Below are 111,830 nucleotides of genomic sequence, written 5' to 3' on the forward strand. Positions count from 1 at the left end.
CGGCTGCGGTACGGGGGCCGCGGGAGCCGCCGAGGCCCGCGGGGCGAGGCCGAGCAGCACGGCGGCGGCGAGCGCCGCGGCGGCGGCGGTCGCGGTGACGGTCGCGGTGGGGCGCGGTTCCATGGCGGTCACGCCCCTATCCGGTAGAGGGAGTGGGTCCAGGAGAAGGTGCTGTTGTTCACGTACCAGGCGTGCGAGGCCCAGTTGTAGCGGTCGCTGGACGGCCAGGGGTCGCCCCAGTAGACCCAGCTGTTGGCGGTGTCGTAGCCGTAGATGACGTGCATGTGTCCGCCTCCGCCGGACCACTGGATCCGGGTCTCGACCGGACGGTTGGCGTTGATCTCGGTCTGGACGGTGGAGTACTGGAGCCAGCCGTTCACGTACGAGCCGGCGTTGATGCCGGCCCAGCGCAGCCCCGTCTGGACGTTGCCGAGGGTGGCCTGGTTGTTGGGGCAGTCGGAGCCCTGCTGACGGTTGAAGGCGGCGTTGCAGAACTGGTTCTGGCTGTAGCTGCGGCCGAACCAGGTGGCGATGGTGTTGCCGCCCGCGGCCCAGCACCAGTTGGTCTTCTGCTGTGCCTGCATGGTGATGTTGAGGCGCTTGGAGGCGAGGGCCGCGCCGTGGGTGTCCGGGCCGGCCTCGACGGCGGTGGCGGTGCCGGCGGTGGACAGGGCCATGAGCAGGGCGGTGAGGACGGCGGCCGGGGAAAGCCGCCTGTTTCGGTTGCGCATCGCGTTCCTCCCGAGGTGGGGAGTGGGGGTGGAGGAGCGCGTCCGGACGCTGTGGAGGAGCATCAGGGTGTTGTCGCGATCAGGTCAACACGCTTCAATACGCGATGACATTGCGGTGTGAATGCTGGGGCTGCGGTGTGAACGGTGGCTGTGGTTTCACCTGGTCCTTGCGGCCGCCGGCGCGATCCGGCCGCCACGGCGCGTGTGAACGTTCACAGAGGAGTCGCCATGGGGCCGACCGGGCAGACGGCGGGCACGGCGGAATTCAGCCGACTGCTGCGCGAGGGCCCCTTCCACCTCGCCCTGCGGGCCGCCCTGGCCGCCCGCGGACTGCCCCTGCAACGGATACAGCAAAGGCTTGCGGCGCGCGGCATCAAGGTGGGGGTCACCAGCCTCAGCTACTGGCAGCAGGGCGCCCGGCGGCCCCGCCACGCGGAGTCGCTCCGGGCCGTCCGCGCCCTGGAGCAGATCCTCGACCTGCCCGACGGCGCCCTCCTGCGCCTCCTGAGCACCTCGGACCCGGGCCCCGGGCCCGCCCGCCCGGCCGCCCGTCCGTACCGGACGCTGGTGAGCGCGGGCGCGGCGGTGGAGCAGCTGCTGGAGGCGATGGACCTCCCGCCGGACGGGGGGCTGCACTCGGTCGGCCACCACGAGCGGGTCCGCATCGGGCCGGCGGGCGAGCTGTCCGGCCGGGATTCGCAGCAGATCGTGCGGGCCCACCGCGACGGGGTCGACCGCTACCTCGCCGTCCACCACGGGGACCCGGGCTGCGACCCGTCCCGGGTGGAGGTGAGGGCGTACGAGAACTGCCGCACGGGCCGCGTGCGCTGGCATCCGGAGACCGGGATGGTGGTCGCCGAACTGCTCTTCGACGCCCGGCTGCGGCGCGGCGACACCTACGTCTTCGGCTACGCCGTCGAGGACGGGACGGCGGCGCGCAGCACGGAGTACGTGCGCGGCTTCAGCTACGCGGGCGGGCAGTACATGCTGCAGGTGCGCTTCGACGAGGCGGCGCTGCCGGTGCGCTGCCTGCGCTTCGCCCGTACCGGGCCCGGCGCCCCGCGCACCGGCCTCGCGGACCTGACGCCGAGCGGACGGCACCGGGCGGTGCACCTGGTGGAGCGGGAGGTGCGGCGCGGGCTGCTCGGGATCGCCTGGGACTGGGACTGAACCCGCGGGCCGCTCCGCCCGCCGGTCAGCCGGCGACGAGCTTGCCGCCCGTGGCGGTGACCGGGACGGCGGGCAGCGGATCGGTGGCCGGGCCGCGCAGGACCGCGCCGGTGGTCACGTCGAAGCGGCTGCCGTGGCAGGGGCAGTTGCCCTCACCCTCGACGATCTTGTCCAGCACGCAGCCGGCGTGCGTGCACTGGGCACTGAACGCCTTGTACCGGCCCTCCGCCGGGCAGCTGACGACGAGCTTCTGCTCCCGGTACAGCTTCGCCCCGCCCACCGGCACGTCGGCGGCGGCCCCCAGCTCCACCGGCGCGGTGGGCGTCGCGGGGGTGTTCCCGCCGCTGTCGGTCGCGGTGGAGCAGGCCGTGAGAGCCGCTCCGGCGCCGGCTGCTCCCGCGAGCGCGGCTGCGCCCCGCAGGACGGTACGGCGGGCGGGGGACGGCGACGCGGACATGGAGTTCTCCTGGAGGAACGGCGGCGACGGGCGGGGCACGGTGCTCCCGACGATACCGCCGCCCGATGGGGTAACTTCCCCCGCGTGATCGTCGTCGGTGGAGAAGCCCTGATCGACCTCGTGCCCGTGGCGCGGCCGCCGGGCGCGCTGCTGCCGCGGCCGGGCGGCGGACCGTACAACACCGCGCTGGCCCTGGGGCGGCTGGGCGCGGAGGTGGCCTTCTGCTCCCGGGTCTCGGCGGACGGCTTCGGCGAAACCCTGCTGGCCGGTCTGCGGGCGGCCGGGGTGGACCTGTCGCTGGTCCAGCGCGGGCCGGAGCCGACCACCCTCGCCGTGCCCTCGCTGGACCCGGACGGCTCCGCCTCGTACGCCTTCTACGTCGAGGGCACCGCGGACCGGCTGTTCACCCTGCCCCCCGCCCTGCCGGAGGGCGTACGGGCCCTCGCGCTCGGCACCTGCTCGCTGGTCCTGGAGCCGGGCGCGGGAGCCTACGAGGCCCTGCTGCGCCGGGAGGCGCGGCGGGGGTTGCTGACCCTGCTGGACCCCAACATCCGGCCCGCCCTGATCGCGGACCCGGCGGGCTACCGGGCGCGCTTCCTGAGCCGGCTGCTGCCGTACGCGACCGTCCTCAAGCTGTCGGAGGAGGACGCGCGATGGCTGGGCGGCCGGCCTGCGGACTGGCTGGCGGCGGGCCCGTCGGCGGTGGTGCTGACGCGGGGTGCGGCGGGCCTGACGGTGTGGACCCGGGAGGGTGCGGAGCACACGGTGGCGGCCCGCCGGGTCGCCGTGGCCGACACGATCGGCGCGGGCGACACCGTCAACGCCGCGCTGCTGCACCGGCTTCCGGCGGCGCCCGGCGCGCCGGTGGACTGGCCGGACGTCCTGGCGTACGCCGCCCACGCGGCGGCCCTCACCTGCAGCCGGGCGGGTGCGGAGCCGCCGTACGCGGCCGAGCTCGCCCCCTGAGCCGCCTGCCGATCTTGCCGGATCCGTCCCGGACCCTGCCCGCTCCGGCGAGGATGGGGGCATGGAAATCACGGTATTCGGGGCCACGGGCGGCGTGGGCCGGGAAGTCGTCAGGCAGGCACTGGCCGCCGGCCACGAGGTGACGGCCGTCGTCCGCGACCCGGCCCGGCTGGACGTGGCGCCCCACGACCGGCTCCGGGTGGCGGTCGTGGCCGACCTGACGGACGCGGATGCGCTCGTGCCCGTGCTGGAGGGCCGGTCGGCGGTGGTCTCGGCCCTCGGTGCGGCCGGCAACAAGCAGGCCAAGGCGGCCCCGGTCACCGGCCCGGCGCTGCGGGGCATCCTCGCGGCGATGGAGCGGGCGGGCGTGTCCCGTCTGGCGGCCGTCAGCGCGGCCCCGGTCGGGCCGGACGTGCCGGGCGACGGGATCTTCACGCGGGCGGTGCTCCTGCCCGTCCTGCGGCGGGTCCTGCGGGACCTGTACGCGGACCTCGCGGTCATGGAGGCGGTCATCGCCGCCAGCCGCACGCAGTGGACGGTGATCCGCCCTCCCCGCCTGCTGAACAGGCCCGGGACGGGCACCTACCGCCGCGTCGTCGGCGGCAACGTCCCCGGGGGCCGGGTCATCCCCCGCGCGGACGTCGCCCACGCCCTCCTGACCGCCCTGACCGACCCGGCGAGCCCCGGCCACGCGGTGGGCGTCGCCACCTGACCCCCTCGGCCCCGAAGAACACAGAACCGCACCCCACCCTCCGGCCCCGCCAGGTGGCACCTCCCAGCGGAGCCCGAGGCGCGGGGCCCGGGGGCCGAGCCCTGACAGCGGCACCGCCGACAGGACGCGAAAGAGACCCGGCCGCTACGGGACCGGGCGGAGCCCCCGGCAGCGGCGCCCCCGCCAGGACGCGAAAGGGGCCGGGTCGATGCAGGCTCCGGACGCGCCCAGCAGCAGCACCGACAGGACGCGAAAGAGACCCGGCCGCTGCGAGACCCGGGCGGAGCCCCGGCGCGGGACCCGGCCTGCGGGATCCACGCGGAGCCCCGGCAGCCGGCCCGGCCGCTGCGGGGTCCGGGGGGCGGGGCCCCGGCAGCGGCGTCGCAGACGGGGACGGGGACGGGGCCCGGCCACAGGCCGGGCCCCTTCCCGCCGAGCACAGCGCAGCGACTACGCCTTGCGGGCGCGCGTCGCCTTCTTGGCCGGGGCGGCCTTCTTCGCCGCGGTGGCCGCCGCCTTCTTCGCCGGGGCGGCAGCCCGCTTGGCCGGAGCCTTCTTCGCCGCGGTCCGCGCCGCAGGCGTCCCCGCGTCGGAGACCCGGTCCGCGCCCAGGATGTCCCGGAGGAACTTGCCGGTGTGGCTGGCCCCCACCGAGGCGACCTGCTCCGGTGTGCCCTCGGCGACGACGATACCGCCGCCGTAACCACCCTCCGGGCCCATGTCGATGACCCAGTCCGCGGTCTTGATGACGTCCAGGTTGTGCTCGATGACGATCACCGAGTTGCCCTTGTCCACCAGCCCCGACAGCACCTTGATCAGCTTCGAGATGTCCTCGAAGTGCAGACCCGTCGTCGGCTCGTCCAGGACGTACACCGTCCGGCCCGTCGAGCGCTTCTGGAGCTCGGAGGCCAGCTTCACGCGCTGCGCCTCGCCGCCCGACAGGGTCGGCGCGGACTGGCCGAGGCGGACGTAGCCCAGCCCGACCTCGTTCAGCGTGCGCAGGTGGCGCGAGATGGTCGGCACCGCCTCGAAGAAGTCCAGCGCCTCCTCGATCGGCATGTTGAGGACCTCGGCGATGGACTTGCCCTTGTAGTGGACCTCCAGGGTCTCCCGGTTGTACCGGTCGCCGTGGCAGACCTCGCAGGGGACGTAGACGTCCGGGAGGAAGTTCATCTCGATCTTGATCGTGCCGTCGCCGGAGCAGTTCTCGCAGCGGCCGCCCTTCACGTTGAAGGAGAAGCGGCCCGGCAGGTAGCCGCGGACCTTCGCCTCCATCGTCTCCGCGAAGAGCTTGCGCACGTGGTCGAAGACGCCGGTGTACGTGGCCGGGTTGGACCGGGGGGTCCGGCCGATCGGCGACTGGTCGACGTGCACGACCTTGTCGACGAGGTCGTCCCCGTCGACCCGGGTGTGGCGGCCGGGCACCGAACGGGCGCCGTTCAGCTCGCGCGCCAGGTGCGTGTACAGGATGTCGTTGACCAGCGTGGACTTGCCGGATCCCGAGACACCGGTCACCGCGGTGAGCACGCCCAGCGGGAAGGACACGTCGATGTCCCGCAGATTGTTCTCCTTGGCACCGTGGACGGTGAGCTTCCGCTCGCCGTTCACGGGCCGGCGGACGTCCGGGATGGCAATGGACCGCTTGCCCGACAGGTACTGCCCGGTCATCGACTCGGTGTTCTTCAGCAGCTCCTTCAACGAGCCGCTGTGCACCACCTTGCCGCCGTGCTCGCCCGCGCCGGGGCCGATGTCGACGACCCAGTCGGCCACCTTGATGGTGTCCTCGTCGTGCTCGACGACGATGAGCGTGTTGCCCATGTCCCGCAGCCGCACCAGCGTCTCGATCAGCCGGTGGTTGTCCCGCTGGTGCAGGCCGATGGAGGGCTCGTCCAGCACGTAGAGCACGCCGACCAGGCCGGAGCCGATCTGCGTGGCCAGGCGGATGCGCTGGGCCTCGCCGCCCGACAGGGTGCCGGCCGCGCGGTTGAGCGAGAGGTAGTCCAGTCCGACGTCCACGAGGAAGCGCAGCCGCTCGTTGACCTCCTTGAGGACCCGCTCGGCGATCTTCTTGTCGCGGGCGTCGAGGCGCAGCCGCCCCAGGAAGTCCGCGCACTCGCTGATCGACATGGCGGCGACCTCGGCGATGGACTTCTCCATCACGGTCACCGCGAGGACGATCGGCTTGAGCCGGGTCCCGTCACAGGTCGGGCAGGGCACCTCGCGCATGTAGCCCTCGAAGCGCTCGCGGCTGGCGTCGCTCTCGGATTCCGCGTGCCGCCGCTTGACGAAGGGCACGGCGCCCTCGAAGGCCGTCGTGTAGGCCCGCTCCCGCCCGTACCGGTTGCGGTAGCGGACCTCGATCTGCGTCTTGTGCCCGTAGAGCAGGGCTTTCCTCGCCCGCAGCGGCAGTCCGGCCCAGGCGATGTCCGTGCGGAAGCCCAGCTCCCCGGCGAGCGCGCCGATCAGCCGCTGGAAGTAGTCCTTGGTGTGGCCGAGCGACCAGGGCGAGACCGCGCCCTCGTCCAGGGACTTGTCCTCGTCCGGGACGATCAGCTCCGGGTCGACCTCCATGCGGGTGCCGATGCCCGTGCACTCCGGGCAGGCGCCGAAGGGCGAGTTGAAGGAGAAGGAGCGCGGCTCCAGCTCCTCGAAGGACAGGTCGTCGTACGGGCAGTAGAGGTGCTCGGAGTACATCCGCTCGCGCTCGGGGTCGTCCTCGGCGAGGTCGACGAAGTCCAGGATGACCATGCCGCCGGACAGGCCGAGGGCGGTCTCCACCGAGTCGGTGAGCCGGCGCTTGGCGCTCTCCTTGACGGTGAGGCGGTCGATGACCACCTCGATGGTGTGCTTCTCCTGCTTCTTCAGCGCGGGCGGCTCGGAGAGCTGGATGGTCTGCCCGTCCACCCGCGCCCGGCTGTAACCCTTGGTCTGCAGGTCGGCGAAGAGGTCGACGAACTCGCCCTTGCGCTCGCGCACCAGCGGCGAGAGGACCTGGAAGCGGCTGCCCTCGGGAAGGGCGAGCACCTTGTCGACGATCGCCTGCGGGGACTGGCGCGAGATGGGGCGCCGGCACTCGGGGCAGTGCGGCTTGCCGATGCGGGCGAACAGCAGGCGGAGGTAGTCGTAGACCTCGGTGATGGTGCCCACGGTCGAGCGCGGGTTGCGCGAGGTCGACTTCTGGTCGATCGAGACGGCCGGGGAGAGGCCCTCGATGAAGTCGACGTCGGGCTTGTCCATCTGCCCGAGGAACTGGCGGGCGTACGACGAGAGCGACTCGACGTAGCGGCGCTGGCCCTCGGCGAAGATCGTGTCGAAGGCCAGGGAGGACTTGCCCGATCCGGAGAGTCCGGTGAAGACGATGAGTGAGTCGCGGGGCAGGTCGAGCGAGACGTTCTTCAGGTTGTGCTCGCGAGCGCCACGAACGATGAGACGGTCGGTCACGCCGGTCCGCACCTTTCTTGAGAGAGCGGGGGCACGGGCCCCCGTCCCAGGGTATGGGGGGCGCCTCTGCGTTTGGACTGGGTCCTTGGACTTCCGAGCGTATAGCACGCACATTCGATTTACGGCACTGCGCAGACCCCTTCACCCGATCGTGTGGCCACGGGCGGCGAGCCACTAGGCTCGGCTTCATGACTGATCATGTGCACGACCTGCGATCTGTACGTGAAGCCACGGACCGAGTGCTGACCGCTGTCGCGAAACTGGACAACGCCGCCCTGGCCGAGGAGTCACATCTCCCCGGCTGGAGCCGGGGCCACATCCTGGCCCACCTCGCACGCAACGCGGACGCCCTCGTCAACGTCCTGGAGGGGCGCCCGATGTACGAGAGCGCCGCCGCGCGCGACGAGGACATCGCCCGCGACGCCGGCCGCTCCCTGGAAGAACACCTGGCGGACCTCCGTGATTCCGCGGGGCGCTTCCTCGCCGCCTCCGAGCCCGCCCAGGACTGGTCCCGCACGGTCGAGCTGCGCAACGGCGTCACCGACCTCGCCGCCAACGTGCCCTTCCGCCGGCTCGTCGAGGTCGAGCTGCACCACGTGGACCTGGACGTCGGCTACGAGCTCTCCGACCTCCCGGCCGCCTTCACCGACCGCGAGATCGCCTTCCTCGCGGACCGCTGGTCCGGCCGCCCGGAGGTCCCACCGGTGACCCTGACCGCGTCCGCCCCCTCCGGCGACCGGGTCTGGCACACGGGCGGCTCCGAGGGCTCCCCGGTGACCGTCAGCGGCCCCCCGGACGAGCTGCTCGGCTGGCTGGCCGGGCGCGGCTCCAAGGGCGCGGGCCTCTCCGCCGAGGGCGGCGACGGCCTGCCCGGGCTGCCGCCCCTCTAGGAACGCGCACCTCCCGGAACGCACACCTCTAGGATCGACACATGACGTACAGCGGAGCGGTCAAGGTCGGCGGTCCGGCCGACGTGCACGAACTCGCGGACCTGATGATTTCCAAGGTCGCGGTGGGCTCGATGAACAACAACGCCTACCTGCTGCGCTGCCGGGCCACCGGCAAGCAGCTCCTGATCGACGCGGCGGCGGACGCGGACGCGCTGCTGAGCCTGATCGGGGACGACGGCATCGAGTCCGTCGTCACCACCCACCGGCACGGCGACCACTGGGGCGCGCTCCAGAGCGTCGTCGAGGCGACGGGCGCGACCACCTACGCGGGCGCCTACGACGCCGAGGGCATCCCGGTGGCGACCGACGTCCCGGTCGCGGACGGGGACACCGTACGCGTCGGGCGGGTCGAGCTGACCGCGCGGCACCTGGTCGGCCACACCCCCGGCTCCATCGCCCTGATCTACGACGACCCGCACGGGCACCCGCACGTGTTCACCGGGGACTGCCTCTTCCCGGGCGGCGTCGGCAACACCTGGGGCGACCCGGAGGCCTTCGTCCAGCTGATCGACGACGTGCAGCACAAGCTCTTCGAGCAGCTGCCGGACGAGACCTGGGTCTACCCCGGGCACGGCAACGACACCACCCTCGGTGCCGAGCGGCCGCACCTCGCCGAATGGCGCGAGCGCGGCTGGTAGACCGCGCCACGCGTCAACTTCGGTACGCGGTGCATTCCTTCCGGTCGATGATGACCGAACGCACGTCCTGAGGGCCGGGGAAGGGGTACTTGCTGCTCCATGCAACAAGACCCCTCCCCGGCCCCGTCCGCCGGTTCCACCGGTCCCGGCATGCTGCGGCTCGCCTCGGCCTCGCTCGCCGGGACCGCGATCGAGTTCTACGACTTCTTCGTCTACGGCACGGCCGCCGCCCTGGTGCTCGGCCCGCTCTTCTTCCCTTCCTTCTCCCCGCTCGCCGGGACCCTCGCCGCTTTCGGCACCTTCGGCGTCGGCTTCCTCGCCCGCCCCCTGGGCTCCGCCCTGTTCGGCCACATCGGCGACCGCTACGGGCGGCGGCCGGTCCTGCTGGGTTCCCTGCTGCTGACCGGCGTCGCCACGGTGGCCGTCGGCTGCGTGCCGACGTACGCGTCGATCGGCACGGCGGCGCCCGTACTGCTGCTCCTGCTGCGCTTCCTGCAAGGACTCGGCCTCGGCGGCGAGTGGGGCGGAGCGGTGCTGCTGACCGCCGAGCACGCCCCCGAGCGGCGGCGCGGGCTGTGGTCGAGCTTCCCGCAGATCGGCCCGGCGGTGGGCTTCCTGCTGGCCAACGGCATGGTCCTCGCCCTGTCGGCGACCCTGTCCGAAGCCCGGTTCACCTCGTGGGGCTGGAGGGTGCCGTTCTGGGCGGCCGGCCTGCTGGCGCTCGCCGGCCTGTGGCTGCGCCGCTCGGTGGAGGAGACCCCGCAGTTCCGCGCGCTCGCCGAGACCGGGCGGCGGGCCGAGGCCCCGCTGGCCGAGGTGGTGCGGGGTCACTGGCGGCTGCTGCTGCTGACCGGCGGTGCGCTCGCCGTGGGCTACGCCGTCTTCTACGCGGTCACCACCTGGTCCCTCGCGTACGCCACCGAGCGGCTCGGGATGGGCCGCACGGTGGTCCTCGCCTGCATCATGGGCGCGGTCGCCCTGAAGGGGCTGGTGACCCCGCTGGTGGCGGTGCTGGGCGACCGCTACGGGCGGCGGCCGCTGTGCCTGGCCGGGTGCGCGGCCTGCGCCCTGTGGATGTTCCCGCTGGTGGCCCTGCTGAGCACGGCCGACCCGCTGCTGATGACGCTGGGCTTCGTCGGGGCGCTGCTGGGCATGGTGACGATGTTCGCCGTGGTGGGGGCGTACCTGCCGGAGCTGTACGCCCCGCGGATCCGCTGCACGGGCGCGGCCGTCGGCTACAACCTGGGCGGCGTGCTGGGCGGGGCGCTGACCCCGATCGTGGCGACGGCGCTGGCGGACGGCTCCGGTCCGCCGTGGGGGGTGGCGGTGTACCTGACCGCGATCGCCCTGCTGAGCCTGGCCTGCTTCGCCCTGCTGCCGGAGACGAACCCGGTGGTGGTCCGGCAGCGGTCCGGCCGGGACGCGGACGGGGACGGGGGTGCGGGCGCGAAGACGGGGGCGGCCGCTTCGGCCGCCCCCGTCTAGGGCTTCGGGGCCGCGGGGCCCGGTCCGCTCAGGCGTCGATGCTCTCCGGGCGGGCGGCGGCCTCGGCCGCCGCCTGCTTCTTGGAGGCCACCAGACTGGTGATCGTGGTGATCACCAGGACGCCGCAGATCACGCCGAGGGAGACGGGGATCGAGATCACGGGGACGTGCACCCCGGACTCGTGCAGGGCGTGCAGCACCAGCTTGACGCCGATGAAGCCGAGGATGATCGACAGGCCGTAGCTGAGGTGGACCAGCTTCTTGAGCAGACCGCCGATGAGGAAGTACAGCTGGCGCAGGCCCATCAGCGCGAAGGCGTTGGCGGTGAAGACGATGTACGGGTCCTGGGTGAGGCCGAAGATCGCGGGGATCGAGTCCAGGGCGAAGAGCACGTCGGTGGTGCCGATGGCGAGCATGACGACCATCAGCGGGGTCAGGACGCGCTTGCCGTTGCTCTGGATGAAGAGCTTGGTGCCGTGGTACTTGTCGGCGACGCCGAACTTCTTCTCGACGGACTTGAGGAGGCGGTTCTCCTCGAACTCCTCGTCCTCCTCGTCCTTGCGGGCCTCCTGGATCAGCTTCCACGCCGTGTAGATCAGGAAGGCGCCGAAGATGTAGAAGACCCAGGAGAAGCTGGCGATGATCGCCGCGCCGGCCGCGATGAAGATCGCGCGCAGCACCAGGGCGATGAGCACGCCCACGAGCAGGACGCGCTGCTGGAGGTGGGAGGGCACCGCGAACTTCGCCATGATCAGGACGAAGACGAAGAGGTTGTCGACGCTCAGGGACTTCTCGGTGATGAAGCCCGCGAAGAACTCCTGGGAGGCCTGACCGTTCCCGAAGAACCACAGGCCGAGGCCGAAGAGCGCGGCGAGGACGATCCAGACGACCGTCCAGGTGCCCGCTTCCTTGATCGATACGTCGTGGGGCTTGCGGCCGATGAAGAAATCGGCGCCGATGAGGAGGGACAGACCAAGAATGGTCGCAGCCCAAAGGGCCCAGGAAACTTCCACGGTGAACACGCCTCCGGCGGGATGGCTCAGCACTTCGTCAGCGTCATCGCTGCCGGAGGTCTCTTCCACCCGGGCGACCTGGAGGCCGTGGGCCGACGCCCCGGGACCGACTGCGTCCAGCAACCGAGTGGTTGACCGAACCGGTCCGTATTGACGGGCACGCCGTAGCAGGAAAGCAGGAATACTCCCCTCCGCACGCCACAGCCTACCCGCCGGAGGCAGGAAAGGTAAAGGGAGTCCCAAGGACTGGTCAGCGGCAGGTCATCCGTGTGCCGCCGGCCGTCACGGTCGGGCGGTCCGCCGGGCCTGTGCGATCCGCTCCAGGGCCTGGTCCAGGACCCGGCTGCCCTGCGGAGGCAGGTCCGGCTCGAAGGTCCAGGCGTGCCCGACCCAGGGGTCGGCGAGATGGTTGTCCGGGACCGGCGACAGCCGCATCAGCGAACGCCACAGCGGGTCCAGCAGCGGTCCGTAGGCCGAGGCCTCGTCACGGTCCGCGACCATCAGCAGGTGCACGCCGACGGCCGAGCCCTCGTCGGCGAGGTAGCGGAGCTGGGTGACCGCGCGGTCGTCGAAGCCGTGCGGGAAGTCGTGCACGATCAGCAGCTGCTCGGCCGTGTCCACGTCCGGCGGCAGGTCCTCGGGGGCGCCGGCCCGCAGCGCCATCTGTACGAGGTCCACCCGGCGGGTCAGCCCCGCCAGGGTCTGGGTGACCCCCGCGGCCCCCGCCGCGGGCGGCGCGGCCAGCACCCCGGCCCGCACCAGCGGCGCGAGCGAGGCGGCTCCGGCGCCGGCCGCGTCGATGACGTGGACGGAGAACCGGTCGGCGGGGTGGGCCGCGAGCAGCCGCACGGCGTGCGCGACGGCCATGTCCATGGCGGCCCGGCGCAGCCGGTCGGTGTCCATGGTCATCGCGGCTTCGGAGCCGGTGCGGCCGTTGTCGATCCAGAGCCCGCGCTCCAGCGGGACCCGGACCAGCATGGGGATGCGCAGGGCGGGCCGTTCGGGCAGGTGCAGGTCGCCCAGGCGCAGGGCCAGCGGGCCCTCCTCGGGTGTCCGGTGGCCGTGCCAGACGGGGTTGTCCCAGCGGGCGTAGGGGGCCGGCAGTGCGGGCTCGACCACCTCGCACTCGGCGGTCAGCTGGGCGAGGTCCCGGTCGAGGACGGTCCTGGCCTGGGCGACGAGCTCGTCGCGCCGGGCCCGCGCGGTGTCGCGGGCGGCGTTCCCGGAGCCGCCGAGGCGGTGGCGGGGGTCGGACAGGACCTCGTCGAGCTCGCGGTCCATGCGGGAGTCGGCGAACTCGACGGCGCTGCGGTAGGCGGCGACGGTTCGGGCCATGTCCTCGAACATGCCCCACACCTGGTTGTAGAGCCGCTCCTCCATGGACCAGCCGCTGGCGTCCCCGGCCACGGGGAGCGGGGGCTGGCCGGGCTGTGGCGCGGCGGCGGCCCGCGGCGCCGGCTCGGGCGGCTCGGTGCTGCTGCGACGGCGGCGCGGGTGGGCGTAGCTGATGGTGGGCGGGGAGCCCGGGGCGTCGGCGGCGGGTGCCGGGCCGGGAGTCCCCGGGTACGGGACCCCGCTGACGGGCACCGGGTCCGGCGGGACGGGCGGGGGCACGGGGCCCGGCGCCGTGTCCTGCGGGGCGCGCAGCCCGCGCGGGACCGTCGGTGCGGCGCCGGTGGGCAGCGCGGCGAGGGTGATGTCCCCCGACGGCGCGAGGCCCGTGGCCGCGGCGGCGACCTCGGCGGCGGCCGGGGCGGGCAGGCCCGCGTCGGCGAGGAGGGCGGACAGTCCGCCGGCGTAGCCCTGCCCGACGGCGCGGACCTTCCAGGCGCCCTGGCGCCGGTAGAGCTCCAGGGCGATCACGGCGGTCTCGTCCTCCAGCCCGGTCACGGTGTACCCGGCGATCTCCGCGCCGTCCGGGCCGGCCACGGCCACGTAGGAGGCGGCGACCTCGCCGAAGCGCGCCGGGCCGCCGGGGGGCAGGACGAGCAGCACGCCGACGCGCTGCACGGTGTCCCCGACGGCGTCGAGGTCGACGGCGATCCGGTGCTGCCGGGCCACCGCCTCGGGCACCTGGAGACCCGGCAGGTGCCGGGCACCGGGGTGGGCCACCGCGCCGGGGCCGGGCAGCCGCCCGTCGTCGCCGACGGCCGAGGCCAGTGCGAGCACGGGTGTGCCCGCGGAGACCCTGACCTCCACCCGGCTGTGGGACACGGGGTGGTTCTGCCCCCGGACCAGTTCGGCCGTCATCGTGCAGCTCCTCCCCCGTGCCTTTTCCTTTTGTTCCGTACGTCCTACAGGTGCGGCAGGATCGCCGGCATCAGGTCCTGGAACGTCCGGCCGTTGGCCGGGTTGCCGAGGGCCGTCATCTGCCAGCCGGCGCCCACGCGGGACACCTTCGCCATGATCTGCGCGGTGTACTGGCCGCCGCCGTCCAGGGTGTAGCGGGCCATCTCCTGGCCGTTCGTCTCGTCGACGATGCGGCAGAACGCGTTCTGCACTTCCTGGAAGGTCTGGCCGGTGAAGGAGTTCACCGTGAAGACGATCTGGTCGATGTGCACCGGAACGCGCTGCAGGTCGACGAGGATCGCCTCGTCGTCCCCGCCCTGGCCGACGCCGCCGACGAGGTTGTCGCCGGTGTGCCGGACCGAGCCGTCGTCGCTCTGCAGGTGGCGGAAGAAGACGACGTCCACGGGCTGCTTGTCGGCGAAGAGTACCGCCGAGGCGTCCAGGTCGATCTCCCGGGTCCGCGACCCGAACAGCCCGCGGCGCTTCGCCGCCTGCCAGCCGAGGCCCATCCGGACCGCGGTCAGCGTACCCCCGTCCGCCTTCTGCAGACTGATGGCCTGACCCTTGGTCATGTTGACCGTCACGTGCTGTCCCCTCTCCATAGCCCGCCCCGTCCGACGGCGCGGCGCAGCATGTACCTGCGGCTGCGGCACAACCCTACTGACAGGCTCCCTGTCAGGCGAGGCCCGCTTCCTTCATCTGCCGCAGCTCCTTCTTCAGCTCGCTCACCTCGTCGCGGATCCGGGCCGCCACCTCGAACTGCAACTCGGCGGCCGCTCCGCGCATGCGCTCGGTCATCTGCTCGATGAGAGAGGCCAGTTCGGCGGCGGGCCGGTCGGTGAGCACCTCCCCGGCCTGGGCTCCCCGGGCTCCCTTGGCTGCCTTGCCCGCCTTCGCCGCGGCCGCCTTGCCGCCGAGCGCGGGGACGGGCGCCTTCGCGCCCTTGCCGTCCTGCCGGTAACCGGTGCCGAGGAGCTCCTCGGTGTCGAGCTCCTCGCGGGCGATGGTGGCGACGATGTCGTTGATCTTCTTGCGCAGCGGCTGGGGGTCGATCCCGTTGGCCGTGTTGTAGGCGATCTGCTTCTCGCGGCGCCGGTTGGTCTCGTCGATGGCCTTCTCCATCGCCGGGGTCATCTTGTCCGCGTACATGTGCACCTGTCCGGACACGTTGCGGGCGGCGCGGCCGATGGTCTGGATCAGGGAGGTCCCCGAGCGCAGGAAGCCCTCCTTGTCCGCGTCGAGGATCGCCACCAGGGACACCTCGGGCAGGTCGAGGCCCTCGCGGAGCAGGTTGATGCCGACCAGGACGTCGTACTCGCCGGCACGCAGCTCGCGCAGCAGCTCGATGCGGCGCAGGGTGTCCACGTCGCTGTGCAGGTAGCGGACCTGGATGCCGAGTTCCAGGAAGTAGTCCGTGAGGTCCTCGGACATCTTCTTGGTGAGGGTGGTGACCAGGACCCGCTCGTCCTTCTCCACCCGCTGCCGGATCTCGTGCACCAGGTCGTCGATCTGGCCCTCGGTGGGCTTGACGACGACCTCGGGGTCGATGAGGCCGGTGGGGCGGATGATCTGCTCGACGAAGCCGTCGCCGCGCGAGAGCTCGTACTTGCCGGGGGTCGCCGACAGGTAGACGGTCTGGCCGATCCGCTCCTGGAACTCCTCCCACTTCAACGGCCGGTTGTCGAGCGCGGACGGCAGCCGGAAGCCGTGGTCGACCAGGGTCCGCTTGCGCGAGGCGTCGCCCTCGTACATCGCGCCGATCTGCGGCACGGTGACGTGCGACTCGTCGATGACGAGGAGGAAGTCCTCGGGGAAGTAGTCGATGAGCGTGTTCGGCGCGGAGCCGCGCTCGCGGTCGTCCATGTGCAGCGAGTAGTTCTCGATGCCGGAGCAGGACCCGATCTGGCGCATCATCTCCAGGTCGTAGGTGGTGCGCATGCGCAGGCGCTGCGCCTCCAGCATCTTGCCCTGCTTCTCCAGCTCGGCGAGGCGCTCGGTCAGCTCCGCCTCGATGCCGCGGACCGCCTTCTCCATGCGCTCGGGGCCGGCGACGTAGTGGCTTGCGGGGAAGACGTACAGCTCGCGGTCCTCGCTGATGACCTCGCCGGTCAGCGGGTGCAGGGTGGAGAGGGCCTCGATCTCGTCGCCGAACATCTCGATGCGGACGGCCAGTTCCTCGTAGACCGGGAAGATCTCGATGGTGTCGCCGCGCACCCGGAAGGTGCCGCGGGTGAAGGCCACGTCGTTGCGCGTGTACTGGATGTCGACGAAACGGCGCAGCAGCTGGTCCCGGTCGGTCTCCTCGCCGACCTTGAGGGAGACCATGCGGTCCACGTACTCCTGGGGGGTGCCGAGGCCGTAGATGCAGGACACGGAGGCGACGACGATCACGTCGCGCCGGGTCAGCAGCGAGTTGGTCGCGGAGTGCCGCAGCCGCTCCACCTCCTCGTTGATCGAGGAGTCCTTCTCGATGTAGGTGTCCGACTGCGGTACGTACGCCTCGGGCTGGTAGTAGTCGTAGTACGAGACGAAGTACTCGACGGCGTTGTTCGGCAGGAGCTCGCGGAACTCGTTCGCCAGCTGCGCGGCGAGGGTCTTGTTCGGCGCCATGACCAGGGTCGGGCGCTGGAGCTTCTCGATCATCCAGGCGGTGGTCGCCGACTTGCCGGTGCCGGTCGCACCCAGCAGGACGACGTCCTTCTCACCTGCACGGATGCGCTTCTCCAGCTCGGCGATGGCCGCCGGCTGGTCGCCGCTGGGCTGGTAGGGGCTGACGACCTCGAAAGGCGCCACCGTGCGTTCGATCTTCGATACGGGCCGCATGACTCCACCGTACGACCCCCCACTGACACGCACGCGCCCCCACCGGGTTTCCCGCACCGCTCGGGCCGGTCCGGCGCGCCGCCGGCCCGGCGGGTCGCGGGCGCGGGGGCCGCCCGAGCGGATCTCATTCGTTCTGGTCCGTTTGTCGTAGTTCGGTGGCGGCCCGGTGATCTTCAACCCCATGATCGCCGTGCAGGCCCCGCCGTGAAGTGCATCGGTGCAACGTCTGTCGCTCCGCACATGTCTGACGCAGGACCAGGGCTCACGACCCGAGGAGAACGCACATGTACGTCGTCCGACCCGCCGCCGCGGCCGCCGCCGCCTTCGCCGCCCTGACGGGGCTCACCCTCACCGCGCTCGCCGGGACAGCCTCCTCCGCCACCTCCGCCGTCCCCGCCGCGCCCACCGCCCCCGCCGGGACCTTCCGCGCGCTCCCCCTCCCCGGCGGCCCCCTGGACGGGCTGTCGGGGCCCGTCGTCTACGCCCACCGGGGAGCCTCGGCCTACGCCCCGGAGAACACCCTCGACGCGATCGACCTCGCCATGCGGCTGGGCTTCGACTGGGTCGAGAACGACGTCCAGCGCACCAAGGACGGCGAGCTGGTGGTGATCCACGACGACACCCTGAACCGGACCACCGACGTCGAGCAGGTGTTCCCGGGCCGCTCCCCGTGGAAGGTGAAGGACTTCACGGCCGCCGAGATCGCCCGGCTGGACGCGGGCAGCTGGTTCGGCGAGGAGTTCACGGGTGCCCGGGTGCCGACGCTGCGGGAGTACATGAACCGGGTCCAGCGCAACCAGCAGCGGCTGCTCCTGGAGATCAAGAAGCCGGAGCTGTACCCGGGGATCGAGGAGCAGACCCTGAAGGTCCTGGACGAGACCGGCTGGCTCGACGAGCGCCACGTCGCGCGGCGCCTGGTCGTACAGAGCTTCAGCGCCGACTGCGTACGCAGCGTGCACCGGCTCCGCCCGGACCTCGTGACGGCCTTCCTGGGCACCCCTCCCGTGGCGGACCTCCCCCGGTACGCGGAGTTCACCGACCGGATCAACCCGTGGCACACCACGATCTCGGCCGACTGGGTCGCGGCGGTGCACGGCCTGCTGGGCGCCCACGGCAAGGCTCTGGAGGTGGACACCTGGATCGTGGACGACGCCGCGACCGCCCGGAAGGTCCGGGACATGGGTGTGGACGGGATCATCACCAACGCCCCGGACGTGGTCCAGGACGCCGTCGACGGGTTCTGAGCCGCCGGGCGGGCAGGCTTGTCGCGGGCGCGCCGTACCGTGGACGGGTGGACACCACCGAGCGGCCCCGCGGGCCGCACCTCGAATGGACCGTCGTCCCCGACGGCGGCACCGGCATCGGACCCGTGCTCGTGGCCGCGACCCCGGAGGGGCTGGTCCGGGTCGAGTTCCATGCCGGGCCGGACCGGATCGACGCCATGATCGGCCCGCTCGTCTCCCGGCTCGGCGCCGACGCCCGGCGGCCCGCACCGGGGGAGGAGGAGCTGCTGGCCGAGCCCGTGCGCCAGCTGGCCGCGTACTTCTCCGGGTCCCTGAAGCGCTTCGAGCTGCCACTGGACTGGCGGCTCAGCTCCGGCTTCAACCGGCAGGTCCTCCAGGAGCTGGACCGCTCGGTGCCGTACGGGGCGGTCGTGGGGTACGGGGAGCTGGCCGCCCGGGTGGGACAGCCCGGGGCCGCCCAGGCCGTGGGCAACGCCATGGGGTCGAACCCGCTGCCGCTGGTGGTGGCCTGCCACCGGGTCGTGGAGAACGACGGCGGGATCGGGGGCTTCGGCGGCGGCGTGGAGACCAAGCGGATCCTGCTCGCCCTGGAGGGCGTCCTCCCGCAGCCGCTGTTCTGAGGCCGGACCGCCGCCCGGCGGCGCGAGGTCCCGGCCGGCGGCCCGGCCGGCGCCGGGCCCGGTCGGCGCCGGTCACCCGGGCGGCTCCGGTACCCCGGTCGGCGCCGGTCACCCGGGTTCCCGGCCCCGGTCGGCGGGCCCTGGCGGACCGGCCTGGTGGGGCTCGGCGGACCGGGCCGGCGCACGGTCCCGTCGGGCGGCCGGCCAGGAGCTGGAATACCCGGTTTCGCGGCGGGGTGAGGGGTGGGAAACTGCCGCGGTGACCACTCCTGCCGTCGCCCCAGGCTCCGCAGTCCCCCGCCGCGCCCCGCTCCCCCGAAGGGGGTGTACCGCGTGAGCGCCGCACCGGACACCGGCCGCCCGGCTCCGGCGGTCTCGGCGGCGGACCTGCCCCGGCTGCAGCGGCGCACCTCCGGGGTGCTGATCGCCAGCCAGGTCCTGGGCGGTATCGGCGTGCCGATCAGCATCGCCCTGGCCCCGGTACTGGCGACCGAGGTCAGCGGCACCGAGGCCATGTCCGGCCTGGCCTCCACCGCCGCCGTGATCGGCACCGCCCTGGTCTCGCTCCCGCTCGCCGCCCTGATGACCGCGCGCGGGCGCCGGCCCGGGCTGGTCCTGGCCTACGCGATCGGCGCGGCGGGTGCGTGCCTCGTCGTACTCGCCGCCACGATCAAGAACTTCCCGCTGCTGCTGCTCGGCATGGCCGCGTTCGGCGCCGCCTCCTCAGCGAACCTCCAGTCCCGGTTCGCCGCCGCCGACCTCGCGGCCCCGGACCACCGGGCCCGGGCGATCTCCCTCGTCGTGTGGGCCTCCACCATCGGCGCGGTGCTCGGCCCCAACCTGTCCGCCCCGGCCAGCCGCAGCTTCGCCGGGACCTCCATACCCCAGACGGCCGGGCCCTTCGTGTGGGCCGCGGCCGTCTTCCTGCTCACCGGCGCCCTGATAGCCGTGCTCCTGCGCCCGGACCCCCTGCTGACGGCCCGGGCACTGGCCTCCCCCGGGGAGCAGGGCCGCGCAGGGCACTCGCTGCGCGCCGGGGTCGCCGCCGTCAAGGCCTCCCCGCGGGCGCGGCTCGCGCTGCTGACCGTCGCGGTGTCCCACACCACCATGGTCTCGATCATGGTGATGACCCCGATGGACCTCAGCCACCACGGAGCCGGGCTGGAGCTCATCGGCCTGGTGATCAGCGTGCACATCGCGGGCATGTTCGCGTTCTCGCCGGTGATGGGGTGGCTCGCCGACCGCCTGGGCCGGCTGTCGGTGATCGGCCTGGCGGCGGGGCTGCTGTCCGTCGCCGCACTGCTCGCGGGCACGGCCGGGCCGCACCACGGCCGGACCACGCTCGGCCTCTTCCTGCTGGGCCTCGGCTGGTCCGCCGGGATGGTGTCCGGCTCGGCCCTGCTCACCGACTCGGTGCCGCAGCCCGCGCGGGCCGCCGTACAGGGCTTGAGCGACCTGACGATGAACACCGCCGCGGGGGTGGGCGGAGCCGCCTCCGGCCTCGTCATGGCGCAGGCGGGCTACGGCTGGTTGAACGCCATCGGCGCCGCCCTGCTGCTGCCGATGGCGGCGCTCGCGCTCTTCACCGCGCGCCGGTACCCGGCGCCGGCGAAGGACCTGAAGGGCGCGGGGGACGAAGGTCGGGTCACGGACGTCCAGGACACCGACGTGAAGGGCACCGACGTGAAGGGCACCGACGCCTGAGGGGCGCGCCCGCGGAGGGTGTCGGGGACGGTGTCACGGAAGGCTGATGTGGTACGCCTTGCGGAGCGTCTCGTGCACGGTCCAGGTGGTCCGGTCGCCCTCGCGGAGCACGCAGGCGGACCCGGAGCCGACCTCCATCGTCGCGCCGCCCTCGACCTCGATGGTGGCGCGGCCGCTGACCACCACGAACAGCTCGTCGGCCTCGGTGTCGGTGACCACCCCGGGGGTGATCTGCCAGATCCCGCGCAGCTGCTTGCCGTCCGGGGACTCCCACAGCACCTTGCCGGTGACCACCGGTGCACCGGAGAGGACCTGTTCCGGATCCAGCTCCTCCATCTCCAGGTCGGCGTCCGGGACCTCCGGTACGGAGACGGCGAAGGAGGCGGGGGCGGCGCTGTGGTCACTGGTGCTCATGACGCGCACCCTAGTGCGCCCGCACCGCCGGCCGCGGTGACCGGAGCGTCCAGCGCCGGCGGGGCGGACGCGTCACTCTGTCCAGCGCCCGGCCGGGGTGTGCGGGCCGCAGGACGGCGCCGGTCGGAGCGTGCCGGTGCCACGGCTGCGAGCCGACGGTCCCTCCCCCGGCCCCTTCGCGTACGTGCGGGGCCTCGCTCCGCGCCCGGGTCCGGCGCGGCCCCTCGTCAGCGCAGGTGGACGGTGAGCAGGGCGCTGGGCACGGTACCCGCAGGTTCTCGGGCAGGGCCGCGGGCACGTCCCCGGCCGTGCGCGGGTGCGGCAGGGCGTCGCCCGCGCCGACACGCCGGAGAAGGCGCGGGGGCAGCGGAGGGGGCGGTCCTCGGACAGGTCGGGACGGGTGGGGCGGAAGTGCGTTTGGGGGCGCGCATCCGGAGCCATGGATGGGGACATGTCACAGCACAGAGCAGAGGGATCCCTGTCCGGCGGCCCGGTCCTCTCGGAGGAGGTGCGCGAGGCGCTCGCCCGGCGGCGGCCCGTCGTGGCCCTGGAGTCGACGATCATCGCGCACGGGCTGCCCCGCCCCCGCAACCTGGCGGTCGGCGAGGAGCTGGAGGCGCTGGTGCGGGCGGAGGGCGCCGTCCCGGCGACGGTCGCGGTGCTCGACGGGGTGGCGTACGCGGGGCTGGACAAGGCGCAGCTGGAGCGGATCGCGGGCGGTGAGGGCGTACGCAAGCTCGGCCACCGGGACCTGGCGCCCGCGCTGGCCACGGGGGCGACCGGGGCGACGACGGTGTCCGCCACGGCCTTCCTGGCCGCGCGGGCGGGCCTGCGGGTCTTCGCCACGGGCGGGCTGGGCGGCGTGCACCGGGAATGGGCGCAGACGCAGGACGAGTCGGCGGACCTGTCTCTCCTGGCGCGGACGCGGATCACGGTGGTGTGCGCGGGGGTGAAGTCGATCCTGGACGTTCCGGCCACCCTCCAGCGGCTGGAGACGCTGGGGGTCGGGGTGCTGGGGTACCGGACGCAGCGGTTCCCGGGGTTCTACCTGGCCGATTCCGGGGAGCCGGTGGACTGGCGCGTGGACCGGCCCGAGGAGGTCGCGGCGGTGATGGCCGCTCAGGACGCGCTCGGGGGCCCCGGGTCGGCGCTGCTGGTGGCCCATCCGGTGGCGGAGGCGGACCAGCTGGATCCGGACCTCCACGACCGCGTGCTGGCCGAGGCGCTCGCGGCCTGCCGCAAGGAGGGGATCACGGGGCAGGCGGTGACCCCCTTCCTGCTGGGGTTCCTGGTACGGGCGACCGGCGGTGCCTCGCTGGAGGCGAACCTGGCGGCGGTACGGGGCAACGTGCGGCTCGGGGCCCGGATCGCGGGGGCCTGGGCGGAGCGGGCGTGACCGGGGCGGGGGCGCTGGTCGTCGTCGGGGACGTGGTGACGGACGTGGTGGCGGTGTACGCGGAGCCCCTGTCGCCGGCCACGGACACGGCCGCCCGGATCCGGACCCTGCCGGGCGGTGCGGGGGCGAACGCGGCCTGCTGGGCGGTCCGTACGGGGGCGCAGGAGGTGCGGCTCCTCGCCCGGGTCGGCGCGGGTTCCGCGGGATGGCACGAGCGGGCGCTGCTCGCGGCGGGGGTACGGCCCCGGCTGGTGATCGACGAGGAGGAGCCGACCGGGACGGTGGTGGCCCTGGTGGGCAAGGACGCGGAGCGGACCTTCCTCACCGACAGCGGGGCCTCGCTGCGGCTCACCCCCGCCGACTGGGTGCCGTCGCTGCTGGACGGGGCGGCCCATCTGCACCTCTCCGGCTACCTGTTCTTCGCCGACAGCAGCCGGGACCTGGCCCTCGTCGCGCTGCGGGCCGCCCGGGCCCGGGGGGTGCCGGTGAGCGTGGACCCGGCCTCGGCCGGGTTCCTGCTCGCGCTGGGGCCGCGGCGCTTCCTCGATTCCGTGGCGGGGGCCTGCGTACTGCTGCCCAACGAGGACGAGGCCCGGCTGCTGGCCGGCCTGCCGCAGACGGCCGGGGCGGCGCGCGCGGCGGCGGAGCTGAGCCGGCGGGTGCCGCTGGTGGTGGTGACCCGGGGCGCGGGCGGGGCGCTGGTCGCCGAGGAGGGCCGGGTCACCGCCGAGGTCGCCGCGGAACCGGCCGAGGCGCTGGACTCGACGGGCGCCGGGGACGCCTTCACCGGCGGGTTCCTCGCGGCCCGGCTGGCGGGCGCCGCCCCGGCCGAAGCGGCCCGCGCGGGCTGCCGGGCGGCGGCCCTTGCGGTCACCCGGCTGGGCGGCAGGCCTTGAGGGGGCGTCCTGCCGGGCGGGGTCCGGTCCGGCTACCGGGGCCGCAGGCCCGTCCAGGCCGGGTGGCGCGGGTCGTCGGCCCGGACCACCGCGTCGGCGGTCGACGCCGGGTCGGTGTCGGCCTCGTAGCGGGCGAAGGCGGGCAGCGTCCAGCGCGCGGACTCCTCGGTGCGGCGGGCGAGGGCCGCCGGGGAGAGCCGGATGTGGATGCTGAGGTCGAAGGGGAACCAGTGGCCCAGCAGCAGCGGGCCGTGCACGATCACCACGGCGCCGGGCGGGAGTTCGGCGTACGGGCTGCGGGTCGCCCGGTCGGTCACCGGGTCCCACAGGTCGGGCAGCACCCGCCCGGTGCCGCCGGGGTCCGTCGGGCCGAACACCTCGCGCCACAGCGCGGCGGTGTCGTACCAGCCGGCCAGGTAGGTGTCCACGTCCTCCCGGCCGAACTCGAAGCGCAGGGAGGCCGGTCGCAGGAACCCCTCGGCCGGGACCACGAGCACCGCCCGGCCGCGCAGCCGCAGTTCCCCGGCGAGGTGACCGGCGAGGACGGCCGTGCCCGCGGCGGGCGCCCCGTCGATGCCCACCCGCTGCCAGACGCCCTGTCCGGGGTCGGGCGCACCGTCGCCGAGGTGGGCGGCGAGCCGCTCGGCCATCCGCTGCCATGTGATCGCTTCCAGCTGCACCAGCCCATTGTCAGTGGTGGCCCGTAGCTTTTTCCACGAGGGATCACCGGCGGAAAGGGCGTCGGCGGCCTGGCCATCGGGGAGGGGTCTGTCATGGCTCGGGAGACGACGTACCTGGAGCTTTCGCAGGAGGGCGGCGGTGCGCACAAGTTCTACGAGGTGACCGTGGACGGTACCGCGGTCTCCGTGCGGTACGGGCGCATCGGTGCGGACGGACAGCTGCAGAACTCCTCCTTCCCGACCGTCGAGAAGGCGAGGGCGGCGGCCGCGAAGAAGATCGGCGAGAAGGTCCGCAAGGGGTACGCCCCGGCCGTGCGGGGGCAGCGCGTGGCACGGTCGGTGACCCGCCGCCAGGTCACGTCCGCGCCGTCGACGGCGCGTGGGGTGGCCCCCGTGCTGTGGCGTTTCCGCACCGGCTCCTCGGCCTTCGGGATCCATGTGGACGAGGACCGCTGCTGGGTCGGCAACCAGGCGGGCGACGTCTACACGCTGAGCCACGGCGGTGAGGTGCTGGCCCGGTACTCCCTGCCGGACGGGGTGAAGTGCCTGGTGGCGGACGAATTCTGGATCTACGCGGGCTGTGACGACGGCACGGTCTACGACCTCTCGTCGAAGGTGCCGTTCGGGGCGTACGACATCGCGGCGGACGTGGACATCTTCTGGCTCGACATCCGCGAGGGCGTGCTGAACGTGTCGGACCGCAACGGCGGGCTGACGGTCATCGACCACGAGGACGAGTTCCAGTGGTCGCGGCGCTCTCCGGGTTCCAACGCGTGGATGGTCCGGGCGGACGCGGACGGGATCTACCACGGGCACAGCAAGGGGGTCACGGCGTACGCCCCGGACGGCGGCGGGGAGTTGTGGCACACGGACACCGCCGGCTCGGTGCTGTTCGGCTGGCAGGAGGAGCACGCGGTGTACGCGGGCACCGGCCGCAACGCCGTGCAGCGGCTGTCGAAGGCGACCGGCGCGGTGGAGGCCACCTACCGGTGCGACGCGGCGGTGTACTCGTGCGCGACCTCGCCGGACGGCCGGCACGTCTTCGCGGGCGACCTCTCCTCGTCGGTGTACTGCTTCGACGCGGACGGGCAGCGGCTGTGGAAGCTGGGCACGGGCAGCGGGGCGGCGCTGTCCATGCAGTACTTCGACGGGCGGCTCTACCTGGTCACCACCGACGGTTCGCTGGTGTGTGTGGACGCGAGCGAGCAGGCGATCGCCGCGGCGCAGCAGGGGTCGGTGCCGACAGCGAGGGATGTGAAGTCGGCGGCGGCCCTGCCGGTGTTCACCCCGGCCAGGTCCGCCTCGGCGGTGGCGACCGTGTCGGTGGCCGCGGCGGGGGCGGGCGGCGTGGTCGTGGAGTGCGTCCAGCAGGGCGGCCGGATGCGGGTCCAGGTGGTGTCGGACGGGTTCGAACCCTCCTGGAACGTGCAGTTCCCGCGCGGGATCCGCGAACCGGGGGCCCGATACGTGGTGGAGGGGCTGCACGCGGCCTCCGGGGGCTTCTACCGGGTGCGCGGGGAGATACGCCGCCTGGTGTGACCACCCGGGGGGTGCCGGTCCGCGGCGCACGGGGGCGGGCCCGCGCCCGTACGGGGCCAGGGGCGGGCTGCGGCGGGGGTTCCGGGGCGGGGCCGGGGTCAGGGGCGGAGGTTCAGGCGGCGTGTTCCCGGCACACCGCGGGTGTGGCTCCGCAGGGGGTGGGGGCGGGTATGGAGAAGGGGGTTCCGGCGGGGAGCGCCGGGGTGACGTGGAGCACGACCGGGTCGGAGCCGAGGTTGTGGCCCAGGTGGATGTGCCCGATGCCCGCGGGTTCCACGAAGGTGGTGCCGGTCGGATGCACCTCGACCGTGCGGTCGTGCAGGACGCGGGTCAGCGTCCCGGCGAGGACGACGGCGTTCAGCTGCACCCGGTGGTAGTGCCAGCCCGTGCAGCCCCCCGGTGCGATGACGATCTCCCGCCCGTTCGGCGCCGTGAAGGCGCGCGGCCCGGCCGGCCGTGTCGTCGTCTGCTGTCCCCGCATGTGCCCTCCTCAGTGGACGGGCCACCGCCCACCAGCCACACCGTAGAAGGCCGACACGGCTTCGAGGAAGAGTTGGCAAAACCTCAACCGCCCTTCGCCACCAGGTGATATGAGGTTCCTTCGGCGGTATCACACCTGTATGAGCCTGGTCGTCTTCGAGTCAGCGAAGCAGATCCACTGCGCGGAGTGCCGGCACGGGCCGCTGCGGCACGTCGTGCGCGAGGCGGGCGTGCCGCGCTGCCTGGACTGCGCGGACCTCGGGCACCTGGTGTACCTCCCGCGGGGGGACGCGGCACTCACCCGCCGGTCCCGTGAGGGCAGTTCCCTGTCCGCGGTCGTGGTCCGCTTCAACCGGCGTCGCCACCGCTACGAGCGTCAGGGGCTCCTCGTGGAGGACGCCGCGCTGGCCCGGGCCGAGCGGGCCTGTCTCGCGGACGCGGAGGCGCGGGCCCGGCGCCGGGAGCGCGACCGGCTGCGGCGCGCGGCCGAGGACAGCCGGTTCACTGCGGCTTTCGCTGCCGAGATAGTGCGGCTGTTCCCCGGTTGCCCGGCGGAGCGTGCCGTGGCGATCGCCACCCACGCCTCGGTGCGCGGAAGCGGCCGGGTGGGCCGCAGCGCGGCAGGCCGGGCCCTGGACGAACTCGCCGTGTCGTACGCGGTCCGGGCGGCCGTGCGGCACACCGACACCGAGTACGACGCCCTGCTGATGGCGGGTGTTCCCCGCTTCGCCGCCCGCGCCCGCCTCGCCGCACAGATCGAAGCGGTCCTCGACGGCTGGCGCCGCCCACCGCCCCGCCGCCCCCGCGGCGCCCGGGAGGACCAGGTGCGCTCGGCTTAGGGCCAGGCGCCACTGTGACGACAGGGCCTAGTTCACGGGGCGGAAACGACGGTAGAGGAGGGCGCCGCCGAGCAGCAGGGCTCCGCCGCCGGGCAGCAGGTAGCCGAGGCCGTCGGTGCCGGTCTGGGCGAGGGCCTCGGTGTGACGCGGCGGTACCGGGGCCGGCAGCGGGGTCGCCGGCCGTTCGGTGACGGGCGGCCGGGGCGGCTGGAGCGGCTGGAGCGGCTTGCCGGGGGTGGTGGGCACCTCGCCGTTCACGGAGGTGTTGCCGCTGGAGCTGTTGCCGATCCCGACGACGCTCACCGCGTTCCCGCTGAGGTTCAGCGGGACGTCGACGGGGAGTTGGAGCCCGTTGCCGGACAGCAGCCCCGGCGAAGCCTTTCCGTTCCCATGAGCGGTGGCCCCGCCCCCGTTTGCCGAGCCGCCGCCCGAGCCTGGTTTCGACGGGCGGGCGGAATGGGACGACGGCTTCGACCCCTGATGCCCGCCGCCCTCCGTCGCCTCGTTGGCACAGCGGTTCCCGGCGGCCGGGTTGAGCAGGCCGACGACGCTGACGGTGTTCCCGCACGCGTTCACCGGGGCGTGCACCGGCAGTTGCACCAGATTCCCCGACAGCAGACCCGGTGACCGCTCGGCCCCACCGCCCGCCTCCGCGTCCGCGTGAGCCAGCCCGCTCACGCCCGCGACCGCCAGACCACCTCCTGCAACCACCGCCGCGATCAAGCCATTTCGACGACTGTGACGCATCAGTTTTCCTGCCTTCCGGAGAGGTTCCCGGGTGTTGGACCCGTACCGGAACAACGCGCTGAACCCGTTCGGGTTATAGAGCCGATAGGCATTTCACTCCATCGTGTACTGGGTACTGCCTATTTCATGACTGATCGCCCGCTGCTCCTCCTCGATGTGGACGGCCCCCTGAACCCCTTCCGGTCCCTCTTCGCCGGTCTGCGCGGGTACACGACCCACCGCATGCGGCCGGACGTGTGGCTCTCCTACCGCGACCCGGAGTCCCGCAGCGCCCGGCGCGGCGCGCGGGTACGCCTCCACCCGTCCCACGGGGCCCGGCTCCAGGCGCTGCCCTACGAGCTCACCTGGGCGACCGCCTGGACGCACCAGGCCAACACGCTGATCGCCCCGCACATCGGACTCCCGGGCGATCTCCCCGTCGTCGAATGGCCGGAACTCTTCGCCCGCGACCCGGAAGGCCTCTCGTGGAAGACGCGTCCCCTCGTCGACTGGGCCGCAGGCCGCCCCTTCGCCTGGGTCGACGACATGATCACCCCCCAGGACCGCGCCTGGGTCGCGGCCCACCACCCGTCCCCCGCCCTCCTCCTGCGCATCCATCCCCGCCACGGACTGCGCGAGCGCGATTTCACCACGCTGACCCGGTGGGCGGGCGGACTCCCCCGCCAGGAAGCCGGGTGAGGAAAAGGGATGGCCCCCGGGGCGGGACTCACGTGGAACGGGCGGCATGACTGAACTGCACACCGACCGGCTCACCCTGCGCCGTTGGCGCGCCTGCGACCTCGCACCGTGGGCGGCGATGAATGCCGATCCCGAAGTCCGGGAGCACCTGGGCGACCTGCTGACCCGCGGCCAGAGCGACGACTCCGTGGCACGCTTCCAGGCCGCGTTCGACCGGCGGGGGTACGGCTGGTGGGCGGTCGAGGTGCGGGCCACGGGCCGGTTCATCGGCTTGGCGGGCCTGGACGAGGTGGATGACGGCATGCCGTTCACCGGGACGGAGATCGGCTGGAGGCCGGCCCGTCCGGCCTGGGGGCAGGGCTACGCCACCGAGGCCGCACGGGCAGTCCTGGCCCACGGCTTCGACACGCTCCGGCTCCCCGAGGTCCTCGCCGTGACCACCGCCGCCAACCTCCGCTCCCAGGCGGTGATGCGCCGGATCGGCATGACCCGGGACCCGGCCGGCGACTTCGACGACCCCGCCGCGCCCGCCGGGCCGCTGCGGTCCCAGGTGCTCTACCGCGTCGCCCGCACGACGAACGCCTGACCGCCTCTGGTCCCACCGCACCCGGGGGGAGAGCGCGCGGGCTCAGGACCCGAGTGCGGTGACCGGGTCCGGGCAGGGGCGGCCCGTGGGCCACCAGTCGTCTTCGCCGGGGCGGGACTCGTAGGCGTACCAGAGGGAGTCACGGCCGAGGCGGAGCTGGCGCGTGGCGGCCGTGAGCCGGTTGCGGTCGGGGCGGAAGGAGCCCCGGGCAGCGGCCAGGAGCAGCGGGCGGGCCCGGTCGAAGGGGCCCGCCGGAGGGTCCCAGGGCTCTTCGAGGACGGCGAGGGCCGGGCGGCCGCCCTGGCGCCAGGCCGCGGCGGCCCGGGCCAGGTCGGTGGTGCTGCGGCCGGTGGCGCGCGCCAGGTCCCGGTAGAGGGTGCGGGCGGCTCCTGTGAGCCCCGCGGTGGGATGTGCGGAGGCCAGCCGGACGGCGTCCTGCCACAGGCTGAGCCCGGCGAAAGGGTCCTCGGCGGTGGTCAGCAGGGCGAAGGCCCGGGCGGCGGCGTCCGAGGCGAGCTGGTCCAGCGCCAGCGGATCCGGTGCAGCGGGGTCGGCCGGGTACGCGGGAGGGAGCCCCGCGGCGGCCGGTGCGGCGAACGGCGCCGGCAGCGGGGGCAGAGCGGTACGGGCCAGCGCCGCGCGGGCCGGGACCCCGGGGAAGTCCGGTGCGCTGTCGGGCCGTTCCCGTGCGGCGTGGGCGGCGTTGCGGCGGGTCAGCTCCTCGAGCAGCTCCCGCTCCCCGCGGCCGCGCAGCAGCAGCAGGACGAACGGGTCCTCGTCCAGGAGGCGGGCCGCGCGGTAGCAGAGGGCCGCCGCGTGCTTGCACGGCGGACGTGCCACGTCCGGGCAGGAGCAGCGCGGGACGAGCTCGCCGGCGCCCGGCAGGATCGATTCCGCGAGGCTGCGCGGCACCTCGCGCTCCAGCAGGGCGGCGAGCGCCGCGGGATCGGCCGCGACCGCTTCCAGCAGTTCGCTCCACCGCGCGTCGGGGAAGGCGGACAGGACCAGCTCGGTGCGGTAGGGGCGCGGCCGGCCGCCCCGTACGTAGGCCACGATCCGGCCCGGGGTGACGGTGACGGCGTCGACGTGGCCCTCGGCCGCGTAGGTACGGCCCCGGGCCAGGCGGGCCGCGTCCCGGGAGACCTCCTCCAGAGCCGACACCCACGCCCGGCCCCACCAGCTGACGGCCTCCGCGCTGGCGGGCACGGTCTCGAAGGTGCGGCGGCGGTCGTCCTGCGCGGTGATCACTCGGGCCTCCTCAGTGAGACGAGGTCGGCCAGCTCCCGGTCGGTCAGCTCGGTCAGCGCCGACTCGCCGGAGCCGAGGACGGCATCGGCCAGCGCCCGCTTCGCCTCCAGCATCTCGGCGATCCGGTCCTCGACCGTGCCCTCGGTGATGATCCGGTGCACCTGCACCGGCTGGGTCTGCCCGATCCGGTAGGCGCGGTCGGTGGCCTGCTCCTCGACCGCCGGGTTCCACCAGCGGTCGAAGTGGATGACGTGTCCGGCCCGGGTCAGGTTCAGCCCGGTGCCGGCCGCTTTCAGCGACAGGAGGAAGACGGGGACCTCGCCCGCCTGGAAGCGGTCCACCAGCTCTTCGCGGCGCGGCACCGGCGTCCCGCCGTGCAGGAGCTGGTGGGAGATCCCCCTGGCCGACAGGTGCTGCTCGATGAGCCGGGCCATCGTCACGTACTGGGTGAAGACCAGCACCGAGCCGTCCTCGGCCAGGATCGTGTCCAGGAGTTCGTCGAGCAGGGCGAGCTTGCCCGAGCGGTGCGGGATCCGGGGCTGCTCCTCCTTCAGGTACTGCGCGGGGTGGTTGCAGATCTGCTTGAGCGAGGCCAGCAGCTTCATGATCATGCCGCGCCGCTCGATGCCCTCGCTCGCCCCGATCACGGCCATCGCCTCGTCCACCGCGGCCTGGTAGAGCGAGGCCTGCTCGCGCGTGAGGGAGACCGGATGGTCCGTCTCCGTCTTCGGCGGCAGCTCGGGCGCGATGCCCGGGTCGGACTTCTTGCGCCGCAGCAGGAACGGCCTCACGAGGGCGGCCAGCCGGGCGACCGCCGCCTCGTTGCCCCCGTCCTCCTCCTGCTGGTGCTCCACCGGGCGGGCATGGCGGGCCCGGAAGGCGGTGAGCGGCCCCAGCAGCCCGGGCGTGGTCCAGTCGAGGAGCGCCCACAGCTCGGAGAGGTTGTTCTCCACCGGGGTGCCGGTCAGGGCCACCCGGGCGGGCGCCGGGATCGTGCGCAGCGCCTTCGCGGTCGCCGAGTGCGGGTTCTTGACGTGCTGGGCCTCGTCGGCGACGACCATGCCCCAGTCCTGCCCGGCCAGCCGGGCGGCGCTCGCGCGCATCGTGCCGTACGTGGTGAGGACGAAGCCGCCGTCCAGCCCGTCCAGGCTGCGGGTGCCGCCGTGGAAGCGGCGCACCGGTACCCCGGGGGCGAACTTCTCGATCTCCCGCTGCCAGTTGCCGAGCAGGGACGCCGGGCAGACGACCAGGGTCGGCTGCGGCCGGTCCCGGTGCAGGTGCAGGGCGATCAGGGTGACGGTCTTGCCCAGGCCCATGTCGTCGGCGAGGCAGCCGCCGAGCCCGAGCGAGGTCATCAGGTCCAGCCAGGCCAGCCCGCGGGCCTGGTAGTCGCGCAGGGTGGCCTTCAGCGCCGCCGGCTGCGGCAGCGGGGCCAGCTCGGCCGTCAGCCGTGCGCGCAGGGCGGCCAGCGCCCCCACCGGGACCACCTCGACCGGCTGCCCGTCCACCTCGGCCGTGCCCGAGAGGGCGACGGCCAGCGCGTCCACCGGGTCCAGGAGGCCCAGCTCCCGCTTGCGCGCCTTGCGCACCAGCTCGGGATCGACCCGCACCCACTGGTCCCGCAGCCGCACGACGGGCCGGTGCGCCTGGGCCAGGGCGTCCATCTCGCCCGGGGTGAGCCGGTCGCCTCCGAGGGCCAGCTCCCAGGAGAAGGCGAAGAGGTGCTCGGCGTCGAAGAAGGCGGTGCCGTCGGTGGCGGATCCGGGCGCGGTGGACCGGACGACGGCGGTCGCCGAGAGCGTACGGGCCAGCTCGCGCGGCCAGTGGACCAGGACGCCGGCGGCGGCCAGCCGGCCGGCGGCGACGCCCAACAGGTCTTCGAGCTCCGGGTCCGACAGGGCGAGGACATCGGGGGCGGGCTGGTCCAGCAGCCGCAGCAGGGGCGGCCAGACCCGCGCGGCCCGGCGCAGTGCCAGCACGGCGTCGATCCGGGCGCGGGGGCCGAACCCGGCGGCGGCCGCGCCGGCCCACAGCTGCCCGGCGTCGGTGACCAGGGTGGGGTCGGCGAGGCTGTGCACCTGGACGACTGCGGCCCCGGCCCGCCGGACGTCCTCGGCCGGGCCGGCGTCCTCCGCGGCCTCCCCGTCGAAGAGGCGGAAGGAGGACAGGTCGAGCTTGAGCGAGATGCCCACGCCGGTGTCGGCGCCGGCCGCGACCTGCGCGGCCCAGTCCGCCATCCCGGGCACCCGCTGCGGTTCCCGGGCGGCGAAGGCCGGCCCGGCGGCCACCGGCGCGGCCGGGGTACGGGGCAGGACGTCGGCCACGGCGTCGAGGAACGCGCGGACCAGCGCCTCCGGTTCGGGCAGCTGGAGCGGGCGGCGGCCCGCCAGGGGGGTCGCGTACCCCTCGTACGGCAGGGCGGCTGCGACCGCGCGGAGGTGGTCGACATCGGCGGCGTCGAGGGGACCGGCGCGCCAGGCGTCGACCCCCTCGGGGGTGAGGCCGGGGAGCAGCCGGCCCCGGGCGGCCAGGGTCAGGGCCTGGGCGGCGACGGTGCCCCAGGCGCGGGTGGCGGGATGGGCGGCGGGGCTGTGGGGGGCCCGGGCGAGCAGCGGCAGGGCGTCGACGACGGAGAAGGTCACCGCGGGCACGGTCCGGCTGCGCACCCCGTCGCCGTGCGGGCGCACGACGGTGAGCGGTGTCGGGGTACCGGCTTCGGGCAGCGGGTCCCCGTCGGGCGCCCAGAACGCTATGCGGCCCTCGCGGGGGACGGCGGCGGGCAGGAAGAGGGCCGCGTGGCGCAGCAGCGCGCCTTCGGCCCCGGTGGGCGGCGGCTGCGTCCGAGCCGGTGACCGCGGCTGCGCGGGCGGCGGGCCTGCCTCCGGCTGCCGTGCCATGGTGTCCCCTCCCCCGGTCGGTCCCGCTCGGTGCGGTTTCCTCTGCACCGAGTCTAGGTCGGGGCACTGACAACACCTTTGACCTGGTCGTACGCCCCGTCTGCTCAGCGCGCCCAGCGGCCGCCCTGTTCCGTCGCGTACCCGTAGACGGGCCGGCCGGTGGTGGCGCTGGTCCGCAGCGGCCGGCCGTTGTCGTCGAGCCGCAGGGTGCCGGTGCCGGAGGGCCCGGTCCAGCGCAGGTCGAGCGACCAGTCGCAGTCGCAGCCCTTGGTGGCGGCCTCCACCCGCAGCACGACCGGCTCCGCGGCCGAGACCCGCAGCGGGAAGGAGGGGGCGGGGACCCTGTTGCCGCCGTCGTTCCCGGCGACGGGACGGGCCAGCGGCCTCGGCGCGTCCAGGTTCACCGCGAACCCGGCCGGGGTGAGCCCTCCGCCGCAGCCCTGGGACATCTCGTAGACGTTCCAGGCGAGCGGGGCGCGCCGGGCGGCCACCCGTACTTCGAGGTCCTCCAGGACCACGGCTCCCGGTCCCGTGCCGTGCAGGGTGACCTCCACGATCTGCGTCCCGGCGTGCACCGCGCGCTGCGAGGAGGCCCAGGCGGGCGCGTCCGCCTCGACGGGGGGCGGGGGCAGTGCCCCCGGGCCCTGCTCGGCCAGGTACGCGTGCTCGCAGCCCGCGGCCCATACGTGCGACCGCACCGCCGCCCTGAGCGGCGCCGCGGTGGCCGGACCCCGGCCGGGCTCCGTGCCGGGGGGCGGTACGGGCACCTGCGTCGGGGCGGAGGCCGGAGCCGAGGCCGGGGCCGAGCCCGGGGCGGACGGGGAGGCGGACGAGGGCGATGCGGTGCCCGGTGCCCCCGGCGCGGGCGTACCGGTCCCCGCGGGGGACGAGGCCGGGGGCGCCACCGAAGCCCCCGCCCCGGCCGAGGGGGTGCCGCCGCCCCCGGGCAGTGCGGCCGTCAGCACCGCCACGGCCACCGCGCCCGCCACCGCCCCGGCGACGACGGCCGTGGCTCCCCGGCGCCGGTACCAGGGCGGCCGGAGCGGCGCCGGTACGGCCACCCGCACGGCCCCGTCCACCGACGCCGGCTCCGCCCGCCCTCCCTGCACCCCGCCGACCCCGGCAGCCACCTCCGCCCCCGCAACCGCCCCGACACCGGACCCCGCACCCGGCCCGTCGCCCGGCTCCGCAGCCTGGACCCCACCGGGCCCGGCAGCCGCACCGGCACCCGGTTCCGCACCCGGCCCGGCAGCCGGCCCTACAGCCCGCCCAGCGCCTGACTCCGCAGCCCACCCAGCAGCCTGGACCCCACCGGGCCCGGCAGCCGCACCGGCACCCGGTTCCGCACCCGGTTCCGCACCCGGCCCGGCACCCGGCCCGGCACCCGGCTCCGCAGCCCGCCCGGCGCCCGGCTCCGCGGACTGGGCTCCGCCGGGCCCGGCAACCGGCCCCGCGGGCGCGGCCGCGCCCGGCGCCGTGCCCCGCCCGGTTCCGGGGGCCGCCGCGGAACGGGCCGCCGCCCGGCGGCGGGCGTCCGCCAGCAGCCAGGCCCGGTGCAGGCCCACCGCCTCGGCCGGCGAGGCGCCGCAGAGCCGCGCGAAGCGGTCCACCACCGCGAACTCCGCCGGCACGGCCTCGCCGTTGCAGTAGCGGTGCAGGGTCGAGGTGCTGGTGTGCAGCCGCCGCGCCAGCACCCCGTAACTCAGTCCCGCCCGCTCCTTCAGCGCCCGCATCAGCCGCGCGAACCGCTGCGACTCGCCCTCTTCCACGTCCTCGCCCCCGCGCCCACCCGCACCCACGGCGTCCCCCGTCCCACGACTGCGTTCCATGCAGGGGGTGTTCCCCCAGGTGACAGTACGTACGGCCGTTCCAGTGTCCCGAATCCGCCGCGATCCGTCGCCCGACACCCCGTCTCGGGGAAAGGCTGTCGGCGTAAGCATCCGCACCGATGACTCGCCTCGTCGAGACGCGTCCTGTTGAGACACCCGGGAGAACCGACCATGTTCCGACGCACCGGTACCGCCGCCACGTTCACCACCGCCCTCCTCGCGGCGGCCGCCGCCCTCGTCCTGACCGCCTCGACCACGGCCACGGCCGCCACCGCCCCGGGGTTCGTCAACGGCACCGACCTGCCGCCGCACCCCGGCTCGCCGTGGTTCGCCGGCAAGGTCACCAAGGGCCTGCCCGAGTCCGCGCCGTTCTGCCTGGAGGGCGTGCTTCCGGCGGCGGGCAGCTGGCACCGCCAGTTCGGCACCGAGTTCGACACCGGCGCCGTGCAGGTCTCCGTACGGTCCGCTTCGGCCTCCGCGGCCGCCAAGCTCGTCGGGACCCTGGAGCGCAAGGTCGCGGCCTGCGCCGCCGACTGGCTGCGGGCGACCCCGGGCGGCACGGCCTCCTGGCAGGACTACGGGACGCTGTCCGTCGAGGAAGGGGCGCACGTCTACGGGGTGCACGCCTCGATCCCGGAGTCCGAGCCCAGCGTGCACCTGTTCGGCATCGGCCGGGACGGTGCGACCGTGACCGTCGTGCAGTGGGGCCAGATGGGCGACCTGTCGCACGCCCCGGTCGCCGACTTCAAGAAGACGACCACGAAGGCCGTGAACAAGCTCAACCCCTGACCCGCGCCCCCGGTCCCACCCCGCGTCTGTGCGCCGGGTGGGACCATGGAACGAGGAACTCCGTGCGATATCCGAGGCGGAAGCCATGCGTTCCGGAAACGAGCCGGTGACCGCCCGCAGTCCGCTGCGGCTGCGGTTCTGGCTGAGCCTGTGGGGTCTGATCTGGGCCGCCGCCGGGACGACCGCGTTCTCGCTGGCCGGCCGTCCGGGGTGGGCGGCTGCCTGCGGGGTGGTCGCGCTGCTGGCCGCCGCGGACCTCGCCGTGGTGATCCGCCACATCCGCCAGGGGCCGCACTACCAGCCGGGCCGCGACATCCCCCCGTACGAGCCCCTGCACGATCCCCCGCCCACGAGCCGTGAGCCCCGCGGGACCCCGGGGGAGCCTCCCCACCACCCCTCGGAGGGCTGAGGGGCTACTGCTCGAAACGGGCCGCTTCCAGGTACTCCGGCTGCGGGTCGAGGGCGGCGGCCAGCCGGAAGTGCTTGCGTGCCTGCTCGGGCCGGCCGGAGCGCTGATGGGTGCGGGCCAGGGCGAAGTGGGCGAAGGCGTTGTCCGGCTCCCGCTCCAGGACCAGCTCGAACTCCAGCTCCGCCGGCCGCAGCTGGGCGGCGGCGAAGAAGGCCCGGGCGCGCAGCAGCCGGGCCGCGGTGTTCTCCGGATGGGCGGCTATGACCGAGTCGAGCAGCTTGACGGCGCCGCGCGGGTCGCGAGCCGCCAGCAGCTGCTCGGCGGCCCGGTAGTCGATGACGTGCGTCTCCGGGCTCGCCCCACCGGACGGCACGGGCGAGGACGGCGGCTGCGGTGTGGTGTCGGACACGGTCGGTTCCTTCCCTCTACGGGCGCGTTCAACGCCCCGCCCGTGCCCGTTGTTCCGTGCTCACGTCACGCCCGGGAACCCGCGTCCCCCGCTTCCGTCGCATCCGCCGCTTCCGTCCGGGCGCGCGCGGTGAGTTCGTCCCACACCTTGCGCACCTGCGGCTCCAGCGCCTCCAGCGGTCCGTCGTTGTCGATGACCAGGCTCGCCACGGCCAGCCGCTGCTCCCGGGTGGCCTGGGCGGCCATCCGGGCCCGCGCCTCCTCCTCGGTCATCCCGCGCAGCGCGGTCAGCCGCGCCAGCTGGGTCTGCGGGGCCGCGTCCACGACGACCACGAGGTCGTAGAGGGGCGCCAGCCCGTTCTCGGTGAGCAGCGGTACGTCGTGCACCACGATCGCGTCGGGGCCCGCGGCGGCCTCCAGCTCGGCGGACCGGGCCCCGACCAGCGGGTGCACGATCGCGTTGAGGGTCTGGAGCTTCGCGGGGTCGGCGAAGACGACGGACCCCAGCCGGGGCCGGTCCAGCGCCCCTTCCGCGGTCAGTACGTCCTCTCCGAAGGCGGCGACGACGGCGGCGAGCCCGGGGGTGCCGGGCTCGACGACCTCCCGCGCGATCCGGTCCGCGTCGACGACGACCGCCCCGTACCCCGCCAGCAGCCGCGACACCTCGCTCTTGCCGGCACCTATCCCGCCCGTCAGGCCCACTTTCAGCATGTCCGCAGCCTAGTACCGCGACGGGCGGGGCCGCCGTCGGCCCCGGTGTCAGTTCTCGCCTTCGCGCTCCGCCAGGAACCGCTCGAACTCGCGGCCGATCTCGTCCGCCGACGGGATCTCGGCCGGCTCGGCGATCATGTTGCCGCGGGCCTCCGCCCCGGCCGCCGCGTCGTACTGGTGCTCCAGGCCCTGCACGAGGGCGACCAGCTCCTCGTCGCCCTCGCGGATCTGCCGGTCGATCTCGGTCTGGGTGCGGTGCGCCTCGGTGCGCAGCGCGTGCGCCACGGCCGGCAGGACCAGCCCCGTCGCCGCCGTGACGGCCTCCAGCACCGTCAGCGCGGCGTCCGGGTAGGGGGAGCGGGCGATGTAGTGCGGTACGTGGGCGGCGACGCCCAGGACGTCGTGCCCGGCCTGGCCGAGGCGGAACTCCACCAGCGACTCCGCGCTGCCGGGCACCTGCGCCTCGTCGAAGGGGCTGCGGTGGCCGGGCATGAGGTCGGTCCGGTTGCCGTGCGGGGTGATCCCGACGGGCCGGGTGTGCGGGACGCCCATCGGGATGCCGTGGAAGTTGACCGACAGCCGGACGCCGAGCCGCTCGACGATCTGCCGGACGGCGACGGCGAACCGCTCCCACTCCACGTCCGGCTCGGGGCCGGAGAACAGCAGGAAGGGCGCACCGGTGGCGTCCTGGACGAGGTGGACCTCCAGCCGGGGTTCCTCGAACTCGGTCCAGTGGTCGCGCTGGAAGGTCAGCAGCGGGCGCCGGGCCCGGTAGTCCACCAGCCGGTCCGCGTCGAAACGGGCCACCACCTGGTGGGGCAGGGTGTCCAGGAGCCGCTCGACGATCTGCTCCCCGGCCTCACCCGCGTCGATGTACCCCTCGAAGTGGTAGAGCATGACCAGGCCGGCCGAGTCCTGGGCCAGAGCCAGGTCGGCCACCGCCAGGCCCTTGGCGTCCCACTCGTACAAACCTTGCGGATCAAGCACCGTCACCACTCCTCCTCGCCGTGTTCTCTGCCAAGAACGTCCAAGGCGACTGTGCCATTCCCCAGTTGACTCCTGGTCGGTTCCTTTCACAGGAAAGCAAAACGCGCGGGGCGGAACAGCAGTAGGGCCCGCCCCCCGGAGGGGGCGGGCCCTACTTTTCAGCTCAGCTCACACCGAGGTGTGATGCGCTGCGATCAGCTCTGGCCGCCGGCCAGCTTCTCGCGGAGCGCGGCCAGGGCCTCGTCCGACGCCAGGGCGCCGGAGGTCTCGTCCGACTCCGAGGAGTACGAACCACCCGAGATGCCCGCACCGGCGTTGCCGCCACCGGCGGCCGGGGCGGCAGCACCCTCGGCGGCAGCGGCCTCGTCGGCCTCGCGGCTCTTGATGACCTGAGCCTGGTGCTGCTCGAAGCGCTGCTGCGCCTCGGCGTACTGGGTCTCCCAGGCCTCGCGCTGCTTGTCGAAGCCCTCGAGCCAGTCGTTGGTCTCGGGGTCGAAGCCCTCGGGGTAGATGTAGTTCCCCTGGTCGTCGTACGACGCGGCCATGCCGTACAGCGTCGGGTCGAACTCGACCGAGGCCGGGTCGGCACCGAAGGACTCGTTGGCCTGCTTCAGCGACAGCGAGATCCGGCGACGCTCGAGGTCGATGTCGATGACCTTGACGAAGATCTCGTCGTTGACCTGGACGACCTGCTCCGGGATCTCCACGTGGCGCTCGGCCAGCTCGGAGATGTGGACCAGACCCTCGATGCCCTCGTCCACGCGGACGAACGCACCGAACGGAACCAGCTTGGTGACCTTACCCGGGACGACCTGACCGATCTGGTGGGTCCGGGCGAACTGCTGCCACGGGTCCTCCTGCGTCGCCTTCAGCGACAGGGAGACGCGCTCACGGTCCATGTCGACGTCGAGGACCTCGACGGTGACTTCCTGGCCGACCTCGACAACCTCGGACGGGTGGTCGATGTGCTTCCAGGACAGCTCGGAGACGTGCACGAGACCGTCGACGCCGCCCAGGTCCACGAAGGCACCGAAGTTGACGATCGAGGAGACGACGCCGGAGCGGACCTGACCCTTCTGCAGGGTGGTGAGGAACGTCTGGCGAACCTCGGACTGGGTCTGCTCGAGCCAGGCGCGGCGGGACAGGACCACGTTGTTGCGGTTCTTGTCCAGCTCGATGATCTTCGCCTCGAGCTCCTTGCCCACGTAGGGCTGGAGGTCGCGGACGCGACGCATCTCGACGAGAGAGGCCGGCAGGAAGCCGCGGAGGCCGATGTCGAGGATGAGACCACCCTTGACGACCTCGATGACGGTACCGGTGACGATGCCGTCTTCTTCCTTGATCTTCTCGATGGTGCCCCAGGCACGCTCGTACTGAGCGCGCTTCTTCGAGAGGATCAGGCGGCCTTCCTTGTCCTCCTTCTGGAGGACAAGGGCCTCGATCTCGTCGCCGACCTTGACGACCTCGTTCGGGTCGACGTCGTGCTTGATCGAGAGCTCGCGGCTGGGGATGACGCCTTCGGTCTTGTAACCGATGTCGAGGAGAACCTCGTCCCGGTCAACCTTGACGATGACGCCGTCGACGATGTCGCCATCGTTGAAGTACTTGATCGTCTCGTCGATCGCCGCGAGGAACGCGTCCGCGTCGCCGATGTCGTTGACCGCAACCTGCGGAGTGGTGGCGGTGGTCTCGGTGCTGCTCGTCATGTGGGAAAGGGCTCCGGTTACGGACAGAAAGTCGTAGGTACTGCTACGCCGGGAGCCCTTATCGGCATCCACCGAAGACCGGACAGCCAAGGAGGCCCCCGATCTGCGGAAGAGCGGCGGGACCTCGAAAACCGAGGGGACATCAACAGATGCAAGCGCAGCCTGCTAGGTCTGAGGAGCACAGGCTCGCAGCGCAACTTGTAGCATACGGGGGCAGCCGGACAGGGTCAATGCGCGAAGGCGCACACCCCGGGCGGATCGCCGGATAACCGGCACAATTCTTCGGCGGGAAGGCCCTGATGGCCCTTCCTGCCGTATCGGCAGACTACGACGACGGGCCCCATGAACCAAGAGTCCTACGCCCCCCAAGACGCGCAGGGAGCCGACGGCGGCGCCCCGGACGACGCCGAGGCCACCCGGCGTGACGCGGGGGAAGCGGAGAGCAGCCGCGCCAGCCGGGGCTGGTGGGACCGCAACGCCGACGAGTACCAGAGCGAGCACGGGGCCTTCCTCGGCGACGACCGGTTCGTCTGGGGCCCGGAGGGACTGGACGAGGCACAGGCCGCCCTGCTGGGCCCCGCGGCCTCCCTCCGGGGCAAGGACGTTCTGGAGATCGGGGCCGGCGCCGCCCAGTGCTCGCGCTGGCTGGCCGCCCAGGGCGCCCGCCCGGTCGCCCTGGACCTCTCCCACCGCCAGCTCCAGCACGCCCTGCGCATCGGCGAGGACGTCCCGCTGGTCGAGGCCGACGCCGGCCGGCTCCCCTTCCGCGACGCCTCCTTCGACCTCGCCTGCTCCGCGTACGGCGCCGTCCCCTTCGTCGCCGACCCGGTGAACGTGATGCGCGAGGTCCACCGCGTCCTGCGCCCGGGCGGCCGCTGGGTCTTCTCCGTCACCCACCCGATCCGCTGGGCCTTCCCCGACGAGCCCGGCCCCGAGGGCCTGTCCGTGGCCGCCTCCTACTTCGACCGGACCCCGTACGTCGAACAGGACGAGCAGGGCCGTGCCGTCTACGTGGAGCACCACCGCACCCTCGGCGACCGGGTCCGCGACGTGGTCGCGGGCGGTTTCCGCCTGGTCGACCTGGTCGAGCCCGAGTGGCCCGCCTGGAACGGCCAGGAGTGGGGCGGATGGTCCCCGCTGCGCGGCAACCTGATCCCCGGCACCGCGATCTTCGTGTGCGAGAGGGACTGACTCCCTTGACCTCCGCGCGCTCCACGCCCTCCGCCGACCGCAGCGCCGCCCTCGACGCCCTTCCCGTACGGGAGGCCGTGCCCGCGCTCGTCTCCGCGCTGGACGGCCACGGAACGGCCGTGCTCTGCGCCCCGCCGGGCACCGGCAAGACCACCCTGGTGCCGCTGGTCCTCGCCGGGCTGGCCGGGGGCGGGCCGCGGCGCCGGGTGGTCGTCGCCGAGCCGCGGCGGATCGCCGCCCGGGCGGCGGCGCGGCGGATGGCCTGGCTGCTCGGCGAGCAGGTCGGCGGATCGGTGGGCTTCACCGTGCGCGGGGAGCGGGTCGCGGGTCCCGGGACCGTCGTGGAGGTCGTCACCACCGGTGTCCTGCTCCAGCGGCTCCAGCGCGACCAGGAGCTCTCCGGCACGGACGTGGTCGTCCTGGACGAGTGCCACGAACGGCACCTGGACGCCGACACGGTCGCCGCCTTCCTGCTGGACGTACGGGAGACCCTGCGGCCGGAGCTGCGCCTGGTCGCGGCCTCGGCGACGACCGACGCGGCCGGCTGGTCCCGGCTGCTCGGCGGCGCGCCCGTGGTGGAGGCCGCCGGGGTCTCGTACCCGGTGGAGACCCTCTGGGCTCCCCCGGCCCGGCCGGTGCGGCCCCCGCACGGGACGCGGGTGGATCCCGCGCAGCTGGCGCACGTGACCTCGGTGGTGCGGCGGGCCCTGGCGGAGCGCGACGGGGACGTCCTGTGCTTCCTGCCCGGCGTCGGGGAGATCGCCCGGGTCGCCGGGCAGCTGGCCGGGGTGGACGCCGAGGTGCTCCAGGTCCACGGCCGGGCCCCGGCGGCCGTGCAGGAGGCGGCGCTGACCGCCGCGGCCCACCGCCGCGTGATCCTGTCCACCTCGGTGGCCGAGTCGAGCCTGACCGTGCCCGGCGTCCGCGTGGTCGTCGACTCGGGGCTGGCCCGTGAACCCCGGGTGGACCACGCCCGGGGGCTGGGCGCGCTGGCGACCGTACGGGCTTCCCGCGCGGCCGGGCGGCAGCGGGCGGGCCGGGCGGGCCGCGAGGCGCCGGGCACGGTGTACCGCTGCTGGTCCGAGGCGGAGGACGTGCGCCTCCCCGCCTTCCCCGCGCCGGAGATCCGCCTCGCCGATCTGGCGCAGTTCGCACTGCAGGCCGCCTGCTGGGGCGACCCGGACGCGGCCGGGCTGGCACTGCTGGACCCGCCGCCGGCGGGTGCGATGGCCGCGGCGCGGGAGGTGCTGCGCGCGGTCGGGGCCGTGGACGCGGCCGGGCGGCCCACGCCGCGCGGCCTGCGGATGTCCCGCGTGGGGCTGCATCCGCGGCTGGCCCGGGCCCTGCTGGACGGTGCCGCCGCGCTCGGCGCCCGCCGGGCGGCGGAGGTGGTGGCCCTGCTCAGCGAGGAGCCGCCGCGCGAGTACGGGGACGACCTGGCCGCCGCCTGGCGTTCCGCCCGCCGGGGTGGCGACGGCTACGCGGCGCGCTGGCGCACGGAGGCCCGCCGCCTGGAGCGCGCCGCCGCGCAGGAGGGCCCTGCGGGGCTCTCCCCCGCCCCGCCCCTTCCCGAAACCGGGGCGGAGCCGCGGACCCCCCGGGGCTCGATCGCCGGCGGGGCTGAAACCGCCCCGGCGGACGGCGCGAGCCGGGATCCGGCCCCGCCGGCGTCGGAGGCGGGGGGTCCGGGGCGCAGCTCCGGTGACGATGCCGCCGCGGGGCTCGTGGCAGCCCTGGCGTTCCCGGAGCGGGTGGCCAAGGCCAAGGCCGAGGGGGCGTTCCTGATGGCATCCGGCACCGCGGCCGAGCTCACCGACGGCTCACCGCTGCGCCACGCGCCCTGGCTGGCCGTGGCCGTCGCCGACCGGCCCCCGCACTCGGCCTCCGCCCGGATCCGGCTCGCCGCCGTCGTCGACGGGGCCACCGCCCTGGCCGCGGCCGCCCATCTGCGCAGCAAGGGCGAGGAGGTGCACTGGGAGGACGGAGACGTGGTCGCCCGCGCAGCGGAACGGCTCGGGGCGATCGAGCTCGCCGTGCGCCCGCTGCGCGACCCCGACCCGGTCCTCGTGCGCGCCGCCCTCCTCGACGGGCTGCGCACCGAGGGCCTCGGCCTGCTGCGCTGGACCCAGGACGCGGCCGGGCTCCGGGCCCGGCTGGGCTTCCTGCACCGGACGCTCGGCGGCGCCTGGCCGGACGTGGAGGACGACGGCGGCCTGCTGGAGCGGGCCGAGGAGTGGCTGGAGCCCGAGCTGTCCCGGGCCCGGCGCCGTGCGGACCTCGCCCGCATCGACGCCGGGCAGGCCCTGAACCGGCTGCTGCCCTGGGCCACCGGTGAGGCGGCCCGGCTGGACGAGCTGGCTCCCGAGCGGATCGAGGTGCCCAGCGGCTCCCGGATCCGGGTGGACTACTCCGGCGGGCAGCCGGTGCTCGCCGTGAAGCTCCAGGAGCTGTTCGGGCTGGCCGAGACCCCCGAGGTCGCGGGGGTGCCCGTACTCGTGCACCTGCTGTCGCCCGCCGGGCGGCCCGCGGCCGTCACCGCCGACCTCGCCTCCTTCTGGCAGGGCGGCTACCGGGCGGTCCGCGCCGAGCTGCGCGGCCGCTACCCCAAGCACCCGTGGCCGCAGGACCCGGCCACGGCCGAGCCCACCCGGCACACCAACGCCCGGCTCAGGCGCTGACGCCCTCGTCCCGCACCCGCCGGCCGCGAGCCTCCAGCCACAGCGCCAGCCCCAGGAACAGCATCCCGCCCGCCGCCAGGCCGAGGGGGGCGTAGGTGTGCAGCGCGAGGACCTTCGTACGGTTCGACGCGACCAGGTCGAGGGTGTACTTCGCGTAGTCCTCGCGCATCTTGACGTGTCCGGCGAAGGCGGTGAGCTTCCCGTCGGGTCCGCCCGCGGCGATCCCGCCGCGCATCTCCTGCTGGATCACCTGCTCGGCGTTGACGGGCGCACCGGTGACCGGGTCGACCCAGAACATCGCCTTGACCGTGTACCAGAGGCTGGTCCCGGTGGTCTGCTCGATCGTCGCCGGGTCGATGCCCTCGACCGGCATCTTCTTCGGCATGGCGACCTTGGTCCACGGGACGGTCTGCTCGAAGTAGTAGACCTCCATCCCCCGGTAGGTGCGCGGGCCCACGTAGTGGATCGGCGAGGAGGTGCGGGTCTGCGCGTCGAAGTAGAGGTAGTCGCGGGGCTCGGTGAAGAAGGGCCACTTGAACTCGATGCCCTCGCGCTTGACCGGGTCCCCGTCGACCATCTCGCCGGTGGCGTGCACCGGGTCCTGGGTGTGGGCGTCGAAGATGTACCGCTCGGGTATCTGGGAGACCATCTTCCCGTCCGGCCCGATGATGTGGGAGAGCGTGTCCCAGACGACCACGTCCTTGCCGGCGTCGGCCTCGATCTCCTTCGATGCCTCGACGTTGCCCTTGAGGGTCTGGACGATCGTGACCTTGTCGACCTTCTTGGGCTTCATGCCGTCGTCGTAGTCGATGAGGGTGGCGGCCTTCGCCTCCAGGACCATCTCCTGGTACTGGTTCGGCGGGATCTTCGCGAGCCGCGGGTACGCGTACCAGCGCAGCAGCGGCGCGAGGGCCGCACAGAACACGGCGAGGGCCAGCAGGACGAGGCTCGCTCTGCGTCGCATGGCCGGGCCCTCCTCTACAGTCCGGGCGCGGCGGGCGCGGTGGTGAGCAGCGGCTTGGGCGAGGTCTTGCCTTCGGGCGCCCCGAGCGCCGTGACGGCGAGGACGAGGAGTACCGCGAGGACGAGCCCGCTGGCGGCGGCGGTCAGTGCGCGCATGCCGGGCCTCCGGAATCTGATAGGGCGTCAGGGCGGAGGCACCGTAGCAACGCGGGGGCGAGATGAGAACCGTCTGGGGCTGCGGGTTCACGGCAGGACGCGGCGCCTCGCCGAGTACGCGCACTCCTGTCCCGGCGCCGGCCCCCGGGCGCGGACGTCGCCGGGTCCGTCTTCCAGATCGTGCTCGAACTGCTCGGCCTCGCCCCGGACTTCCTCGGCCGGGTGCTCGCCCACCTGAGCTTCGCTCCCGAGTCGGCCGACCCGCCCGCTCCCGTCCGGGGTCCCCTCGTGGCGGCCGGGGTGCCGGCGGCGCTGATGACCTGGGCGGGCGGGCTAGCGGGTCCCGGTCACGGGGCCTGCCCTCCCGGGGGCGGTGGGGGTGGGCACCGGACCGGACGGGACCGTGGCCGTGGCCGTGGCCGTGGGACGGACGCTGCCGGAGGGGCTGGGCTTCGGAGCCGGGATGACGCTCGGGCTCGGCGTAGGCGTGGGGGTCGGGCTCGGCGTCGGTGTCGGTGTGGGGCTCGGCGTAGGCGTGGGGGTCGGCGTAGGCGTCGGGCTCGGCGTAGGCGTGGGGTCGTCGGCGTCGGCGCAGGTGTCGGGTCCGGACTCGGCTTCGGCTTCGGCTTCGGCGGGGTCACCGCGGGAACGCCCGCCGGCGTATCCGCGTCTCCGGTATCCGGGACTTCGTACGTCCCCTTCAGGTAGTACGTGAACCACGACCGCACGGTCCGCAGGTAGGCCGTGGACCGGTTGCCAACTCCCTGCACACAGCACGCACCGTGCCGGGGCTTCCACCGGATCCCCACGTCCCTGCGCAGCTCACGCATACTGTCCAGACCCTTCACGGGCACCGGCCCGGAGCAAGGGTCCCGCGCCGACCGCTCCGCCGTCGGACGTCCGACACCAGGAGAGGTTCCATGCCGTTCACCCTCAGCCATGCGGCCGCCGTCCTTCCGGCCCTGCGCCGGACCGGGCGCGCCCGGGGACCGCTCGTCGCCTCGGCGCTGGTGCTCGGCTCGTTCGCGCCGGACACCTTCTACTTCGCGGACGCGGTCGTCGGCGGCGTGATGGCCTACGGGACGTTCACGCACTCCCCCCTCGGCGTGCTCACGGCGGACGCGGTCCTCACCGCCGCCCTCGTGGCCTGCTGGCTGCTGCTGCGCGAACCCCTGATCGCCCTCCTGCCGCAGCGCCGGCGGGGCCGGGTGCACGCCTTCGTGCGCGGCGAGCACTGGCGTGGGCGCCGGCTGCTGCCGCTCGCGCTGTGGTTCTACGTCTCGGCGGTGGCCGGTTCCTTCACCCACCTGGTGTGGGACAGCTTCACGCACCTGGACCGCTGGGGGACCGAGCTGCTGCCGCAGCTCGGCGAGCCGCTCGCCTTCGGACTCCCCCTCTACTCGTACCTGCAGTACGGCAGTTCGGCGGTGGCGGCCTGCGTCCTGGTGTGGTTCACGGCGACCGCCCTGCGCCGGCTGCCCGACACCCCGCCCCCCGCGTCCGTGCCGGTCCTGAGCCGCGCGGAGGTCCTGGGCGCGCTCGCGCTGGTGACGGTGTGCGTGGCGGCCGGGGTCGCCCTGCGCGTGATCCGCTTCTACACCTTCTTCGACCGGATCGACACGCCCTTCGACATCATCCCGACCGTCTGCTTCGGTGCGGGCGGCGGCCTCGCCGTGGCGCTCCTGCTGTACGGGGTCCTCGTACGGCTGCGCCACCGCCACGACCGCGACCGCACGGGCCGCGACGCGCGGACGCCCGTCCCCACCGCGTAGCGGGGACGGGCGTCCGCGGGCCCGGGCGGGTCAGTGCGCGGCGGACTCCCAGTCCGCGCCGACGCCCACCGACACGTCCAGCGGGGCCTGGAGGTCGACGGCCGCACCCATCTCGCGGCGCACCAGCTCCTCCACCTTCTTCCGCTCGCCCGGAGCGATCTCCAGCACGATTTCGTCGTGGACCTGGAGCAGCATCCGCGACTTCAGCCCGGCCTCGGTGATCGCCCGGTCCACGCGCAGCATCGCGACCTTGACGATGTCGGCCGCCGTGCCCTGGATCGGGGCGTTCAGCGCCATCCGCTCGGCGGCCTCGCGGCGCTGGCGGTTGTCGCTGTTGAGGTCCGGCAGGTAGCGGCGGCGCCCGAAGACCGTCGCCGTGTACCCGGTGGCCCGGGCCTCGTCCACGACGCGCTGCAGATACTCCCGGACCCCGCCGAACCGCTCGAAGAACGTCTCCATCAGGCCGCGCGCCTCGGCGGGCTCGATGTTCAGCTGCTGGGCGAGGCCGAAGGCGGAGAGCCCGTACGCGAGCCCGTACGACATCGCCTTGATCTTGCGGCGCATCTCGGCGTCGACCGCGGACCGCTCCACCCCGAACACCTGGGAGGCGACGGTGGTGTGCAGGTCCTCGCCCGACAGGAACGCCTCGATGAGGCCCTCGTCCTCGGACAGGTGCGCCATCACCCGCAGCTCGATCTGGCTGTAGTCGGCGGTCATCAGGGACTCGTAGCCCTCACCGACGACGAAGCCGCGGCGGATGGCCCGGCCCTCGTCGGTGCGCACCGGCACGTTCTGCAGGTTGGGGTCCGTCGAGGACAGGCGGCCCGTCGCGGCGACGGTCTGGCTGAAGCTCGTGTGCACCCGGCCGTCGGCGGCGACGGTCTTGACCAGGCCCTCCACGGTGACCCGCAGCTTGGCCTGCTCCCGGTGACGCAGCATGATCACCGGAAGCTCGTGGTCGGTCTGCGTGGCCAGCCAGGCCAGCGCGTCCGCATCGGTGGTGTACCCGGTCTTGGTCTTCTTCGTCTTCGGCAGGTCCAGCTCGCCGAAGAAGACCTCCTGGAGCTGCTTGGGCGAGCCGAGGTTGAACTCGTGGCCGACCGCCTCGTGCGCCTCCTTCACCGCCTGCTGCACGGCGCCCGCGAACTGCTGCTCCATGGCCTCCAGATGATCACGGTCGGCGGCGATGCCGGACCGCTCCATCCGGGCCAGCAGCTCCGAGGTGGGCAGCTCCATGTCGTGGAGCAGTTCGGCCGCGCCGACCTCGGCGAGCTTGCCGGTGAAGGCGTCGCCGAGGTCCAGGACGGCACGGGCCTGCGCCATCAGCGCCTCCGCCTCGGCCGTGTCGTCGGCGCCGAAGGCCAGCTGCCCGTCGGCGGCGGCCGGGGCCAGCTCCCGGTGCAGGTACTCGTTGGACAGCGCGTCCAGGGCGAAGGAGCGGCGGCCCGGCTTGACCAGGTACGCGGCGAGGGCGGTGTCCATGGTGACGCCCGCGAGGGTCCAGCCGTGCTCCGGGAAGACCCGCATCAGGCCCTTCGCGTTGTGCACGACCTTCGGCTTCGCCGGATCGGCGGCCCAGGAGGCGAAGGCCCGCTCGTCGGCCTCGTCCAGCCCGGACGGCTCGAACCAGGCGGCCGGACCCTCGGCCGCCGCCAGGGCGATCTCACTGACGTTGCCCTGGCCCAGCGCCCAGCTGTCCACGGTGGACACGCCCAGCGGGCCGCCCGCGTGCGCCTGCAGCCACGGCGCCAGCTCGCCCGCGCCCAGCACGGACCCGTCCAGCTCGACACCCGCCGCGACGGGGGCGGGCGCCTGCGCCTCGCCCGCACCCGGGTCCACCGCCAGCAGCCGCTCGCGCAGCGAGGCGTTGCGGATCTCCAGCACGTCCAGCACCCCGGTCACGGCGGACCGGTCGTACGGGGCGCGCTCCAGGTCGGCGGGGGCCTTGGGCAGCTCGACGTCCTTGACCATCTCGGTCAGGACCCGGTTGAGCTTGACGGCCTCCAGGTGGTCACGGAAGTTCTGGCCCGCCTTGCCCTTGACCTCCTCGGCCCGCTCCACCAGCTCGGCGAACGACCCGAACTGGGTGATCCACTTGGCGGCGGTCTTCTCGCCGACGCCCGGGATCCCCGGCAGGTTGTCGGACGGGTCGCCGCGCAGCGCCGCGAAGTCCGGGTACTGCTGGGGGGTGAGGCCGTACTTCTCCTCGACCTTCTCCGGCGTGAAGCGGGTGAGCTCGGAGACGCCCTTCGTCGGGTAGAGCACGGTGGTGTGCTCCGACACCAGCTGGAAGGAGTCCCGGTCGCCGGTGACGATCAGGACGTCGAATCCGGCGGCCTCCGCCTGCGTCGCCAGCGTCGCGATCACGTCGTCCGCCTCGAAGCCGTCCACCGCGAACCGCGGCACCCGCATCGCGTCGAGGAGCTCGCCGATCAGCTCGACCTGCCCCTTGAACTCGTCGGGGGTCTTGGAACGGTTCGCCTTGTACTCGGGGAACTCGGTCGACCGCCACGTCTTGCGGGACACGTCGAACGCCACCGCGAAGTGCGTGGGCGCCTCGTCGCGCAGCGTGTTCGCCAGCATCGACGCGAAGCCGTAGATGGCGTTCGTCGGCTGGCCCGTCGCGGTCGTGAAGTTCTCCGCGGGCAGCGCGAAGAACGCCCGGTACGCCAGGGAGTGCCCGTCCATGAGCATCAGGCGGGGGCGGCCCGCTGCGGTCGTCTGGTCGGTCTTCTTCGATGCTGAATCTGCCACACCCCCGATCCTAGGGGCCCCCGCCGACAAACCCGGCTCCGGGCACGGAAGGCGCCGGTGCCCGGGCGTGACAGGATCGAAGGAGTAGGAAACCACTGCTCGAAGGGGAGCGACATGGCCACCAAGCCGCCCGCAGGTGATCCCGTACAGGACGCGCCGCAGGTCGCGCCCCCGCAGCACGCAGCCGCCGGCCTGCCCGCCATCGGGCACACGCTCAAGGTCGGCCAGCAGCAGATGGGCCTGGTCCGCACCGCCCGCACCCTGCTCAAGGTCAACCAGAAGGACGGCTTCGACTGCCCCGGCTGCGCCTGGCCCGAGGGCCACAAGCGGCACGCCGCCGAGTTCTGCGAGAACGGCGCCAAGGCCGTCGCGGAGGAGGCCACGCTGCGCCGGGTCACCCCCGCGTTCTTCGCCGCGCACCCCCTGGCCGACCTGGCGGCACGCTCCGGTTACTGGCTGGGGCAGCAGGGCCGGATCACCGAGCCGATGTACCTGCCCGAGGGCGCGGACCGGTACGAGGCGATCAGCTGGGAGCGGGCCTTCGCGATCATCGCGGAGGAACTGACCGCCCTCGCCTCCCCGGACGAGGCCGTCTTCTACACCTCGGGCCGCACCAGCAACGAGGCCGCGTTCCTCTTCCAGCTCTTCGTCCGCGAGTTCGGCACCAACAACCTGCCCGACTGCTCCAACATGTGCCACGAGTCCTCGGGCTCCGCGCTGAACGAGACCATCGGCATCGGCAAGGGCAGCGTCTCCCTGGAGGACCTCCACCAGGCCGACCTGATCATCGTCGCCGGACAGAACCCGGGCACCAACCACCCGCGCATGCTCTCCGCCCTGGAGAAGGCCAAGGCCGCCGGCGCGAAGATCATCTCGGTGAATCCGCTGCCCGAAGCCGGCATGGAACGCTTCAAGAACCCGCAGACCCCCCTCGGCATGCTCAAGGGCACCGCCCTCAACGACCTCTTCCTGCAGATCCGCATCGGTGGCGACCAGGCCCTCTTCCGCCTCCTCAACAAACTCGTCATCGAGGCGGGCGACGCCACCGACGAGGAGTTCATCCGCGAACACACCCACGGCTACGAGGCCTTCGCCGCCGCCGCCAAGGAGGCGGACTGGGCCGAGACCCTCACCGCCACCGGCCTGACGCGGCCCGAGATCGAACGCGCCCTGGCCATGGTCCTCGCCTCGAAGCGCACCATCGTCTGCTGGGCCATGGGCCTCACCCAGCACAAGCACGCCGTCGCCACCATCCGCGAGGTCGTCAACCTCCTCCTCCTGCGCGGCGACATCGGCCGCCCCGGCGCCGGCGTCTGCCCCGTCCGCGGCCACTCCAACGTCCAGGGCGACCGCACCATGGGGATCTTCGAACGCCCCGCACCCGCCTTCCTCGACGCCCTCGACCGGGAATTCGGGATCACCTCGCCCCGCCGCCACGGCTACGACGTCGTCCGCTCCATCCAGGCCCTGCGCGACGGCGACGCCAAGGTCTTCTTCGCCATGGGCGGCAACTTCGTCGGCGCCACCCCCGACACCGACGTCACCGAGGCCGCGATCCGCCGCGCCTCCCTGACCGTGCACGTCTCCACCAAACTCAACCGCTCCCACGCGGTCACCGGCCGGCGCGCCCTGATCCTGCCCACCCTCGGCCGCACCGACAAGGACCACCAGGCCACCGGCAAGCAGTTCGTGACCGTCGAGGACTCCATGGGCATGGTCCACGCCTCCCGCGGCAACCTCGCCCCCGCCGGCCCCCGCCTGCTCTCCGAGCCCGCCATCGTGGCCCGCATGGCCCGCGCCGTCCTCGGCACGGCCTCGAAGACCCCCTGGGAGGAGTTCGAACGCGACTACTCCACCATCCGCGACCGGATCTCCCGCGTCGTCCCCGGCTTCCAGGACTTCAACGCCCGGGTCGCCCGCCCCGGAGGCTTCCAGCTGCCCCACGCCCCCCGCGACGAACGCCGCTTCCCCACCAGCACCGGCAAGGCCAACTTCACGGCCGCCCCCGTCGAATACCCCCGCCTCCCCGCGGGCCGGCTGCTCCTGCAGACCCTGCGCAGCCACGACCAGTACAACACCACCATCTACGGCCTCGACGACCGCTACCGGGGCATCACCGGCGGCCGCCGCGTCGTCATGGTCCACCCCGAGGACGCCGCCGAACTGGGCCTGCCCGACGGCTCCTACACGGACCTCGTCAGCGAGTGGAAGGACGGTGTGGAACGACGCGCCCCCGGCTTCCGCGTCGTGCACTACCCCACCGCCCGCGGCTGCGCCGCCGCCTACTACCCCGAGACCAACGTCCTGGTCCCCCTCGACTCCACCGCGGACACCAGCAACACCCCCGCGAGCAAGTCCGTCGTCGTGCGCTTCGAACCGGCCTGATAGAACGACCCCAGGACAAGATGGTTAACGAGCGTTGACGAACGGAGCCGGCCCATGGGCGAGCAGCACGCTGTGAAGTTCCCGCAGGAGGTCCTCGACGAGTACGCGGCCCTGGGCATCGACCTGCCCTCGCTGTTCTCGGCGGGCCACCTCGGCGAGCGGATGGACATCCGCATCCTGGAGGCCTCGGCCGACCGCGTCGTGGGCACCATGCCCGTCGAGGGCAACACGCAGCCCTACGGACTCCTGCACGGCGGCGCCTCCGCCGTGCTTGCCGAGACCCTCGGCTCCGTCGGCTCCATGCTGCACGGCGGCATCACCAAGATCGCCGTCGGCGTCGACCTCAACTGCACCCACCACCGCGGCGCCCGCTCCGGCATCGTCACCGGCGTCGCCACCCCCGTGCACCGCGGCCGCTCCACCGCCACCTACGAGATCGTGATCACCGACGAGCAGGACCGCCGGGTCTGCACCGCCCGGCTCACCTGCCTGCTGCGCGACACCGACCCGCAACACCCCGGTAACGCCTAGCCGTTGTGACTTCTCCGGCGCCGGTCTAGCGTGCCCCGCATGGGTACGGGACCGGCGCCGCGGAGCGCCCGGACAGCAGGCGCGGCAGCCGTCGTCGCCGTGCTCGCCCTCGGCTGCTCCCCCGGCGCCCCCGGGTCCCCCGCCACCGGTCCCGCCTCCCCCGCCCCGCGCACCACCTCCCCCGAGGAGCTGTGCGCCCACCTGATCACCCACTGGAGCGGCGTCCTCCTCGACGCCGAACCCGGCCAGGACCCCGTAGGCCTCGACTACCAGGCCATGGGCCTCTCCGGCGGCCAGAACGAGATCCTGCGCGCCGTCGTCACCGCGGCCCGCGCCGAGGAACGGGCCGCGGGCCGGGACGCCGGGCGCGCCCTCGCGGCCCGCGAAGCACGGCAGCGCTGCGCCGATCGCCACCGCTCCGGCTCCCCCACGGGCGGCCCCTGGTGACGAGGACCCCTCACTGTCCGTGTCGGCACCCCGCCCGCCCCACCGGTCACCGCTCAGCGGACAGGGCGATACGTCCGGACACGGAGGGTGACGTCGCCGCGACGCACACGCTCCGTTGCCGTTACGGGAGCGGCACGTGGGACGGAGGAGGCGATTGGGAGCCTCCAATGGGTGCATACGGCACGGAATTCAAGCCTTGCATTTCCGGGGGTAACCCTGCGCAATGACCATCGAAATGAAGGGCCCGACCCCACCCTGGGTGACCGTTAACCGGGGTTCTTTCCAATGCGCTGACCAGCGGTTGTCCCGGAGATCGAGATGCGGACCCCCCGCGCCCGTCATGACCAAAACCCCCAAGAGTCCTGGAGAGTCAGGACTCAAACCCACGGACAGTCCTGCCGCATCTCACCATGCGGACAAGACGAACCGGCCGGAATTCCCCCGTTCCACCCCCACAGATCCGCTATGCATTACGCCGTGGCATAACAAGAGAGTCACATCATTGGCCCAAGCCCTCCATATGGGCCTATCAGCCGCCTAGAGTCACGGCCAGTCACCGCGACCACCGGATTCCTTTCAGTTCGGTTCCCCGCGTTACGACTCGGCGCGTCCCAGGGGGGACGCCGTGCCTGGAAAGGACTGATCGTGCGTCATCGTTCGCTCATTGCCGTGACGGCCGCGCTTGCCGCGGGTGCCCTCACTCTCACCGCCTGTGGTTCGCGCGACGACAAGGGCGGGAACGACGCCGGCGGCGGCGACACCACGGTCGTCATCGGCGTCGACTCCCCGACGACCGGCGACCTGTCGGCCCTCGGCCTCGGCATCCGCAACTCCGTCGACCTGGCCGTCCGCCAGGCCAACGAGAAGAAGTACGTCAAGGGCATCACCTTCAAGCTCGAAGCCCTCGACGACCAGGCCCAGGCCGCATCCGGCCAGCAGAACGCGACCAAGCTCGTCGCCAACAAGGACGTCCTCGGCGTCGTCGGCCCGCTGAACTCCTCCGTCTCGGAGTCCATGCAGAAGGTCTTCGACGACGCCAAGCTCGTCCAGATCTCCCCGGCCAACACCAGCCCCTCCCTCACCCAGGGCCCCAAGTGGGCCAGCGGCGAGAAGGTGCGCACCTACAAGAGCTACTTCCGCACCGCCACCACGGACGCCATCCAGGGCCCCTTCGCCGCGCAGTACCTCTTCAACAAGGCCGGCAAGAAGAAGGTCTTCATCATCGACGACAAGAAGACGTACGGCGCGGGCCTCGCCGGAACCTTCAAGGGCGAGTTCACCAAGCTCGGCGGCTCCGTCGTCGGCGAAGGCCACATCGACCCGGAGAGCAAGGACTTCTCCGCCGTCGTGACCCAGGTCAAGAACTCCGGCGCCGACGTCGTCTACTACGGCGGCGAGTACCCCGCAGCCGGCCCGCTCAGCAAGCAGATCAAGGCCTCCGGGGCCAACATCCCGCTCGCCGGCGGCGACGGCATCAAGGACAAGAAGTACGTCGAGCTCGCCGGTGAAGGCGCCCAGGGCGACTTCAGCACCTCCGTCGGAGCCCCCGTCGAGACCCTGCCCTCCGCGCAGGAGTTCATCGCGAACTACAAGAAGGCCAACTTCAAGGACGACTTCTCGGCCTACGGCGGCTACTCCTACGACTCGGCCTGGGCCATCATCGAGGCCATCAAGACCGTCGTCGACGCCAACGGCGGCAAGCTCCCCACCGACGCCCGCGCCAAGGTCCTCGACGCCGTCCAGAAGGTCTCCTTCGACGGCGTGACCGGCAAGGTCTCCTTCGACGAGTTCGGCGACGCCACCAACAAGCAGCTGACCGTCTACAAGGTCGAGGGCGACGACTTCAAGACCGTCGAGTCCGGCACCCTCAGCTGACCTCCCACCCGCTAGCCGGCCCCCCGGCCACCCGCTAGCAACCCCCACCCCTCTCTGCCGCGCGGGGCGCGCACACAAAGCGCCCCGCGCGGTGTCACATCCGTCGAAAGACTCGGAGGACCTGCGGTGCACGAACTGCCGCAACAGCTGGTCAACGGCCTGCTACTGGGATCCATGTACGGGCTCGTCGCCATCGGCTACACGATGGTCTATGGCATTGTCCAGCTCATCAACTTCGCCCACGGCGAGATCTTCATGACCGGCGGCTTCGGCGCGCTCACGGTCTGGCTGATGCTCCCCGGCGGCACCACCATGTGGCTCGCCCTGCCGCTCATGCTCATAGGCGCGGTCATCGTGGCCACCACCATCGCCGTCGGCGCGGAACGCTTCGCCTACCGCCCCCTGCGCAACGCACCACGCCTCGCCCCGCTCATCACCGCCATCGGCCTCTCCATCGCCCTCCAGCAGGCGGTATGGGCCTGGTACCCGGGCGCCACCAGCTCCATCGTCTTCCCCGAGATCGCCGGCGGACCCTTCCACCTCGGCAGCATCACCATCCAGACCGGTGACGTCTTCCTCCTGATCGCAGCCCCCGTCTCCATGGCCTTCCTCGGCTTCTTCGTCAAGAAGACCCGCACCGGCCGCGGCATGCAGGCAACCGCCCAGGACCCCGACACCGCCAAGCTCATGGGCATCAACACCGACCGCATCATCACCACCGCGTTCGCCCTCGGCGCCCTCTTCGCCGCCATCGGAGCCGTCGCCTACGGCCTCAAGTACGGCGAAGTCCAGTTCAAGATGGGCTTCCTCCTCGGCCTCAAGGCCTTCACCGCCGCAGTCCTCGGCGGCATCGGCAACATCTACGGCGCCATGGTCGGCGGCCTCGTCCTCGGCCTCGCCGAGACCCTCACCACGGTCTACGTCGACGAAATCCCCGGCCTCCAGCAGCTCGGCGGACAGTCCTGGGGCAACACCTGGGCGTTCGTACTTCTCATCCTCGTGCTCCTCTTCCGGCCCCAGGGCCTGTTGGGCCAGCGCGTGGCGGACAGGGTGTGACCTCCATGACGACCATCACCGCAGACCTCGCCGAGAACACCACCGCCGAGGACAAGGGCTTCATCGCCCTCCCCGAGAAGACAGCCCGCCTCCTCGCCACCGGCGGCGGCGCCCTCACCGTCCTCTCCGCCTTCCTCGCCTGGACCTGGACCACCGCCTACCCCGGCAACCTCACCGTCTACGGCTACCCCGGCGGCCTCCAGTGGCTCGTCCTCATCGGCGGCGCCCTCACCACCCTCTTCGGCCTCGCCTCCTACGGCGTCAAGGGCCTCGGCTGGCTCGCCCCCGCAGGCACCGACGCGGCCATCAAACTCGCCGCCCTCGCCGCCTTCGCCACCACCTGGTACACCGTCGTCTCCATCGTGGTCGAGCTCGGCGCCCTCGTCGACCTCGAACCCGGAGCCGGCGTAGCCGCCCTCGTCAGCCTCGCCGCCGTCATCGGCGCCTTCGCCCTGCCCTTCAAGCGGCCGGCCCTCGAAGGCCCCGACCCCGACGACAACGACTGGGAAAAGTTCAAGCACGAAGCCGGCAACACCTGGACCACCTTCAAGGCAGCCTTCGCCTCCGGCCCCGTCGCCCCCGCGAAGGTCCTCCCCGCCTGGACCGAAATCCTCCTCATCGCAGCCGTCCTCGGCCTCGGGCTCGCCGTCTTCACCTACGGCATCACCACCCCGTACCAGGAACTCTTCATCGGCTTCCTCATCACGGTCAGCTTCGCCGCGGCAGCGCTCAACAAGGCAGGCCTCATGGCCCGCCTCACCGCCCTCACCTCCCGCCACCGCAACGTCGCCCTCGTCGGCGCCTTCGCCGCCGCGGCCGCCTTCCCCCTCACCCAGACCGACGACCAGTACGCGAGCCTCGGCGTCAACATCCTGATCTTCGCCACCGTCGCCCTCGGCCTGAACATCGTCGTCGGCCTCACCGGCCTCCTCGACCTCGGCTACGTCGCCTTCCTCGGCGTCGGCGCCTACACCGCGGCCCTGGTCTCCGGCTCCCCGAACTCGCCCTTCGGCGTACAGCTCCCCTTCTGGGCAGCCCTGCTCGCCGGAGCCGCCGCATCCATGATCTTCGGCGTCCTCATCGGCGCCCCGACCCTGCGACTGCGCGGCGACTACCTCGCCATCGTGACGCTCGGCTTCGGAGAGATCTTCCGCATCTCCATGAACAACCTCGACGGCGTCTCCGGCCCCGACATCACCAACGGCCCCAACGGCGTCGCCAACATCCCGAACATCAACATCCTCGGATTCGACTTCGGAGCCGCACACACCTTCGCAGGCTTCACCATCGGCCGATTCGCGAACTACTTCCTGCTCATGCTGGCGATCACCCTCATCGTGGTCCTCGTCTTCCGCCGCAGCGCAGAATCCCGCATCGGCCGCGCCTGGGTCGCCATCCGCGAAGACGAAACCGCCGCCGAAGCCATGGGCATCAACGGCTTCCGCGTCAAGCTCATCGCCTTCGCCCTCGGCGCCACCCTCGCCGGCCTCGCCGGCGTCGTCCAGGCACACGTCCAGTACACGGTCACCCCCGACCAGTACAAGTTCGCCGAGGCCATCCCCCCGAACTCCGCATTCCTGCTCGCCGCGGTAGTCCTCGGCGGCATGGGCACCATCTCCGGCCCCCTCGTCGGCGGCGCCCTCCTCTTCCTCATCCCCAACAAGCTCCAGTTCCTCGGCGAGTACCAGCTCCTCGTCTTCGGCGTCGCCCTCATCGTCCTGATGCGACTGCGCCCCGAAGGCCTCATCCCCAACCGGCGCAACCAGCTCGAACTCCACGACCAGGCCGCCGCTCCCACAGTCCTCGGCAAGGCAGGGGTCTGACCCATGACGACCACCACCACCGCCCCCAGCACGGCGGAGACCGTCCTCGACGCGCGCGGCGTCACCATGCGCTTCGGCGGCCTCACCGCCGTCAACAACGTCGACCTCACCGTCCGCAGCGGCGAGATCGTCGGCCTCATCGGCCCCAACGGCGCAGGCAAGACCACCTTCTTCAACTGCCTCACCGGCCTCTACATCCCCACCGAGGGAGAAGTCCGGTACAAGGACACGGTCCTGCCGCCCAAGTCCTTCAAGGTCACCGCAGCCGGCGTCGCACGCACCTTCCAGAACATCCGTCTCTTCAACAACATGACGGTCCTGGAAAACGTCCTCGTCGGCCGCCACACCCGCACCAAGCAAGGCCTCTGGGCCTCCCTCCTGCGCCTCCCCGCCTTCCACCGCGAGGAAAAGGCCAGCCGCGAGAAGGCCATGGAACTCCTCGAGTTCATCGGCCTCGCCCACAAGGCCGAACACCTCTCCCGCAACCTGCCGTACGGCGAACAGCGCAAGCTCGAAATCGCCCGCGCCCTCGCCAGCGACCCCGGCCTCATCCTCCTGGACGAGCCCACCGCCGGCATGAACCCGCAGGAGACCCGGGCCACCGAAGAACTCATCTTCGCCATCCGGGACATGGGCATCGCCGTCCTCGTCATCGAGCACGACATGCGCTTCATCTTCAACCTCTGCGACCGGGTCGCCTGCCTCGTCCAGGGCGAGAAGCTCATCGAAGGCACCGCCAGCGAGGTCCAGAGCGACGAGCGCGTCATCGCCGCCTACCTCGGCGAGCCCTTCGAAGGCGCCCCCGGCGCCGAAGAAGCCGCCGAGGTCGAGGCCGCCGAGGCGCACAGCACCACCAGCACGGACGGAGAGCCCAAGTGACCGCACTGCTCGAGGTCGAGGACCTCCGCGTCGCCTACGGCAAGATCGAAGCCGTCAAGGGCATCTCCTTCAGCGTCGACGCCGGCCAGATCGTCACCCTCATCGGCACCAACGGCGCGGGCAAGACCACCACCCTGCGGACCCTGTCCGGACTGATCAAACCGCGCGGCGGCCAGATCAAGTTCAACGGCAAGTCCCTGAAGAAGGTCCCCGCCCACGAGATCGTCTCCCTCGGACTCGCCCACTCCCCCGAGGGCCGGCACATCTTCCCCCGCATGAGCATCGAGGACAACCTCCTCCTCGGCGCCTTCCTCCGCAAGGACAAGGAAGGCATCCAGCAGGACGTCCAGCGCGCCTACGACCTCTTCCCCATCCTGGGAGAACGCCGCAAGCAGGCCGCCGGCACCCTCTCGGGCGGCGAACAGCAGATGCTCGCCATGGGCCGCGCCCTCATGTCCCGCCCCAAGCTGCTCATGCTGGACGAGCCCTCCATGGGCCTCTCCCCGATCATGATGCAGAAGATCATGGCGACCATCGCCGAGCTCAAGGCCCAGGGCACGACCATCCTCCTGGTCGAGCAGAACGCCCAGGCCGCGCTCTCCCTGGCCGACCGCGGCCACGTCCTGGAGATCGGCAAGGTCGTCCTGTCCGGCCCCGGCCGCGAACTCCTCACCAACGAGGACGTCCGCAAGGCCTACCTCGGCGAGGACTGACCCCGCCCGCTCCACCGCCACACACGCGTGAGGCCCGCCTCCCCTCGGGGGGAGACGGGCCTCACGTACGTCCGGGGAACGTCAGCCCTTGGCCGCGTTCTTCTTCTCCTCGGCGTCCTCGATGACCGCCTCCGCGACCTGCTGCATGGACATGCGGCGGTCCATGGACGTCTTCTGGATCCACCGGAACGCAGCCGGCTCCGTCAGCCCGTACTGCGTCTGCAGGATGCTCTTGGCCCGGTCGACCAGCTTGCGCGTCTCCAGACGCAGCGAGAGGTCCGCGACCTCCTTCTCCAGCGCCCGCAGCTCCGCGAAGCGCGACACCGCCATCTCGATGGCCGGCACCACGTCGCTCTTGCTGAACGGCTTCACCAGGTACGCCATGGCCCCGGCGTCACGGGCCCGCTCGACCAGGTCGCGCTGCGAGAACGCGGTCAGCATGAGCACGGGGGCGATGGACTCCTCCGCGATCTTCTCGGCCGCGGAGATCCCGTCCAGCACGGGCATCTTCACGTCGAGGATCACCAGGTCGGGCCGGTGCTCCCGCGCCAGCTCCACGGCCCGCTGCCCGTCCCCGGCCTCACCGACGACGGAGTACCCCTCCTCCTCCAGCATCTCTTTCAGGTCCAGGCGGATGAGCGCCTCGTCCTCGGCGATGACGACCCGGGTCGTCAGCGGCGGAACGTGCGACTGGTCGGCGTCGGGCGTGGGCGTCGACTCGTGCTCGGCGGTCACGGGGGCTCCTTGTGCAAGGCGATTCAGCTCCCCCGAGCCTACCTAGCTCCTGTATGTTTGTGACACGGAGGGTCTTCGGTATCCTTCGTTTCGAAGGGGCCCCGGTAGCCCAGCGGTAGAGGCCATGGATTCAAAACCCATTCAGCGTCGGTTCGAATCCGACCCGGGGCACTTCTCCTTCGATTCCAAGGTCGTCAGATAAATTTGGCGATCTTCACTCGTCATGGTGAACGAAACTTCGAATTGCGACCAACCGGACGAATAGCCGCGAGGCTCCCCTCGTGGAGCACAATCCTTCGATACGCGATGAAGCCGTCCTCTTGTTGCGCAAAGGTGTCACCAACCGGATGGTGGCCGAGTATCTCGGTGTCCCGCGCGGCACCGTGGGCTGGTGGCGGTACGAGGACCGCCGACATCGTGGTGAGACGTACACCCAGCTGACCGACTGCCCGATATGCACCGGCCGCGCATTCGATCAGCAGGCGTACTCCTACCTCCTGGGCCTCTACCTCGGAGACGGCCACATCATCTCCAAGTACAAACAGCACCATCTCTCCGTCTTCTGCGATGCGACATGGCCAGGCCTGATAGACGGCGCCGAGCTGGCCATGCACCTCGTCATGCCCGCGCCGGCGACAGGGCGTCGCCATCGGCGGGGTTGCGTGGAGGTCAAGTCGTACTCACAGCACTGGCCCTGCATGTTTCCCCAGCACGGGCCCGGCAACAAGCACGAGCGGCGAATCACCCTTGAAGGCTGGCAGCAGGACATCGTCGAGGCATATCCCTGGGAGTTCCTCCGGGGACTAATTCATTCCGACGGGTGCCGCATCATCAACTGGACCGTCCGGAACGGTAAGCGCTACGAGTACCCCCGGTACTTCTTCACCAACAAGTCGGACGACATCCGGAAGCTGTGCACCGACACGCTCACGAAGGTCGGCGTCCAGTGGACCGTCCTGGCGCGGGGCAGCGACCCCTTCAACGTGTCCATCGCCCGCAAGGCCTCCGTCGCGCTCATGGACGCGCACATCGGCCCGAAGTACTAGCCCGGCCGCGGCTCCGGCGGGCGACCGCGTCGGGCGGGGGCTCCCTCTGTGCGGGTGGGAGCTGCCCGACGCGGTGCTGCGGTGGTGGTCAGCGGACGGCTTCGCCGATGTGGTGGATGCGGACGAGGTTGGTGGAGCCGCTGACGCCGGGGGGTGAGCCGGCGGTGATGACGACGGTGTCGCCGGGTACGCAGCGGCCGATGCGCAGGAGTTCTTCTTCGACCTGGGCGACCATGGCGTCGGTGGAGTCGACGTGGGGGCCGAGGAAGGTTTCGACGCCCCAGGTGAGGTTGAGCTGGGAGCGGGTGGCGGGGTCGGGGGTGAAGGCGAGGAGGGGGATGGGTGAGCGGTAGCGGGAGAGCCGTCGGACGGTGTCGCCGCTCTGGGTGAAGGCGACGAGGAATTTGGCGTCGAGGAAGTCGCCCATTTCGGCGGCTGCGCGGGCGACGGCTCCGCCTTGGGTGCGGGGCTTGTTGCGGTCGGTGAGCGGGGGGAGGCCCTTGGCGAGGATGTCTTCTTCGGCGGCTTCGACGATGCGGGACATGGTGCGGACGGTTTCGACGGGGTATTTGCCGACGCTGGTTTCGCCGGAGAGCATGACGGCGTCGGTGCCGTCGATGACGGCGTTGGCGACGTCGGAGGCTTCGGCGCGGGTGGGTCGGGAGTTGTCGATCATCGAGTCGAGCATCTGGGTGGCGACGATGACGGGTTTGGCGTTGCGCTTGGCGAGTTTGACGGCGCGCTTCTGGACGATGGGGACTTGTTCGAGGGGCATTTCGACGCCGAGGTCGCCGCGGGCGACCATGATGCCGTCGAAGGCGGCGACGATGGCGTCGATGTTCTCGACGGCCTGGGGCTTTTCGATCTTGGCGATGACGGGGAGGCGGCGGCCTTCCTCGTCCATGATGCGGTGGACGTCGTCGATGTCGTGGCCGCTGCGGACGAAGGACAGGGCGATGACGTCGGCGCCGGTGCGCAGGGCCCAGCGGAGGTCTTCGATGTCTTTTTCGGAGAGTGCGGGGACGGAGACGGCGACGCCGGGGAGGTTGAGGCCCTTGTGGTCGGAGACCATGCCGCCTTCGATGACGGTGGTGCGGACGCGGGGGCCATCGACGGCGGTGACTTCGAGGGTGACGCGGCCGTCGTCGACGAGGATGCGTTCGCCGGTGGTGACGTCGGCGGCGAGGCCCTTGTAGGTGGTGCCGCAGGTGTGGCGGTCGCCTTCGTGGTCTTCGACGGTGATGGTGAACTCGTCGCCGCGTTCAAGCAGTACGGGTCCTTCGCGGAAGCGGCCGAGGCGGATCTTCGGGCCTTGAAGGTCGGCGAGGATGCCGACGCTGCGGCCGGTCTCGTCGGAGGCCTTGCGTACGCGCTGGTAGCGCTCCTCGTGTTCGGCGTAGGTGCCGTGGCTGAGGTTGAAGCGGGCGATGTCCATTCCGGCTTCGACCAGGGCTTTGATCTGGTCGTATGAGTCGGTGGCGGGGCCCAGGGTACATACGATTTTCGCTCGGCGCATAAGGCGAGCGTATGCCCCTACCAGGCAGTAGGAAATTGGTTCCGGGTGTCCACTCAACAACCTTTGTGCAAAAGCTTGTTGACAACTGTTGAATGTGCATGGGGGTGCTCTGATGAGCACCCCCGGGGGCACGGCTGCGTATGTTCTCAGAGCTGCGGAGGGGTCATCGTGAAGCGCGCGTTCACCTGGGCGTAGACGGTCTGGCGCTGCGGTTCGAGGTCCAGGGGCGGGGCTCCGGCGTCCTCGGTGGTGCTGAAGGCCATGGTGCGCATGCCGGCGCCGGGGGCGGGCGGGAAGGGTGCGGCGTTCTCGGCGCCGAGGTCGGCGAGTTCGACGAGGGCGGCGAGGCGGGCGCCGAGGGCTTCGGCGTATTCGCGGGCGCGCTGGACGGCTTCGAGTACGGCTTGGCGCCGGGCTTCGCCGTGGGCGGATGAGGTGGGGCGCAGGGCCCACCAGGGGCCGTCGACCTGGGTGAGGTCGAGGTCGGCGAGGCGGGTGGTGAGTTCACCCAGGGTGGTGAAGTCGTTCAGCTCGGCGGTGATGTGCACTCGTCCGTGGTAGGCGCGGATGCGTTCGCCGCGGCCGTGGCGGGTGAGTTCGGGGCTGATGGAGAAGGCGCCGGTTTCGAGTTTTTCGACGGGGTCGCCGTAGCTCTTGATGAGGTCGAGGACGGTGTTGTTGCGGCGGGTGAGGTCGTCGAGGGCGGTGCGCCGGTCGGTGCCGCGGGCGCTGACGGTGATGCCGATGCGGGCGATCTCGGGGTCGACTTCGAGGCGGGCTTCGCCGCGGACGGCGACGCGGGGGACTTCGGGGGTTCCGTAGGGCTGGTGGGGGGTGTCGTGGGTCGGCGTGTCCTGGGTCGGTGCGTCCTGGGTCATGGCTTCACTCTCTCGCACTGTGGTGCGCGGGGGTTCGGTCATCGGATCGAAACCTGGTGGGGGTGTTGCCGCTTGTTACCGCTGGGTCAGAATCTACGCGCGCTGTCTACGCGCGTTGTTCGGATCTCACGAGGGAGATGGCATGGCGTTCGATCGCAGGGCTTTTCTGGGTACGACGGCGGCGACGGGTGCGGCGGTGGCGCTGACGGGGGCTGCGGCGGCTCCGGCGGTGGCGCAGCCGGGGCGGCCTGGGCGGGCGCGGACGTACGCGTTCACCGTGATGGGCACGACCGATCTGCACGGGAACGTCTTCAACTGGGATTACTTCACGGACGGGGAGTTCGACGACAAGGCGCACAACGATGTCGGCCTGGCGAAGATCTCGACGTTGGTCGATCAGGTGCGGGCGGCGAAGGGGCGGCACAACACGCTGCTGATCGATGCCGGTGACACGATTCAGGGCACGCAGTTGTCGTACTACTACGCGAAGGTGGATCCGATCACGGCGCGGCGTGGTCCGGTGCATCCGATGGCGCAGGCGATGAATGCGATCGGGTACGACGCGGCGGCGCTGGGGAACCACGAGTTCAATTACGGCATTCCGGTGCTGCGGAAGTTCGAGGAGCAGTGTGATTTCCCGCTGCTGGGGGCGAATGCGCTGGATGCGAGGACGTTGCGGCCGGCGTTCGCGCCGTACAGCATGCACCGGTTGCGGACGCCGTGCGGGCGGGACGTGAAGGTGGCGGTGCTGGGGCTGACGAATCCGGGGATCGCGATCTGGGACAAGGCGCATGTGCAGGGGCAGATGACGTTCCCGGGGCTGGAGGAGCAGGCGGCGAAGTACGTGCCGCGGCTGCGTTCGATGGGTGCGGACGTGGTGATCGTGTCGGCGCATTCGGGGTCGAGCGGTACGTCTTCGTACGGGGACCAGTTGCCGCACGTGGAGAACGCGGCGGCCCTGGTGGCGGAGCAGGTGCCGGGGATCGACGCGATCCTGGTGGGTCATGCGCACACGGAGATCGCGGAGTACCGGGTGAGGAACCGGGCGACGGGTCAGGAGGTCGTGTTGTCGGAGCCGCTGAAGTGGGGCCAGCGGCTGACGTTGTTCGATTTTGAGCTGGCGTGGGAGAAGGGTCGTTGGTCGGTGACGAAGGTCGCGGCGAGCGTGCTGAATTCGAATACGGTGGCTGAGGATCCGAAGATCACGGGGCTGCTGGCGGACGAGCACCGCAAGGTGGTGGCGTACGTGAACCAGGTGATCGGGACCTCGACGCAGGCGATGTCTTCGGCGGAGGGTCCGGTCAAGGACGTGCCGGTGATCGATCTGATCAACCATGTGCAGGCGGAGACGGTGAAGGCCGCTCTGGCGGGTGGCGAGTGGGCGGCGCTGCCGGTGGTGTCGCAGGCCTCGTGTTTCTCGCGGACGGCGGGGATACCGGCGGGGAAGGTGACGATCAGGGATGCGGCGGGTCTGTACCCGTTCGAGAACACGCTGGAGGCGCGGCTGGTGACGGGTGCGCAGCTGAAGGACTATCTGGAGTATTCGGCGCGGTACTTCGTGCGGACCGCTCCGGGTGAGGTGGTGGATCCCGCGAAGCTGACGAATGCCGAGGGTGTTCCGGACTACAACTACGACGCGGTGTACGGGCTCTCGTACGACATCGACATCGCGCAGCCGGTGGGTTCGCGGATCGTGGGGTTGTCCTTCCAGGGGAAGCCGGTGGATCCGGCGGGGCGGTTCGTGCTGGCGGTGAACAACTACCGGGCCTCGGGTGGCGGTAACTTCCCGCACGTCCCGCAGGCCAGGCAGCTGTGGGCGGATTCGGACGAGATCCGCAACACGATCGTGTCGTGGGTGAAGGCGAAGGGGACGGTGGATCCGGCGCAGTTCGCTTCGGTGGACTGGCGGCTGACGCGGGGGTCGGTGCCGGTGTTCTAGGGGCTTTTCCGGGGTCTCCGGTCGCCGGGGGGCTCCGGTCCGGGGTCTGCGGTCGCCGGGGGCCCCGGTCCGGGATCTCCGGTCGCCGGGGTCTGCGGTCGCCTCGGTCGCCTCGGTCGTCTTGGGGGGTGGCTAGGGGTGGTCGACCAGGGGGAGCAGCTCGCCTGCGGGTCGGGGGCGGGTGTGCTCCCGCTGTTCGAGGCCGAAGGTGGTGAAGGCGGTGCGGTGGGGCTGGGGGTAGGGCTCTTTTCCGGTGAGGGTGTTGAGGATGGCGGCGCTTCGGCTGGCGGCGAGGCCGAGGTCGGGGGCTCCGACGCCGTGGGTGTGGCGTTCGCCGTTCTGGACGAAGATGCTGCCGGTGACGGCGGGGTCGGTGATCATCCGGTAGCGGTCGTCGATGCGGGGGCGGCCGGAGGCGTCCTTGCGCAGGTAGGGGTCGAGTCCGGCGAGGAGGCCGCCGAGGGGGCGTTCCCGGTAGCCGGTGGCGAGGACGACGGCGTCGGTGGTGAGGCGGGAGCGGGTGCCTTGTTCCTGGTGTTCGAGGTGGAGCTCGACCTTGGTGGTGGCGACCCGGCCGGCGGTGCGGACGGTGACTCCGGGGGTGAGGACGGCGTCGGGCCAGCCGCCGTGGAGGGTGCGGCGGTAGAGCTCTTGGTGGATGGCGGCGATGGTGTCGGTGTCGATGCCCTTGTGGAGCTGCCATTGGGAGGGGACGAGGCGGTCGCGCACGGGTTCGGGGAGGGCGTGGAAGTAGCGGGTGTAGTCGGGGGTGAAGTGTTCGAGGCCGAGTTTCGAGTACTCCATGGGGGCGAAGGCGGGGGTCCGGGCGAGCCAGGTGAGGCGTTCGCGGCCTTCGGGGCGGGCGCGGAGCAGGTCGAGGAAGACTTCGGCGCCGGACTGGCCTGATCCGATGACGGTGACGTGTTCGGCGTCGATGATGCGCTGCCGGCTGTCGAGGTAGTCGGCGGAGTGGATGACGGGGACGGTGGGGGCGTCGGCGAGGGGGCGCAGGGGTTCGGGGACGTAGGGGGCGGTGCCGAGGCCGAGGGCGAGGTGGCGGGTCCAGGTGCGGCCGAGGGCTTCGGCTTCGCCGTGGGGGTCGAGTTGGGTGAAGTCGACTTCGAAGAGGTCGCGTTCGGGGTTCCAGCGGACGGCGTCGACCTGGTGGCCGAAGTGGAGTCCGGGGACGCGGCCGGCGACCCAGCGACAGTAGGCGTCGTATTCGGCGCGTTGGGTGTGGAACTGCTCGGCGAAGTAGAAGGGGAAGAGCCGTTCCTTGTGTTTGAGGTAGTTGAGGAAGCTCCAGGGGCTGGTGGGGTCGGCGAGGGTGACGAGGTCGGCGAGGAAGGGGACTTGGAGGGTGGCTCCTTCGATGAGGAGTCCGGGGTGCCATCGGAAGTCGCGGCGCTGGTCGTAGAAGGCGGTGGCGAGTTCACCCGCTCCTTGTCGGGGGAGGCCGTGGGCGAGGGCCGCGAGGGAGAGGTTGCAGGGGCCGATGCCGATTCCGACGAGGTCGTGGGGTGCATCGAGCTGGGCGGTCATCGGTGGGTGCTGCCTTCCAGGAGGGCGATGAGGGTGTCCAGGTCCGCCGCCGTGGTGTGGGGGTTGAGCAGGGTGGCTTTGAGCCAGAGGCGGCCGGCGGTGTGGGTGCGGCCGAGGACTGCGCGGCCCTCGTGCAGGAGGGTGCGGCGCAGGGCGGCGACCTGGTTGTCGTCGGCGTGGGTGGGCCGGAAGAGCACGGTGCTGATGGTGGGCGCCGAGTGGAGCTCGAAGCGGGGGTGGGCGTCGAGGAGTCGTGCGAAGTGGTGTGCGAGGTCGCAGGTGCGGTCGATCAGGTGGGCGATGCCGTCGCGGCCGAGGGCGCGCAGGGTGGTGGCGATCTTGAAGGCGTCGGGGCGGCGGGTGGTGCGCAGGGAGCGGCCGAGGAGGTCGGGCAGGCCGGCTTCGGTGTCGTCGGTGGCGTTGAGGTAGTCGGCCTGGTGGGCGAGGGGGGTGAGGAGGGTGGTGTCGGGGACGGCGAGGAGTCCGGCGGCGACGGGCTGCCAGCCGAGTTTGTGGAGGTCGATGGTGAGGGAGCGGGCGCGGTGGAGGCCGCTGACTTCTGCGCGGTGGCGGGGGCTGAGGGCGAGGAGGCCGCCGTAGGCGGCGTCGATGTGGAGGTCGGCGCCGTGGTGGTCGCAGAGGTCGGCGATGGGGGTGAGGGGGTCGACGAGTCCGGCGTCGGTGGTGCCGGCGGTGGCGGTGACGAGGACGGGGCCGGGGGTGGTGGCGAGGGCGCGGGCGAGGGTGGTGGGGTCGAGGGTGCCGGTGGGGGTGGGGAGGGCGGTGGCCGGGGGGAGGCCGAGGAGCCATGCGGCGCGGGGGACGGAGTGGTGGGCGTTGGCTCCGTGGAGGACGGTGAGGTGGGGGCCGTGGCGTTCGCGGGCGAGGAGCAGGGCGAGTTGGTTGGCTTCGGTGCCGCCGGTGGTGACGAGGGCGTCGGGGTGGGGGGCGTGGGGGTAGAACTCGGCGGCGAGGGTGCGGGTGAGGAGGCTTTCGAGGGCGGAGGCGGCGGGGGCCTGGTCCCAGGAGTCGAGGGAGGGGTTCAGGGCGCCGGCGGCGAGGTCGGCGGCTGCGGCGACGGCGAGGGGCGGGCATTGGAGGTGGGCTGCGCAGAGGGGGTCGGCGGGGTCGGCGGCTCCGGCGGCCAGGGTGTGGACGAGGGTGCGCAGTGCCTCGTGGTCGCCGGTGCCGTGGTCGGGCAGTACGTCGCCCAGGGCGGCCTCGACGCGGGCGGTGACGGTGTGGGGTCCGCCGGCCGGGATCGGCCCGCCGCGTTCCCGGGCTCCGCTGTGGAGGGCTTCGAGGACGGTGTCGAGCAGGGGCCGCAGGGCTTCGGTGCCCGTGGGGCCGCCGGCGAGCGGGGACGGTGTCATCGGAGTTCTCCGGAGGCGGGTTCGGTGCTGCCCGGGGGCGGCTGGGGCGGGGCACCCGGCCGGTACAACGATCCGACCCGAATGGGGTAACCGCCGGGGTTTGTCCGGGGTCGCTTTCCTGCCGGGTCGCCTGGCGGCTGGCCGGGGGGATCCGGGTGGCTTCGGGGTGGGCCGGCGGGTGGCCCTGCGGGCGGCGGCGGGGCCGGGCGGCTGCCGCCGGGGCCTGGGTAGCGGGTTGCTCCGCCGGGCCGGTCGGCTGCCGCCGGGCCTGGGGGGCGGGTTCGCTCCAGTGGAGAGCCCGGTCGGCTGCCGCCGGGCCTGGGGGGCGGGTTCGCTCCAGTGGAGCCCGGTCGGCTGCCGCCAGGGCTCGTTCGGGCGGGTTTGTTCCGGAGGAGCCCGGTCGGCTGCTGTCGGGCCTGGGGGCGGGGTAGTCCCGCGGGGCCCCATCGGGCGGAGCGGGGTGCGGGGCCCCTCCGGGGCACCCCCGGCCCCGCCGGCGGGTTCACCTCGCCGAGCCCGGGGGGCGGGTTTGGCTCCGGTGGAGGTCGGGCGGCTGCTGCCGGGGGTGGGCGGCGGGGTTCGCTCCGCCGGGGTGGGGTTCGGGCGGGTGGGTTTGGGGTTACGGGCGGCGGACGTGGAGGGCGCGGGAGAGGTCGGCGAGTTGGTCGTCGAGTTTGCGGCGCAGGGTCGGGAGGATCGCCGGGTCGGTGAGGCAGGCGCGGCCCGCCTGGAGGTTGGCCTGGTCGATGGCGTAGGCGGGGAAGGCCCAGCGGCCCGCGGCATCGCCGATGGCCGGGCCGCGGCGGGCGCCGAGGGCGACGGCCTCGGGGTAGTAGCGCGGCACGTAGTCCCGTACCAGGTCGGCCTGTTCGGGCTGCCAGAAGCCCTGGGCCACGGCGGTGAACAGGTAGTTGGAGAGGCTGTCGTCGTGGAACAGGCGTTGCCAGGCGACCGCCTTGGCCTCGGCCGTCGGCAGGGCGGCGCGGCAGCGGGCGGCGCCTTCCTCCCCGGTGGCGCTGGGGTCGGCGGCGAGGGCGGCGTCGATCTCGCGTTCTCCGACGGCGCCGAGGACCGAGAGGCGGGCGAGGATGCGCCAGCGCAGTTCGGGGTCGAGTTCGGGGCCGCCGGGGACGGTGTCGTCGGCGAGCCAGGCGGCGAGGGTGTCGGGCTGGGTGGCGCTGTCGATGAAGGCGCGTACCGCGGCCAGCCGCAGCCCCGGCTCCGAGCCGTCCTCGGTGCGCCGGAGCAGGGCGCGGGCGATGGAGGTGATGGTGGCGAGGGCCGCACTGCGTTCCTCGGGGGCGGCGTAGCGGTCGGCGATCTGGGTCCGGGCGAAGGCGAGGACGCCCTGGACGACGGCGAGGTCGTCCTCCCCGGGCAGGTGGGCCTCGGCGGTGGCCAGGTACTCCGGCGGGGACAGTTCGCCGTCGCGGACCATGTCGCGCAGGGAGTTCCAGACGACGGCGCGGGTGAGCGGGTCGGGGAGGCCGGAGAGGTTGCGCAGGGCGGTCTCGACGGAGGTCTCGTCGAGGCGGACCTTGGCGTAGGTGAAGTCGGCGTCGTTGAGGAGCAGGAGCGCGGGGCGGGGGCCGCCGACGGAGACGACCTCGTCGGAGGGGACGTCGAGGTCGAGGAGTTCGCGCAGTTCCAGGACGCGGCTGTCGACGGGGTCGCGGTCGTAGACGCCGGCCGCGATGCGGTGCGGTCGGCTGCCGCGGCGGTCGACGGTGAGGGTCCAGCCGGGGGCTCCGTCGGTGTTGACCTCGATCTTGGGGGTGAGGGTGTCGATGCCGGTGGTGCGCAGCCAGATGTCGGCCCAGGCGTGGACGTCGCGGTCGGTGTGGACGGCGAGGGAGTCGACGAAGTCGGCGAGGGAAGCGTTGGCGAACTTGTGGCGGGCGAAGTGGGTGTTGATGCCGGCGAGGAAGTCCTTCTCGCCGAGCCAGGCGACGAGCTGGCGCAGGACGGAGGCGCCCTTGGCGTAGGAGATGCCGTCGAAGTTGAGGAGGGCGGAGGCGGTGTCGGGGACGTCTTCGGGGGCGGGGGCGACGGGGTGGGTGGAGGGGCGCTGGTCGGCGTCGTAGCCCCAGGACTTGCGGGCGACGCCGAATTCGGTCCAGGTGCCGGTGAAGCGGGTGGCTTCGGCGAGGGTCTGGTAGCCCATGTATTCGGCGAAGGACTCGTTGAGCCAGATGTCGTCGAACCAGCGCAGGGTGACGAGGTCGCCGAACCACATGTGGGCCATCTCGTGGGCGATGACCATGGCGCGGGTCTGGCGTTCGGTGTCGGTGACGGCGGAGCGGTAGATGAACTCGTCGCGGAAGGTGACCAGGCCGGGGTTCTCCATGGCGCCGGAGTTGAACTCGGGGACGAAGGCCTGGTCGTAGGAGTCGAAGGGGTAGGGCTCGGTGAACTTCTGCTGGTAGCGGTCGAAGCAGGCGGTGGTGACGGAGAGGATCTCGTCGGCGTCGTCGTCCATGTGGGGGGCGAGGGACCGGCGGCAGTGGATGCCGAAGGGCAGTCCGGCGTGCTCGGTGGTCACGCTGTGCCAGGGGCCGGCGGCGACGGCGGCGAGGTAGGTGGGGATGGGGGGCGTGGGGGCGGAGCGCCATACGGCGGATCCGGGGTCGCCGTGCTCCGTGCCGGTGCGGTCGGTGCCGTCCGTGGCGCCCGTGGCGTCCCTGGCGCCCGTGGCGTGCTTGTCGTCGGCGACGGCGGCCTCGTCGGTGCGGGTGGTGATGCCGTTGGCGAGGACGGTCCAGTGTGCGGGCGCGGTGACGGTGAACTCGAAGACGGCCTTCAGGTCGGGCTGGTCGAAGGCCGGGAAGACCCGCTGCACGTCGTCCAGGAACATCTGGCTGTAGACGTACGTCTCCCCGTCCGCGGGGTCGGTGAAGCGGTGCAGGCCCTCGCCGGTGCGGGAGTAGCGCATGCGGGTGTCGGCGCGCAGCTCGTGGGGGCCTTCGGCCAGGCCGGTGAGGGGGAGGCGGTTGCCGCTGAGGGAGGCGGTGTCGAGGGGGTGCCCGTCGAGCGTGACGGAGCGCAGTTCGTCCGGTTTCAGCTCCAGGAAGGTGTCTCCGGCGGCGCGGGCGCTGAACCGGATGACGGTGGTGGAGTCGAAGGTCTCGTCGCCGCCGGTGAGGTCGAGGGTGACGGCGTAGTGGTGGACGTCGAGGAGCTGGGCTCGGTGCTGCGCTTCGTTGCGCGTCAATGCGGACATGGGGGCCATGCTGCCCGAAACGGCAGCCGGACCCCAGGGAGTGTGATCTACGAGGCTTCCTCGCCGGCGGCGATCGTCTCGTGGTGGCGGATGACCTCGGCGATGATGAAGTTCAGGAGCTTCTCGGCGAAGGCCGGGTCGAGCTTGGCGTTCTCGGCGAGCTGGCGCAGTCGGGCGATCTGGCTGGCCTCGCGGTTCGGGTCGGCCGGGGGCAGCTGGTGCTTGGCCTTGAGGTGGCCGACCTGCTGGGTGCACTTGAAGCGTTCGGCGAGCATGTGGACCACGGCCGCGTCGATGTTGTCGATGCTGTCCCGCAGTCGGGCCAGCTCGGCGGTGACGTCCGCGTCGATCCCGCCGGTGCCGTTGTCGCTGTCGCTCTTGTTCATGGTCACCGAGAATACGTGGCGGTGGGCGGTGGTTTCGTCGGCCGGTCAGCCAGTGAGACGCGGGCCCGCGCCCGCCCGGACCGCCCCCCGGGGGTGCCTGTCGGCCGGGCCGCCGCGGCGGATACCCGGCGGGACCACGCCACCGTACGGACCTGCCGGACCGAGCCCTGAGGAGGCCCCTGACCGGGGCGGGGCTGGGGCGGGCGGGGCCGGGCCGGGCAGAGCCTTGCCGGGGCCGGACCGAGCCGGGCGGGCCGGGGCGGAGGCGTGCCGGGCGGGCCGACCAGCGGCCGGGGCCGAGCCGGACCGCGCCGGGACAGGGCCGGGCGGGCCGGGGCGGGCGGGCCGGGGCCGGACAGGGGCGGGCGGGTCGGGCCGGGGCCGGGCAGAGCCGGGGCCCGGCCGGGTGGGGCGGGTGCGGCGGTGTGTGCTCGGCGGGGTTCAGAGGGGCAGGGTTGCGGTGACGAGCCAGCCGCCTTCGGGGGCGGGGCGCGCAGTGAGGGAGCCGCCGAGGGCTTCGGCGCGTTCGGCCATGCCGGCGAGGCCGTAGCCGCCGCCGCGGGCGTTCTCGGAGAGCCGGGCGGGGCGGCCGCCATCGTCGGCGATGCGGACCTCCGGGCCGGCCGGGACGGTGCGCAGCCCGATCCGTACGGCGGTGGCGGTGGCGGCGACGTCTCCGGGGAGGCGGTCCTCCAGGCCCTCCTCGATGGGGAGGACGACGGGCGGGCACGTCACGGAGAACCGTTCGGTGAGTCCGCGGATGTCGGCGAGGCCGGCGACGGGGGCGGTGCCCGGGCGGCTGCCCGCCGGGGCCCCTGCCTCGTCCTCCCGGAGGATCTTCACGAGGCAGCACATCGAGCCGAGGGCCTCGTCGCCCGCGGTCTCGATGCGGCCGAAGATCTCGGCGGCGCGGTCGGCGGGGACCTTGGTGAAGCGGGCCGCGCGGGCTTCGACACGGCCATGCAGCCGAGTCCGAGGAGCGGGCCGAGGACGGCGGCGGTGCGGGCGGGGGCGCGGAGCAGGACCTGGGAGAGGAGGACGAGGAGGGCGATGGCCTCGCCGCTGCCCCAGACGACGAGGGGGTGGCTGCCGACGAGGAGCAGGAGGGTGACGGTCCGGCGGGTCCTCTCCATGGGACCGGCGGGCGGGTCGGCCCGCAACCGCACGGCGGTTGCCCGGGTGGGTGCCGCGGGGCGGGGCAGCGGTGGTGCGGCCTCGCGGTACCGGCTTCGAGGCTACGTACGTCCGGGGGACGGCGCCTCGTCCTTCCGGCCGGTTGTGGGCCGGCCGGAAGGACGGGCCGGGGCTACATCGCGGCCGCGGCGCTCTTGATCTGGGCGGCGAAGGTCGAGACCTCGGTGTAGACGCCCGGGTAGTCGGGTCGGGCGCAGCCCTGGCCCCAGCTGACGATGCCGACCTGGATCCAGGCGTTGGTGTTGTCGCGGCGGAACATGGGGCCGCCGGAGTCACCCTGGCAGGTGTCCACTCCGCCCTGGTCGAAGCCGGCGCAGATCTCCTCGCTGGGGACGAGGGAGCTGCCGTAGGAGGCCTGGCAGCTGGCGTCGGAGACGAAGGGGACGGTGGCCTTCATCAGGTAGCGCTGCTGGCTGCCGCCCTCGCGGGTGGCGCCCCAGCCGGCGACGGTGAAGGTGCCGTTGTCGTACTGCTTGGTCTCGGCGATCTTGAGGGTGGGCAGGTTGATGGGCTTGGCGAGCTTGATGAGGGCCCAGTCCTTGCCCGTGCCGTTGTAGCCGGGGGCCCGCAGGACCTTGGTGGACTTGACCTTGATGGCGCTGGCGCTGTTGAGGTCGACGACTCCGGCGGTGGCGGTGATGGAGGTGTTGTTGCCGGAGCTGCCCACGCAGTGGGCGGCGGTGAGGACGATCTGCTGGGTGTAGAGGGCGCCGCCGCAGCCCATGGAGAGGCGGACCATGAAGGGGAACTCGCCCTGGGCGGCGCGGGTGCCGCCGACGACGGGGGCCGGGCCGGCGGAGGCGGTGCCGGGCTGGAGGCTGACGGCCGCGAGGGCGACCGCGCCGACGGCGAGGGTGCGCTTCATGAACCTCATGAGACTGGACACAGTCAACACACTGCCTTTCGTGGGGGGTTGGGCTGTGCGTGCCATCGGGTGAATGACGGGTCCATGACACATCGAACGTATGGCGGGCATCAAGAACGCATTTTCGGCCAACTCCCGGCCGCGACGGCAGGGATTGCGGCGAGGGGGCCCCGATGACGCAGAAGAACGGGGCGCGGGCCCCGTCGAGCACGGATTTCCGCGCTGCGGCTGCCCGAGGCGCGCAGGGTGGTCGCCTTCCGGCCGCTGGAGGAGGCGGCCACCGTGGAACCGGCGGCGGGCCCGAGTACGCCGTCGAGGTCAACGGCCGCTTCCGCGCGCACCGCCGCGATCTGGCCGCGGCCCTGGCCCATGAGGTCACCCGCGTCCTGCTGCACCGCCTGGACCTGCGCTTCCCGGCCACCGCGGACAGCGGGATCCTCACCGACACCGCCGCTGCCCGCCTGGGAGCCGGCCGGCTCCTGCTGGACGCCTACCGCGAGGACGAGCTGACCCGCCAGAAGCTCGGCGACCTCACCCCGGAGGGGTTCGGCTACGTCCTCGCCCGGCGCGGGCGCCTCTTCGGCGAGGACCCCTCCGCGTGGTTCACGAGCCCCAGGCGTACGAGGCTTACGCGCGCGGGCGCGCCCCGGCCGAGCGGGAGCACCGCCGCGCCCCGCCGGCGGCGGGCCGGGCCGAGCGGCTCCGCTACGCCCGGGACCGGCGCACCGGGGCCGCGCGGCCGGGCGGGGCCGCGTACCGCTCCGACGGGAACGGCCCGGGGCTGCGGGGGGAGTTCTGCTGCCCGGTGTGCGGGCAGCGGCTGCGGCTGCCGGTGCGCGGGTGGCCGAGGGTGCGGGGCGGGCTGTGCGGGACGGTCCTGGAGTGCGACACGCGAGTCCCGAGCGAGGCCGGTGGTGTGGGCGGTACCGGTGGTGTTGGCGGGATGGGGGGCGCCGCTTCATCTTCCCGCCGCGAAAAGTTTCTTACCGGCCAGTAGACAGGGGCTCGACACTGACCGAATGTGGTCGCGTACATGCCAATCCCCGCCCGCGACCGAGGAGCGTCCCCCATGCGCAGCACCCGCCGCACCCGCCCCACCCACGCCACCCGTAGCGCCGCTGTCGGCGCGGCCGCCGCAGCCGCGATCCTGGCGCTGGTCCCGGCCGCCGCCGCACAGGCGGCTCCGACCCCCGCCCGGGCTTCCGCGTCCGCCGCCACGACGGTCTCCACGGTCTCCCCGGCATACGCCGCCTCCACCGCCTCCACCGCCTCCGCGCCCGGGGGCAACGCGGCGATCCTCGGCATCGACTACGCCACCTGGCAGCGGGACGTGGCGTCCGTCATCGACGCGGCCCGCCCCGGCATCGAGCAGCGCATCGCCGCCTCGCCCGCCGGCGAGAAGCCCGCGCTCGTCCTCGACATCGACAACACGTCGCTGGAGACGGACTTCCACTGGTTCTGGACCTTCCCGACGCCCGCGATCTCCAAGGTCCGCGCGCTGACCCAGTACGCGCACGAGCGCGGGGTGGCCGTCTTCTTCGTCACCGCCCGCCCCGGGATCATCCACTCCCTCACCGAGCACAACCTCAGGGCCGTCGGCTACCCGATCTCCGGGCTGTACGTCCGCGATCTGCCCGACCTGTTCGACGAGGTCAGCGCGTACAAGACGGGCAAGCGCGCCGAGATCGAGGCACGCGGCTACACGATCATCGCCAACATAGGCAACAGCCCGACCGACCTCGTGGGCGGGCACGCCGAACGCACCGTCAAGCTGCCGGACTACGGCGGCAAGCTGTCCTGAACGGCAAGTCCCGGCGGGCCGCGGCCGAACCCCGCACAACATGAGGGGGCGGCCGCGGTTCAGCAGGGGGGCGGAGCGGGTACTGATACCCCATCGCACCGAGGACGGACCCGGACCCGACCCCTCGCCAGGGGGCCGGGCACGGCCGCGTCCGGGGGGCTTCCCGTCCCCGGGTCATGCACCGGCTATCGGGGCGGGCACACCTGCCAGGCCAGGTGGTAGAGCGTGCTCACGCCGGCGTCCGTGGAGTCCATGGCCATGAAGCTCGTCGCCTGCGGACCGGACGTCCCCGCGTTCACGCGCAGTTCGGTGTTGATGTTGAAATTGCGCTTCTCCCCGCAGGGTGCCCAGACCAGGTCCGCGTACTCCGTCCGGTCGGTCGCCTGCCAGTTGTCGTTGAGCGGACCGTTGAACTGGTGGGTCCGCTGGGACGTCTGGGGCATTCCCTGGAAGTAGTAGCTCGCCTTCTCCTGCCCCCACGCTCCGGGCTGCAGGAAGGCGAACCCGCGGTAGTCGGCCTGGACGATCGCGTAGGTGAATCCCGAAGGCACGTGGACGCGCAGGTTGAGCTGGCAGTTCTTGCGGAACGCGGTCGCCGGGGCGCCCGGGCCGACCTGCGCGAGGTACTCGCTGTAGGTGACCGTGAAGGCCGTGTTGTCGGGCGCGACGGCCACCTCGGCGGTGCCCTCGCGGCAGCCTGAGCCGTTGACCGTGGCCAGCTCGATCACGATCTTGTCGGGCGGCGCCGTGATCAGCGGGCCCACGCCGGGACCCGGACCCGGGGCGGCTGCTCCGGCCGGCGTCGCGGCGGCGACGAGGGCGGCGAGGGCACCGCCGACGAGCAGGGTGCGGGACAGGGGAAGGGACATCGTTGTCGCTCCTCTTGAGTCGGGGTTCCTGCACGCGCGGCACGTCAGGGCGCGGTGCATTCCTTCCACTCGAAGTGGTAGACGGTGCTGACGCTGCCGTCGGTGGAGTCCATGCTCATGAAGCTGAGGGCCTGCGGGTTCGACGTCCCCGCGTAGACGCGCAGTTCGGTGTTGACGTTGAGGTTGCGCTCCTCGCCGCAGGGCGCCCAGACCAGGTCCGCGTACTCCGTCCGGTCGCTCGCCTGCCAGTTGTCCGAGTGCGGGCCGTTGAACTGGTGGGTGGAGCGGGCCGTCTGCGCCTGGCCCTGGAAGTAGTAGTTCGCGCGCTCCTGCCCGTAGGCCCCGCGCTGGAGGTGGGCGAAGCCGCGGTAGTCGGCGCGGGCGATGGCGTACGTGTACCCCTGGGGCACGTGGACGCGCAGGGCGAGCTGGCAGTTCTTGCGGAACGCGGTGCCGCCGGAGCCGGCTCCCGCCTGGGCGAGGTAGTCGCTGTACGTGACGGTGAAGGAGGTGTTGTCGGAGGCCGCGGCGACGGCCGCGGTCCCCTGCGGACAGCCCGAGCCGTTGACCCCGACCACCTCTACGGTGATTCTCCCGGGCGGGGTGGGACCGGTATCGGCCCCTGCGGGGGCGGCGACGGCCAGGAGGGCCACCGCCGCCGCACCGACGGTGATTTGGCGGAGCGACGTCATCGTTTCTCCATTCGTCCATGCCGATCCGATCCCGGATCCGATTCCGGTTTCGGTTTCCGTTTCGACGTGGACATGCCACCACGGGCCCATGGTGGCGATAAGGCTCCGTTACGGCCAACGCCCGCCGACCGCGCCCCCCTGGCCGGAACCGCGGGCGTCCGCCGGGCCCGGCGCGCGCGCATCAGCCCCGCGACGGCGGCGGGCGGCCGGTACGGGCCCCCGCGGCCGCGCAAGATGACCGGAACCCCCCGGCCGCGCCGGCCCCGCCCGCAGGTCGGCCCCTCCCGGCCGGACACGTCCCGGCCGGATGCCGCGCGACCGGGTGCCGCCCGGCCGAAGCCGGCCCGGCCCGGCCCGGCCGGCACGACCCCGACCGGGCCGGGCGCGACACCCCTGCGGGGGTCCCTCACCGGGATCCGTACACCGGCAGCGGGGGCGGCGAGGAGGCGAGGAGTTTCACGGCGGCCTCGCCCGCCTCGGCGGGGGTCCACCGGGCCTCGCGGTCCGCCGTGGGGCCCGGGCGCCAGCCCTCCATGACCGTGATCCGCCCGCCCTCCACCTCGAAGACCCGGCCCGTGACCCCCGCCGAGCCCTCCGAGCCGAGCCAGACCACCAGCGGGGACACGTTCTCCGGCGCCATCGCGTCGAAGCCGCCCTCCTGCGGGGCGGCCATGGTCTCGGCGAAGGTCCGCTCCGTCATCCGGGTCCGTGCCGCGGGGGCGATCGCGTTGACCTGGACCCCGTACCGGCCCATCTCCGCGGCCGCGACCAGGGTCATGCCCAGGATCCCCGCCTTCGCTGCGCTGTAGTTGCCCTGCCCGACCGAGCCCAGCAGCCCGGCGCCCGAGGAGGTGTTGACCACCCGGGCCGCCACCGGCCGGCCGGCCTTCGCCTCCGCCCGCCACCACGCGGCGGCCGAGCGCAGCGGCAGGAAGTGCCCCTTCAGGTGCACCCGCATGACGGCGTCCCAGTCCTCCTCGTCCAGGTTGACGAGCATCCGGTCGCGCAGGAAGCCGGCGTTGTTGACCAGCGTGTCCAGCCGGCCGAACCGCGTCACCGCGCACTCCACCAGCGAGGCGGCCCCCTCGCCCGTGGCGATGTCCCCGCCGTGCGCCACGGCCTCGCCGCCGCGCGCCTGGATCTCGGCGACCACCCGTTGCGCCGGTCCGTCCGTGCCGGGTGCCCCGTCCAGGCCCACCCCCAGGTCGTTGACGACGACCTTCGCCCCTTCCGCCGCGAAGGCCAGCGCATGGGCCCGGCCCAGCCCCCGGCCCGCGCCCGTCACGACGACCACCCGTCCTTCGGCCATGCCCATCTCAGCTCTCCTTGTTCACGGTTGCCGCATCCAGAAACGCCGGCCGCTCGCCGCCGCCGTGCACCAGCAGACTCGCTCCGCTCACGTAGGCGGCCCGGTCGGAAGCGAGGAACACCGCCGCCTCCCCCACGTCCGCGGGCTCGGCCAGCCGCCCCAGCGGTACGGTCGCGCCCACCGCCGCGATCCCGGCCTCGTCCCCGTAGTGCAGGTGGGACAGCTCGGTCCGCACCATGCCCAGGACCAGCGAGTTCACCCGGACCTCGGGCGCCCACTCCACGGCCATGGACCGGGCCAGGTGCTCCAGTCCCGCCTTGGCGGCCCCGTACGCGGCCGTCCCGGGCGAGGGCCGCGTCCCGCTGACGCTGCCGATCATCAGCACCGAGCCCCGCGCCTCCCGCAGCCAGGGGTGAGCCAGCAGCGAGGCCGTCATCGGGGCGAGCAGGTTCAGTTCGAGGACCCGTGCGTGGCGCTGCGCCCCGCCCTCCCCCAGGGGCCGGTACGGGGTGCCGCCCGCGTTGTTGACCAGGCAGTCGAGCCTCCCGTAGCGGTGGGCGACCACGGCGAAGAACTCCTCCACGGCGGCGGGGTCGCGCAGGTCGACCGCGCTGAAGTGGGCCTGGCGGCCGCCCGCGGCCACGGGTCCGGCCGGCGGGCGGCGGGCGCATACGACCACGTCCGCGCCGGCCTCGAGGAACGACCGGGCGATGCCGGCGCCGACGCCCCGGGTTCCGCCGGTCACGACGGCGACCCTCCCGTCGAGCTCCATAGGCTGCTACCTTCCTCGCCTAACAAATGTTTGGTGGAAAGGTAGCTGATCCGGTCATGGGTGTCTCCACCGCACGCCCCGGCAAGGGCATCGCACGCGTCACGGTCGACTTCCCGCCCGTCAACGCACTGCCCGTGCGGGGCTGGTACGACCTCGCCGACGCCGTGCGCGCCGCCGGCCGCGACCCCGCGGTCCGGTGCGTGGTCCTGGCGGCCGAGGGCCGCGGCTTCAACGCGGGCGTCGACATCAAGGAGCTCCAGCGCGACACCGGCCACGGCGCCCTCCTCGGGGCCAACGGCGGCTGCTACGAGGCCTTCGCGGCCGTGTACGAGTGCGAGGTGCCGGTCGTCGCGGCCGTGCACGGCTTCTGCCTGGGCGGCGGCATCGGCCTCGTCGGCAACGCCGACGCGATCGTCGCCTCCGACGACGCCACGTTCGGCCTGCCGGAGCTGGACCGGGGCGCCCTCGGCGCGGCCACCCACCTGGCCCGTCTCGTCCCGCAGCACCTGATGCGCGCCCTCTACTACACCTCGCGCACCGCGACCGCCGCCGAACTGCACGCGCACGGCTCGGTGTGGAGAGTGGTCCCGCGCGCGGACCTGCAGTCCGCCGCGCTGGAGCTGGCCGCCGAGATCGCCCGCAAGGACGGCCGGCTGATCCGGCTGGCCAAGGCCGCCATCAACGGCATCGACCCCGTGGACGTGCGCCGCAGCTACCGCTTCGAGCAGGGCTTCACCTTCGAGGCCAACCTCAGCGGGGTGGCCGACCGGGTCCGCGACACCTTCGGGAAGGAACCGCGTCCATGACCGACAAGAGCATGACCCCGGAAGAGGTCGTCGGCCGGCTGCACAGCGGAATGACCCTCGGCATCGGCGGCTGGGGGTCCCGGCGCAAGCCCATGGCCCTGGTGAGAGCGCTGCTCAGGTCCGAGATCACCGACCTCACCGTGGTCGCGTACGGCGGCCCCGACGTGGGCCTGCTGGCCGCCGCCGGCCGCATCCGCCGGCTCGTCGCCCCCTTCGCGACCCTGGACTCCATCCCCCTGGAGCCGCACTTCCGGGCCGCCCGCGAGCGCGCCGCCTTCGCCCTCACCGAACTCGACGAAGCCATGTTCATGTGGGGCCTGCACGCCGCCGCCAACCGGCTGCCCTTCCTCCCCGTCCGCGCCGGCCTCGGCTCCGACGTGATGCGGGTCAACCCGCAGCTGCGCACCGTCACCTCCCCCTACGAGGACGGCGAGGAGTTCGTCGCCGTCCCCGCCCTGCGCCTGGACGCCGCCCTGGTCCACCTCAACCGGGCCGACCGGCTCGGCAACGGTCAGTACCTGGGCCCGGACCCCTACTTCGACGACCTGTTCTGCGAGGCCGCCGACGCCGCCTACGTCTCCTGCGAGCAGCTGGTGGAGACCGCCGAACTCGCCAAGGGCGGCCCCCCGCAGTCCCTCCTCGTCAGCCGGCACTCCGTCACCGGCGTGGTGGAGACCCCGGGCGGCGCCCACTTCACCTCCTGCGTCCCCGACTACGACCGCGACGAGGCCTTCCAGAAGCTCTACGCGACCACCCCCTGGCCCGAGTTCGCCGCCCGCTTCCTCTCCGGCGCGAGCGAGCACGACTACCGGTCCGCCGTCCGGACCTGGCACGAGGAGCAGCAGTGACCACCACGAGCGTCACCCGCGCCGAGTACTGCGTCGTCGCCTGCGCGGAGGCCTGGCGCGGCAACGGCGAGGTGCTGGCCAGCCCGATGGGCCTGATCCCTTCCTTCGGGGCCCGGCTCGCGAAGCACACCTTCTCCCCCGACCTGCTGCTGACCGACGGCGAAGCCCTGCTCGTCGGCCTCGACGGCACGACCGAGGGCTGGCTGCCGTACCGGCGGCACCTGACCATGGTCACGGGCGGCAAGCGCCACGTGATGATGGGCGCCGGCCAGATCGACCGGTTCGGGAACCAGAACATCTCCTGCATCGGGGACTGGGAGCGGCCGGCCCGACAGCTCCTCGGGGTCCGCGGAGCACCCGTCAACACGCTGAACAATCCGGTCAGTTACTGGGTGCCCAGGCATTCCACCCGGGTCTTCGTCGAGCGCGTCGACATGGTGAGCGGGGTCGGGCACGACCGGGCGGCCGAGGCCGGGGTGACCCGCTTCCACCGGCTCCCCCGGGTGGTCAGCGACCTCGGCGTGTTCGACTTCACCGGTCCCGGGCACAGCATGCGCCTCGTCTCGGTGCACCCCGGCGTGACCGTCGAGCAGGTCCGGGCGGCCACCGGCTTCGAGCTGGCCCTCGCCGGCGAGGTGCCGTACACGCGGGAGCCGAGCGACGGGGAACTGCGGCTGATCCGCGAGGTGATCGACCCCGGGGAGCTGCGCGACCGGGAAGTGCGGGGCTGATCCGATGCGGACGGCGTTCACGGAGCTGGTCGGGGTCGAACACCCGATCGTACAGACGGGCATGGGCTGGGTCGCCGGCCCCCGCCTGGTGGCGGGTGCGGCGAACGCGGGAGCACTCGGCATCCTGGCCTCGGCCACGATGACGCTGGAGCAGCTGCGGTCGGCGGTCCGCGAAGTCGCCTCCCGCGTCCCCGAGGGGACGCCCTTCGGGGTCAACCTGCGCGCGGACGCCGGGGACGCAGCCGAGCGCGCCCAGCTGATCATCGACGAGGGCGTACGGGTCGCCTCCTTCGCCCTCGCGCCGTCGCGGGAGCTGATCGGACGGCTCAAGGACGCGGGCGTGGTCGTCGTTCCGTCGGTCGGGGCCCGCCGGCACGCCGAGAAGGTGGCCGCCTGGGGGGCCGACGCGGTGATCGTGCAGGGCGGCGAGGGCGGGGGCCACACCGGGGACGTGGCGACGACGGTGCTGCTGCCCCAGGTCGTGGACGCCGTGGACGTGCCGGTGGTCGCGGCGGGCGGCTTCCACGACGGGCGGGGCCTGGTCGCGGCGCTCTCCTACGGGGCCGCGGGCATCGCCATGGGTACCCGGTTCCTGCTGACGTCCGACTCCACCGTCCCGGACGCCGTCAAGGCCCGGTACCTGGCCGCCGGGGTCAGGGACGTCACCGTCACCACGGCGGTCGACGGCCTGCCGCACCGGATGCTCCGCTCGGAACTGGTGGAGTCCCTGGAGCGGGCGGGCCGGGCCAGGGCGCTGCTGCGGGCGGTCCGGCACGCGGCGGGCTTCAAGAGGCTCTCGGGTCTGACCTGGTCGCGGATGGTGCGCGACGGCCTCGCGATGAAGCACGGCAAGGACCTGTCCTGGAGCCAGGTCCTGCTCGCCGCGAACACCCCCATGCTCCTGAAGGCGTCCATGGTCGAGGGCCGCACGGACCTCGGCGTCATGGCATCGGGCCAGGTCGCGGGCGTGATCGAGGATCTTCCGTCCTGTGCGGAGCTCGTCTCCCGCGTCATGGCCGACGCGCACACCGTGCTGCTGCACCTGGAACTGCTGAACCCTCCGCACTCGCTCGGCGCCCTGCCACCACCAGGGTGATCCCCCTTCTCCGCCACAGGAGTCGAAACCATGAGCCGTGCCCGAATCCGCCTGGCGACCGCGGTGCTCGCCGGCGCCCTCACCGTCGCGGGCCTGCCCGGCGCCCACGCCGCGGCGGCGCCCGGAGCCGGGGTCGCCGCCCGGCAGCCGCTGCGGCACCACGCCGGCGCGGAACCGATCGTCCGGATCCCCCTCCAGGGCGCCGTCAACGTCCGCGACCTGGGCGGCTACCGCACCTACACGGGGGGCCAGGTCCGCAGGGAGCTGGTCTACCGCGGTGACGCACTGAGCAAGCTGACCGCCGCGGACCTGGGCACCGTCGCCGGTCTGCGCCTCAAGAAGGTCGTGGACTTCCGCATCCCGATGGAGCTCCAGTACGACGGCCCCGACAAGCTGCCCGCGGGGCTCACCCCCACCGCGCGCCCGGTCAGCGACCTCGGCCTGTACGGCACCCTCGTGGGAGCCATCTCCAGCGGGGACCCCGTGAAGCAGGAGCAGATGCTCGGCGGCGGCAAGGCCGAGGCCTACATGCGCGACATCTACCGCACCTTCGTGACCGGCCCCGAGAACCGGGCCCAGTTCGCGGCGACCCTGCGGGAGATCGCCGACGGCGAGCAGGGGCCGCTGCTGTACCACTGCACGTCCGGGAAGGACCGTACGGGCTGGATGAGTTACGTGCTGCTGCGGGCCCTGGCGGTTCCCGAGGCCACGGCCGAGCAGGACTACCTGGCGTCGAACACCTTCCGTGCGGCGTACGACGCCCAGCTGCGGGCGGGGCTCAAGCAGTCCGGACGGATGCAGAACCCGGACCTGCTGATCCCGCTCCAGGAGGTCCGCCAGGACTACCTGGATGCGGCGACGGCCCGGATGGAGGCCGAGTACGGCGGCTTCTACGGCTACCTGACCGAGGGGCTGGGCCTGGACCTGCGGACCCTGGCCCGGCTGCAGGACAAGCTGGTCCGCTGACCGCGGCGGGCCCGGAACGGCGGAACGCCGGGTGGTGCGCAGTGCGCACCACCCGGCGTTCCCGTGTCCGCTGCCGTCAGACCGGGCGTCGGCGGCCCTGGCCGGCGCCGCCGACGCGGCTGCGGGCCGAAGCCGCCGCCGCACCGCCGGAGGAGCCTGCGCCCGTACGCCGGCCGCGCTCGCCGGAGCCGGCCGCAGCGGCGCCCTGGCCGCCCTGACCGCCCTGGCCGCGGCGCGGCTGGCCGGAACCCGCGGCGGGGGCCTGGCCGGCGGCGCCGCCGCCGGTACGGCGTCCGCGGCCGCCGGTGGCCGGTGCCGCGGCGGCGGCGGTGGAGCCGGTGCGCGGGCCGCCGGTGCGGCGCCGTCCGCCGCCGGAGCCGGAGCCGCCGCCCTGGCCGGCGGAACGCTGGCGCGGCGGGGTCGCCTGGGGGACTTCCAGGACCACGGGGACGCCCGAGGGCTCGCGGGCGCCGGTGAGGCGGGACAGCTCCGCGTCGGAGGACTTGATCTGCGCGGTGCGGGGGGAGATCCCGGCGTCCGACATGAGGCGGGTCATGTCCCGCTTCTGGTCGGGCAGCACGAGGGTGACCACGCTGCCGGACTCGCCGGCGCGGGCGGTCCGGCCGCCGCGGTGCAGGTAGTCCTTGTGGTCGGAGGGCGGGTCCACGTTGACGACGAGGTCGAGGTCGTCGATGTGGATGCCACGGGCGGCGACGTTCGTCGCGACGAGCGCGGTGACCTCGCCCGTCTTGAACCAGTCGAGGGTCCGGTTGCGCTGGGGCTGGGAGCGGCCGCCGTGCAGGCCGGAGGCGCGGACGCCGTCCGCGAGGAGCTTCTTGACCATGCGGTCGACCCCGCGCTTGGTGTCCACGAACATGATCACCCGGCCGTCGCGAGCGGCTATACGCGTCGCCACGGCCTTCTTGTCGGTCTCGTCCATGACGTACAGGACGTGGTGCTCCATGGTGGTGACCGCGCCGGCCGACGGGTCGACGGAGTGTCCGACCGGGTCGGTGAGGAACATCTTGACGAGCTTGTCGATGTTCTTGTCCAGCGTCGCGGAGAACAGCATGGTCTGGCCGCCGGCCGCGACCTGCTTGAGCAGCGCGGTGACCTGCGGCATGAAGCCCATGTCGGTCATCTGGTCGGCCTCGTCGAGGACCGTGATCCCGACCTGCGAGAGGTCGGCGTCGCCGCGGTCGATGAGGTCCTTCAGACGGCCGGGGGTGGCGACGAGCACCTCGGCGCCGCGGCGCAGGGCCCCGGACTGCCGGTTGATCGACATGCCGCCGACGACGGTCGCGATGCGCAGGTTGACGGCCGTGGCGTAGGGGGCCAGGGCGTCGGTCACCTGCTGCGCGAGCTCGCGGGTGGGTACGAGGACCATCGCGAGCGGTGACTTCGGCTGCGCGCGGCGGCCCGCGGTGCGGGCCAGCAGGGCCAGGCCGAAGGCCAGGGTCTTGCCGGAACCGGTGCGGCCGCGGCCGAGCAGGTCACGGCCGGCGAGGGAGTTCGGCAGCGTGGCGGCCTGGATGGGGAACGGCTGGGTGACGCCCTGGGCGGCGAGGGTCTTCAGCAGCGCCTCGGGCATGTCCATGTCCTCGAACGCTTCGACGGCCGGAAGGGCCGGGGTCAGCGGGTCGGGCATGGTGAACTCTTGGGGCCGGGCAACGGGGGCGGACTTCTGCCGTCCCGCGCCAGCCTTCGGACGTCCCTGGGCCGCTCCTCGGCCCCGGGTGGGGCGGCGGCTGGGTCGTGCGGAGCTGGAGCTGGTCATGCGGAAATGCCCTCCTGAAACCGGCAGGTACAACAAAAAGGTCGAGACAGCAGACAAGCCGGGGCCCGCACCTCGCGGTGCGGACCCCGGCAAGCTGAAGTACTTAGTTGGCGGGGAGGATGTTCTCCGCCTGGGGGCCCTTCTGGCCCTGGGTGACGTCGAAGGACACGCGCTGGCCCTCCTGGAGCTCACGGAAGCCCTGGGTGGCGATGTTCGAGTAGTGGGCGAAGACGTCCGGGCCGCCACCGTCCTGCTCGATGAAGCCGAAGCCCTTTTCCGAGTTGAACCACTTCACGGTGCCAAGTGCCATTTTAAATCTCCTGAATAGGCGGCAAAGGGCCCCATCCGGAGAGTCCGGCAAAACAATAAAAGCGCCTGAGGAAGCTTCCCGTCAGGCGCACATAAAGTTCATGGGTACCACAACTGCAACGCCTCAAAGCTAGCACATCTTGGCCGGGGAGCAACACTCCCGTCGTGTGATGTCACTCCCCCGAGGTACACGCGCGCGCCGTACAGCCCTTCCGGCGGGCCGTAGGGCGCGGCCCACCGGTGCCCTGCGCGGGTGCGTGGCGGGGCCGCTACAGCCGCTCGATGATCGTCACGTTGGCCTGGCCGCCGCCCTCGCACATGGTCTGGAGGCCGAACCGGCCGCCGGTCCGTTCCAGTTCGTGGAGGAGGGTGGTCATCAGCTTGACGCCGGTGGCGCCCAGCGGGTGCCCCAGGGCGATGGCGCCGCCGTTGACGTTGACCCGTTCGGGGTCCGCCCCGGTCTCCTTCAGCCAGGCGAGCACCACCGGCGCGAACGCCTCGTTGATCTCCACCAGGTCGATGTCGGCGGGCGACATGCCGGTCTTCTTCAGGGCGTACGCGGTGGCCGGGATGGGGGCCGACAGCATGCGGATGGGGTCCTCGCCGCGGACCGAGAGGTGGTGGATGCGGGCCCTGGGGCGCAGGTCGTGCTCGCGGACCGCCCGCCCGGAGGCGATCAGCAGGGCCGCCGCACCGTCCGAGACCTGGGAGGAGACGGCCGCCGTGATGGTGCCGCCCTCGACCACGGGCTTCAGGGACGCCATCTTCTCCAGGGTGGTGTCCCGGCGCGGGCCCTCGTCCGCCGTCACCTCCCCGTAGGCCACCGTCTCGCGCGCGAAGCGGCCCTCGTCGAGGGCGCGCAGGGCCCGCTCGTGCGACCGCAGGGCGAACTCCTCCATGGCGCGGCGGGTGATGCCCCACTTGCGTGCGATCAGCTCGGCGCCGTGGAACTGGTTGACGGGGGCGTCCCCGTACCGCGCCCGCCAGCCCGCGCTGCCCGCGTACGGGCCCTCCGTGAGGCCCAGCGGCTCGGCGGCCTGCCGGGAGGCGAAGGCGATCGGGATCATCGACATGTTCTGGGTGCCGCCCGCGACGACCAGGTCCTGGGTGCCGGAGAGCACCCCCTGGGCCGCGAAGTGCACCGCCTGCTGGGAGGAGCCGCACTGCCGGTCGACGGTGACCCCGGGCACCTCCTCGGGCAGGCCGGCCGCCAGCCACGCCGTCCGGGCGATGTCCCCCGCCTGCGGCCCGACCGTGTCGAGGCAGCCGAAGACCACGTCCTCCACGGCGGCCGGGTCCACCCCGGACCGCTCGACCAGTGCCTTCAGGACGTGGGCGCCCAGGTCGGCCGGGTGGACCGCGGACAGGCCGCCCTTGCGCCGCCCCACGGGGGTGCGGACCGCTTCGACGATGTAGGCCTCGGGCATCGGGACTCCTCGGATCGGGTCAGGTACGCAGGGCGATCCCGTCCAGGACCATCGACAGGTACTGGCGGGCGATCTCCTCGGGGCTGTGCTGTCCGCCCGGCCGGTACCAGGAGGCCGCCACCCATACCGTGTCGCGGACGAAGCGGTAGGTGAGGCGGACGTCGAGGTCGGCGCGGAACACCCGGGCGGCGACCCCCCGCTCCAGCGTGCCCAGCCAGGCCTTCTCGAACTTCTGCTGGGAGTCCGAGAGGTAGTGGAAGCGGGGCTGCGCGGAGAGGGTGCGGGCCTCCTTCTGGTAGATCGCGACGGCGGCGCGGTGCCGGTCGATCTCCCGGAAGGACTCGGTGACCAGGGCTTCGATGGTCTCCCGGGGTCCGAGACCGGCCGCGAGGACGGTGTCGTACCCCTCCCACAGCTCGGTCAGGAAGGCGGAGAGGATCTCGTCGAGCATCGATTCCTTGGAATCGAAGTGGTAGTAGAGACTGCCGGCGAGCATGCCGGCGGCGTCGGCGATCTTCCGGACGGTGGTGGCGTTGTAGCCCTGCGCGGCGAAGACCTCCGCGGCGGTGCTGAGGAGCTCTCTGCGGCGTTCGGGCGACGCGGTCACCTGGGGCTTCTTCTTGTTCGTCGGCACGCGCCCATTCTGGTGCTACGGGTGCTGGCTGCTGACCGAGACCGTCTCGCCGGTCATGTACGACGAGTACCCGCTGGCCAGGAAGACGATGACGTTGGCCACCTCCCAGGGCTCGGCGTACCGGCCGAAGGCCTCGCGGGCGGTCAGCTCGGCCAGCAGTTCCTCGCTGGTGACCTTCACCAGGTGCGGGTGCATGGCCAGGCTCGGCGCGACCGCGTTGACCCGTACGCCGAACTCCGCGGCCTCCAGGGCCGCGCAGCGGGTCAGCGCCATCACCCCGGCCTTCGCGGCGGCGTAGTGGGCCTGGCCCGTCTGGGCGCGCCAGCCGACGACGGAGGCGTTGTTGACGACGACTCCGCCGCGCCCCGAGGCCTTGAGCGAGCGCAGGGCGGCGCGGGTGCAGCGGAAGGTGCCGTTCAGGGTGACGTCGAGGACGCGCGACCACTGGGCGTCGGTCATGTCGACGAGCGCCGCGGTGCCGCCGAGGCCGGCGTTGTTGACGACGACGTCGAGGCCGCCGTGGAGCTGACCGGCGTAGGCGAAGAAGGCCTCCACCTGCTCCTCGTCGGTGACGTCGCAGACGAGGGAGGCGACGCGGCCGGCTCCGAATTCGGCGGCGAGCGCCTCCTCGGTCTCCTTGAGGCGGCGGGCGTGGGCGTCGCCGACGAGGACGCGGGCGCCCTCCTCCAGGAAGCGGCGTGCGGTGGCCCCGCCGATCCCGGCGCCGGCCGCGGCGGTGATGACGGCGGTACGGCCCTCCAGCAGGCGGTGGCCGGCCACGTACCGGGGCTCGTTCATGCGCACTCCTCGACGCTGCTCATGGCCGTACGTTAACCTACCAAACACTTGTTAGGGAAGCGTGGAGGGGGCGGGCACCTGATGGATCTGACCCAGACGGCGGAGGTGGCGGCCTTCCGGGCCGAGGCCCGGTCCTGGCTGGCCCGGCACGTGCCCGCCGCCCCCCTCCCCTCCCTGGAGACGGAGGCGGGCTTCGCGGCCCACCGGGAGTGGGAGGCGCTGCTGCACGCGGACCGCTGGGCGGTGGTGTCCTGGCCCGAGGAGTACGGCGGCCGGGGCGCGGACATCGTGCGGTGGCTGGTCTTCGAGGAGGAGTACTGGGCCGCGGGGGCGCCCGGCCGGGTCTCGCAGAACGGCATCAGCCTGCTCGCCCCGACCCTCTTCGACCATGCGACGGACGAGCAGCGGGCGCGGGTGCTGCCCTCCATGGCGAGCGGCGAAGTGGTCTGGGCCCAGGCCTGGTCCGAGCCGGAGGCGGGCTCCGACCTGGCCTCGCTGACCTCGCGGGCCGTGCGGACGGAGGGCGGCTGGCTGCTGTCCGGGCAGAAGACCTGGTCCTCCCGGGCGGCCTTCGCGGACCGCGCGTTCGGCATCTTCCGCACGGACCCGCAGGCCGCGAAACCGCACCAGGGGCTGACGTACCTGATGTTCGGCCTGCGGGCGCCGGGGGTGACGGTGCGGCCCATCGGCCGGCTGGACGGCAAACCGGCCTTCGCGGAGCTGTTCCTGGACGGGGTCTTCGTCCCGGACGAGGACGTGATCGGGCAGCCGGGCCAGGGCTGGCGGATCGCCATGTCGACCACCGGGAACGAGCGGGGGCTCACCCTGCGCTCCCCCGGCCGGTTCCTGGCGGCCGCGGACCGGCTCCGCGCGCTGTGGGAGACGGCCGGCGACCCCGCCGACACCGCGCTGCGGGACCGGGTGGCGGACGCGCTCGTGGGGGCCCGCGCCTACGAACTGTTCACCTGGGCCGGCGCCTCCCGCTTCGCGGAGGGCGGGACCGTCGGCGCCGAGTCGAGCCTGAACAAGGTGTTCTGGTCGGAGTACGACATCGCCCTGCACGAGACGGCCCTGGACCTGCTGGGACCGGAGGCGGAGCTCGCGGACGGCGCGTGGGCCGAGCCCTGGGTCTTCTCCCTGGCCGGGCCGATCTACGCCGGGACCAACGAGATCCAGCGCGACCTCATCGCCGAGCGGCTGCTCGGCCTCCCGAAGGGCCGCCGCTGATGCGCTTCCTGCCGACCGGCGAGCAGGCCGAGTTCGCCCGTACCCTGCGCTCCCTGCTGGCCGCCTCGGACGTCCCGGCAGCGGTACGGGCCTGGGCGGACGGCGACCTCGCACCGGGCCGGGCGCTCTGGTCGAGGCTCGCGGACACCGGCCTGACCGCGCTGGCCGCTCCGGAGGCCTACGACGGCGCCGGCCTGCTCCCGCTGGAGCTGTCCCTCGGCTTCGTGGAACTGGGCCGGGCCGGGGTGCCGGGGCCGGCGGTGGAGAGTGCGGCCGTCTCCGTACTGCTGTCGGAGCTGGGGGACGACGCGCTGGCGAAGCGGTTCCTGCCGGGCCTGGTCGCGGGCGGGGCCGCCGCCACGCTCACGCTGCCGGACGGGAGCCCGTACGCCCTGGACGCGGACGCCGCGGCGCACTGTTTCACGGTGTCGGCCGCGGGCGAGCTCCGGCTGGCCGGCGGACCGGGACGGCCGCGCGGCTCCACGGACCCCGCGCGCCGGCTCTCCCTCCCCGGGGCGGGCGGGGAACTGCTGGCGCACGGACCCCGGGTGGCGGAGGCTGCGCGGACGGCGGCGCGCTGGGCGCGGCTCCTGACGGCGGCCCAGTGCCTGGGAACGGGCGAGGCGTTGCTGTGGCGCACGGTGGAGTACGTGAAGCAGCGCACCCAGTTCGGGACGCCGGTCGGCGGCTTCCAGGCGGTCAAGCACCGGCTGGCCGACACCCTCCTGGACCTGGAGTTCGCCCGGCCGCTGGTCTGGGCGGCGGCGCTGTCGCCCGACCCGGGCGAGGTCGCGGCGGCCAAGCTGGCGGCGGGCGAGGCCTGCTACCGGGCGGCGATGACCGCCCTCCAGCTGCACGGCGCGGTCGGCTACACGGAGGAGCTGGACCTGTCCCTGTGGCTGCGCAAGGCCCGCCCCCTGCGCGACGCGTGGGGCACGCCGTCGCAGTGCCGGGCGGAGGTGGTGCGGGGGCTCGCGCTCGGGCAGCGGTGACGTGCGGCGGGAGCGGGTGCGGGGTCCGGGGCGGTGTCGCACCAGGGCGGTGTCGGACCCGGGGCGTCACAGCCGGGCGACGCTGAGGCTCACGACGTACTCCTCCTTGACCGTGCCGTCGGGGAAGCGCGGGGCCAGCAGCTCCCGTTCCGCGGCGAAGTACGCGCGGGTGCCGGCCTCGCCCAGCAGCAGGAAGGCGGAGTGGCTGGCGAGGTTGGCGAGGTGGTCGTCCAGGGTGACGCGCCGGGACCAGCGCAGGGAGCGGGTGGTGAACTCGCCGAGCCCCCGGGGCAGCGTGCGGAAGCTCTGCCCCTGCGCGCCGAAGAACACCCGGAGCCGTTCCTCCTGTTCGGCGATCCACGGGACGGCGGAGTCCGTGTCGTTCCACCAGATGGCGAGCGCGCCGCCGGGGCGCAGCACGCGGCGGGCCTCGGGGACGGAGCGGGCCGGGTCGGTCCAGTGCCAGGCCTGGGCGTAGGTGAGGAGGTCGAAGGCGCCGGTCGCCAGCGGCAGCCGGTCCCCGTCCCCGCGTACGAGCGGGAGCTGCGGGTTCGCCCGGCGGAACTCGGCGGCCATCCCGTCCCCGGGCTCCACGGCGACGACTTCGGCCCCGCGCTCGTGCAGCAGCGCGGTGGCGATCCCGGTGCCCGCTCCCACGTCGGCCACCCGCGCCCCGGCGAGCGGTCGTCCGGCGAGCCCCTCGACGGCGTCGAACAGGGCCGGGGGGTAGCCGGGCCGGTGGGCGCCGTACAGCGCGGCGGCGGAATCGAAGGACCGGGCGCGAGTCGTCATGCGGCCATTGTTTTCGATCACATCTGCCGGCACCAGTTCGTAGATGCCGTTCCGGATGTGATGGGATCCCCCGTGATCCGAACAGCCGCTCCGAACGACGAGTGACGAGCGGCGCGCGACGAGAACGAGGTAACGGGGAACATGCGAAGGACCATCACGGGGATGACGCTGGGTGCCGCGGTGGCGGTGCTGCTCACCGGCTGTGGGAGCGAGGACCCGAAGGCGGCCGTGGACGGCGGCAAGCCGTCAGCCGCGCCCTCGCCGTCCGCGACCCCGCCGGCCGGGAGTTCCTCCTCCGCGCCGGCCAAGTCCGGCGGCGCGACCCACCAGGTGACCCTGGAGGTCGGGGGCACGGGCAAGACGGCGATCATGTTCAGCGGCATCGGGAGCGGCTTCGAGCAGCAGACCCTGCCGTGGTCGAAGTCGGGCACGGCCGAACTCACCGCCGCGGAACAGAAGGTGGGCTACCTCGTGAACGTCGTGCCGGGCACGATCACGGGCGCCGGCGGCAAGCTCCAGCAGGCCCCCTGCAAGATCACGGTCGACGGCAGGACGGTCGCCGAGAGCGACGGGGTCACGACCACGAGGGGCTGCTCGTACACCATCAAGCAGTAGCCGCCCCCCTGGGCCGGGGCCGTGCCTTCGATGCAGGTGGGTGAGGCTCCCGGCCCGGCGGGGCCGTAGCGGCGGAGGCAGTGCGCCTGCTCCGTCGCAGGCGGACGCCGGTGCGCATCCGGCCGCCCCGCCACCCGGCCGCCCCTCGCCGGGCGGTCCCCCACCGGGCGGTACCTCACCGGGCCGTCGTCCCGCCGTCGACGGCGAACTCGGCGCCCGTCACGTACGAGGAGGCGTCCGAGCAGAGGAAGAGGACCAGCTCAGCGACCTCCTCCGGCCTGCCCATGCGGCCCAGCGGTACGTGCGACCAGTCCCGGCCCACGACCGCCCCGGCCACCATCGGGGTGTCGATGGCCCCCGGATGCACGGAGTTGACGCGGATCCGGTCCCCCGCCAGGTCCAGGGCCGCGGACCGGGTCAGCCCGCGCAGGGCGAACTTGGTGGAGCCGTAGGCCGCGTGGCCCGGTATCCCGGCCAGTCCGGCCGTCGAGGAGATGTTGACGATCGAGCCTCCCCCGGCCTCCCTCAGTACCGGTGCCACGGCCTGGATACCGAGGAAGGGGCCCAGCAGGTTGACGCGGAGCAGCGTCCGGAACTCCTCCAGGGTCTGGCGTTCCACGTGCGCGGTGCGCCACAGAGCCGCGTTGTTGACCAGCGCGGAGACCGTTCCGAAGGCACCTACGGCCCGCGCCACCACCTCGGCCCAGCTCCCCGGATCGGCCACGTCGTGCCGTACGTACAGGCCCTGGTCGCCGAGTTCCGCCGCCACCGCCCGGCCCTCGTCCTCCCGTACGTCCGTGACCACGACCCGGGCGCCCGCTCCTGCGCACAGCCGGGCCCCGGCCGCGCCCTGGCCGCGCCCGGCGCCGGTGATCAGGACGACCTTCCCGTCGAGGGAGACGGCCACGGATCCCACCCTTCCTGACACCGACGGATGCGTTTCTAATAGGCATACTTCTAGCAGTCACACCCTTGCGGGGAAAGGGGTCCCGCGCCCGCCGGTCGTAGACTGCGCGCGTGGCAGACGAGACGAACGGGCGCGCCGCCCTCCCCCCGACCGGCTGGGCGGTGCTCGGGCTGCTCTCGTTCGGCGAGGAGCTCTCCGGCTACGACCTGAAGAAGTGGTCCGACCGGTCGCTGCGCTTCTTCTACTGGAGCCCCTCCTTCAGCCAGATCTACAGCGAGCTCAAGCGCCTGGAACAGGCCGGTTACGCCACCTCCCGGACGGTCGCCCAGGAGACCGGCGTCCGCGACAAGCGGGTGTACCGGATCACCGGCGCCGGCCTGGCGGCCGTACGCGACTGGGCCCGCGAGACCCCGGCCGATCCTCCGGTCCTCAAGCACGGACCGATGCTGCGGCTGTGGCTGGGCCACCTCCTGGAGCCGGAGCAGATGCGCGAACTCCTGCTCCAACAGCAGGAGTTCGCCGAGTCCATGCGGTTGCGTGCGGTGGCCGGCGGGGCGGACGCCGAGGGCGGGGACGTCTGGGCGTACCCGGCGCTCACCCTCAGATGGGCCGAGCGGTACTACGCCTCCGAGCGCGACCTCGCGGCCGCCATGCTCGACGACTTCGACGCGCCGGCCGCCGGGCGCGGCGGGCGGCCGGGGCGGGGCACGCCGTGACGGGCAGTGCGATCAGCCTCCGCAAGGTCGAGGAGACGGCTCCGGCACTGGTGAGCCTGTACAAGAGCGCGGGTGCGTCGCTGCGCAGGCACGGCCTGGAGGGCGGGCGCGCCGCGGTGTACCTGGTGCTGGACCGTTCGGGTTCGATGCGCCCGTACTACGCGGACGGCACGGTGCAGGACTTCGCCGACCGGGTGCTGGGGCTGTCCGCGCACCTGGACGACGACGGCCGCGTCCCGGCGGTGTTCTTCTCCACCGACGTCGACGCCGTGGAGGAGATCCCGCTGCACGGCCACGAGGGGCGGGTCACCGCGATCTCCTCGCGCCTGGGCCACATGGGGAAGACGGCCTACCACGCGGCGATGGACGCCGTGATCGACCACTACCTGGACTCGGCCTCGGCCGCGCCCGCCCTGGTCGTCTTCCAGACGGACGGCGGGCCGGTCAGCCGCCTCGCGGCGGAGAAGTACCTGTGCAAAGCGGCCCGGCTGCCGCTCTTCTGGCAGTTCGTCGGTTTCGGCGACACGCACAGCACCCAGTTCGACTTCCTGCGCCGGCTGGACGAGCTGCCCGTCCCGGCCGGGCGGCCGGTGGACAACGCGGGGTACTTCCACGCCGGTCCGGACCCCCGCGCCCTGCCGGACGGCGAGCTGTACGACCGGCTGGTCGCGGAGTTCCCCCTCTGGCTGGCGGCGGCGCGCAGGGCGGGCATCGTGCGTGTCTGACCGGCTCCTCGCGGTGAGCGCGGGGGCTTGCCGCTTTGATGGGGCTATGACGACGAACAACTGGGCCGCGTTCGAGAAGGCGGAGCCGAAATTCGCGGAGGCCGTCCGGGCCCGCTTCGCGCAGTACCCGCACCACGTGCTGGCCACCCTCCGCAAGGACGGCTCCCCGCGGCTGGCCGGACTCAACGTCGACATCCGGGGCGGCGAGCTGTGGCTCGGGATGATGGCGGGCTCCATGAAGGCCAGGGACCTCCAGCACGACCCCCGTTTCGCCCTGCACACCAACCCCGGCGAGGGCGAGACGATGCCGGACGGGGACGTACGGATCTCCGGCCGGGCCGTGGAACTGGTGGACCCGCCGGAACTGCACCGGTACGCGGAGGAGACGGAGAGCCCGCACCCCTTCCACCTCTTCCACGCGGACCTGACCGAGGTCGTCCACGTCGGCGTCGACGGCGACGACCTGGTCATCCGCACCTGGACCCCGACAGGCGGCCTGCGCACCCTCCGCCGCGGCAACGACGACGAACCACCCCGCGAGGACCCGCCCGAGTCCCCCGCGCCCCCCACGGACCCGGCAGACCCCCCGACCGCCTGACGGCCCGGCCTCGCCGTGCGCCCTGCCGGGCGAGGCTCACGCCGCGTACGCCTGGTCCCTCCGGCCGCAGAAGGGGCTCAGCCCCGGCTCCGCACGTCCCTGACGAACGACACCCATGCGGCGGCCCGGAACGCGAGGACGGGGCCGTTGCCCGCCAGCTTGCTGTCGCGGACGGGGACGACACCGGGGAGGCTGTCGGAGACCTCTACGCAGTCGCCGCCGTCCCCGTTGCTGAACGAGGACTTCCGCCAGGACAAGCCGTTCACGTCTGCGCGCATGTCGCGTGCTCCTCAGCCACCGACTCGATCAAGGTCAGGGACACCTCCGGCGACAACGCGGCGGCCCTCGCAAGATCGTATGACCTCCAGTAACGCTGAACCAGAGCCGGATAGTCGAGCAGCTGCCCCGCATACGGGCCCTCCGTGTACGCCACGTCGGGTGCATCGGCGAACTGCATGATGCGCACCATCGAACCCACTGCTCCATGGGCACCGGCTGTGAACGGCACGACCTGCACAGTGATCCGGTGGGCGCGAACGTACGACGAGATGTGCCGCAACTGAGCCGCCATCACAGCAGGGCCGCCGACCACTGTCCGCAACACCGACTCGTGCAGGACCACCCACATCTGGGGGGTCTCCGGATCGGCGAGAAGCCGTGCGCGTTCGATGCGTGCCGCGACCAGGGCTTCGACGCGCTCGGCAAGCGCGGTCGGGCTGGCGGCCCGGATCACGGCCCGGGCGTAGTCCTCTGTCTGGAGCAGCCCAGGAACCAGCGTGCAGGCGTACTCGTACGTGGCCGTCGCAAGGCATTCCAACTCGGCCGCGGCGGCGAAGTACTCACTGTGCTTGGACTTGAACGCCCTGGCCAGCCGGAAGAAGTAGTCCCCCGTGTGCAGCTCCCGGTCGATGAGCTTGGCGATCTCGGGGCGCAGTCGACGCCGCCCGTTCTCCATCATCCCCACGTACGCCCCTGTGGCGAAGATCCGCTCGCCCAGCCCCTCCTGGGTCAGCCCCGCCGCCTCGCGCTTCCGCCGCAGTTCCTCGCGGGCGAACTCGTCCGGTGTCTGCGCCCCACCCTCGCCGTTCGGCTTGGCCATGAGCCCACTCCCCGCTTCCGCAATCCCCTTGCTCCGCGAAAAGCGTAGTCCTCACCCCCCGACCGGAACGGCGGAACGCATTGATACGACTACGGAACGCCACCGCGCCCGCCATCCCTGGTCGGGGACATGGCGGGCGCGGTGTCAGAGTCCCGTACGTCGTTGTACGGACCGTATGAGGGGTCTCCCCGGGGGGAGGGGTGACGGGGTTACACAGTCAGCGAGCGGTCCGTCGGCTTGACCGGGTAGGGGAGGGCGCTGGAGCCGGTCAGGAAGCGGTCCACCCCGCGGGCGGCCGAGCGGCCCTCCGCGATGGCCCAGACGATGAGCGACTGGCCGCGGCCCGCGTCGCCGGCGACGAAGACGCCGTCGACGTTGGTCGCGTAGGAGGCGTCGCGCTCGATGTTGCCGCGCGCGTCGAGGTCCAGGCCGAACTGCTGGACCAGGCCGTTCTCCTGGTCCGTGCCCGTGAAGCCCATCGCCAGGGTGACCAGCTGCGCGGGGAGGACGCGCTCGGTGCCGGGCTTCTGGACGAGCTTGCCTTCGACGAACTCCACCTCGACCAGGTGGAGGGCCTGGACGTTGCCGTCCTCGTCGCCCTCGAAGTGGGTGGTGGAGACGGAGTAGACCCGCTCGCCACCCTCCTCGTGCGCCGAGGTGACCTTGTAGAGCATCGGGAACGTCGGCCACGGCTGGCCGGTCGGCCGGTCCTCGGAGGGCTTCGGCATGATCTCCAGCTGGGTGACCGAGGCCGCGCCCTGGCGGTGGGCGGTGCCCACGCAGTCCGCGCCCGTGTCACCGCCGCCGATCACGACGACGTGCTTGCCCTCGGCCGTGATGGGGGGCGCCATGAAGTCGCCCTCCTGGACCTTGTTCGCGAGGGGGAGGTACTCCATCGCGAAGTGGATGCCCTTGAGGTCGCGGCCCGGGACCGGCAGGTCGCGGGAGACCGTCGCGCCCGCCGCGATGACCACGGCGTCGAACCGCTTGCGCAGGTCGGTGGCGGTGATGTCGCGGCCGACCTCGATGCCGGTGCGGAACTTGGTGCCCTCCGCGCGCATCTGCTCGATGCGGCGGTTGATGTGCACCTTCTCCATCTTGAACTCGGGGATGCCGTAGCGCAGCAGGCCGCCGATGCGGTCCGCGCGCTCGTACACGACCACGGTGTGGCCGGCCCGGGTCAGCTGCTGGGCGGCGGCCAGACCGGCCGGGCCGGAGCCGATGACGGCTGCCGTCTTGCCCGACAGGCGCTCGGGCGCCTGCGGGGTGACGTCGCCGTTGTCCCAGGCCTTGTCGATGATCGAGACTTCGACGTTCTTGATGGTCACGGCGGGCTGGTTGATGCCGAGCACGCACGCCGACTCGCAGGGGGCCGGGCACAGCCGCCCGGTGAACTCCGGGAAGTTGTTCGTCGCGTGCAGACGCTCCGACGCCGCGGCCCAGTCGTCGCGGTAGGCGAAGTCGTTCCACTCGGGGATCAGGTTCCCGAGCGGGCACCCGTTGTGACAGAACGGGATGCCGCAGTCCATGCAGCGCCCGGCCTGCTTGCTGATGATCGGCAGGAGCGAGCCCGGGACGTAGACCTCGTTCCAGTCCTTCAGCCGGTCGGCGACGGGACGGGAGCAGGCGGTCTCGCGCGCGGTGGTGAGGAAGCCCTTAGGGTCAGCCATTGATCGCCGCCTCCATCATCTTCTCGGTGGTCTCGGACTCCGAGAGTCCGGCCAGCTCAGCGGCATCCTTGGCGGCGAGCACTGCCTTGTACGTGGTCGGGATGATCTTGCTGAAGCGGTCCGCGGCGACGGACCAGTCAGCCAGGAGCTTCGCGGCCACGGTCGAGCCGGTCTCCTCCTCGTGGCGGCGCACCACACCGTGCAGCCACTGCTTGTCCGTGTCGGAGAGGGCCTCGACGGCTCCCGCGTTGCCGGCGTTGACGTTGTTCCGGTCGAGGTCGATGACGTACGCGATGCCGCCCGACATGCCGGCCGCGAAGTTGCGGCCCGTCTCGCCGAGGACGACCGCCTGGCCACCGGTCATGTACTCGCAGCCGTGGTCGCCCACGCCCTCCGAGACGACCAGGGCGCCGGAGTTGCGGACGCAGAAGCGTTCGCCGGTGCGGCCGCGCAGGAACATCTCGCCGCCGGTGGCTCCGTAGCCGATGGTGTTGCCGGCGATCGTCGAGTACTCGGCCAGGTGGTCGGCGCCGCGGTCGGGGCGGACCACGATCCGGCCGCCGGAGAGGCCCTTGCCGACGTAGTCGTTGGCGTCGCCCTCGAGGCGGAGGGTGATGCCCTTGGGCACGAAGGCGCCGAAGGACTGGCCGGCCGAACCGGTGAAGGTCAGGTCGATCGTGTCGTCGGGCAGGCCCGCGCCACCGAACTTCTTGGTGACCTCGTGGCCGAGCATGGTGCCGACGGTCCGGTTGATGTTGCGGATCGCGACCCGGGCGCGGACCGGCTGCGCCTCCTCGGCGGCGGTGGCGGCCAGCGCGTCGGCGGCGAGCTTGATCAGCTCGTTGTCGAGGGCCTTCTCCAGACCGTGGTCCTGCTCGATCAGGGCGTGGCGGACCGCGCCCTCGGGCAGCTCGGGCACGTAGAAGAGGGGCTCCAGGTCGAGACCCTGGGCCTTCCAGTGCGAGACGGCCTTGGTGGTGTCCAGCAGCTCGGCGTGGCCCACGGCCTCTTCGAGCGTACGGAAGCCCAGCTCGGCGAGGAGTTCGCGCACCTCCTCCGCGATGAACTCGAAGAAGTTCACGACGAACTCGGGCTTGCCGGAGAAGCGGTCGCGCAGGACCGGGTTCTGGGTGGCGATGCCGACCGGGCAGGTGTCCAGGTGACAGACGCGCATCATGACGCAGCCGGAGACGACGAGCGGCGCGGTCGCGAAACCGAACTCCTCGGCACCGAGCAGCGCGGCGATGACCACGTCGCGGCCGGTCTTGAGCTGACCGTCCGTCTGGACCACGATGCGGTCGCGCAGCCCGTTGAGCAGCAGGGTCTGCTGCGTCTCGGCGAGGCCGAGCTCCCAGGGGCCGCCCGCGTGCTTGAGCGAGGTGAGCGGGGAGGCGCCCGTGCCGCCGTCGTGGCCGGAGATCAGGACGACGTCCGCGTGGGCCTTGGAGACACCGGCGGCGACCGTTCCGACGCCGACCTCGGAGACCAGCTTCACGTGGATGCGGGCGACCGGGTTGGCGTTCTTGAGGTCGTGGATCAGCTGAGCCAGGTCCTCGATGGAGTAGATGTCGTGGTGCGGCGGCGGGGAGATCAGGCCGACGCCCGGGGTGGAGTGCCGGGTCCTGGCGACCCACGGGTACACCTTGTGGCCGGGCAGCTGGCCGCCCTCGCCGGGCTTGGCGCCCTGCGCCATCTTGATCTGGATGTCGTCCGCGTTGACCAGGTACTCGCTGGTGACGCCGAAGCGGCCGGAGGCGACCTGCTTGATGGACGAGCGGCGCGCCGGGTCGTACAGGCGGTCCGGGTCCTCGCCGCCCTCACCGGTGTTGGACTTGCCGCCCAGCTGGTTCATGGCGATGGCGAGGGTCTCGTGCGCCTCCTTGGAGATGGAGCCGTACGACATGGCGCCGGTGGAGAAGCGCTTGACGATCTCGGCGGCCGACTCGACCTCGTCGACCGGGATCGCCGGGCGCCCCCCGTCCTCGGCGGACTTGAAGCCGAAGAGCCCACGGAGGGTCATCAGCCGCTCGGACTGCTCGTTCACCCGCTCCGTGTACTGCTTGAAGATGTCGTACCGGCGGTTGCGGGTGGCGTGCTGGAGGCGGAAGACCGTCTCCGGGTCGAACAGGTGCGGCTCGCCCTCGCGACGCCACTGGTACTCGCCGCCGATCTCCAGGGCGCGGTGCGTGGCCGCGATGCCGGAGACCGGGTACGCCTTGGCGTGGCGCGCGGCCACCTCCTTGGCGATGACGTCCAGGCCGGCGCCGCCGATCTTGGTGGCGGTGCCGTTGAAGTAGGTCTCGACGAACTCGTCGTTCAGGCCGACGGCCTCGAAGACCTGAGCGCCGCGGTAGGAGGCGACGGTGGAGATGCCCATCTTGGACATGACCTTCAGGACGCCCTTGCCGAGCGCGTAGATCAGGTTCTTGATGGCCTGCTCCGGCTCCAGGCCGGAGAGGAAGGTACCGGCGCGCAGCAGGTCCTCGACGGACTCCATGGCGAGGTACGGGTTGACCGCGGCCGCGCCGTAGCCGATGAGCAGGGCGACGTGGTGGACCTCGCGGACGTCGCCGGCCTCGACCAGCAGGCCCACCTGGGTGCGCTGCTTGGTGGCGATGAGGTGGTGGTGCACCGCGGAGGTGAGCAGCAGCGACGGGATCGGCGCGTGCTCGGCGTCCGAGTGGCGGTCCGACAGGACGATGAGGCGGGCGCCGTTGGCGATGGCCGCGTCGGCCTCACCGCGGATCTCCTCGATACGGGCGGCCAGGGCCTCGCCGCCGCCGGAGACCCGGTAGAGGCCGGAGAGGGTGGCCGCCTTCATGCCCGGCATGTCGCCGTCGGCGTTGACGTGGATGAGCTTGGCCAGCTCGTCGTTGTCGATCACCGGGAAGGGCAGGGTGACGCTGCGGCAGGACGCGGCGGTCGGGTCCAGCAGGTTGCCCTGCGGGCCGAGGGAGGACAGCAGCGAGGTGACGAGCTCCTCGCGGATGGCGTCCAGCGGCGGGTTGGTGACCTGTGCGAAGAGCTGGGTGAAGTAGTCGAAGAGCAGCCGGGGGCGCTCGGACAGGGCCGCGATCGGGGAGTCCGTACCCATGGAGCCGAGCGGCTCGCCGCCGGTGCGGGCCATCGGCGCGAGGATGACGCGCAGTTCTTCCTCGGTGTAGCCGAAGGTCTGCTGGCGGCGGGTGACCGAGGCGTGGGTGTGCACGATGTGCTCGCGCTCGGGCAGGTCCGTCAGCTCGATCTCGCCGGTCTCCAGCCATTCCGCGTAGGGCGCGGCGCCGGCCAGCTCGGCCTTGATCTCGTCGTCCTCGATGATCCGCTTCTGCGCGGTGTCGACGAGGAACATCTTGCCGGGCTGCAGGCGGCCCTTGCGGACGACCTTGGCCGGGTCGATGTCGAGCACGCCGACCTCGGAGCCGAGGACGACGAGGCCGTCGTCGGTGACCCAGTAGCGGCCGGGGCGCAGACCGTTGCGGTCGAGGACCGCGCCGACCTGGGTGCCGTCGGTGAAGGTGACGCAGGCCGGGCCGTCCCAGGGCTCCATCTGCGTGGAGTGGTACTTGTAGAACGCGCGGCGGGCCGGGTCCATCGAGGTGTGGTTCTCCCACGCCTCCGGGATCATCATCAGCACGCTGTGCGGGAGGGACCGGCCGCCGAGGTGGAGCAGCTCCAGGACCTCGTCGAAGGAGGCCGAGTCGGAGGCGTCCGGGGTGCAGATCGGGAAGATCCGCTCCAGGGCGCCCTCGCCGAAGGCCTCGGAGGCCAGCTGGGACTCGCGGGCCTTCATCCAGTTGCGGTTGCCCTTGACCGTGTTGATCTCGCCGTTGTGCGCGACGAAGCGGTACGGGTGGGCGAGCGGCCAGGACGGGAAGGTGTTCGTCGAGAACCGCGAGTGGACCAGGGCGAGCGTCGATGCGAAGCGACGGTCGGAGAGGTCGGGGAAGAAGGGCTCCAGCTGGCCGGTGGTCAGCATGCCCTTGTAGACGAGGGTGCGGGCGGAGAGAGACGGGAAGTAGACCCCGGCCTCCCGCTCGGCGCGCTTGCGCAGCACGAAGGCCTTGCGGTCCAGCTCGATGCCGGTGCTCGCGCCGTCGGTGACGAACAGCTGCGAGAAGGCGGGCATCGTGGCGCGGGCGCCGTTGCCGAGCAGGTCCGGGGTGACCGGGACCTCGCGCCAGCCGAGGACCGTCAGGTTCTCCTGGGCGGCGACCGCCTCGATCTGCTCCACGGCGACGGCCTGTGCGGTGCCGTCGGCGGGGAGGAAGGCGATGCCGACGGCGTACGCGCCGGCCTCGGGGAGCTCGAAACCGGCCACCTCGCGCAGGAACGCGTCCGGCACCTGGCAGAGGATTCCGGCACCGTCGCCCGAGTCCGGCTCGGACCCGGTCGCGCCGCGGTGCTCGAGGTTCCGCAATACGGTCAGCGCCTGCTCGACCAGCGTGTGGCTGGCCTCGCCGCTGAGGTTGGCCACAAAGCCGACGCCGCAGGCGTCGTGCTCGTTGCGCGGGTCGTACATGCCCTGCTGGGCGGGGCGACCGTCCATGGGCGACCAGGCGGTGTTGCTGAGGCCGGTCGCGGAGTGCGTGGATGCGGAACGCATCGGCTCTCCCGTCGTCGTCGTGGCATATGTGCATAGCCGAGGGACGACGTTGGCCCTCTGCGAAATTTCGTGCAGATTACATGATGACGACAATCCCGAGAAGCGGATACGCCATTCCAGCATGCGGACACTGCACGAGGCAGAAAAGAGGGGACCTTCGCTGGCATCCGAAGGTCCAGGACGGATGTCCACGGGGCGAGGGTCCCGGTGCAGGGCGGGCATCGTTGCCCGGAGCCCTGGTGTGATGCCCGGCAGGCACGCGATCGAAACCGCCGGGTAACGGACTACTTATGTTGCGCTCTGCATAGTGTCTCATTCCCTGCGCGGTCAGCCTATGGCTCCGCCGATCCAGGTTCCCAGGATGTACGTCACACCCGCGGCCGCGCCACCCAGGGCCAGCTGCCGCAGGCCGCTGTACCACCAGGACCGGGCGGTGACCCGGGCGACGACCGCGCCGCAGGCAAAGAGACCGGCCAGCGCGAGCAGCACGGCCGGCCACAGCGACGTCGCGCCGAGCAGGTACGGCAGGACGGGCAGCAGCGCGCCCAGGGCGAACGAGCCGAAGGAGGAGACCGCGGCGACGAGCGGCGACGGCAGGTCGTCCGGGTCGATGCCCAGCTCCTCGCGGGCGTGTATCTCCAGCGCCTGCTCCGGATCGCGGGACAGCTGCATGGCGACCTCACGGGCGAGCGCGGGCTCCACGCCGCGCGAGACGTACAGCTCGGCCAGCTCCTCCATCTCGTCGACGGGGTGCTTGCGCAGCTGCTGACGCTCGATGTCCAGCTCGGCGAGCACCAGCTCGCGCTGCGAGGCGACCGAGGTGTACTCGCCGGCCGCCATCGAGAAGGCGCCCGCCGCGAGGCCCGCCAATCCGGTGATCACGACGGTGTGCGGGGCGACGGCGCCGCCGGCCACGCCGGTCATCAGGGCCAGGTTGGAGACGAGCCCGTCCATCGCGCCGAAGACCGCGGGCCGCAGCCACCCGCCGTTGACGTCGCGGTGGGTGTGGTTGTCACGGTGCGCCGTGTGCAGCGGCGCCTGGACATCAATGATCGACATGTGGCAAATCTCCCCTTTTGCGCGAACGAGCGGCGCGACACGTTCCGCTCCCCCTGAACACCTCGAAACTACGCACGAATTCTTGGCCCCGCCAGCAAGGAAGGCCGTACTTACCTGCGGTTTTACGGGTCGGCGACCGGGTGACGGGGGTGTGTGCGGGGTGTTTCGCGGCGAGCGACAAACCACATGCCATGGCACAAATCCCCCAAGGGCTCAAGATGAGTCCCATCAAGTGGAGAGGCGCGCCATGGAGCTGATTGCATGCAATCCGCAGGTCCTCCTCGAACGGGCCAGGGGCGCTCTTCTGGGCCTCGCGGTGGGTGACGCGCTGGGCGCCCCCGCGGAGAACATGAAGCCGTCGGAGATCCGGGCGAAGTGGGGCCGCATCGAAGGCTTCGTGTCGGAGGACCCGGCGGGTACGGACGACACCGAGTACGCGATCTTCTCGGGGTTGCTGCTGGCCCGCCACGGCTCGGCGCTGACGGTCTCGCACGTGGAGCGGGCGTGGCACCACTGGATCGCGGACCTGGACGAGGGACCGTTCCGCGGGGCCGGCTTCTCCGAACGCGGCACCCTGGAGAATCTCCGGCGGGGCCTGGCCGCCCCCATCTCGGCGCAGCACCGGCACGCGTGGTCGGACGGTCTCGCCATGCGGGCGGCGCCCTTCGGAGTGTTCGCGGCGGGCCGTCCGGCGGAGGCGGCCCGGCTGGTGGCGATCGACGGTTCGGTCAGCCACGACGGGGAGGGCATCTACGGCGGCCAGGCGGTGGCGGCGGGGGTCGCCGCGGCGATGGCGGGCGGCTCCCCCGCCTCGGTGGTCTCGGCGGCCCTGTCCGTCATCCCGTCCGACTCCTGGACCGCCCGCTCGCTGCGGCGGGCGGTCACCGCCGCCCCGCGCGGCGAACGGGCGGTCCGCTCGGCGGTCGTCATCGGCGGCTACCCGTGGACGGACCTGGCCCCGGAGGCGGTGGGGCTGGCCTTCGGGGCCTTCGCCGCGTGCCGCGGGGAGTTCTCCGGCTCGGTCCTGACGGCCGTCAACATGGGCCGGGACGCGGACACCACCGCGGCCGTCGCGGGCGCCCTGTCCGGCGCGATGTCGGGCGCCGCCGCGATCCCGGACGCGTGGGCCTCGGCCATCGGCCCGGTCCGCGGCAGCTGCCTCCCCTCGATGCGGGGCTACCACGTCCTGGACATCGCGGACCTCCTCACCCCGGAATACGAGGCCCCCCGGTGACCCCGCCCCCCGACTCCGCCGCCCCCGCCGCCCCCGCCGCCCCCGCGCCGAGCCTGGCACCGGAGCCCCCCGGCCCGGTCCCCCTGACGGACTCCCCCGTCCCCGGGACCCCGGCCTCCACGGCCCTCACCGTGGTCCGGGCCGACGAGGCCCCGTGCGCGGCCCGCACCTTCCTGGTGCCGGCCAGGGAGCCCTCCGTGGAGGTGCCCCCGGCCCCGCCGGACGCAGGTTTTTGCCCGCCCCACCCCGCGGAGCCCCCGGCGGCCACCCTGCCCCCGGCCGTCTCCGCCGGGCCGTCGGCGCAAGCCCGCACGGCCCTCCCCCCGGCCGTCCTGCCCGGCACGGCCCCGGCCCGCCGCGCGGAGCCCCCGGCGGGAGCCCGTACGGCCCTGCCCCCGGTCGGCGCACCCGCCGCCGACCCCCCGGCTGGGGCCCGCACCGCCCTGGCACCCGCCGCCGCACCCCCGGCAGGCCTGCGCACGTCCCCCGCCGCCGAGCCGCCGGCGGGCCTGCGTACCGCCGCCCTGGTGCGGGTCGGGCCGTACCCCGCCGGGCCCCCCGCAGGGGTCCGGCGGATCGAGGGGCTGCTCCTCGGGCTCGCCTCGGGTGACGCGGCCGGGTGGCCCGCCGCCCGGCACCGGGCCAGCAGGATGCCCGAGTGGACCCGCCGCCTCACCCGGGAGCTCGACACCTTCGCCGAGCAGAACGCCACCACCACCCTCCCCGTCCCCATCGCCCTGAACCAGCCGCCCGAACCGCTGCGCCTCGGCCCGAGCGACGACGCCGAGTGGGCCGCGTTCGTCGCCGAATCCGTGCTCACGGCCGCCGGCGTGCTGCTCAGCGACCTCTCCCGGTCCCGCCGCATGCGGGCCGCCATCGACCTGGCCTGGAACGCCCTCGCCTCCGAGGTCGCCGCGGCCGCGGAACGCGCGCCCGAGGTCGAGTCCGCCGTCCTCCCCCTCCGGGCCCGGATCTCCGTCCGCGCCGGCCTCGGCAACCTCGCCGCCGGGCTGCGCCCGCCCGCCACCGGCCACGACAACCCGCACTTCTTCGACGACGCCGCCTGCGTCCGCGCCTGCGTCCTCGCCGTCGTCCACCCCGGCGACGCCCGCGCGGCAGCCGACCTCGCCGAGTTCGACGCCCGCTACACCCAGGACGGCGACGGCGTCCACGGCGCCCGCGCCATGGCCGCCGCCATCGCGACCGCCCTCGGCGGCGCGGACGTCGACGCCGCGGTCGACGCCGCCCTCGGCCAGCTCCCCGGGACCACCGAGATCGGCCGCAACGCCCGCCATGCCGTCGCACTCGCCCGTACGAGGGGGGAGGCCGGTGCGTTCGCCATCGTCCCCACCCTGGAACACGAGATCGTCGACCACGTCTACAGCTACGGGATCGCCGCCGCCGAGACCGTCCCCGTGGCCCTCGCCCTCGCGACCGCCGCCCGGGGCAGGATGACCGAGGCCGTGCCGGCCGCGGCCTGCCTCTCCCGTGTCGCCGACTCGGCCCCCGCCCTCGCCGGCGCACTCACCGGCGCCCTCGGCGGCGGCGACTCGGTCCCCGCCGCCTGGCGCGAGGCCTGCCGCACCCTCTCCGGCTGCGCCCTCCCCCGCCTCGCCGGCACCGACCTCGTGGAACTCGCCGCGCTGCTGACGCGCACGGAACTCACCTCACCCAAGGGATGATTCGGACATGACGCTCACGTTGGAGGACCGGGCAGCAGGTGCCCTCGTCGGAGCAGCCGTCGGCGACGCGCTCGGCGGCCCGGTGGAGGGCTGGACCCCGGACCAGATCGTGGAACGGCACGGCGGCCGCGTGCACGGCATCGTCGGCCCGTGGCACGAGGACTGGCGCACGGCCCGCCCGATCGCCCCGTACCACAAGGGCGACGGCCACGTCACCGACGACACCCTGATGACCCACGCGCTGGTGCGGGTCTACGAGGCCGTACGGGACCACCTGGACGCGTACGCGGTCGCCGACCACCTGGTCCCGGACCTGATGACCAACCCGCGCTGGATCCCGGAGCTGGAGGCCGAGGCCCTGCCGCTCCAGCGGATCTTCCTCGCCGAGAAGTGGATCGTGACCCGGCTGCACTACGCGCACGTCGACCCGCGCGAGGCGGGCAGCGGCAACATCGTCAACTGCGGTGCGGCCATGTACATGGCGCCCGTGGGCATCGTCAACGCGGGCAATCCGGCGGGCGCGTACGCGGAGGCTCTGGACGTGGCCGGCGCGCACCAGTCCTCGTACGGGCGGGAGGCGGCGGGCGTGTTCGCGGCGGCGGTGGCGGCCGCGTGCCTGCCCGGGGCGACGGCCGCCTCGGTGGTGGACACGGCCCTGTCCCTGGCCAAGGACGGCACCCGGGCGGCCATCGCCGCCGTCGCCCAAGTGGCGGCAGAGCACCGGGAGTTCGAGTCGGCCCTGGCTCCGCTGCGGGCGGCGGTGGCCCCGTACGACTCGGTCGGCCCCGACTACCGCGCCCCCTCGCTCGGTGCGCGGCGCCCCTCACGCCTGCACTCCGTCGAGGAGCTCCCGATCGCGCTCGGGATGCTGCTGGTCGCGGACGGGGCGTACGAGACCTCCGTGCTCGGCGCGGTCAACTACGGCCGGGACTGCGACTCCATCGCCACCATGGCCGGGGCGATCGCCGGAGCGCTGCGGGGCGAGGACGCGGTCCCGGCGGCCTGGGCGAAGCAGGTGGCCGAGGCCAGCCGCCTCGACCTGCACGCCCCCGCCGCGGCGCTGGCCGCGGTGGCCCGGGAGGTCTTCGCGCTCGACCTGGCCCGCCGCGACGCCCATGCATCGGCCTTCACCGCGATCTCGACCCTCCGGTGACCCCACCCGACGGTGGTGAGGTGCTCCTGCGGACGACCTGGGTGCAGCCCGAGGACCTGCTCGGGCACGAGCTGCGGCAGGCCGCCGAGGACGGGCGCGATCCGGGGCCCGCCCTGCGGGCCTGGGTCACCGCGGGCGGGCCCCTCGCGCCCGAACGGGCCGGGGCCTCGCCCGGCCCGGCGGACCCGGAGCTGCGCGCGCTGGCCTGCCGTCTGCTGGACGAGCTGGCTGCCGTGCCGTCCCCGCTGGCCGCCGCCGAGCCGGGGTCCTGGGAGGCGGTCCGGGCCACCTGGCCGGGATCCGGCGGCGGCCTCCCGGACGGGGACCGCCCGGGGCGGGAGCCCGTCGTGCCCGGCGCGGCGCGGCCCCGCACCGCGGGGTACGGCGGCGGGGCGCAGCCGCCGGCCGCGGACCTGACGGCCCGGCTGGAGGCCGCCTGGCTGGGCCGGGCCGCCGGCTGCCTCCTCGGCAAGCCCGTCGAGAAGCTGCCGCTGGAGGGGATCCGGGCCCTGGCCCGCGCCGCCGGGAACTGGCCGCTGGACGACTGGTTCAGCGCCCGCGGCGTCCCGCCGGAGCTGCTGGCCGCGCACCCGTGGAACCGCCGCTCGGCGCCCACCTCCCTCGCCGAGAACATCGACGGGATGCCCGAGGACGACGACCTCAACTACCCCCTCCTCGGCCTGCTCCTGCTCCAGCGGCACGGCAAGGGGTTCACCACCGCCGACGTCGCCCGGCTCTGGCTCGACGAGCTGCCGGCCGGGCGGACCTTCACCGCCGAGCGCGTCGCGTACCGCAACCTCCTCCTCGGGCTGGAGCCGCCCGCCACCGCCACCCTGCACAACCCCTTCCGCGAGTGGATCGGCGCCCTCATCCGCGCCGACGTCCACGGCTGGACCCACCCCGGCGACCCGGCCGCCGCCGCGGCCCGCGCCTACCGGGACGCCTGCCTGACCCACACCGGGAACGGCGTGTACGCCGCCCTGTTCGTCGCCGCCGCCACGGCGGCGGCGGCCACCGGCCGGTCCGACGTCCACGGTGCGCTCCGGGCCGGGCTGGCCGTCGTACCGCCCCGCTCGCGCCTCGCCGAAGCGATCCGGTTCGGGATCGGGGCGGCCCGCGGGGAGGCCCGCTTCGATACCGTCGTCGACGCCCTGCACGCCCGCTACGGCCACTACCACTGGGTGCACGCCGTGCCCAACACCGCGCTGATCGCCGCCGCTCTGACCCATGCCGACGGCGACTTCACCCACTCGATCTGCCGCGCCGTGTCCGGCGGCTGGGACACCGATTCCAACGGGGCGACCGCCGGAGCCCTCGCCGGGATCCTGGCCGGGGCGCCCGGGAACCTCCCGCACCGCTGGACCGCACCGCTGAAGAACCGGCTCTCCAGCAGCGTCGCCGGTTTCGACGGCATCGGCTTCGACACCCTCGCCCACCTCACCGCACAGGAGGCAGCCCGCTCATGACGGCCATCGCCGTGCTCGGCAGTACGAACATGGACCTCGTCGCCTACGTCCCCAAGGCCCCCCGCCTCGGGGAGACCGTCACCGGCCGCGCGTTCCGCACGGTCCCCGGCGGCAAGGGCGCCAACCAGGCCGTCGCAGCCGCCCGCAGCGGCGGGGAGGTGGTGATGATCGGGGCGGTCGGGGCCGACGACTTCGGCGTGCGGCTGCGCTCCGCGCTCACGGCCTCCGGGGTCGACACGGCGGCCCTGCGCACCGTCGAGGGTGCCAGCGGCACCGCGCACATCACCGTGGACGACGAGGGCGCCAACAGCATCATCGTCATCCCGGGGGCGAACGCCCAGGTCACCGGCCTGGAGGCGGGGGACGAGAGCCGGATCGTCGCCGCGGACTGCCTGCTGCTGCAGCTGGAGCTCCCGCTGGACGCCGTCCTCGCCGGCGCCCTGGCGGCCCGCGCCCACGGCGGGATCCGTACGGTCCTCACCCCGGCCCCCGCCCCGGGGGCACCTCCCGGCGGTAGCCGGGGGACGCTGCTCGCCGAGCTGCTGGCCGTCACCGACCTGCTGGTCCCCAACGAGCACGAGGCGGCCGCCCTGACGGGGCTCACCGATCCGCACCGCGCCGCCGAGGCGCTCCTGGAGCAGGTGCCGGAGGTGGTGGTCACCCTGGGCTCGGCCGGATCCCTGTACGCGGCCCGGGGGCGGGAGCCGCTGACCGTGCCGGCCCCGCGGGTCCGGGCCGTGGACACCACCGCCGCCGGGGACACCTTCGTCGGAGCCCTTGCCGTCGCGCTCGGGGAGGGCCGCCCGATGGACAGCGCCCTCGCGTGGGCCTCGTGTGCCGCGGCGCTGTCGGTCCAGCGGCCCGGGGCGCAGGACTCGATGCCGACCCGCGCCGAGGTCGTCGCCTTCGCGGCCGGACAGGGCGTCCGCTGATGGCCGGGGCTCCCGCCGGGCCGCTGCGGGGGCTGCGCGTCCTGGATCTGGCCACCCTGTTCGCCGGGCCGCTGGCCGCCACCCTGCTCGGCGACTTCGGCGCCGAGGTGGTGAAGGTGGAGCACCCGGGCAGGCCCGACCCCTCGCGCGGGCACGGTCCCGCGAAGGACGGCATCGGCCTGTGGTGGAAGCTGCTCGGCCGGAACAAGCGGACGATGACCCTCGACCTGTCCACCCCCGGTGGCCGGGACACCCTGTTGCGCCTCGCCGCCACCGCCGACGTGGTCGTGGAGAACTTCCGCCCCGGGACGCTGGAGAAGTGGGGGCTGGGCTGGCCGGAGCTGTCCGCCGCCAATCCGCGGATGGTCCTGGCCCGGGTCACGGCCTTCGGCCAGCAGGGCCCGTACGCGCACCGCCCCGGCTTCGGCACCCTCGCCGAGGCGATGAGCGGATTCGCCGCGATCACCGGGGAGCCGGAGGGGCCGCCGACCCTTCCGCCGTTCGGGCTGGCGGACTCCATCGCCGCGCTGACCACCGCGTACGCGGTGATGACGGCCCTCGCCGGCCGGGACCGCACGGGACACGGGCAGGTCGTGGACCTGGCCATCATCGAGCCGATCCTCACCGTGCTGGGGCCCCATCCGCTCTGGTACGACCAGCTCGGTTACGTCCAGGCGCGCACCGGCAACCGCTCCGCGAACAACGCCCCCCGCAACACCTACCGCAGCGCGGACGGGCGGTGGCTGGCGGTCTCGGCCTCGGCGCAGTCCGTCGCCGAGCGGGTCGTACGGCTGGTGGGGCGGCCCGAGCTGATCGACGAGCCGTGGTTCGCGTCCGGCGCGGAGCGGGCCGCCCACGGGCACGTCCTGGACGAGGCCGTCGGCGGCTGGATCGCCCGGCACAAGGCGGACGAGGTGGTCGCGGCCTTCGAGGAGGCCGAGGCGGCCGTGGCCCGGGTCTACGACGTCCGGGACGTGATGGAGGATCCGCAGTTCGCCGCGCTGGACACGGTCACCGAGGTGGAGGACCCGGAACTCGGCCCGATCCGGATGCAGAACGTCCTCTTCCGGCTCTCCGAGACCCCGGGCGCGATCCGCTGGGCGGGCCGCCCGCACGGTGCGGACACCGACGAGGTCCTGGCCGAGCTGGGGCTGACCCCGGCCGAGATCGCCGCACTCCGCACCGAGGGGGCCCTGTGATCCTGACCTGGCTGTACGCGCCGGGCGACCGCCCGGCGGTGGTGGCCAAGGCCCTCGGCTGCGGGGCCGACGCCGTGATCGTGGACCTGGAGGACGCCGTGCCGGCCTCCCGCAAGGAGTACGCCCGCGACGCGACGGCCGAGCTGCTGGCCGAGCGTCCCCCCGTGCCCGTCCACGTCCGGGTGAACGCCCTGGACTCGCCCTGGGGCGGCGTCGACCTCACCGCCCTGGCGGGCCGGCGCGGCCTGGCCGGACTCCGCCTGCCCAAGATCAGCGCCCCGGAGCAGGTCGCGGCCGTCGCCGAGCGCACCGGCGGGGTCCCCCTCCACGCCCTGCTGGAGTCCGCGCTGGGCGTGGAGCGCGCGTTCGAGATCGCCCGCGCGCACCCCGCACTGCGGGGGCTCTCGCTCGGCGAGGCGGACCTGCGGGCCGACCTGACCGTCAGCGCGGAGACGGGCCTGGACTGGTGCCGCTCCCGCGTGGTGGTCGCGGCCCGGGCCGCCGGGCTCCTGCCGCCGGCCCAGTCGGTGTTCCCCGACATCCGGGACCTGGAGGCGCTGGCCGCCTCCTGCTCCCGGGGCCGTTCCCTCGGATTCCTGGGCCGGGCGGCGATCCACCCCCGCCAGCTGCCGGTGATCGAACAGGCCTACCTGCCCGCTCCGGCGGAGGTCACCGCGGCCGAGGAGGTCCTGGCCGCGGCCCGCGCGACCCCGGGGGCGCTGGCACTGCCCGACGGGCGTTTCGTCGACCCTGCCGTGGTCGCCGCCGCGCACCGCACCCTGGCGCTGTCGCGCAGGGGGGCCACGCGTTGAGCGCGGACCACGGCCACGTGCCGCCGAGGGGTACCTGCATCCGCCTGCCGGCGGTGTCCACGGCCATGGCGCCGTCGAGCGGCCGGAGGGCGGCATGCGCAAGGGGGTGCCGCGCG

98 protein-coding genes, 1 tRNA gene and 1 pseudogene (1 of these 100 cut by a window edge) are annotated in these 111,830 nt (G+C 73.0%); 51 read left to right on the plus strand and 49 right to left on the minus strand.

Features of this window, described 5'->3' with window-relative positions:
* Together ACFWUZ_RS07100 and ACFWUZ_RS07105 are read right to left on the minus strand one after the other, a co-directional pair.
* Positions 1 to 123 carry the beginning of a hypothetical protein gene (locus tag ACFWUZ_RS07100; protein WP_384368854.1) on the minus strand. 678 nt of this gene lie to the left of the window's left edge, so 123 of the gene's 801 nt are visible here — the first part of the coding sequence; it begins with the start codon at positions 121 to 123; its stop codon lies beyond the left edge, outside the window.
* A gap of 5 nt (positions 124 to 128) precedes the next feature.
* A complete protein-coding gene (locus ACFWUZ_RS07105; protein ID WP_384368373.1) occupies positions 129 to 731 on the minus strand; it encodes a papain-like cysteine protease family protein in 603 nt (200 codons plus the stop codon).
* A gap of 228 nt (positions 732 to 959) precedes the next feature.
* Here ACFWUZ_RS07105 and ACFWUZ_RS07110 point away from each other — a divergent pair, with 228 nt between their 5' ends.
* Positions 960 to 1,901 carry a hypothetical protein gene (locus ACFWUZ_RS07110; protein ID WP_384368376.1) on the plus strand — a complete coding sequence of 314 codons (942 nt, stop codon included), beginning with the start codon at positions 960 to 962 and terminating at the stop codon, positions 1,899 to 1,901.
* A gap of 25 nt (positions 1,902 to 1,926) precedes the next feature.
* Here ACFWUZ_RS07110 and ACFWUZ_RS07115 read toward each other — a convergent pair whose 3' ends face one another.
* Positions 1,927 to 2,358 carry a Rieske (2Fe-2S) protein gene (locus tag ACFWUZ_RS07115; protein ID WP_384368379.1) on the minus strand — a complete coding sequence of 144 codons (432 nt, stop codon included), beginning with the start codon at positions 2,356 to 2,358 and terminating at the stop codon, positions 1,927 to 1,929.
* An 84-nt stretch (positions 2,359 to 2,442) separates the two neighbouring features.
* Here ACFWUZ_RS07115 and ACFWUZ_RS07120 point away from each other — a divergent pair, with 84 nt between their 5' ends.
* Both ACFWUZ_RS07120 and ACFWUZ_RS07125 read left to right on the plus strand, forming a co-directional pair.
* Positions 2,443 to 3,324, plus strand: a complete 882-nt coding sequence (locus ACFWUZ_RS07120; protein WP_384368382.1) for a carbohydrate kinase — start codon at positions 2,443 to 2,445, stop codon at positions 3,322 to 3,324.
* A 61-nt stretch (positions 3,325 to 3,385) separates the two neighbouring features.
* Positions 3,386 to 4,036: an NAD(P)-dependent oxidoreductase gene (locus ACFWUZ_RS07125; protein ID WP_384368385.1), complete on the plus strand. Its 651-nt coding sequence runs from the start codon at positions 3,386 to 3,388 to the stop codon at positions 4,034 to 4,036.
* A gap of 450 nt (positions 4,037 to 4,486) precedes the next feature.
* Here ACFWUZ_RS07125 and uvrA read toward each other — a convergent pair whose 3' ends face one another.
* Positions 4,487 to 7,477 (minus strand): excinuclease ABC subunit UvrA, encoded by a 2,991-nt coding sequence (gene uvrA, locus ACFWUZ_RS07130; RefSeq protein ID WP_384368388.1) that lies wholly within the window; start codon positions 7,475 to 7,477, stop codon positions 4,487 to 4,489.
* A gap of 188 nt (positions 7,478 to 7,665) precedes the next feature.
* Between uvrA and ACFWUZ_RS07135 the strand changes: the two genes are divergently transcribed.
* From ACFWUZ_RS07135 to ACFWUZ_RS07145, 3 genes are all read left to right on the plus strand, one after another.
* Positions 7,666 to 8,367: a maleylpyruvate isomerase family mycothiol-dependent enzyme gene (locus ACFWUZ_RS07135; RefSeq protein WP_384368391.1), complete on the plus strand. Its 702-nt coding sequence runs from the start codon at positions 7,666 to 7,668 to the stop codon at positions 8,365 to 8,367.
* Between the two features lie 41 nt (positions 8,368 to 8,408).
* The gene (locus ACFWUZ_RS07140; protein ID WP_384368394.1) at positions 8,409 to 9,065 is read left to right on the plus strand and encodes an MBL fold metallo-hydrolase; all 657 of its coding nucleotides are present in this window, start codon (positions 8,409 to 8,411) and stop codon (positions 9,063 to 9,065) included.
* 150 nt (positions 9,066 to 9,215) lie between these two features.
* The gene (locus ACFWUZ_RS07145; RefSeq protein WP_384368857.1) at positions 9,216 to 10,550 is read left to right on the plus strand and encodes an MFS transporter; all 1,335 of its coding nucleotides are present in this window, start codon (positions 9,216 to 9,218) and stop codon (positions 10,548 to 10,550) included.
* 28 nt (positions 10,551 to 10,578) lie between these two features.
* On the opposite strand, the gene ACFWUZ_RS07150 is transcribed toward ACFWUZ_RS07145, so the two are convergent.
* From ACFWUZ_RS07150 to uvrB, 4 genes are all read right to left on the minus strand, one after another.
* Positions 10,579 to 11,562: a TerC family protein gene (locus tag ACFWUZ_RS07150; protein WP_384368860.1), complete on the minus strand. Its 984-nt coding sequence runs from the start codon at positions 11,560 to 11,562 to the stop codon at positions 10,579 to 10,581.
* A 282-nt stretch (positions 11,563 to 11,844) separates the two neighbouring features.
* Positions 11,845 to 13,812, minus strand: a complete 1,968-nt coding sequence (locus tag ACFWUZ_RS07155; RefSeq protein ID WP_384368397.1) for a TerD family protein — start codon at positions 13,810 to 13,812, stop codon at positions 11,845 to 11,847.
* Positions 13,813 to 13,856: 44 nt separating this feature from the next.
* Positions 13,857 to 14,435, minus strand: coding sequence for a TerD family protein (locus ACFWUZ_RS07160; protein WP_384368863.1), 579 nt, complete (start codon positions 14,433 to 14,435; stop codon positions 13,857 to 13,859).
* A 91-nt stretch (positions 14,436 to 14,526) separates the two neighbouring features.
* A complete protein-coding gene (gene uvrB, locus ACFWUZ_RS07165; RefSeq protein ID WP_384368400.1) occupies positions 14,527 to 16,674 on the minus strand; it encodes an excinuclease ABC subunit UvrB in 2,148 nt (715 codons plus the stop codon).
* Between the two features lie 284 nt (positions 16,675 to 16,958).
* On the opposite strand from uvrB, the gene ACFWUZ_RS07170 reads away from it, so the two are divergent.
* The 3 genes from ACFWUZ_RS07170 (at position 16,959) to ACFWUZ_RS07180 (ending at position 20,242) form a co-directional block, all read left to right on the plus strand.
* The gene (locus ACFWUZ_RS07170; protein ID WP_384368403.1) at positions 16,959 to 17,918 is read left to right on the plus strand and encodes a glycerophosphodiester phosphodiesterase; all 960 of its coding nucleotides are present in this window, start codon (positions 16,959 to 16,961) and stop codon (positions 17,916 to 17,918) included.
* A 47-nt stretch (positions 17,919 to 17,965) separates the two neighbouring features.
* A complete protein-coding gene (locus ACFWUZ_RS07175) occupies positions 17,966 to 18,538 on the plus strand; it encodes a methylated-DNA--[protein]-cysteine S-methyltransferase (RefSeq protein ID WP_384368406.1) in 573 nt (190 codons plus the stop codon).
* A 333-nt stretch (positions 18,539 to 18,871) separates the two neighbouring features.
* Entirely contained in the window at positions 18,872 to 20,242 is a 1,371-nt protein-coding gene (locus ACFWUZ_RS07180; RefSeq protein WP_384368409.1) for an MFS transporter, read from the plus strand.
* Between the two features lie 33 nt (positions 20,243 to 20,275).
* Here ACFWUZ_RS07180 and ACFWUZ_RS07185 read toward each other — a convergent pair whose 3' ends face one another.
* Positions 20,276 to 20,656: a cupin domain-containing protein gene (locus ACFWUZ_RS07185; RefSeq protein ID WP_384368412.1), complete on the minus strand. Its 381-nt coding sequence runs from the start codon at positions 20,654 to 20,656 to the stop codon at positions 20,276 to 20,278.
* 451 nt (positions 20,657 to 21,107) lie between these two features.
* On the opposite strand from ACFWUZ_RS07185, the gene ACFWUZ_RS07190 reads away from it, so the two are divergent.
* Together ACFWUZ_RS07190 and ACFWUZ_RS07195 are read left to right on the plus strand one after the other, a co-directional pair.
* Positions 21,108 to 22,052, plus strand: a complete 945-nt coding sequence (locus ACFWUZ_RS07190; protein ID WP_384368415.1) for a pseudouridine-5'-phosphate glycosidase — start codon at positions 21,108 to 21,110, stop codon at positions 22,050 to 22,052.
* Entirely contained in the window at positions 22,049 to 22,948 is a 900-nt protein-coding gene (locus ACFWUZ_RS07195; protein ID WP_384368418.1) for a carbohydrate kinase family protein, read from the plus strand. The genes ACFWUZ_RS07190 and ACFWUZ_RS07195 overlap by 4 nt, the downstream gene beginning before the upstream one ends.
* Positions 22,949 to 22,980: 32 nt before the next feature.
* Here ACFWUZ_RS07195 and ACFWUZ_RS07200 read toward each other — a convergent pair whose 3' ends face one another.
* Positions 22,981 to 23,628 carry a uridine kinase gene (locus ACFWUZ_RS07200; protein WP_384368421.1) on the minus strand — a complete coding sequence of 216 codons (648 nt, stop codon included), beginning with the start codon at positions 23,626 to 23,628 and terminating at the stop codon, positions 22,981 to 22,983.
* Positions 23,629 to 23,721: 93 nt separating this feature from the next.
* Between ACFWUZ_RS07200 and ACFWUZ_RS07205 the strand changes: the two genes are divergently transcribed.
* Entirely contained in the window at positions 23,722 to 25,167 is a 1,446-nt protein-coding gene (locus ACFWUZ_RS07205) for a WGR domain-containing protein (RefSeq protein ID WP_384368424.1), read from the plus strand.
* 112 nt (positions 25,168 to 25,279) lie between these two features.
* Here ACFWUZ_RS07205 and ACFWUZ_RS07210 read toward each other — a convergent pair whose 3' ends face one another.
* A complete protein-coding gene (locus tag ACFWUZ_RS07210; protein WP_384368427.1) occupies positions 25,280 to 25,648 on the minus strand; it encodes a cupin domain-containing protein in 369 nt (122 codons plus the stop codon).
* A gap of 139 nt (positions 25,649 to 25,787) precedes the next feature.
* Between ACFWUZ_RS07210 and ACFWUZ_RS07215 the strand changes: the two genes are divergently transcribed.
* Complete coding sequence (locus ACFWUZ_RS07215; protein WP_384368430.1) at positions 25,788 to 26,486, plus strand: DUF2293 domain-containing protein; 699 nt, start codon at positions 25,788 to 25,790, stop codon at positions 26,484 to 26,486.
* Positions 26,487 to 26,513: 27 nt separating this feature from the next.
* Here ACFWUZ_RS07215 and ACFWUZ_RS07220 read toward each other — a convergent pair whose 3' ends face one another.
* Complete coding sequence (locus ACFWUZ_RS07220) at positions 26,514 to 27,164, minus strand: chaplin (protein WP_384368433.1); 651 nt, start codon at positions 27,162 to 27,164, stop codon at positions 26,514 to 26,516.
* Positions 27,165 to 27,359: 195 nt separating this feature from the next.
* On the opposite strand from ACFWUZ_RS07220, the gene ACFWUZ_RS07225 reads away from it, so the two are divergent.
* A complete protein-coding gene (locus ACFWUZ_RS07225) occupies positions 27,360 to 27,911 on the plus strand; it encodes a hypothetical protein (RefSeq protein ID WP_384368436.1) in 552 nt (183 codons plus the stop codon).
* 46 nt (positions 27,912 to 27,957) lie between these two features.
* A complete protein-coding gene (locus ACFWUZ_RS07230) occupies positions 27,958 to 28,497 on the plus strand; it encodes a GNAT family N-acetyltransferase (RefSeq protein ID WP_384368439.1) in 540 nt (179 codons plus the stop codon).
* 42 nt (positions 28,498 to 28,539) lie between these two features.
* On the opposite strand, the gene ACFWUZ_RS07235 is transcribed toward ACFWUZ_RS07230, so the two are convergent.
* The 3 genes from ACFWUZ_RS07235 to ACFWUZ_RS07245 all read right to left on the minus strand — a co-directional run bounded on the left by ACFWUZ_RS07235 (position 28,540) and on the right by ACFWUZ_RS07245 (position 34,471).
* Positions 28,540 to 29,745 (minus strand): SWIM zinc finger family protein, encoded by a 1,206-nt coding sequence (locus ACFWUZ_RS07235; RefSeq protein ID WP_384368442.1) that lies wholly within the window; start codon positions 29,743 to 29,745, stop codon positions 28,540 to 28,542.
* On the minus strand, positions 29,742 to 32,642 hold the full coding sequence (locus ACFWUZ_RS07240) for an SNF2-related protein (protein WP_384368445.1): 2,901 nt from the start codon (positions 32,640 to 32,642) through the stop codon (positions 29,742 to 29,744). The genes ACFWUZ_RS07235 and ACFWUZ_RS07240 overlap by 4 nt, the downstream gene beginning before the upstream one ends.
* 104 nt (positions 32,643 to 32,746) lie before the next feature.
* Positions 32,747 to 34,471 (minus strand): helix-turn-helix domain-containing protein, encoded by a 1,725-nt coding sequence (locus ACFWUZ_RS07245; protein ID WP_384368448.1) that lies wholly within the window; start codon positions 34,469 to 34,471, stop codon positions 32,747 to 32,749.
* Between the two features lie 171 nt (positions 34,472 to 34,642).
* On the opposite strand from ACFWUZ_RS07245, the gene ACFWUZ_RS07250 reads away from it, so the two are divergent.
* Together ACFWUZ_RS07250 and ACFWUZ_RS07255 are read left to right on the plus strand one after the other, a co-directional pair.
* On the plus strand, positions 34,643 to 35,260 hold the full coding sequence (locus ACFWUZ_RS07250) for a hypothetical protein (protein WP_384368451.1): 618 nt from the start codon (positions 34,643 to 34,645) through the stop codon (positions 35,258 to 35,260).
* 85 nt (positions 35,261 to 35,345) lie between these two features.
* Positions 35,346 to 35,669 carry a DUF6343 family protein gene (locus ACFWUZ_RS07255; RefSeq protein ID WP_384368454.1) on the plus strand — a complete coding sequence of 108 codons (324 nt, stop codon included), beginning with the start codon at positions 35,346 to 35,348 and terminating at the stop codon, positions 35,667 to 35,669.
* A 4-nt stretch (positions 35,670 to 35,673) separates the two neighbouring features.
* Here the strand turns inward: ACFWUZ_RS07255 and ACFWUZ_RS07260 are convergent, their stop codons facing one another.
* From ACFWUZ_RS07260 to rpsA, 4 genes are all read right to left on the minus strand, one after another.
* Entirely contained in the window at positions 35,674 to 36,078 is a 405-nt protein-coding gene (locus ACFWUZ_RS07260) for a tetratricopeptide repeat protein (protein WP_384368457.1), read from the minus strand.
* A gap of 65 nt (positions 36,079 to 36,143) precedes the next feature.
* Positions 36,144 to 36,788 (minus strand): dephospho-CoA kinase, encoded by a 645-nt coding sequence (gene coaE, locus ACFWUZ_RS07265; protein WP_384368460.1) that lies wholly within the window; start codon positions 36,786 to 36,788, stop codon positions 36,144 to 36,146.
* A 48-nt stretch (positions 36,789 to 36,836) separates the two neighbouring features.
* The gene (locus ACFWUZ_RS07270) at positions 36,837 to 37,775 is read right to left on the minus strand and encodes a PAC2 family protein (RefSeq protein WP_384368866.1); all 939 of its coding nucleotides are present in this window, start codon (positions 37,773 to 37,775) and stop codon (positions 36,837 to 36,839) included.
* Between the two features lie 194 nt (positions 37,776 to 37,969).
* Positions 37,970 to 39,481, minus strand: a complete 1,512-nt coding sequence (rpsA, locus tag ACFWUZ_RS07275) for a 30S ribosomal protein S1 (RefSeq protein WP_030720534.1) — start codon at positions 39,479 to 39,481, stop codon at positions 37,970 to 37,972.
* 342 nt (positions 39,482 to 39,823) lie between these two features.
* Between rpsA and ACFWUZ_RS07280 the strand changes: the two genes are divergently transcribed.
* Positions 39,824 to 40,672: a class I SAM-dependent methyltransferase gene (locus ACFWUZ_RS07280; RefSeq protein ID WP_384368463.1), complete on the plus strand. Its 849-nt coding sequence runs from the start codon at positions 39,824 to 39,826 to the stop codon at positions 40,670 to 40,672.
* Positions 40,609 to 43,350 (plus strand): ATP-dependent RNA helicase, encoded by a 2,742-nt coding sequence (locus tag ACFWUZ_RS07285; RefSeq protein ID WP_384368466.1) that lies wholly within the window; start codon positions 40,609 to 40,611, stop codon positions 43,348 to 43,350. Before ACFWUZ_RS07280 ends, ACFWUZ_RS07285 begins: the two co-directional genes overlap by 64 nt.
* On the opposite strand, the gene ACFWUZ_RS07290 is transcribed toward ACFWUZ_RS07285, so the two are convergent.
* The 3 genes from ACFWUZ_RS07290 to ACFWUZ_RS07300 form a co-directional block, all read right to left on the minus strand.
* Positions 43,340 to 44,314 carry a DUF3068 domain-containing protein gene (locus ACFWUZ_RS07290; protein WP_384368469.1) on the minus strand — a complete coding sequence of 325 codons (975 nt, stop codon included), beginning with the start codon at positions 44,312 to 44,314 and terminating at the stop codon, positions 43,340 to 43,342. The genes ACFWUZ_RS07285 and ACFWUZ_RS07290 overlap by 11 nt on opposite strands.
* A 14-nt stretch (positions 44,315 to 44,328) precedes the next feature.
* Positions 44,329 to 44,469 (minus strand): SPW_0924 family protein, encoded by a 141-nt coding sequence (locus ACFWUZ_RS07295; protein WP_384368472.1) that lies wholly within the window; start codon positions 44,467 to 44,469, stop codon positions 44,329 to 44,331.
* An 87-nt stretch (positions 44,470 to 44,556) separates the two neighbouring features.
* Positions 44,557 to 44,703 (minus strand): hypothetical protein, encoded by a 147-nt coding sequence (locus tag ACFWUZ_RS07300; RefSeq protein WP_384368474.1) that lies wholly within the window; start codon positions 44,701 to 44,703, stop codon positions 44,557 to 44,559.
* A gap of 686 nt (positions 44,704 to 45,389) precedes the next feature.
* On the opposite strand from ACFWUZ_RS07300, the gene ACFWUZ_RS07305 reads away from it, so the two are divergent.
* A complete protein-coding gene (locus ACFWUZ_RS07305; RefSeq protein WP_384368477.1) occupies positions 45,390 to 46,241 on the plus strand; it encodes a DUF4184 family protein in 852 nt (283 codons plus the stop codon).
* A gap of 30 nt (positions 46,242 to 46,271) precedes the next feature.
* Here ACFWUZ_RS07305 and polA read toward each other — a convergent pair whose 3' ends face one another.
* On the minus strand, positions 46,272 to 48,995 hold the full coding sequence (polA, locus tag ACFWUZ_RS07310; protein WP_384368480.1) for a DNA polymerase I: 2,724 nt from the start codon (positions 48,993 to 48,995) through the stop codon (positions 46,272 to 46,274).
* 114 nt (positions 48,996 to 49,109) lie between these two features.
* Here polA and ACFWUZ_RS07315 point away from each other — a divergent pair, with 114 nt between their 5' ends.
* From ACFWUZ_RS07315 to ACFWUZ_RS07350, 8 genes are all read left to right on the plus strand, one after another.
* Positions 49,110 to 51,380, plus strand: coding sequence for an FdhF/YdeP family oxidoreductase (locus tag ACFWUZ_RS07315; protein WP_384368483.1), 2,271 nt, complete (start codon positions 49,110 to 49,112; stop codon positions 51,378 to 51,380).
* A 54-nt stretch (positions 51,381 to 51,434) separates the two neighbouring features.
* Positions 51,435 to 51,911, plus strand: a complete 477-nt coding sequence (locus ACFWUZ_RS07320) for a PaaI family thioesterase (protein ID WP_384368490.1) — start codon at positions 51,435 to 51,437, stop codon at positions 51,909 to 51,911.
* A gap of 39 nt (positions 51,912 to 51,950) precedes the next feature.
* Entirely contained in the window at positions 51,951 to 52,358 is a 408-nt protein-coding gene (locus ACFWUZ_RS07325) for a hypothetical protein (protein ID WP_384368493.1), read from the plus strand.
* 645 nt (positions 52,359 to 53,003) lie between these two features.
* Entirely contained in the window at positions 53,004 to 54,233 is a 1,230-nt protein-coding gene (locus ACFWUZ_RS07330) for a branched-chain amino acid ABC transporter substrate-binding protein (protein ID WP_384368496.1), read from the plus strand.
* Between the two features lie 126 nt (positions 54,234 to 54,359).
* The gene (locus ACFWUZ_RS07335; protein ID WP_384368499.1) at positions 54,360 to 55,289 is read left to right on the plus strand and encodes a branched-chain amino acid ABC transporter permease; all 930 of its coding nucleotides are present in this window, start codon (positions 54,360 to 54,362) and stop codon (positions 55,287 to 55,289) included.
* Entirely contained in the window at positions 55,286 to 57,112 is a 1,827-nt protein-coding gene (locus ACFWUZ_RS07340) for a branched-chain amino acid ABC transporter permease (protein ID WP_384368502.1), read from the plus strand. The genes ACFWUZ_RS07335 and ACFWUZ_RS07340 overlap by 4 nt, the downstream gene beginning before the upstream one ends.
* 3 nt (positions 57,113 to 57,115) lie before the next feature.
* Entirely contained in the window at positions 57,116 to 57,991 is an 876-nt protein-coding gene (locus ACFWUZ_RS07345) for an ABC transporter ATP-binding protein (protein ID WP_384368505.1), read from the plus strand.
* Positions 57,988 to 58,704, plus strand: a complete 717-nt coding sequence (locus tag ACFWUZ_RS07350) for an ABC transporter ATP-binding protein (protein ID WP_384368508.1) — start codon at positions 57,988 to 57,990, stop codon at positions 58,702 to 58,704. Before ACFWUZ_RS07345 ends, ACFWUZ_RS07350 begins: the two co-directional genes overlap by 4 nt.
* Before the next feature lie 81 nt (positions 58,705 to 58,785).
* Here the strand turns inward: ACFWUZ_RS07350 and ACFWUZ_RS07355 are convergent, their stop codons facing one another.
* Complete coding sequence (locus ACFWUZ_RS07355) at positions 58,786 to 59,439, minus strand: ANTAR domain-containing response regulator (RefSeq protein WP_384368511.1); 654 nt, start codon at positions 59,437 to 59,439, stop codon at positions 58,786 to 58,788.
* Between the two features lie 98 nt (positions 59,440 to 59,537).
* Between ACFWUZ_RS07355 and ACFWUZ_RS07360 the strand changes: the two genes are divergently transcribed.
* Positions 59,538 to 59,610, plus strand: a tRNA-Leu gene (locus ACFWUZ_RS07360).
* A gap of 176 nt (positions 59,611 to 59,786) precedes the next feature.
* Positions 59,787 to 60,485, plus strand: coding sequence for a helix-turn-helix domain-containing protein (locus ACFWUZ_RS07365; RefSeq protein ID WP_384368514.1), 699 nt, complete (start codon positions 59,787 to 59,789; stop codon positions 60,483 to 60,485).
* 88 nt (positions 60,486 to 60,573) lie between these two features.
* Here ACFWUZ_RS07365 and pyk read toward each other — a convergent pair whose 3' ends face one another.
* Complete coding sequence (gene pyk / locus ACFWUZ_RS07370; protein WP_384368517.1) at positions 60,574 to 62,001, minus strand: pyruvate kinase; 1,428 nt, start codon at positions 61,999 to 62,001, stop codon at positions 60,574 to 60,576.
* A 146-nt stretch (positions 62,002 to 62,147) separates the two neighbouring features.
* Positions 62,148 to 62,879 (minus strand): SIMPL domain-containing protein, encoded by a 732-nt coding sequence (locus ACFWUZ_RS07375; RefSeq protein ID WP_384368519.1) that lies wholly within the window; start codon positions 62,877 to 62,879, stop codon positions 62,148 to 62,150.
* Between the two features lie 142 nt (positions 62,880 to 63,021).
* On the opposite strand from ACFWUZ_RS07375, the gene ACFWUZ_RS07380 reads away from it, so the two are divergent.
* Complete coding sequence (locus ACFWUZ_RS07380; RefSeq protein ID WP_384368522.1) at positions 63,022 to 64,818, plus strand: bifunctional metallophosphatase/5'-nucleotidase; 1,797 nt, start codon at positions 63,022 to 63,024, stop codon at positions 64,816 to 64,818.
* 132 nt (positions 64,819 to 64,950) lie between these two features.
* Here ACFWUZ_RS07380 and ACFWUZ_RS07385 read toward each other — a convergent pair whose 3' ends face one another.
* The 7 genes from ACFWUZ_RS07385 to ACFWUZ_RS07415 all read right to left on the minus strand — a co-directional run bounded on the left by ACFWUZ_RS07385 (position 64,951) and on the right by ACFWUZ_RS07415 (position 73,407).
* The gene (locus ACFWUZ_RS07385; RefSeq protein WP_384368525.1) at positions 64,951 to 66,360 is read right to left on the minus strand and encodes a lysine N(6)-hydroxylase/L-ornithine N(5)-oxygenase family protein; all 1,410 of its coding nucleotides are present in this window, start codon (positions 66,358 to 66,360) and stop codon (positions 64,951 to 64,953) included.
* On the minus strand, positions 66,357 to 67,733 hold the full coding sequence (locus ACFWUZ_RS07390) for a pyridoxal phosphate-dependent decarboxylase family protein (protein ID WP_384368528.1): 1,377 nt from the start codon (positions 67,731 to 67,733) through the stop codon (positions 66,357 to 66,359). Before ACFWUZ_RS07390 ends, ACFWUZ_RS07385 begins: the two co-directional genes overlap by 4 nt.
* 619 nt (positions 67,734 to 68,352) lie before the next feature.
* Positions 68,353 to 70,962, minus strand: coding sequence for an aminopeptidase N (gene pepN, locus ACFWUZ_RS07395; protein WP_384368531.1), 2,610 nt, complete (start codon positions 70,960 to 70,962; stop codon positions 68,353 to 68,355).
* 38 nt (positions 70,963 to 71,000) lie between these two features.
* Positions 71,001 to 71,339, minus strand: a complete 339-nt coding sequence (locus ACFWUZ_RS07400; protein ID WP_384368534.1) for a chorismate mutase — start codon at positions 71,337 to 71,339, stop codon at positions 71,001 to 71,003.
* 441 nt (positions 71,340 to 71,780) lie between these two features.
* Complete coding sequence (locus ACFWUZ_RS07405) at positions 71,781 to 72,182, minus strand: sensor histidine kinase (protein WP_384368537.1); 402 nt, start codon at positions 72,180 to 72,182, stop codon at positions 71,781 to 71,783.
* Positions 72,179 to 72,472, minus strand: a complete 294-nt coding sequence (locus tag ACFWUZ_RS07410) for a hypothetical protein (protein ID WP_384368540.1) — start codon at positions 72,470 to 72,472, stop codon at positions 72,179 to 72,181. Before ACFWUZ_RS07410 ends, ACFWUZ_RS07405 begins: the two co-directional genes overlap by 4 nt.
* Before the next feature lie 173 nt (positions 72,473 to 72,645).
* A complete protein-coding gene (locus ACFWUZ_RS07415) occupies positions 72,646 to 73,407 on the minus strand; it encodes a serine protease (RefSeq protein ID WP_384368543.1) in 762 nt (253 codons plus the stop codon).
* A gap of 195 nt (positions 73,408 to 73,602) precedes the next feature.
* On the opposite strand from ACFWUZ_RS07415, the pseudogene ACFWUZ_RS07420 reads away from it, so the two are divergent.
* Positions 73,603 to 74,290, plus strand: a pseudogene (locus ACFWUZ_RS07420) (hypothetical protein); the annotation flags it as partial.
* 177 nt (positions 74,291 to 74,467) lie between these two features.
* Positions 74,468 to 75,199, plus strand: a complete 732-nt coding sequence (locus tag ACFWUZ_RS07425) for an HAD family acid phosphatase (protein WP_384368546.1) — start codon at positions 74,468 to 74,470, stop codon at positions 75,197 to 75,199.
* Positions 75,200 to 75,384: 185 nt separating this feature from the next.
* Here ACFWUZ_RS07425 and ACFWUZ_RS07430 read toward each other — a convergent pair whose 3' ends face one another.
* From ACFWUZ_RS07430 to ACFWUZ_RS07445, 4 genes are all read right to left on the minus strand, one after another.
* On the minus strand, positions 75,385 to 76,056 hold the full coding sequence (locus tag ACFWUZ_RS07430; RefSeq protein ID WP_384368869.1) for a DUF4360 domain-containing protein: 672 nt from the start codon (positions 76,054 to 76,056) through the stop codon (positions 75,385 to 75,387).
* A 56-nt stretch (positions 76,057 to 76,112) separates the two neighbouring features.
* Positions 76,113 to 76,760 carry a DUF4360 domain-containing protein gene (locus ACFWUZ_RS07435; RefSeq protein WP_384368549.1) on the minus strand — a complete coding sequence of 216 codons (648 nt, stop codon included), beginning with the start codon at positions 76,758 to 76,760 and terminating at the stop codon, positions 76,113 to 76,115.
* A 406-nt stretch (positions 76,761 to 77,166) separates the two neighbouring features.
* The gene (locus ACFWUZ_RS07440; RefSeq protein WP_384368552.1) at positions 77,167 to 78,075 is read right to left on the minus strand and encodes an SDR family oxidoreductase; all 909 of its coding nucleotides are present in this window, start codon (positions 78,073 to 78,075) and stop codon (positions 77,167 to 77,169) included.
* Between the two features lies 1 nt (position 78,076).
* Complete coding sequence (locus ACFWUZ_RS07445) at positions 78,077 to 78,841, minus strand: SDR family oxidoreductase (RefSeq protein WP_384368555.1); 765 nt, start codon at positions 78,839 to 78,841, stop codon at positions 78,077 to 78,079.
* 56 nt (positions 78,842 to 78,897) lie between these two features.
* Here ACFWUZ_RS07445 and ACFWUZ_RS07450 point away from each other — a divergent pair, with 56 nt between their 5' ends.
* From ACFWUZ_RS07450 to ACFWUZ_RS07470, 5 genes are read left to right on the plus strand one after another with little or no spacing between them, the layout of a single operon-like run.
* A complete protein-coding gene (locus tag ACFWUZ_RS07450) occupies positions 78,898 to 79,647 on the plus strand; it encodes an enoyl-CoA hydratase family protein (RefSeq protein WP_384368558.1) in 750 nt (249 codons plus the stop codon).
* Positions 79,644 to 80,495, plus strand: a complete 852-nt coding sequence (locus tag ACFWUZ_RS07455; protein ID WP_384368561.1) for a CoA transferase subunit A — start codon at positions 79,644 to 79,646, stop codon at positions 80,493 to 80,495. The genes ACFWUZ_RS07450 and ACFWUZ_RS07455 overlap by 4 nt, the downstream gene beginning before the upstream one ends.
* Complete coding sequence (locus ACFWUZ_RS07460) at positions 80,492 to 81,226, plus strand: CoA-transferase subunit beta (RefSeq protein ID WP_384368564.1); 735 nt, start codon at positions 80,492 to 80,494, stop codon at positions 81,224 to 81,226. The genes ACFWUZ_RS07455 and ACFWUZ_RS07460 overlap by 4 nt, the downstream gene beginning before the upstream one ends.
* A 4-nt stretch (positions 81,227 to 81,230) precedes the next feature.
* Complete coding sequence (locus tag ACFWUZ_RS07465) at positions 81,231 to 82,322, plus strand: NAD(P)H-dependent flavin oxidoreductase (RefSeq protein WP_384368567.1); 1,092 nt, start codon at positions 81,231 to 81,233, stop codon at positions 82,320 to 82,322.
* 30 nt (positions 82,323 to 82,352) lie between these two features.
* Positions 82,353 to 83,288 (plus strand): tyrosine-protein phosphatase, encoded by a 936-nt coding sequence (locus ACFWUZ_RS07470; protein WP_384368570.1) that lies wholly within the window; start codon positions 82,353 to 82,355, stop codon positions 83,286 to 83,288.
* A 76-nt stretch (positions 83,289 to 83,364) separates the two neighbouring features.
* Here ACFWUZ_RS07470 and ACFWUZ_RS07475 read toward each other — a convergent pair whose 3' ends face one another.
* The 5 genes from ACFWUZ_RS07475 to ACFWUZ_RS07495 form a co-directional block, all read right to left on the minus strand.
* Positions 83,365 to 85,065, minus strand: a complete 1,701-nt coding sequence (locus ACFWUZ_RS07475; protein ID WP_384368573.1) for a DEAD/DEAH box helicase — start codon at positions 85,063 to 85,065, stop codon at positions 83,365 to 83,367.
* A 103-nt stretch (positions 85,066 to 85,168) separates the two neighbouring features.
* The gene (locus tag ACFWUZ_RS07480) at positions 85,169 to 85,375 is read right to left on the minus strand and encodes a cold-shock protein (protein WP_030707191.1); all 207 of its coding nucleotides are present in this window, start codon (positions 85,373 to 85,375) and stop codon (positions 85,169 to 85,171) included.
* A gap of 268 nt (positions 85,376 to 85,643) precedes the next feature.
* A complete protein-coding gene (locus ACFWUZ_RS07485; RefSeq protein ID WP_384368576.1) occupies positions 85,644 to 86,801 on the minus strand; it encodes an acetyl-CoA C-acetyltransferase in 1,158 nt (385 codons plus the stop codon).
* Positions 86,802 to 86,820: 19 nt separating this feature from the next.
* The gene (locus ACFWUZ_RS07490; RefSeq protein WP_384368579.1) at positions 86,821 to 87,435 is read right to left on the minus strand and encodes a TetR/AcrR family transcriptional regulator; all 615 of its coding nucleotides are present in this window, start codon (positions 87,433 to 87,435) and stop codon (positions 86,821 to 86,823) included.
* A 15-nt stretch (positions 87,436 to 87,450) separates the two neighbouring features.
* Entirely contained in the window at positions 87,451 to 88,233 is a 783-nt protein-coding gene (locus tag ACFWUZ_RS07495; RefSeq protein WP_384368582.1) for an SDR family oxidoreductase, read from the minus strand.
* A gap of 81 nt (positions 88,234 to 88,314) precedes the next feature.
* On the opposite strand from ACFWUZ_RS07495, the gene ACFWUZ_RS07500 reads away from it, so the two are divergent.
* Both ACFWUZ_RS07500 and ACFWUZ_RS07505 read left to right on the plus strand, forming a co-directional pair.
* Positions 88,315 to 89,460: an acyl-CoA dehydrogenase family protein gene (locus tag ACFWUZ_RS07500; protein WP_384368585.1), complete on the plus strand. Its 1,146-nt coding sequence runs from the start codon at positions 88,315 to 88,317 to the stop codon at positions 89,458 to 89,460.
* The gene (locus ACFWUZ_RS07505) at positions 89,460 to 90,452 is read left to right on the plus strand and encodes an acyl-CoA dehydrogenase family protein (RefSeq protein WP_384368588.1); all 993 of its coding nucleotides are present in this window, start codon (positions 89,460 to 89,462) and stop codon (positions 90,450 to 90,452) included. The genes ACFWUZ_RS07500 and ACFWUZ_RS07505 overlap by 1 nt, the downstream gene beginning before the upstream one ends.
* Before the next feature lie 66 nt (positions 90,453 to 90,518).
* Here the strand turns inward: ACFWUZ_RS07505 and ACFWUZ_RS07510 are convergent, their stop codons facing one another.
* Positions 90,519 to 91,244, minus strand: coding sequence for a class I SAM-dependent methyltransferase (locus ACFWUZ_RS07510; RefSeq protein ID WP_384368591.1), 726 nt, complete (start codon positions 91,242 to 91,244; stop codon positions 90,519 to 90,521).
* 162 nt (positions 91,245 to 91,406) lie between these two features.
* On the opposite strand from ACFWUZ_RS07510, the gene ACFWUZ_RS07515 reads away from it, so the two are divergent.
* The gene (locus ACFWUZ_RS07515) at positions 91,407 to 91,859 is read left to right on the plus strand and encodes a hypothetical protein (RefSeq protein ID WP_384368594.1); all 453 of its coding nucleotides are present in this window, start codon (positions 91,407 to 91,409) and stop codon (positions 91,857 to 91,859) included.
* Positions 91,860 to 92,034: 175 nt separating this feature from the next.
* On the opposite strand, the gene ACFWUZ_RS07520 is transcribed toward ACFWUZ_RS07515, so the two are convergent.
* Positions 92,035 to 92,766 (minus strand): glucose 1-dehydrogenase, encoded by a 732-nt coding sequence (locus ACFWUZ_RS07520; protein WP_384368597.1) that lies wholly within the window; start codon positions 92,764 to 92,766, stop codon positions 92,035 to 92,037.
* Positions 92,767 to 92,876: 110 nt separating this feature from the next.
* Between ACFWUZ_RS07520 and ACFWUZ_RS07525 the strand changes: the two genes are divergently transcribed.
* The 3 genes from ACFWUZ_RS07525 to ACFWUZ_RS07535 are packed head-to-tail and all read left to right on the plus strand — an operon-like array spanning position 92,877 to position 94,805.
* Positions 92,877 to 93,482, plus strand: a complete 606-nt coding sequence (locus tag ACFWUZ_RS07525) for a PadR family transcriptional regulator (RefSeq protein ID WP_384368600.1) — start codon at positions 92,877 to 92,879, stop codon at positions 93,480 to 93,482.
* A complete protein-coding gene (locus ACFWUZ_RS07530) occupies positions 93,479 to 94,207 on the plus strand; it encodes a VWA domain-containing protein (protein WP_384368603.1) in 729 nt (242 codons plus the stop codon). Before ACFWUZ_RS07525 ends, ACFWUZ_RS07530 begins: the two co-directional genes overlap by 4 nt.
* Before the next feature lie 46 nt (positions 94,208 to 94,253).
* On the plus strand, positions 94,254 to 94,805 hold the full coding sequence (locus ACFWUZ_RS07535) for a pyridoxamine 5'-phosphate oxidase family protein (RefSeq protein WP_384368606.1): 552 nt from the start codon (positions 94,254 to 94,256) through the stop codon (positions 94,803 to 94,805).
* A 77-nt stretch (positions 94,806 to 94,882) separates the two neighbouring features.
* Here ACFWUZ_RS07535 and ACFWUZ_RS07540 read toward each other — a convergent pair whose 3' ends face one another.
* The 5 genes from ACFWUZ_RS07540 to ACFWUZ_RS07560 form a co-directional block, all read right to left on the minus strand.
* The gene (locus ACFWUZ_RS07540; RefSeq protein WP_384368609.1) at positions 94,883 to 95,083 is read right to left on the minus strand and encodes a DUF397 domain-containing protein; all 201 of its coding nucleotides are present in this window, start codon (positions 95,081 to 95,083) and stop codon (positions 94,883 to 94,885) included.
* Positions 95,068 to 95,904 (minus strand): helix-turn-helix transcriptional regulator, encoded by an 837-nt coding sequence (locus ACFWUZ_RS07545; protein ID WP_384368612.1) that lies wholly within the window; start codon positions 95,902 to 95,904, stop codon positions 95,068 to 95,070. The genes ACFWUZ_RS07540 and ACFWUZ_RS07545 overlap by 16 nt, the downstream gene beginning before the upstream one ends.
* 209 nt (positions 95,905 to 96,113) lie before the next feature.
* Entirely contained in the window at positions 96,114 to 97,574 is a 1,461-nt protein-coding gene (locus tag ACFWUZ_RS07550; protein WP_384368615.1) for a glutamate synthase subunit beta, read from the minus strand.
* Positions 97,567 to 102,120, minus strand: a complete 4,554-nt coding sequence (gltB, locus tag ACFWUZ_RS07555) for a glutamate synthase large subunit (protein ID WP_384368872.1) — start codon at positions 102,118 to 102,120, stop codon at positions 97,567 to 97,569. The genes ACFWUZ_RS07550 and gltB overlap by 8 nt, the downstream gene beginning before the upstream one ends.
* A gap of 384 nt (positions 102,121 to 102,504) precedes the next feature.
* Positions 102,505 to 103,236 carry a VIT1/CCC1 transporter family protein gene (locus tag ACFWUZ_RS07560; protein WP_384368618.1) on the minus strand — a complete coding sequence of 244 codons (732 nt, stop codon included), beginning with the start codon at positions 103,234 to 103,236 and terminating at the stop codon, positions 102,505 to 102,507.
* Between the two features lie 247 nt (positions 103,237 to 103,483).
* Between ACFWUZ_RS07560 and ACFWUZ_RS07565 the strand changes: the two genes are divergently transcribed.
* The 7 genes from ACFWUZ_RS07565 (at position 103,484) to ACFWUZ_RS07595 (ending at position 111,714) form a co-directional block, all read left to right on the plus strand.
* Complete coding sequence (locus ACFWUZ_RS07565) at positions 103,484 to 104,470, plus strand: ADP-ribosylglycohydrolase family protein (RefSeq protein ID WP_384368621.1); 987 nt, start codon at positions 103,484 to 103,486, stop codon at positions 104,468 to 104,470.
* Positions 104,471 to 104,994: 524 nt separating this feature from the next.
* Positions 104,995 to 106,152 carry an ADP-ribosylglycohydrolase family protein gene (locus ACFWUZ_RS07570; RefSeq protein WP_384368875.1) on the plus strand — a complete coding sequence of 386 codons (1,158 nt, stop codon included), beginning with the start codon at positions 104,995 to 104,997 and terminating at the stop codon, positions 106,150 to 106,152.
* A 7-nt stretch (positions 106,153 to 106,159) separates the two neighbouring features.
* Positions 106,160 to 107,305 (plus strand): ADP-ribosylglycohydrolase family protein, encoded by a 1,146-nt coding sequence (locus ACFWUZ_RS07575; protein ID WP_384368624.1) that lies wholly within the window; start codon positions 106,160 to 106,162, stop codon positions 107,303 to 107,305.
* Positions 107,302 to 108,771 (plus strand): ADP-ribosylglycohydrolase family protein, encoded by a 1,470-nt coding sequence (locus tag ACFWUZ_RS07580; protein ID WP_384368627.1) that lies wholly within the window; start codon positions 107,302 to 107,304, stop codon positions 108,769 to 108,771. The genes ACFWUZ_RS07575 and ACFWUZ_RS07580 overlap by 4 nt, the downstream gene beginning before the upstream one ends.
* Complete coding sequence (gene rbsK / locus ACFWUZ_RS07585; protein ID WP_384368630.1) at positions 108,768 to 109,703, plus strand: ribokinase; 936 nt, start codon at positions 108,768 to 108,770, stop codon at positions 109,701 to 109,703. Before ACFWUZ_RS07580 ends, rbsK begins: the two co-directional genes overlap by 4 nt.
* The gene (locus tag ACFWUZ_RS07590; protein ID WP_384368632.1) at positions 109,703 to 110,902 is read left to right on the plus strand and encodes a CaiB/BaiF CoA transferase family protein; all 1,200 of its coding nucleotides are present in this window, start codon (positions 109,703 to 109,705) and stop codon (positions 110,900 to 110,902) included. The genes rbsK and ACFWUZ_RS07590 overlap by 1 nt, the downstream gene beginning before the upstream one ends.
* Entirely contained in the window at positions 110,899 to 111,714 is an 816-nt protein-coding gene (locus ACFWUZ_RS07595) for an HpcH/HpaI aldolase/citrate lyase family protein (protein WP_384368635.1), read from the plus strand. Before ACFWUZ_RS07590 ends, ACFWUZ_RS07595 begins: the two co-directional genes overlap by 4 nt.
* Positions 111,715 to 111,830: the final 116 nt, after the last annotated feature.

The sequence above is a fragment of the Streptomyces sp. NPDC058646 genome (genome assembly GCF_042716875.1).
In the GTDB taxonomy this organism is placed as follows: Bacteria; Actinomycetota; Actinomycetes; order Streptomycetales; family Streptomycetaceae; genus Streptomyces.

What these genes read in the sequence shown, in the direction of transcription:
- ACFWUZ_RS07385 (WP_384368525.1), bottom strand. Translation starts at nt 66,360, where the DNA reads ATGACCGCCCAGCTCGATGCACCCCACGACCTCGTCGGAATCGGCATC.
- ACFWUZ_RS07225 (WP_384368436.1), top strand. Translation starts at nt 27,360, where the DNA reads ATGACTGATCGCCCGCTGCTCCTCCTCGATGTGGACGGCCCCCTGAAC.
- ACFWUZ_RS07390 (WP_384368528.1), bottom strand. Translation starts at nt 67,733, where the DNA reads ATGACACCGTCCCCGCTCGCCGGCGGCCCCACGGGCACCGAAGCCCTG.
- ACFWUZ_RS07255 (WP_384368454.1), top strand. Translation starts at nt 35,346, where the DNA reads ATGCGTTCCGGAAACGAGCCGGTGACCGCCCGCAGTCCGCTGCGGCTG.
- ACFWUZ_RS07135 (WP_384368391.1), top strand. Translation starts at nt 7,666, where the DNA reads ATGACTGATCATGTGCACGACCTGCGATCTGTACGTGAAGCCACGGAC.
- ACFWUZ_RS07115 (WP_384368379.1), bottom strand. Translation starts at nt 2,358, where the DNA reads ATGTCCGCGTCGCCGTCCCCCGCCCGCCGTACCGTCCTGCGGGGCGCA.
- ACFWUZ_RS07185 (WP_384368412.1), bottom strand. Translation starts at nt 20,656, where the DNA reads ATGAGCACCAGTGACCACAGCGCCGCCCCCGCCTCCTTCGCCGTCTCC.
- ACFWUZ_RS07345 (WP_384368505.1), top strand. Translation starts at nt 57,116, where the DNA reads ATGACGACCACCACCACCGCCCCCAGCACGGCGGAGACCGTCCTCGAC.
- coaE (WP_384368460.1), bottom strand. Translation starts at nt 36,788, where the DNA reads ATGCTGAAAGTGGGCCTGACGGGCGGGATAGGTGCCGGCAAGAGCGAG.
- ACFWUZ_RS07140 (WP_384368394.1), top strand. Translation starts at nt 8,409, where the DNA reads ATGACGTACAGCGGAGCGGTCAAGGTCGGCGGTCCGGCCGACGTGCAC.
- ACFWUZ_RS07515 (WP_384368594.1), top strand. Translation starts at nt 91,407, where the DNA reads ATGACGCTGGGTGCCGCGGTGGCGGTGCTGCTCACCGGCTGTGGGAGC.
- ACFWUZ_RS07560 (WP_384368618.1), bottom strand. Translation starts at nt 103,236, where the DNA reads ATGTCGATCATTGATGTCCAGGCGCCGCTGCACACGGCGCACCGTGAC.
- ACFWUZ_RS07215 (WP_384368430.1), top strand. Translation starts at nt 25,788, where the DNA reads ATGAGCCTGGTCGTCTTCGAGTCAGCGAAGCAGATCCACTGCGCGGAG.
- ACFWUZ_RS07240 (WP_384368445.1), bottom strand. Translation starts at nt 32,642, where the DNA reads ATGGCACGGCAGCCGGAGGCAGGCCCGCCGCCCGCGCAGCCGCGGTCA.
- ACFWUZ_RS07480 (WP_030707191.1), bottom strand. Translation starts at nt 85,375, where the DNA reads ATGGCACTTGGCACCGTGAAGTGGTTCAACTCGGAAAAGGGCTTCGGC.
- gltB (WP_384368872.1), bottom strand. Translation starts at nt 102,120, where the DNA reads ATGGACGGTCGCCCCGCCCAGCAGGGCATGTACGACCCGCGCAACGAG.
- ACFWUZ_RS07105 (WP_384368373.1), bottom strand. Translation starts at nt 731, where the DNA reads ATGCGCAACCGAAACAGGCGGCTTTCCCCGGCCGCCGTCCTCACCGCC.
- ACFWUZ_RS07485 (WP_384368576.1), bottom strand. Translation starts at nt 86,801, where the DNA reads ATGCCCGAGGCCTACATCGTCGAAGCGGTCCGCACCCCCGTGGGGCGG.
- ACFWUZ_RS07125 (WP_384368385.1), top strand. Translation starts at nt 3,386, where the DNA reads ATGGAAATCACGGTATTCGGGGCCACGGGCGGCGTGGGCCGGGAAGTC.
- ACFWUZ_RS07285 (WP_384368466.1), top strand. Translation starts at nt 40,609, where the DNA reads ATGGTCCCCGCTGCGCGGCAACCTGATCCCCGGCACCGCGATCTTCGT.
- ACFWUZ_RS07230 (WP_384368439.1), top strand. Translation starts at nt 27,958, where the DNA reads ATGACTGAACTGCACACCGACCGGCTCACCCTGCGCCGTTGGCGCGCC.
- ACFWUZ_RS07535 (WP_384368606.1), top strand. Translation starts at nt 94,254, where the DNA reads ATGACGACGAACAACTGGGCCGCGTTCGAGAAGGCGGAGCCGAAATTC.
- rpsA (WP_030720534.1), bottom strand. Translation starts at nt 39,481, where the DNA reads ATGACGAGCAGCACCGAGACCACCGCCACCACTCCGCAGGTTGCGGTC.
- ACFWUZ_RS07500 (WP_384368585.1), top strand. Translation starts at nt 88,315, where the DNA reads ATGGATCTGACCCAGACGGCGGAGGTGGCGGCCTTCCGGGCCGAGGCC.
- ACFWUZ_RS07315 (WP_384368483.1), top strand. Translation starts at nt 49,110, where the DNA reads ATGGCCACCAAGCCGCCCGCAGGTGATCCCGTACAGGACGCGCCGCAG.
- ACFWUZ_RS07110 (WP_384368376.1), top strand. Translation starts at nt 960, where the DNA reads ATGGGGCCGACCGGGCAGACGGCGGGCACGGCGGAATTCAGCCGACTG.
- ACFWUZ_RS07590 (WP_384368632.1), top strand. Translation starts at nt 109,703, where the DNA reads ATGGCCGGGGCTCCCGCCGGGCCGCTGCGGGGGCTGCGCGTCCTGGAT.
- ACFWUZ_RS07425 (WP_384368546.1), top strand. Translation starts at nt 74,468, where the DNA reads ATGCGCAGCACCCGCCGCACCCGCCCCACCCACGCCACCCGTAGCGCC.
- ACFWUZ_RS07435 (WP_384368549.1), bottom strand. Translation starts at nt 76,760, where the DNA reads ATGACGTCGCTCCGCCAAATCACCGTCGGTGCGGCGGCGGTGGCCCTC.
- ACFWUZ_RS07475 (WP_384368573.1), bottom strand. Translation starts at nt 85,065, where the DNA reads ATGACCAGCTCCAGCTCCGCACGACCCAGCCGCCGCCCCACCCGGGGC.
- pyk (WP_384368517.1), bottom strand. Translation starts at nt 62,001, where the DNA reads ATGCGCCGAGCGAAAATCGTATGTACCCTGGGCCCCGCCACCGACTCA.
- ACFWUZ_RS07365 (WP_384368514.1), top strand. Translation starts at nt 59,787, where the DNA reads ATGGTGGCCGAGTATCTCGGTGTCCCGCGCGGCACCGTGGGCTGGTGG.
- ACFWUZ_RS07440 (WP_384368552.1), bottom strand. Translation starts at nt 78,075, where the DNA reads ATGGGCATGGCCGAAGGACGGGTGGTCGTCGTGACGGGCGCGGGCCGG.
- ACFWUZ_RS07465 (WP_384368567.1), top strand. Translation starts at nt 81,231, where the DNA reads ATGCGGACGGCGTTCACGGAGCTGGTCGGGGTCGAACACCCGATCGTA.
- ACFWUZ_RS07245 (WP_384368448.1), bottom strand. Translation starts at nt 34,471, where the DNA reads ATGGAACGCAGTCGTGGGACGGGGGACGCCGTGGGTGCGGGTGGGCGC.
- ACFWUZ_RS07410 (WP_384368540.1), bottom strand. Translation starts at nt 72,472, where the DNA reads ATGGAGAGGACCCGCCGGACCGTCACCCTCCTGCTCCTCGTCGGCAGC.
- ACFWUZ_RS07250 (WP_384368451.1), top strand. Translation starts at nt 34,643, where the DNA reads ATGTTCCGACGCACCGGTACCGCCGCCACGTTCACCACCGCCCTCCTC.
- ACFWUZ_RS07545 (WP_384368612.1), bottom strand. Translation starts at nt 95,904, where the DNA reads ATGGCCAAGCCGAACGGCGAGGGTGGGGCGCAGACACCGGACGAGTTC.
- ACFWUZ_RS07295 (WP_384368472.1), bottom strand. Translation starts at nt 44,469, where the DNA reads ATGCGCGCACTGACCGCCGCCGCCAGCGGGCTCGTCCTCGCGGTACTC.
- ACFWUZ_RS07155 (WP_384368397.1), bottom strand. Translation starts at nt 13,812, where the DNA reads ATGACGGCCGAACTGGTCCGGGGGCAGAACCACCCCGTGTCCCACAGC.
- ACFWUZ_RS07190 (WP_384368415.1), top strand. Translation starts at nt 21,108, where the DNA reads ATGTCACAGCACAGAGCAGAGGGATCCCTGTCCGGCGGCCCGGTCCTC.
- ACFWUZ_RS07495 (WP_384368582.1), bottom strand. Translation starts at nt 88,233, where the DNA reads ATGAACGAGCCCCGGTACGTGGCCGGCCACCGCCTGCTGGAGGGCCGT.
- ACFWUZ_RS07565 (WP_384368621.1), top strand. Translation starts at nt 103,484, where the DNA reads ATGGAGCTGATTGCATGCAATCCGCAGGTCCTCCTCGAACGGGCCAGG.
- ACFWUZ_RS07450 (WP_384368558.1), top strand. Translation starts at nt 78,898, where the DNA reads ATGGGTGTCTCCACCGCACGCCCCGGCAAGGGCATCGCACGCGTCACG.
- ACFWUZ_RS07455 (WP_384368561.1), top strand. Translation starts at nt 79,644, where the DNA reads ATGACCGACAAGAGCATGACCCCGGAAGAGGTCGTCGGCCGGCTGCAC.
- rbsK (WP_384368630.1), top strand. Translation starts at nt 108,768, where the DNA reads ATGACGGCCATCGCCGTGCTCGGCAGTACGAACATGGACCTCGTCGCC.
- uvrB (WP_384368400.1), bottom strand. Translation starts at nt 16,674, where the DNA reads ATGCGGCCCGTATCGAAGATCGAACGCACGGTGGCGCCTTTCGAGGTC.
- ACFWUZ_RS07380 (WP_384368522.1), top strand. Translation starts at nt 63,022, where the DNA reads ATGGCGTTCGATCGCAGGGCTTTTCTGGGTACGACGGCGGCGACGGGT.
- ACFWUZ_RS07290 (WP_384368469.1), bottom strand. Translation starts at nt 44,314, where the DNA reads ATGCGACGCAGAGCGAGCCTCGTCCTGCTGGCCCTCGCCGTGTTCTGT.
- ACFWUZ_RS07205 (WP_384368424.1), top strand. Translation starts at nt 23,722, where the DNA reads ATGGCTCGGGAGACGACGTACCTGGAGCTTTCGCAGGAGGGCGGCGGT.
- ACFWUZ_RS07305 (WP_384368477.1), top strand. Translation starts at nt 45,390, where the DNA reads ATGCCGTTCACCCTCAGCCATGCGGCCGCCGTCCTTCCGGCCCTGCGC.
- ACFWUZ_RS07505 (WP_384368588.1), top strand. Translation starts at nt 89,460, where the DNA reads ATGCGCTTCCTGCCGACCGGCGAGCAGGCCGAGTTCGCCCGTACCCTG.
- ACFWUZ_RS07325 (WP_384368493.1), top strand. Translation starts at nt 51,951, where the DNA reads ATGGGTACGGGACCGGCGCCGCGGAGCGCCCGGACAGCAGGCGCGGCA.
- ACFWUZ_RS07210 (WP_384368427.1), bottom strand. Translation starts at nt 25,648, where the DNA reads ATGCGGGGACAGCAGACGACGACACGGCCGGCCGGGCCGCGCGCCTTC.
- ACFWUZ_RS07470 (WP_384368570.1), top strand. Translation starts at nt 82,353, where the DNA reads ATGAGCCGTGCCCGAATCCGCCTGGCGACCGCGGTGCTCGCCGGCGCC.
- ACFWUZ_RS07170 (WP_384368403.1), top strand. Translation starts at nt 16,959, where the DNA reads ATGTACGTCGTCCGACCCGCCGCCGCGGCCGCCGCCGCCTTCGCCGCC.
- ACFWUZ_RS07400 (WP_384368534.1), bottom strand. Translation starts at nt 71,339, where the DNA reads ATGAACAAGAGCGACAGCGACAACGGCACCGGCGGGATCGACGCGGAC.
- ACFWUZ_RS07550 (WP_384368615.1), bottom strand. Translation starts at nt 97,574, where the DNA reads ATGGCTGACCCTAAGGGCTTCCTCACCACCGCGCGCGAGACCGCCTGC.
- ACFWUZ_RS07575 (WP_384368624.1), top strand. Translation starts at nt 106,160, where the DNA reads ATGACGCTCACGTTGGAGGACCGGGCAGCAGGTGCCCTCGTCGGAGCA.
- ACFWUZ_RS07445 (WP_384368555.1), bottom strand. Translation starts at nt 78,841, where the DNA reads ATGGAGCTCGACGGGAGGGTCGCCGTCGTGACCGGCGGAACCCGGGGC.
- ACFWUZ_RS07415 (WP_384368543.1), bottom strand. Translation starts at nt 73,407, where the DNA reads ATGAGGTTCATGAAGCGCACCCTCGCCGTCGGCGCGGTCGCCCTCGCG.
- ACFWUZ_RS07145 (WP_384368857.1), top strand. Translation starts at nt 9,216, where the DNA reads ATGCTGCGGCTCGCCTCGGCCTCGCTCGCCGGGACCGCGATCGAGTTC.
- ACFWUZ_RS07540 (WP_384368609.1), bottom strand. Translation starts at nt 95,083, where the DNA reads ATGCGCGCAGACGTGAACGGCTTGTCCTGGCGGAAGTCCTCGTTCAGC.
- pepN (WP_384368531.1), bottom strand. Translation starts at nt 70,962, where the DNA reads ATGGCCCCCATGTCCGCATTGACGCGCAACGAAGCGCAGCACCGAGCC.
- ACFWUZ_RS07510 (WP_384368591.1), bottom strand. Translation starts at nt 91,244, where the DNA reads ATGACGACTCGCGCCCGGTCCTTCGATTCCGCCGCCGCGCTGTACGGC.
- ACFWUZ_RS07375 (WP_384368519.1), bottom strand. Translation starts at nt 62,879, where the DNA reads ATGACCCAGGACGCACCGACCCAGGACACGCCGACCCACGACACCCCC.
- ACFWUZ_RS07280 (WP_384368463.1), top strand. Translation starts at nt 39,824, where the DNA reads ATGAACCAAGAGTCCTACGCCCCCCAAGACGCGCAGGGAGCCGACGGC.
- ACFWUZ_RS07320 (WP_384368490.1), top strand. Translation starts at nt 51,435, where the DNA reads ATGGGCGAGCAGCACGCTGTGAAGTTCCCGCAGGAGGTCCTCGACGAG.